Here is a 115,343-nt window from a genome sequence, read left to right as displayed (position 1 = left end):
GCTGATCGACGGCGAACTGGTCCAGGGCCAGGGTTTTGCCGAGCCGATCCTCAACCCGGCCACCGGTGAAGTGCTCACGCAAATCGCCGAAGCCAGCACCGAGCAGGTCGAAACCGCGATCCTCGCCGCCCACCGCGCCTTTGCCGGCTGGTCACGCACCACGCCGCAGCAGCGCTCGAACATCCTATTGGGCATTGCCGACGCCATCGAAAGACAAGCCGACTACTTGGCCCGTCTGGAATCCCTGAACTGCGGTAAGCCCTTGCACCTGGCGCGTCAGGATGATTTGAGTGCCACCGTCGATGTATTCCGCTTCTTCGCCGGGGCTGTGCGTTGCCAGACCGGGCAACTGAGCGGTGAATACCTGCCGGGCTACACCAGCATGGTGCGCCGCGATCCGATTGGCGTGGTGGCCTCGATTGCACCGTGGAACTACCCACTGATGATGGCCGCGTGGAAGATCGCCCCGGCCCTGGCCGCCGGTAATACCCTGGTGTTCAAGCCGTCGGAACACACGCCCCTGTCGATCCTGGCCCTCGCCCCTGTCCTTAAAGAGCTGCTGCCGCGTGGGGTGATCAATATTCTCTGTGGGGGCGGCGAAGGTGTCGGCAGCCATCTGGTCAGCCACGCCAAGGTGCGCATGGTCTCGCTGACCGGCGATATCGTTACCGGGCAGAAGATCCTGCAAGCCGCCTCCAAAACCCTTAAACGCACGCACCTGGAACTGGGCGGCAAGGCCCCCGTGATCGTGTGCAACGACGCCGACCTGCAAGCCGTGGTCGAGGGTGTGCGCGCCTACGGCTACTACAACGCCGGCCAGGATTGCACCGCCGCGTGCCGCATCTACGCCCAGGCGGGTATCCACGACAAACTGGTCGCTGAGCTTGGCGCTGCCGTGAGCAGCCTGCGTTTTGCCGGCAAACGCGATGCCGACAACGAACTGGGCCCGCTGATCAGCACGCGCCAGCGCGACCGGGTTGCCAGTTTTGTCGAACGCGCCCTCGGCCAGCCGCATATCGAACGCATCACCGGCGCCGCCGTGCATTCCGGTGCCGGCTTTTATTACCAGCCGACGCTGCTGGCCGGCTGCAAACAGAACGATGAAATCGTGCAGCGCGAAGTCTTCGGCCCGGTGGTCACGGTGACGCGCTTCGACGAGCTGGAGCAGGCGGTGGACTGGGCCAACGACTCCGAATACGGCCTGGCCTCGTCGGTGTGGACCCAGAACCTGGACAAAGCCATGCAAGTGGCGGCGCGCCTTCAGTATGGCTGCACCTGGATCAACAGCCATTTCATGCTGGTCAGCGAAATGCCCCACGGCGGCTTGAAGCGGTCGGGGTATGGGAAGGACCTGTCCAGTGATTCGCTGCAGGACTACAGCGTGGTGCGCCACATCATGGCGCGCCATGGCCAGCATCTTTAAAACAACAACTAAGCTCATGCGTTACCGGTTTGAACAACTGCCCCGACCATAATTAAAGAAGAGGGAACCCCCATGTCTGCGCACAAGACCGCACTGCTCAGTGCCCTGACCACCGCGCTGCTGGCCAGCGCCAGCCTCCAGGCCGCCGAACCGCTCAAGGCGGTGGGTGCCGGCGAAGGCCAGCTGGATATCGTCGCCTGGCCCGGTTACATCGAACGTGGCGAAAGCGACAAGGCCTACGACTGGGTCAGCGGTTTCGAGAAGGAAACCGGCTGCAAGGTCAATGTGAAGACCGCCGCCACCTCGGACGAAATGGTCAGCCTGATGGCCAAGGGCGGGTATGACCTGGTCACCGCGTCCGGCGATGCTTCGCTGCGGTTGATCGTCGGCAAGCGCGTTCAGCCGATCAATACCGCGCTGATCCCCAACTGGAAGAACATCGACCCACGCCTCAAGGACGCGCCGTGGTACGTGGTCGGCCAGCAAACCTATGGCACTCCCTACCAGTGGGGCCCGAACGTACTGATGTACAACACCAACGTGTTCAAGACCGCGCCCACCAGCTGGGACGTGCTGTTCAACGCGCAGAACCTGCCGGACGGCAAGCCGAACAAAGGCCGTGTGCAGGCGTATGACGGCCCGATCTACATTGCCGATGCGGCGCTGTACCTAAAGAGCACCAAGCCGGAACTGGGCATCCAAAGCCCGTACGAACTGACCGAAACCCAGTACAAGGCCGTGCTCGAATTGCTGCGCGCGCAACAACCGCTGATCCACCGCTACTGGCACGACACCACCGTGCAAATGAGTGACTTCAAGAACGAAGGCGTGGTGGCCTCCAGCGCCTGGCCGTATCAGGTCAACGGCCTGCAGAACGAGAAGCAGCCGATTGCTTCGACCATTCCGAAGGAAGGCGCCACCGGCTGGGCCGACACCACCATGCTGCACACCGAGGCCAAGCACCCGAACTGCGCCTACAAGTGGATGGACTGGTCGCTGCAGCCGAAGGTCCAGGGCGATGTCGCCGCTTGGTTCGGCTCGCTGCCTGCCGTGCCTGCGGCCTGCAAGGAAAGCGAACTGCTCGGCGCCGAGGGTTGCAAGACCAATGGTTTCGATCAGTTCGAAAAGATCGCCTTCTGGAAAACCCCGCAAGCTGAAGGCGGCAAGTTCGTGCCGTACAGCCGCTGGACCCAGGATTACATCGCGATCATGGGCGGCAGGTGAGGCCTTCCTGGCTGCATAGATCCTATGTGGGCAGGGTGTATGGGGGAGCTGGCTTGCCTGCAAAAGCATCACCTCACAGTAGCTGATACACCGAGGTGCCTGCATCGCGGGCAAGCCCGGCTCCCACAGAACAGCCCACATTGGGACCGAGCCAAACTCACTACCGCATTGTTTTTTCAGAAGTCCAGGCCGGGCCGCTGCGACGACCCGCGCCTTTTCGGAGCACCGCACCATGACGCTTGCAGTCCAATTCACCCACGTTTCCCGTCAGTTCGGCGAAGTGAAAGCCGTTGACCGGGTTTCCATCGATATCCAGGACGGCGAGTTCTTTTCCATGCTCGGCCCTTCCGGCTCGGGCAAGACCACCTGCCTGCGCCTGATCGCCGGGTTCGAGCAGCCGAGCGCAGGCTCGATCCGTATCCATGGCGAGGAAGCCGCCGGCTTGCCGCCGTATCAGCGCGATGTGAACACCGTGTTCCAGGATTACGCGCTGTTCCCCCATATGAATGTGCGCGACAACGTCGCCTACGGCCTCAAGGTCAAGGGCGTGGGCAAGGCCGAACGCCTGAACCGTGCCGAAGAAGCCCTGGCCATGGTCGCCCTCGGCGGCTACGGCGACCGCAAGCCGGTGCAGCTTTCCGGTGGTCAACGCCAACGGGTGGCCCTGGCTCGCGCCCTGGTCAATCGCCCGCGCGTGTTGCTGCTGGACGAGCCACTGGGCGCCCTTGACCTCAAGCTGCGCGAGCAGATGCAAAGCGAGCTGAAGAAGCTGCAACGCCAGCTGGGCATCACCTTTATCTTCGTGACTCACGACCAGACCGAAGCACTGTCGATGTCCGACCGTGTGGCCGTGTTCAACAAAGGTCGCATCGAGCAGGTCGACACCCCGCGCAACCTCTACATGAAACCCGCCACCGCGTTTGTCGCCGAGTTCGTCGGCACTTCCAACGTGATTCGCGGCGAGCTGGCCCAGCGCCTCAGCGGCAACGCGCAGCCGTTCTCGATCCGCCCGGAACACGTGCGCTTTGCCGAGGGCCCGTTGGGCGCCGGCGAAGTGGAAATCAGCGGTCTGCTCCACGATATTCAATACCAGGGCAGCGCCACCCGCTATGAACTGAAACTGGAAAACGGCCAGGCGCTGAACATCAGCCAAGCCAACAACCAATGGCTGGACATCAGCAGCGGCCATCAGGTCGGCCAGTCCATCACCGCTCGCTGGGCACGGGAAGCCATGACCCCGCTGACCGACAGCGCAGGCGAGGTGTGACATGAGCCTGGCCCTTTCCCATCCGCCGATGCGCAGGTTTTCCAACCTGCTGTACCGCAAGCCCAACCTCTACCTGGCAATGCTGCTGGTGCCGCCGCTGATCTGGTTCGGCGCGATCTACCTCGGTTCGTTGCTGACCCTGCTGTGGCAAGGCTTCTATACCTTCGATGACTTCACCATGGCGGTCACGCCGGACCTGACCCTGGCCAACTTCGCCGCGCTGTTCCAGCCGTCGAATTTCGACATCATCGTGCGCACCCTGAGCATGGCGATCGTGGTGTCGATCGCCAGCGCCATCGTGGCCTTCCCCATCGCCTACTACATGGCGCGCTACACCACGGGCAAGACCAAGGCGTTCTTCTATATCGCAGTGATGATGCCGATGTGGGCCAGCTACATCGTCAAGGCTTATGCCTGGACCTTGCTGCTGGCCAAGGGCGGCGTGGCGCAGTGGTTCGTGCAGCACCTGGGCCTGGAGCCGTTGTTGCAGTTCGTGCTGGGCATTCCCGGCGTGGGTGGCAGCACTTTGAGCACTTCGCACCTGGGGCGCTTCATGGTGTTCGTCTACATCTGGCTGCCGTTCATGATCCTGCCGATCCAAGCCTCCCTGGAGCGCTTGCCGCCGTCCTTGCTGCAAGCCTCTGCCGACTTGGGAGCCAAGCCGCGCCAGACCTTCATGCAGGTGATTCTGCCGCTGTCGGTGCCGGGCATTGCCGCCGGTTCCATCTTCACGTTCTCCCTGACCCTGGGCGATTTCATCGTGCCGCAACTGGTGGGCCCACCCGGCTACTTCGTCGGCGGCATGGTCTACGCCCAGCAAGGCGCCATCGGCAACATGCCCATGGCGGCGGCGTTCACCTTGGTGCCGATCGTGCTGATCGCGGTTTACCTGTCCATCGTCAAACGCCTGGGGGCCTTCGATGCACTCTGAAAAATCTTCTATGGGCCTGAAGATCGCCGCTTGGGGTGGACTGGTTTTTCTCCATTTCCCGATCCTGATCATCTTCCTCTACGCCTTCAACACCGAAGAAGCCGCCTTCAGCTTTCCGCCCCAGGGCTTCACCCTGAAGTGGTTCAGCGTGGCCTTCGCCCGGCCGGACGTGCTGGAAGCAATCAAACTGTCGCTGCAGATCGCCGCCATCGCCACGCTGATTGCAATGGTGCTCGGCACGCTGGCCTCGGCGGCGCTGTATCGCCGTGAGTTCTTTGGCAAGCAAGGCGTGTCGTTGATGCTGATCCTGCCGATCGCGCTGCCGGGGATCATCACCGGTATCGCGTTGCTGGCGACTTTCAAGACGCTCGGGATCGAGCCGGGGATGTTCACCATCATCGTCGGCCACGCGACGTTCTGCGTGGTGATCGTCTACAACAACGTCATCGCCCGCCTGCGCCGCACGTCCCACAGCCTGATCGAAGCCTCGATGGACCTGGGCGCCGACGGCTGGCAGACCTTCCGCTACATCATCATGCCCAACCTGGGCTCGGCGCTGCTGGCCGGCGGCATGCTCGCCTTTGCGCTGTCGTTCGACGAAATCATCGTCACCACTTTCACCGCCGGCCACGAACGCACCTTGCCGCTGTGGCTGCTCAACCAACTGAGCCGCCCACGGGATGTGCCGGTGACCAACGTGGTGGCGATGCTGGTGATGTTGGTGACGATGTTCCCGATTCTCGGTGCCTATTACCTGACGCGCGGCGGTGAAAGCGTGGCCGGTAGTGGCGGCAAATAACGTTGCAGCTGGAGGAGCTCAGTTCAAATGTGGGAGCGGGCTTGCTCGCGAAAGCGGTACATCAGATACACATGCGTCGTCTGACACACCGTATTCGCGAGCAAGCCCGCTCCCACATTAAGAGCCGGTTTCTTCAGGGAATTAACACTCGTTTTGAGGAGAGCTGAACCATGCAAACCAAACTGCTGATCAACGGCCACCTGGTCGAAGGCGAAGGCCCGACACAAGCCGTCTTCAACCCGGCCCTCGGCCGCGTACTGGTAGAAATCAAGGAAGCCAGCGAAGCCCAAGTCGACGCCGCCGTGCGTGCTGCCGATGCCGCCTTCGAAGGCTGGTCGCAAACCGCACCGAAGGATCGTTCGCTGCTACTGCTGAAACTGGCGGACGTGATCGAAGCCCACGGCGAAGAGCTGGCCAAGCTGGAATCGGACAACTGCGGCAAACCCTACAGCGCCGCGCTGAACGATGAGATCCCGGCGATCGCCGACGTGTTCCGCTTCTTTGCCGGCGCCAGCCGTTGCATGAGCGGGTCGGCGGGCGGTGAATACCTGCCCGGCCACACCTCGATGATCCGCCGCGACCCGGTGGGCGTGATCGCCTCCATTGCGCCGTGGAACTACCCACTGATGATGGTCGCCTGGAAAATCGCCCCGGCCCTCGCCGCCGGTAATACCGTGGTGCTCAAGCCGTCGGAACAAACCCCGCTGACCGCGTTGCGTATGGTCGAACTGGCTGCCGAAATTTTCCCGGCCGGTGTGCTCAACCTGGTGTTCGGTCGTGGGCCGACCGTGGGCAGCCCGCTGGTGACCCACCCGAAAGTGCGCATGGTGTCGCTGACCGGCTCCATTGCCACGGGCGCGAATATCATCTCCAGCACCGCCGACAGTGTGAAGCGCATGCACATGGAGCTGGGCGGCAAGGCGCCGGTGATCATCTTCAACGACGCCGATATCGATGCCGCCGTGGAAGGCATTCGCACCTTCGGCTTCTACAACGCCGGCCAGGATTGCACCGCGGCGTGCCGGATTTATGCCCAGGCGGATATCTACGATGCGTTTGTCGAGAAACTCGGCGCGGCGGTCGCCAGCATCAAGTACGGCCTGCAGGATGATCCGGCGACCGAGCTGGGCCCGCTGATTACCGCGCAACACCGCGACCGTGTGGCCGGATTTGTCGAGCGCGCCGTGGCACAGCCGCACATTCGCCTGGTCACCGGTGGCAAGGCGGTGGAAGGCAATGGCTTCTTCTTTGAACCGACCGTGCTGGCCGACGCGCAGCAGGACGACGAAATCGTGCGACGCGAAGTGTTCGGCCCGGTGGTATCGGTGACCAAGTTCAGCGATGAAGCACAGGTGCTGGGCTGGGCCAACGATTCGGACTACGGCTTGGCGTCATCCGTGTGGACCGCCGACGTAGGACGCGCCCATCGCTTGGCCGCGCGCCTGCAATACGGCTGCACCTGGGTGAACACCCACTTCATGCTCGTCAGCGAAATGCCTCACGGCGGTCAGAAACTGTCGGGTTATGGCAAGGACATGTCCATGTACGGACTGGAGGACTACACCACCGTTCGCCATGTGATGTTCAAGCACTGACCCCAGCGCCACCTCTGTAGGAGCCGGCTTGCCGGCGATGAGGCCAGTGAGCCATGCGTTGCTCTTGTGAACGCCATCGTCGGCAAGCCGGCTCTTACAGGGGTCTTATAACAATAAAATTTAGGTTCCCCCCATGGATATCACCCGCCGCGACTTCCTCAACGGCGTCGCTGTCACTATTGCAGCCGGCATGACTCCGCTGCAGATCCTCCAGGCCGCCCCCGATGGCCGCTACTACCCACCCGCCCTCACCGGCCTGCGCGGCAGCCATGTCGGTTCGTTCGAGGTGGCGCACCAGATGGGCTGGGAGAAGAAGGTGTTCGACACCGATAAGCTGCCGGTCACCGAGCACTATGACCTGGTGGTCGTGGGCGGCGGCTTGAGTGGGTTATCGGCGGCGTGGTTCTACCGCGAGAAGCATCCCAAGGCAAAGATCCTGATCCTGGAAAACCACGACGACTTCGGCGGCCACGCCAAGCGCAACGAATTCCAGGCCGGTGGCCGCATGATCATCGGCTACGGTGGCAGCGAGGCGTTCCAGTCGCCCAACCACCTGTACAGCAAGCAAGTGAACGGGCTATTGAAGAAACTCGGGGTGAATATCAAGCGCTTCGAAACCGCCTTCGACCGCCAGTTCTACCCAGACCTGGGGCTGTCGCGCGGGGTGTTTTTCGACAAGGAGAACTTCGGCGAAGACAAACTGGTGATCGGCGACCCCACGCCGATGGTGGCCGACGACATCGCGCCAGACCGGCTCAACGCGCGTGCCATCCGCGACTTCATCAATGACTTTCCGCTGCCGCCGGCTGACCGCCAGGCCCTGATCGAGCTGCACACGGCGCCCAAGGACTACCTGCCAGGCAAGACCGCAGAAGAAAAAGCCGACTACCTGGCAGCTACCAGCTACCGTGATTTCCTGCTTAAGAACGTAGGTTTATCGGAAGGCGCGGTGAAGTATTTCCAGAGCCGTACCAATGACTTCATGGCCCTGAGCATCGATGCGGTAGCGTCTTCCGATGCCTACAACGTGGGTTTCCCTGGTTTTGCCGGGCTGAACCTGGCACCGATCAGCGAAGAAGCCGCCGCCGAAATGGAAGAGCCCTACATCTATCACTTCCCGGACGGCAATGCGTCAGTCGCGCGGTTGCTGGTGCGTAGCCTGATTCCAGGCGTGGCACCGGGGCACACCATGGACGATATCGTGCTGGCGGCGTTTGACTACGCCAAGCTCGACCAGCCCAAGGCGGCCGTACGCTTGCGCCTGAACAGCACGGCGGTCAGCGTGCGAAATGTCGGGGATGGCGTGCATATCGGCTACAGCCGTGGCGGACAACTCGCACAGGTAAGCGGCAAACGCTGCATCCTGGCGTGCTACAACATGATGATTCCGTACCTGCTCAAGGACGTGCCAGCACCACAGGCCCACGCCCTGAGCCAGAATGTGAAGTACCCGCTGGTGTACACCAAGGTGGTGATCCGCAACTGGCAGTCGTTCCAAAAGCTCGGCGTGCATGAGATTTACGCGGCGACCCTGCCTTATAGCCGTATCAAGCTGGACTACCCGGTGAGCATGGGCGGCTATGACCACCCGCGTGACCCGACGCAGCCGATCGGCCTGCACATGGTCTACGTGCCTACCAGCCCCAACAGCGGCATGAACGCCCGCGACCAGGCCCGCGCCGGGCGCGGCAAGTTGTATGGGCAGACGTTCGAGCAGTTGGAAGCGCAGTTGCGCGACCAGTTGCAACGCATGCTGGGGCCAGGTGGTTTCGAGCATGAGCGCGATATCCTGGCGATCACTGTCAACCGTTGGTCACACGGTTATGCGAGCTTCTCCAACAGCTTGTTCGACAAAGCCGATGAAAGCGAAGCGTTGATGAAGCTGGCGAAAAAACCGGTGGGGCATGTGAGCATCGCCAACTCGGATGCGGCCTGGAGTGCGTATGCGCATGCGGCCATTGATGAGGCGTACCGCGCCGTTGGCGAAATCGCCTGACCCTTGTAGGAGCCGGCTTGCCGGCGATGAGGCCCTTGAGCCTTGCAGCGTTCTCTCGGACGCCATCGCCGGCAAGCCGGCTCCTACAGGGGGTTTTTGTGAGTTGGAAATGTCTTGTCGCATTTGCTAGGCCATCACGTCGCTATCAATCAATTTTCCTACGTCATCGAACCGCTTAAGCTATCCGGCGTCTGTTTAATGTCCGTTGCGTTTGGTCGAAGGCATGTCCGAACCGTAATTTCTGATCCGCTACGTGCCAGGAAAGGCGCGGGATTTGCTCACGACAGGTTGTCTCTATGCACCGCAGGAATTTGCTCAAAGCGTCCATGGCCATTGCGGCTTACACCGGTTTGTCGGCCAGCGGCCTGCTCGCCGCCCAGGCCTGGGCCGGGAACCGTGCCGCCGATGGCAAGGCCGTGGCGTTCGACTTCGACACGCTCAAGGCCCAGGCCAAACAACTCGCCGGGACCGCGTACAAGGACACCAAACAGGTACTGCCGCCGACCCTGGCGACCATGACCCCGCAGAATTTCAACGCCATCGGCTACGACGGCAACCATTCGCTGTGGAAGGAATTGAACGGGCAGCTGGACGTGCAGTTCTTCCACGTCGGCATGGGTTTCAAGACGCCGGTGCGTATGCACAGCGTCGACCCCAAGACCCGTGAAGCGCGTGAAGTGCATTTCCGCCCTTCGCTGTTCAATTACGAAAAAACCACGGTCGACACCAAGCAACTGACCGGCGACCTCGGTTTTTCCGGCTTCAAGCTGTTCAAGGCGCCGGAGCTGGATCGCCATGACGTGCTGTCGTTTCTCGGCGCCAGCTACTTCCGCGCGGTGGATTCCACCGGCCAGTACGGCCTTTCTGCCCGTGGCCTGGCCATCGACACCTACGCGAAAAAACGCGAGGAGTTTCCTGACTTCACGCAGTTCTGGTTTGAAACCCCGGACAAGAACGCCACCCGCTTCGTGGTCTACGCCCTGCTCGATTCGCCGAGCGCCACCGGCGCATACCGCTTCGACATCGACTGCCAGGCCAATCAGGTGGTGATGGCCATCGACGCCAATATCAATGCGCGCACCACCATTGAACAACTGGGCATCGCGCCGATGACCAGCATGTTCAGCTGCGGCACCCACGAGCGCCGCATGTGCGACACCATCCACCCGCAGATCCACGATTCGGACCGCCTGGCGATGTGGCGCGGCAACGGCGAGTGGATCTGCCGCCCACTGAACAACCCGGCCAAGCTGCAATTCAACGCGTTTGCCGATAAAGACCCGAAAGGCTTCGGCCTGGTGCAGACCGACCACGAATTCGCCAGCTACCAGGACACCGTGGACTGGTACAGCAAGCGCCCAAGCCTGTGGGTCGAACCCACGACAGCGTGGGGGGAAGGCTCGATCGACCTGCTGGAAATTCCTACCACCGGCGAAACCCTCGATAACATCGTGGCCTTCTGGACCCCGAAAAAACCCGTGGCCGCCGGCGACTCGCTCAACTACGGCTACAAGCTGTACTGGAGCGCCCTGCCACCGGTGAGCACGCCGCTGGCCCAGGTCGATGCCACCCGTTCCGGCATGGGCGGCTTTGTCGAAGGTTGGGCACCGGGTGAGCACTACCCTGAAGTCTGGGCGCGCCGTTTTGCCGTGGACTTCAAGGGCGGTGGCCTGGATCGCCTGCCACCAGGCACCGGGATAGAACCGGTCGTCACCTGTTCCCACGGCGAAGTCAAAGACTTCAGCGTGCTGGTGCTGGATAACATCAAGGGCTACCGCATCCTGTTCGACTGGTACCCGACCAGCGACAGCGTGGAGCCGGTGGAGCTGCGCCTGTTCATCCGCACCCAGGACCGCACCTTGAGTGAGACCTGGCTGTACCAGTACTTCCCGCCGGCACCGGACCAGCGCAAGTACACCTGAGCAACCTTGTAGGCGCTGGCTGGCCAGCGATGGCATCACTGCGGTGTGACTGACACACTGCGGTGCTTGCATCGCCGGCAAGCCAGCGCCCGCCAGTGCTCAGAACCGCGACACGCTCTTCATCGCCCCAATCAAATACCGCATCGCCACCTGATCGTTCTCGGTCAGGGCGCGGTATTGCGCCAACAACTCCATTTCATCCGTGCTCAGCCTTCGCCCCCGCAAAGACACCCGGCGAGCCAGAATCGACGTCACCACACCCACTACACCATAGGACTTGGCCATGGACTGCTTCTCCTGATATCCATCAAATACTCCTGCTGCCCATTACCCGCCTCCTATGAAGCGCAATGCCTCAGTGAGCAAACCGACTGACTTCCTGGGCCAGAAATCAGGCTTACCCTAAGCGTAGAAACGATCTCGCAACTTGTGGGATTTTTTTAGAGTATTCACTTAAAAAAATTTCGCGGTAACAAAGACCTACAGCCCTATCCCACCTTGCGGCCATAAAAAAACCCACCGGTCAGGGTGGGTTTTGGTGAAGCGTGCTGCGGGTCAATCCCTCAAGTCAGACTCATGGATCGGTTGGTCACGATGGGTGGCGCGCTGATATTGCGCCGGCCAGATGGCCTTGCGCCCGCCCAGGTCATCGTCGGCATGCAGCGGCCAGTAAGGGTCACGCAACAGTTCACGGGCGAGGAAGATGATATCGGCCTGGCAGGTGCGCAGGATGTGCTCGGCCTGGGCCGGCTCGGTGATCATGCCAACGGTGCCCGTGGCGATGCCCGATTCTTTACGCACGCGCTCGGCGAAGCGGGTCTGGTAGCCGGGGCCGGTGGGGATCTCGGCATTGGCGGCGGTGCCACCGGAGGACACGTCGATCAGGTCGACGCCCAAGTCTTTCAGGCGGCGCGCCAGCTCCACGGTTTCATCCGGGTTCCAGCCGTCTTCCACCCAGTCGGTGGCCGACACCCGCACAAACAGCGGCAGGTCCTGGGGCCAGACCTCACGCACTGCCTGGGTCACCTCAAGCACCAGGCGGATGCGGTTTTCAAACGAGCCACCGTACTGATCCTGACGCTGGTTGCTGATGGGCGAGAGAAATTGATGCAGCAGGTAACCATGGGCCGCGTGGATTTCCACCACTTCAAAGCCTGCGGTCAACGCGCGCTTGGCCGCGGCGACGAAATCGGCGATCACTTGCTGGATCTGTCCCTCGTCCAACTGCTTGGGTTGGGTGTGCTGGGGGTCAAAGGCAATGGGCGATGGCCCCACTGGCACCCAGCCACCGTCTTCGGGCTTGACGCTGCCATGCTTGCCGATCCACGGCCGATGGGTGCTGGCCTTGCGTCCGGCGTGGGCCAGTTGAATGCCCGCTACCGCGCCTTGGGCGGCAATGAAACGCGTGATGCGTTGCAGCGGTTCAATCTGCTCATCGTTCCACAGGCCAAGGTCCTGGGCGGTGATGCGGCCATCGGCCGTCACAGCGGTGGCTTCGGTGAAAATCAGCCCGGCGCCACCCACGGCACGGCTGCCAAGGTGCACCAGGTGCCAGTCATTGGCCAGGCCATCGTCGCTTGAGTACTGGCACATGGGCGACACGGCGATGCGGTTGAGCAGGGTCAATTGACGGAGGGTGTAGGGTTCGAGCAGTTGACTCATGGCGCACCTCTTCTGGGTTCTGTGGGCACTATTCAAACAGTGCTTAGAGCCTAGTCGACAACGCTGGATTGCACAGGGTTCAGAAAGGAAAGCGGGAGCCGGTTGCCGGCTCCCGTGCTGCAACGTCTTACATTTCGACCTGGGTGCCCAGCTCGATCACCCGGTTCACCGGGAGTTTGAAGAAGCGCAGGTTGCCGTTGGCGTTCTTCAACATAAAGGCGAACAACGCTTCGCGCCAACGGGCCATGCCCTTGATTCGAGACGCGATGACCGTTTCGCGGCTGAGGAAGTAGGTGGTGCGCATCGGGCTGAAGTCCAAGTCATCGAGGTGACACAGCTTCAGCGCCTCGGGCACATCCGGCTCATCGGTAAAGCCAAAGTGCAGGATCACGCGGAAGAAGCCTTCGCCGTAGGCATCCACCTCGAAGCGCCGTGCGGCCGGGACGCGGGGGATGTCCTCATAGACCACGGTCAGCAGCACCACTTGTTCATGCAACACCTGGTTATGCAGCAGGTTGTGCAACAGCGCATGGGGCACGGCGTCCGGGCGAGCGGTGAGGAACACGGCGGTGCCCTGCACCCGATGGGGCGGCTGCACGCGGATACTGCTGATAAAGATCGGCAGCGGCAGGCCACCTTCGTCGAGGCGCTCCACCAGCAATTGCTTGCCGCGCTTCCAGGTGGTCATCAGCACGAACAGCACGATCCCCGCCAAGACCGGGAAGGCGCCGCCCTGGATGATCTTCGGCACGTTGGCGGCAAAATACAGCCCGTCGACCAATAGGCAGCAGACCAACACCGGCACGGCCAGGATCGGTGGCCACTTCCACAGCAGCAACATCACGGCCGACACCAGGATGGTGGTCATCAACATGGTCCCGGTCACCGCCACGCCGTAGGCCGAGGCCAATGCGTTGGAGGATTCGAAGCCCAGCACCAGCAGGATCACACCGACCATCAGCGACCAGTTCACCGCGCCGATGTAGATTTGGCCCTGCTCGGCACTTGAGGTGTGCTGGATGTGCATGCGCGGGATGTAGCCCAGCTGGATCGCCTGGCGGGTCAACGAGAACGCGCCGGAAATAACCGCCTGGGAGGCAATCACTGTGGCCAGTGTCGACAACACCACCAGCGGGATCAGCGCCCAACTCGGGGCCAGCAGGTAGAACGGGTTGCGCGCGGCCTCCGGGTCGCCCAGCAGCATGGCGCCCTGGCCGAAATAGTTGAGCACCAGCGCCGGCAACACCAGGATGAACCAGGCACGGGCGATGGGTTTGCGGCCGAAGTGCCCCATGTCGGCGTACAGCGCCTCGGCGCCGGTCAATGCCAGCACCACCGCGCCCAGGATGGCCACGCCGATGCCTGGGTGAGCTTCAAAGAAGCGCACGCCCCACATCGGGTTCAACGCGTTGAGCACTTCAGGGTGCAGGGTGATGCCATACACACCGAGACCACCGAGCACCAGGAACCACGTCACCATCACCGGACCGAACAGCTTGCCGATACGGTCCGTGCCGTGTTTCTGGATCAGGAACAGCGCCACCAGCACCACCAGCGCGATGGGCACCACCCATTTTTCCAGGCCATCGAACGCCAGTTCCAAGCCTTCAATGGCCGACAAGACGGAAATCGCCGGGGTGATCATGCTGTCGCCGTAGAACAGCGCTGCCCCGCACAGGCCACAGACCACCAGGAAACTGCGCAGCTTCTTGCGCTCCCCCGCCGCCCGTCGTGCCAGGGCCGTGAGCGCCATGATGCCGCCCTCACCCTGGTTGTCGGCGCGCAGCACGAACAGCATGTACTTGATCGAGACCACCCAGATCAGCGACCAGAAGATCAGCGCCAGGATCCCCAGCACGCCATCATGGTTGACCTGAACCCCATAACCGCCGTTGAACACCTCTTTAAGGGTGTAGAGCGGGCTGGTCCCGATATCGCCGTAAACCACCCCGACCGCTGCCACCAGCATGCCAATCGGTTTGGCGTTCGACTGCTCGGCACCTGCTGCCTGATTACTCGCGTGACCCATCAACCACTCCTGCCCTTTGACCTGAGGTCTTTTATAAACAACGCGTCTAAGCTGACCGTAGCATGCGCTGTTTTACTTCTCGTAACAGACGTTTTATTGACCTCGGGCTTTTACCCGTGTGCAACGGCGCGAAGCATAGCGCAGCACTCGTCGCATTTCCCTGCATAAAGCTGGTCAAGTGCGCTGCCCGTCGCTAGAATTGCGCACTTTTTGATCAGAGGCGCACCAAGCGCCCGTCCGCAGCCCTGTCGTGCCCGACTGGCGGCGTCATTCAATACCGAGGTTAGACATGTCCACCACCATCGCAAAGGCCAACCCCAAGGTTGGCTTTGTTTCCCTGGGTTGCCCGAAGGCTCTGGTCGACTCCGAGCGCATCCTCACGCAACTGCGTATGGAAGGCTATGACGTTGTGTCCACTTACCAGGACGCCGACGTGGTGGTGGTCAACACCTGCGGCTTCATCGACTCGGCCAAGGCAGAGTCGCTGGAAGTGATCGGCGAAGCCATCAAGGAAAACGGCAAGGTCATCGTGACCGGCTGCATGGGCGTGGAAGAAGGCAATATCCGCAACGTGCACCCGAGCGTGCTGGCGGTGACCGGCCCGCAGCAATACGAGCAGGTGGTCAACGCCGTGCACGAAGTGGTGCCACCGCGCCAGGACCACAACCCGCTGATCGACCTGGTGCCGCCGCAAGGCATCAAGCTGACGCCGCGCCACTACGCGTATTTGAAGATTTCCGAAGGCTGCAACCACAGCTGCAGCTTTTGCATCATCCCGTCGATGCGCGGCAAGCTGGTCAGCCGCCCGGTCGGTGACGTACTGGACGAGGCCCAGCGCCTGGTCAAATCCGGCGTCAAAGAGCTGCTGGTGATCTCCCAGGACACCAGCGCCTACGGCGTCGACGTGAAATACCGCACCGGTTTCTGGAACGGCGCGCCGGTGAAAACCCGCATGACCGAGCTGTGCGAAGCCCTCAGCAGCCTGGGTGTGTGGGTGCGCCTGCACTACGTTTACCCGTACCCGCACGTGGACGAGCTGATCCCGCTGATGGCCGCCGGCAAGATCCTGCCGTACCTGGACATCCCGTTCCAGCACGCCAGCCCCAAAGTGCTCAAGGCCATGAAACGCCCGGCCTTCGAAGACAAGACCCTGGCGCGCATCAAGAACTGGCGCGAGATCTGCCCGGAACTGATCATCCGTTCGACCTTCATCGTCGGCTTCCCTGGCGAAACCGAAGAAGACTTCCAGTACTTGCTGGACTGGCTGACCGAAGCCCAACTCGACCGCGTCGGCTGCTTCCAGTACTCGCCGGTTGAAGGCGCCCCGGCCAACCTGCTGGACCTGGCCGTGGTACCGGATGACGTCAAGCAGGACCGTTGGGAGCGCTTCATGGCGCACCAACAGGCCATCAGCTCGGCGCGCCTGCAACTGCGTATCGGCAAGGAAATCGAAGTGTTGATCGATGAAGTCGACGAGCAAGGCGCCGTCGGCCGTTGCTTCTTCGATGCTCCGGAAATCGACGGTAACGTGTTTATCGACGACGCCAGCGGCCTGAAGCCGGGTGACAAGGTCTGGTGCACCGTGACCGATGCCGACGAATACGACCTGTGGGCTGAAAAGCGCGACTGATCGATGTAAAAATTTGAAAAAGCCCTGCCTCTGGACACGATGCAGGGCTTTTTTAGGTCTATCGTTTTGCCCATTGGCGCCAATTATCGGCAAGGGGCAGCGAGCATGCGTCAGCATTCGGTTATCCACACACCTAAAATCAGCGACTACGCGGAGTTGGCGCGCCTCTGGGAAGCCTCGGTGCGGGCCACCCACGATTTTTTGCCGGACAGCTACATTGTGCTGCTCAAGAATCTGGTGCTGACCCGCTACCTGGACGCCGTGATGCTGATCTGCACCAAGGACACGCGCCAACGCATCACCGGGTTTGCCGGGGTAGCGTGCGGTAAGGTCGAGATGCTGTTTATCGACCCGCAGCACCGGGGTGAAGGCCTGGGCCGGCAATTGCTGCGGTATGCGATTGAGCACTTGAATGCCGACGAACTGGACGTCAACGAACAGAATCCCCAGGCCCTGGGTTTCTACTTCAAACAGGGTTTTGAAGTGATCGGACGCACGGAGCATGATGGCCTCGGCCAGCCTTACCCATTGCTGCACCTGCGTTTGCGCCAGCAACAACACCTGCGCAGTGGCTGACAACGCGCAAAGCAAATGTGGGAGCTGGCTTGCCTGCGATACAGGCAACTCGGTGTATCAGGTGCACCACGGCGATGCCATCGCCGGCAAGCTCCCACAAAAAGCGCCAGCACTGAAATGGGGCCGGGATTAACCGGCGCCAGGCAGGTACAATAGCCGCCCCCTTTTGTTACGGCCCTTGTCATGACTGACCCCATACGCCTCTCCAAACGCCTTATCGAACTGGTCGGTTGCTCCCGTCGGGAGGCTGAGCTGTTCATCGAAGGCGGCTGGGTCTCGGTGGACGGTGAAGTGATCGACGAGCCGCAGTTCAAAGTCACCACCCAGAAGGTCGAGCTGGACCCGGAGGCCAAGGCCACCGCGCCCGAGCCGGTGACCATCCTGCTGCACGCCCCCGCCGGCGTGGATGCCGAAACGGCCATGGCGTCGATCAGCGCCGAAACGCTCTCGGAAGAACACCGCTTCGGCAAGCGCCCGCTCAAAGGGCACTTCCTGCGCCTGACCGCCAGCGCCGACCTGCAGGCCAAGGCCAGCGGCCTGCTGGTGTTCACACAAGACTGGAAGATCCTGCGCAAGTTGACCGCCGATGCCGCCAAGATCGAGCAGGAATACGTGGTGGAAGTCGAAGGCGATATGGTTGCCCACGGCCTCAACCGCCTGAACCACGGCCTGACCTACAAAGGCAAGGAGCTGCCTGCTGTCAAAGCCAGCTGGCAGAACGAAAACCGCCTGCGCTTTGCGATGAAAAACCCGCAGCCAGGCGTGATCGCGCTGTTCTGCGAAGCAGTTGGCCTGAAAGTCATCGCCATTCGCCGCATCCGCATTGGCGGCGTGTCCATCGGCAAAGTGCCGGTCGGCCAATGGCGTTACCTGTCCGGCAAAGAGAAGTTCTAAACCGCGCCCCTTTTCTCGGCACCGTCCCATGGCGGCGGTGCCCTCAGTTGAATACCAGGATTGCCTACCATGATTCACAACGACGTATTGCGCAGCGTGCGCTACATGCTCGACATCAGCGATAACAAGATGGTCGAGATCATCAAGCTCGGCGGCATGGACGTGACCAAGGACGACCTGCTGACCTACCTCAAGAAGGACGAGGAAGAAGGCTTCGTGTTCTGCCCGGATGAAGTCATGGCCCACTTCCTTGATGGCCTGGTGATCTTCAAGCGCGGCAAGGACGAAAGCCGCCCGCCGCAGCCGATCGAAACGCCGGTGACCAACAACATCATCCTCAAGAAGCTGCGCGTGGCCTTCGAGCTGAAGGAAGACGATATGCACGCCATTCTCAAGGCTGCTGAGTTCCCCGTGTCCAAGCCTGAGCTGAGCGCGCTGTTCCGCAAGTTCGGCCACACCAACTACCGTCCGTGTGGCGACCAGTTGCTGCGTAACTTTCTCAAGGGCCTGACGCTGCGGGTGCGTGCGTAAGCCATGAGTTACCACGTCTCGCCCGTCGGCTTCGTGCGCTCCTGCTTCAAGGAGAAGTTCGCCATCCCACGCCAGCCGCAGCTGGCGCCGGCCGCCCGTGGCGTGCTGGAGTTGGTGGCGCCGTTCGACGGGGGTGAGGCGGTGCAGGGCCTGGAGCAGGTCAGTCACGTGTGGCTGTTGTTCCTGTTTCACCAGGCGCTGGAAGACAAGCCCCGCCTGAAGGTGCGCCCTCCGCGCCTGGGCGGCAACACCTCCATGGGTGTGTTTGCGACCCGCGCGACCCACCGGCCCAATGGCGTCGGCCAGTCGGTGGTGAAGCTGGACAAAGTCGAGCCAGGACGCCTGTGGATTTCCGGCATTGACCTGCTGGATGGCACGCCGGTGCTGGATATCAAGCCGTATGTGCCGTATGCCGACATCGTCGACACGGCCACCAACGACATCGCCAGCGCCGCGCCGCAGCTGATCCCCGTGCAGTGGCTGAAGACTGCCCTGCAACAGGCACAAGGCCATGCGCAGCGCCTGGGCGAGCCGCTGGTGGAGTTGATCGATCAGTGCCTGGCACAGGATCCTCGGCCGGCGTATCAGACGCCGGGGCCAGAGCGAGAGTATGGCGCGCAGTTCTGGGATGTGGATGTGCGGTGGCACTATCCCGAGGCTGGGGTGATTTGTGTGCTGGAAGTGCTTTCGGCTGGATAAACCCAGAAAAACAATGTGGGAGCTGCTTTTTGTAGGAGCTGGCTTGCCTGCGATGGCATCACCTCGGTTTAACTAAAGACCGAGGCGTCGGCATCGCAGGCAAGCCAGCTCCCACACACGCCGGCTCCCACATTGTTTGGATCGGTGTTTATTTCTCGACGAACGCTCGCTCGATCAGGTAATCACCCGGCTCACGCATCCGTGGCGAAACCTTCAGGCCGAAGCTGTTCAACACTTCGCTGGTTTCGTCCAGCATGCTTGGGCTGCCGCACAGCATGGCGCGGTCGTCTTCAGGGTTGATCGGCGGCAGGCCAATGTCGCTGAACAGCTTGCCGCTGCGCATCAAGTCGGTCAGGCGGCCTTCGTTTTCGAACGGCTCGCGGGTCACGGTCGGGTAGTAGATCAACTTGTCACGCAGGGCCTCGCCGAAGAATTCGTTCTGCGGCAGGTGCTCGGTGATGAATTCGCGGTAAGCGACTTCGTTGACGTAACGCACGCCGTGGCACAGGATCACTTTTTCGAAGCGCTCGTAGGTTTCCGGGTCCTGGATCACGCTCATAAAGGGAGCAAGGCCAGTGCCGGTGCTGAGCAGGTAGAGGTGTTTGCCCGGCTTCAAATCGTCAAGCACCAGGGTGCCTGTCGGTTTTTTGCTGATGATGATCTCGTCGCCTTCCTTCAAGTGCTGCAATTGGGAAGTCAGCGGGCCATCCGGCACCTTGATGCTGAAGAACTCCAGATGCTCTTCCCAGTTCGGGCTGGCAATGGAGTAAGCGCGCATGAGCGGGCGGCCGTTGGGTTGTTGCAGGCCGATCATCACGAACTGACCGTTCTCGAAGCGCAGGCCCGGATCGCGGGTGCACTTGAAGCTGAACAGAGTGTCGTTCCAGTGATGAACACTGAGGACACGCTCGTGGTTCATGTTGCTCATGTACGGGGGACTCCTGGAAATGGGTCTGCGCCAAATGTAGTTGCGCAATTGCACAGCATTCTAATGGCGGCGACAATATCTGTTAACTGGATTATTAAGATAAGGGTTATCGGTTATATCGATATGCGATTTACTCTCCGTCAACTGCAAGTCTTCGTCGCCGTCGCCCAGCAGGAAAGCGTCTCCCGCGCTGCTGGCCTTCTGGCCTTATCTCAATCCGCCGCCAGCACTTCGATTACCGAGCTGGAGCGTCAATCCAGCTGCCAATTATTCGACCGTGCAGGCAAACGCCTGAGCCTCAACGCGCTCGGTCATCAACTGTTGCCCCAGGCGGTAGCGCTGCTGGACCAGGCCAAGGAGATCGAAGACCTGCTTAACGGCAAGTCCGGCTTCGGCTCACTGGCGGTCGGTGCCACCCTCACCATCGGCAACTACCTGGCCACTCTGCTGATCGGCAGCTTCATGCAGCAGCACCCCGAGAGCCAGGTGAAGCTGCATGTGCAGAACACTGCACATATCGTGCACCAAGTTGCGCATTACGAAATTGACCTGGGTCTAATCGAAGGCGACTGCAGCCACCCGGATATCGAGGTGCAAACCTGGGTGGAAGATGAACTGGTGGTGTTTTGCGCGCCGCAGCATCACCTGGCCAAGCGTGGTGTGGCGAGCATGGATGAGTTAACCCACGAGGCGTGGATCCTGCGGGAACAGGGCTCGGGCACGCGCCTGACGTTTGACCAAGCCATGCGCCACCACCGCAGCACGTTGAATATCCGCCTGGAACTGGAGCACACCGAGGCGATCAAGCGTGCGGTGGAGTCGGGGTTGGGGATCGGCTGCATTTCGCGGCTGGCGCTGCGCGATGCCTTCCGCCGTGGCAGCCTGGTGCCGGTGGAGACGCCGGACCTGGACCTGGCCCGGCAGTTCTACTTCATCTGGCACAAACAGAAGTACCAGACCTCGGCCATGCGCGAGTTCCTGGAGTTATGCCGTGCCTTCACCGCCGGGGTTCAGCGCAGCGACGAGATCGTGCTGCCGAGCATTGCCTGAAGGTCAGACCAGGATCACGGCCCACACCAGGGTGATCATGGTCAGCGCGACGAATTGCGCGGCGCTGCCCATGTCCTTGGCGTTTTTCGACAGCGGGTGGCGGTCCAGGGAAATGCGATCGATCGCCGCTTCCACTGCCGAGTTAAGCAATTCGACGATCAACGCCAGCAGGCAGACCGCGATGAGCAAGGCACGCTCGACCCGGCTGACATTCAGGAAAAAGCTCACCGGGATCAGGATCACGTTAAGCAGCACCAACTGGCGGAACGCCGCCTCGCCGGTGAACGCCGCGCGCAGGCCATCCAGGGAATACCCCCCAGCATTGAAGATACGTTTGATACCGGTTTGACCCTTGAAAGGCGACATAGATGTAGGCAACTGAACCAAAGGAGTGGGGAAACTAGATCACGCAAAGTCAAAAAAGCGTGAATCGCTGACAGCTTAATGCTGCGAAATTGACTCAAGTTGTTGCAAGAGCAGCGCCGCCTGGGTGCGCGTTCGCACGCCCAACTTGCGGAAGATCGCCGTCACATGCGCCTTGATCGTCGCTTCCGAGACGCTCAGCTCGTAGGCAATCTGTTTGTTCAACAACCCTTCGCACACCATGGTCAACACCCGGAACTGCTGGGGCGTCAGGCTGGCAAGGCCATCACGGGCGGCCTTGGCTTCGTCGGACACGTTGATTTCTTCAAATGCCTGCGGCGGCCAGGACACATCGCCATCCAACACCGTACGCACGGCTTTCTGGATATCTTCCATCGCGCTGGACTTGGGAATGAACCCGCTGGCGCCAAACTCCTTGGAGCGCACCACCACATCGGCTTCTTCCTGGGCCGAGACCATCACCACAGGGATCTGCGGGTATTGCCCGCGCAATAGCACCAGCCCGGAGAAACCGTAGGCACCGGGCATGTTCAGGTCGAGCAGCACCAGGTCCCAGTCGGATTTTTCGGTGAGGCGGGCTTCCAGCTCGGCAATGCTGGCCACTTCGACCAGGCGCACGTCCGGGCCGAGGCCCAGGGTCACGGCCTGGTGCAACGCACTGCGAAACAGCGGGTGGTCATCGGCTATCAGGATTTCGTATGTGGCCATTGATTAAATGATCCTGTTTTTTATGGGAGCCCTGATGGGTTCAGGGTTCGCCAGTACACAAGGCGACAGCCAGGCAGCCATCGCCACAGGGCACGCTCAACGTCAAAAGCACCTGGAACGACGTCGAAAATTCACGGTTGCACCCCAATCGGCGCCCAGCATGCCCAGCGTAGCCTAGGGGGTCAAGCACTACGCCCACGGGCATTTTAGCGGGGTGAGGGTTTAGGGTGCCATCATGCAAACGTCGTCTGGCTATACCGCCGGTACATGGGGCGCAAGACGAGTATGGACGATGTCCGTCGGGTCCAGGGGCAACTGGAACTTGGCCGCCAGATAATGGGTGCTGAAGACGTCGAGGTAGGCGTCCAGCACTTCGCAGGCTACTGGGTCATCGGCCAGCTCAAGGCACAGGGCCGCGACTTCGGCGGTACAGAAGTGGTCGTCGCGCTTTGAGCGGCGCAGCTTGTAGCGTGACAGCTGTTCCGGGGCCAGGCTGAGTACCGGCAAATGCTCCAGGTAGGGACTTTTGCGGAACATCTTGCGCGCCTCACTCCAGGTGCCATCCAGCAGGATGAACAGCGGGCGCTTGCCCTCCTCCACCGTGACTTCGCTGACGACACGCTCGGCGGCGACAAACTCGCCAGGGAACACGATGTAAGGCTGCCACTGCGGGTCGGCCAGCAGGGTGAGCAAGTCAGGATCGACCTCGGTGCGCGACCAGGCAAACGCCGTGGTGTCGTCGATGACATCGGCGATCAGCCAGCCGGTGTTGCTGGGTTTCATCGGCTCGACGTCATGCATCAGCAGGCACATGGCGGATTTCGCCGCGACCTTTGGCCGCCAGGCACACAGGCAATACTCGGGGATGACCCGGCAGCCGGGGCAGCGCTCGGCACGCGAGCCACGATTAAGAAACGGCCGGACGGCGCGGGCCAGGCGCTGAGTGCGCAGGCGGGAAACGGCGTGGCTCATCGGATGCGCCGCTGGAACGGGTAAATCGACACGGTAAAAACTCGTGGAAGGCGGAAGTGGCCGCAGTTTACCAGCGATACGCCTGGCTGTAGTGGCAGGGGCTCACCTATAATTGCGCGCCACTGAACGCACAGCGCAGTGGCTGGTCTATGCACCAGTAACCGAATCAGGAGAGTTTCATGCTGCGTTCCATGCTGCGTTTTGTCGCCCCATCCGTCGCCCTCGCGCTGGTATTGCCCGTGTGCGCCCAGGCGGCCTCGCTGCTGGAGGCCCAAATGAACCGGAAACTGCAAAGCGTCGCGGCCGAAAGCAACAAGGACCTGCCACGGGAAATCGACGAAAAAACCCTGGAAGTCGCCTACACCGTAGAAGGTATGCAACTGATCGACCACTTGAGCGTGTTGCCCGACCGCGCGGAACAGATGCGTGCCAACCCCAAGGCGGTGTATTTCCAACTGGGCCAGAGCGTGTGCCTGAATAAAGGCTACCGCGAGCTGATGGCCAAGGGCGCGGTGATGCGCTACGAAATCACCGAGAACAAGACCAACCGTCCTGTGGCATCGGTGAAGTTCGTGGAAGCGGATTGCCCGGCACCGGCTGCGGCCAAGAAGAAAAAGTAACCTGTGCCTGACCCTCGCGCGCTGCCGTCCGGTGGCGCGCACTCCCTGCGCTTCAACTCCCCGTACACAGCTAAACTCCCTGATGAGTGACCAATAAGCGGTTGCCAGCCAAGGGTTTTTCGGCCCATGATCACGCTATCCCAACCGCCCGTTCACAATGGTTTCCACACCGTTCTGTAACATTTTCAGGGCAAAAGAGGGTTGCCCTCCTGCGACTTGCAGTGCAAAGGTTTTTAAATCACAAGGAACATACAGAGTCCGTTTGCCGCCTGGTGAACCTGTGCAATGCCTTGGGCATGCAGCGACACATGCAGTGTCGCGGCCGCCGGACGAATTTCTCGCCGCAGGCCCCGCCTCTGTGAAGAAGGAGAAGTTGAATGCCTTACGAACCGAACGACAGCCTGCTCCGACATTTTGAAGAAAACGGCGCCGACCTCACGCAGCAGGTCGAAACCCAACTCCAGCTGATCGCCCCCAACAGCCCGAACATTCCGCTATACCGCGACATGATCCTCACCGTGCTGCGCATGGCTCAGGACGACCGCAACCGCTGGAACGCCAAGATTACCCTGCAAGCCATCCGTGAACTCGACCATGCCTTTCGCGTGCTGGAGCAGTTCAAGGGGCGGCGCAAGGTCACGGTGTTTGGCTCGGCCCGTACGCCGGTCGAAAGCCCACTGTATGCCCTGGCCCGCGAAGTGGGCGCTGCCCTGGCACGCTCGGACCTGATGGTGATCACTGGCGGCGGCGGTGGCATCATGGCCGCAGCCCACGAAGGCGCCGGCCTGGAACACAGCCTGGGGTTCAACATCACTCTGCCGTTTGAACAGCATGCCAACCCGACCATCGATGGCACCGAGAACCTGCTGTCCTTCCACTTCTTCTTTACCCGCAAGCTGTTCTTCGTCAAGGAGGCCGATGCACTGGTGCTGTGCCCGGGCGGTTTCGGCACCCTGGATGAAGCGCTTGAGGTACTGACCCTGATCCAGACCGGCAAGAGCCCACTGGTACCCGTGGTATTGCTGGACGCGCCCGGCGGCGGTTTCTGGCAAGGCGCCCTGGACTTTATCCGCAGCCAGCTGGAAGCCAACCGCTACATCCTGCCCACCGACCTCAAGCTGGTACGCCTGGTGTACAGCGCCGAAGAGGCCGTGGAAGAGATCAACCAGTTTTATGCCAACTTCCACTCCACCCGCTGGTTGAAGCGTGAGTTTGTGGTGCGCATGCATCACCCGCTCAGTGATCGGGCATTGGCCCACTTGCAGGGTGAATTCGCCAGCCTGCGGCTAAGTGGAGAGTTCCAGCAACTTGCGTATACCGGCGAAGAGCATGATGAGCCGAGGTTCAGCCATCTGACGCGGTTGGTGTTCAACTTCAATGGTCGCGATCAGGGCCGGCTGCGGGAGCTGGTGGATTACATCAACCTACCGGAGAACTGGGCGCAAGCTCAGGGGAAGGCGCAGCAACGAGTGGCGCCGGAGCCAGCGTGATTTTTTGAAGGCAAAAAAAAGACCCACTATTTTCATAGTGGGTCTTTTTTATCGGCGGTGGTTTAGAGGGGTGGGGACGCTTCGCAGCCCGGCGGGAGCAAGCTCCCTCACCACACGAAGTATTCAGTCGTCCATGTCTCGACCGCTCAACAAGCGACTGATCATCTCCATCGAAAACCCGCGATAACTCAGGAATCGCCCTTGCTTCGCACGCTCCCTGGCATCAATAGGCAGATGGCCAGAAAACTTGCGTCGCCAGGTGTCTTCCAACTGCGCCTGCCAGTTGATCCCGCATTCACGCAAGGCAAGGTCGATATCTGCGCGTTGCAGGCCTCGCTGACTCAGCTCTTCGCGAATACGCGCCGGGCCGTAGCCGGAGCGGGCTCGGTAGGAGACAAAACTTTCGAGGTAACGGGATTCGGAAAGCAGCCCCTCTTCCGTCAGGCGGTCGAGGGCTGTTTCGATCATCTCGGGCTCCGCGCCGCGCTGACGCAGTTTACGCGTCAGCTCGACCCGACCATGCTCGCGGCGAGCGAGCAGGTCCATTGCGGTGCGCCGAACGGCGACGAGTGTATCCAGTACAACGGTCATCGTTTGCTTCAGATATCAGTGTCAGCTTCTTCCACTTCTTCAACCGGCTCGCGGTTGGCGGCAGCTTTCACGTCTGGCGCTGCGGTCAGCAGCTTGTCGCGGATCTGCTTTTCAAGCGTGGCAGCGATGTCCGGGTTGTCCGCCAGGAACTTGGCCGAGTTGGCCTTGCCTTGGCCGATCTTGCTGCCGTTGTAGGCATACCAGGCACCGGATTTTTCAACGAAACCGTGCAGTACGCCCAGGTCGATCATCTCGCCGTTCAGGTAGATACCCTTACCGTAGAGAATCTGGAACTCAGCCTGACGGAACGGCGGAGCCACTTTGTTCTTCACGACTTTAACGCGGGTTTCGCTACCCACAACCTCGTCACCTTCTTTCACCGCGCCAGTACGGCGGATATCCAGACGGACCGAAGCGTAGAACTTCAGCGCGTTACCACCGGTGGTGGTTTCCGGGCTGCCGAACATCACGCCGATCTTCATACGGATCTGGTTGATGAAGATCACCAGGCAGTTGGCGTTCTTGATGTTACCGGTGATTTTACGCAGCGCCTGGGACATCAGACGGGCTTGCAGGCCCACGTGCATGTCACCCATCTCGCCTTCGATTTCAGCCTTCGGTACCAGGGCAGCCACGGAGTCGACTACGATCACGTCGATGGCGTTGGAACGCACCAGCATGTCGGTGATTTCCAGGGCTTGCTCACCAGTGTCCGGCTGCGAAACCAGCAGGTCGTCAACATTGACGCCCAGTTTGCCGGCGTATTCAGGATCGAGGGCGTGCTCGGCGTCGACGAACGCACAGGTGGCGCCCATTTTCTGCGCCTGGGCAATCACCGACAGGGTCAGGGTGGTTTTACCGGAAGATTCAGGACCGTAGATTTCAACGATACGGCCTTTTGGCAGGCCGCCAATGCCGAGCGCGATATCCAGACCCAGAGAGCCAGTGGAAATAGCCGGGATCGCCTGACGGTCGTGATCGCCCATACGCATTACGGCACCCTTGCCGAATTGACGTTCGATCTGACCCAGGGCCGCAGCCAAGGCTTTCTTCTTGTTGTCGTCCATTAAAGTCCTCACGTAATCAATAAGGCCTGGTCGGCCAACACCTGTATAAGTAGACAGTATTGTTCCACAAAGATCGGAGATCGCCTACCCCTGATTTTCTATTTCTGCTGCAGCTCGTCGCAACAAGCCCTCTAACGCGGCCTTTACCGTTTGTCGGCGGACCTCGTCGCGGTTGCCGGTGAAGTGCTCAAGCTCGGCCGTTATCTCTTCGCCCACGCCAAACGCCAGCCATACGGTGCCGACCGGTTTGTCTGGCGAACCACCGTCCGGCCCTGCCACACCACTGACGGCGACAGCAAACCGCGCCAGGCTTTTTTCCTGGGCGCCACGGACCATTGCCTCCACCACTTCCTGGCTGACGGCCCCCACTTTTGGAAACAACGTTTCCGGCACATTCAACTGCCGGGTCTTCTGGCGGTTGGAATAGGTGACGTAACCCGCCTCGAACCAGGCCGAGCTTCCCGGGATCCGCGTGATGGCTTCCGCGATACCACCGCCGGTACAGGACTCGGCCGTGGTGACGTGGGCATTGAGCACCTGTAAACGGCGACCCAGTTCAGCAGCCAGTTGAGTGATTTCCTTCACGGTCGTCTCCAGATGTGGGTGGGGATTTGCCTACCCTACAGGAGCAAATCGCCCATGCAAGCGACAGACTGGAACAAGAGATTAACGGGCGACAGCGCGCACGTAGGCCTGGCAGGCACGCAAGGCAATCAGGGCGCTGTCGCCGTCGTCGGTGATGCCGATAATTCGCTGAGCATGCGCTGGGTCAAGTCGGGCTCGCGGGGCTGCATGAACCACGCCGCCGGCGGCGGTGGCGGCTGGCATTGGGCAGCCACTGGAAGCGTCGAGAAGGACTGACAGCCGCACATCAGCAGTGGCCAGCCGGTCGCGCAGAACAGCCTGATGACGTTGCGCATCGCTCAATTCCCGAACATGTTGTTGGTCGCTGGCATTGAGCTGTTGCTCCAGGGCCAGCCGCTTGTCCTGTTCAGCCTGTTGTTGATGCAAGGCGGCCTGCGCCTGTGTTGCCGACAAGCGTTCAATCCGCCCCCCATATCGCCACGCCTGCACCTGCCAGACGGCAGCCATCAGCAGGCAAACGCCGATCAAACGGCACACGCTTAAGACGCGCATAATACTGCCTTGGCCCGCGCCCACAGGCGCAAACGATCCTCCAGCCCATTAAGCCCGCCGTTGATACGCCGCGTGATCGTGGTGAACTGGTCATGATCCGCCAGCTCGTTCAGGCCGTTGCTCCGCCAGAACCAGGCGGCCGATTCGACAGCCCATTGCGGCTGCTCCAACAATGTCGGTTCCCGCAACAGACGATCATCGCCGAAGAGTGCCTGGCTACAGGCCAGGTAGTTGCGACGCCCGGTGATCTGGATCAGCCCCCGGCCCCGGTACTGTTGGCCGTCACCATCCGCTTCGGGCGTGTTGCCCAGGCGCAGAGCCAACGCACCGGTATCGTACTTGCTCAAATACGCGTCACTGCCCAGTTCGCGCACGTAGTGCAACTCGCCGGACTCGTGGCCGATCTGCGCGAGAAAGGCGGCAGCGCGCTGCACGCTGTTGATTTCGTACCGAACAAAAGTCGCATTCAGCGCGGTTGAAAAAAGGCCCGCCATACGGCGAGCGCCTGGCATGATTTGAATCAATTGAGGCTGCGTTATCAACACCACAGTCACCTTGAAAGCCCCCCCTAGGTAGACAAACCAACGTCCGTGGTGGAACTGCGATAGGCACTGACCATTCCAGCCAGGTGCAACGAACTCGCGCCCCCAGTGATTAAGAAGATCACCCAGGTACGCCAATTCGCCAGGTCATCCTTGTGCCACCGACTGGCGATCACCGCCCCAACGAGGCCCGCAATCAACAATTCGAACCTGTCGATCTTGTCGAGCAGGCGCTGTAAATACTCCATGCGCTCGACTCCGTGGGGCATGACTTGAATTGGAACGGCCCCAGCAGCACTCCCAGCTCGGAGCAATGGGTGTGGTGGAGCCGAAAACGAAAAGGCCCCGATCATGTCGAGGCCCTGAATAGGTGCGCGGTCTTTCCCGCAGTCAGCCAAAGATCAGCCCGGCGTCGACGCCCCAATGCATCGATCTCGCCAATCCAGTCTCGCGCCACTCTGGAAGTCTGGTGTGAACAGAGCGCACGGGCTGCCGGTTTTTTTCCGTAGCGTTGCATTACCGGCTTATCAGCGTCCAGGCATCCCCCGAAGGGCCACCCTGGCTGTGGCGAGCCTGAATCAGAAATGAAAAAGCCCAGCGCGACGGCTGGGCTCTATTACGCAAGGAGATAGAAGATCATGGAGTCCAATAAGCAATCTTGCCGCCTGCACCAACAGCTACAAAATTGCCGTTGCCGTAGGCGACGCTCCGGATATCGGTTCCTGCGAAAGTGTTGGCTTGCTGAACCCAGCCGATCCCATCCTCGGAAACGGCTGTCTTGCCGCCGTCGCCGACAGCTACATACTTGCCATTACCGTAAGCAATGTCGCGGATGATGGTTCCACCGAAACTGGTATCTGCAACAGCAGTCCAGTTAAGCCCATCGGGTGAATATGCCATCTTGCCATCCGCACCAACGATAAACATTTTCCCGTTGCAAAGCTTCATGGAAAGGATGGTGCTAGTGCCGAAGGTGCTGGTTCTGGTCGAGAATGATTGCGAATCACCCGTCGCCATCTTCACAGCGCTAAGCAGCTTCCCATTCGATCCCGCAACCAACACAAAAACGCCAATGACGTTGACGCAGTGCACAGTCTCGCCAGAAGTGAAGGTCGTAGTGCGCTCCACCTGGCCTGACCAATCGCCATAACGGGAAAAGACTTTACCGTTAGACCCAACCAGTATCCAGGTCGCGTCGCTGCCGGAAATTGGCTGATAATACACAATGCCTTGCAAGTCTCCGGACACGCGAACAGTTGCCGTAATGTTTGTCCAAGCCCTTTCAGGGCGTGCTGTGCTGCCGTAGACCACATTGCCGGATTGAGAAAGGGCTTGAAGCTGTGTCCCAAGACCGTTCCAGTACAGATCGTTGAGGACCTTTCCGCTATCAGAGGTGACGACGTCCTTAAGCGTGGTCCACGCTGTACCAGTCGCGCCTCCGCTGACAAGCTGAGTGGTTGTGGGAAGACCGTTGCCACCAGCCGCATAAAACTTGCCATCCCCAAAAACCACGCGCCTAAGCATGCCGGTGTTATCCACCGGTTGCACTTGGGTCCAAAGATCTTGCAAGGTTTGAGACGCCGAATTTGCGTTTTCCATTTTAAACTCCGTTACTGAGCTGATTTAAGTTCAGGCCTCTATATTGGGCGTATGGCGCTCATGGGCGATTGCTCGAGGCTCGCGGCCTTTACATGATTCAGCGTCCCACATCGGGAACATTTGATCTGGAGCTCTGTAAACCCACCCGTGCGGGCGAGAAGTCTTTTGCAGTTACCGCATCTGAATTCTTTCAACATCTGCAAATTCCTTTTACTGAACCACCTTTTCCGTGTGATTGAGTAGGAAGCGGCGTTACATTCGCCGCCCTCTCACACCCACCTACACACAGGTCCGTAGACGGCGGCATGCCTGCGGGATCTTTGAGCAGAGACAGTCCGAGGTAGAAGTTCTGGGTGAAGGAAACAATCCAAGTGTCATAGTCCGCTTCCGCACTGCTGAGCACGGAAGGGGCCGCGACAATCGCAGTGGGCAAGTCGCATTGCTCGGGCGGCAAGCCCCAGCGGTTATCCAGGGCCAAATCCATCAGTCGGCTGGCCAGGTCGCAGGCGTCAAAGGGCGTCGAGCCACTGACGACCGTGGCCTTGAGTGAAACCGACAAGACATGCGCCTTGCGCCCGGCAAGGGAGCGAACGCCCGGGACATTGCGCTCCACGCTGATCAAAATGCCGGTTTTGTCGCCCGTGTCGGAGAAGTCATGGTGATTACCGACCCGTAGTTGTGGGAACGCGCGCTTCAGCGCTTCCCCAATCACCCTAGGCAGTTGGGACGGTTTTTCGAGAAGTGTCATCTGCTTGCATCCTTGCAGCGGTTACTGCTGATCCGGGCGGGAGTTCGAGGCCTGGTTGACCCCGATGCGCTTGGCCGCCCAGCGTTCATAAAGGCCGATGGCCACGTCCGCGCCGGCCATGGCGGTGAGGCAACCAATGGCGCCGGCCGTCCAGATCGACATGCCGGCGGCGTAACACAGCATCAGGGCCGAAACCCCGCAGACCATGCACGCGCCCGACCTCAAGGCCAGGCGTCGAATCAGCGACCAACCACGGGCGCCCTCTTTGTCCGCGCGCCACATTTCGCCGGACACCCCGCCGATCAAGGCCAGTACGATCACCAGCCAGATAGGCATTTCCGCTAACGCTTGCTGCTCGTTTGTCATGTCACGCCTCCTGGCTGAGCACTACCGGCAAAGGGCCGGCTCTTGGGTAAATCCATTTATAGGTAGGCATTCCAAAAAGCCCGGTTGCCCGGGCTTTTCAGTAATGATGTCCTCGGTCTTTCGGCGCTACTGGCGCGGTACGGACCTTTCCTCAATGTTTTTCCGACCACGATCCCTGTCTGCCGGATAACTGCTTCTGGTGCTTTACGCTGCACACCTGGGCCAGTTGCCAACCCTCTGAACCGTTATTAGGCCGGTTCATCGCTGCCTGTTCTTGAAGCGGTAAAACTAAAGAGCGTCGGCATCCTTGCCGGTGTTGCCTGGCATCCCTGCCATCGCTCTGATGGCGTCCTTGCCGATGTTGCGTGCCTTCCTTGTCTTCCTTGGCAGCATCCTTGCCGCCTCCACCAGGCCGTGTTTGGCTGGCTTGAGATGAAGAATATGCATGTATGCATATACAGTCAATGCATCAATGCATTTATTTTTTAACCAGGAAATGCATTGATGCATTCAAAGCCATACAGGCTGAGGGTTTGGTGATTTTCCGCAGACGAAAAAAAGCCCGCACATTGGCGGGCTTTGTCTTACGCAGGGAGGTTAACGGGCGTACATGCCCCACCAGAACACATGACCGAGGATGCTGATCTGCTCATCCTGGATATCCTGGAAACTGTAGTCCTCATCCGGATGCTCCTCGCGATTGAAACTGCGCAGGCGAATCCCGGAAGGCAGGCGATAGAGCTGTTTCACGCGCAACTGGCCATTGTGATTGATGGCATACAAGTCGCCATCGACGATATCACCAATGCCGCTTTTACCCGCATTCACCCCGACTGTCGCGCCATCGCGCAGCACCGGCAGCATACTGTTACCGCGCACCGTCACGCACTTGGCCTGGTCGAACTGCACCCCGTTATGCCGCAGGCTGCGCTTGCCGAACCGCAGGCTGGCTTTCTCGCTTTCCTCGATGACGAATCTCCCTGATCCAGCAGCCAATTCAACCTCGCGCAGAAAGGGGATCGACACCTCGTCGTCATTAACAGGGGTGTCGTCGTCCCACAGGCTTATGTCCTTGAGTTCGGAATGCATCGGGTCGCGCCCGTCATCGCGCGAAGCGCCGACCGGTGCGCGCCCGCGCACGTAATCGGTACTGACGCGGAAGTATTCGGCGATGCGTGAGATGTGCTTGTCCGACGGATCAACGATCTTTCCGCTGAGGATCCGGGACAGCGTGGATTGAGGCACGCCGGTACGCCGGTGAAGCTCCGTGGGGGAGATCCGGTCGCGGTCCAGCAATTCTCTTAAAGCGATAGAAACGTTGCGTTTTTGCATAACGCGGATAGTGACGGGAGTTTTGGGGGTTGGCAAATGCTAATTTGCATATCGTATGTATTGACTCGGTCGCTACCACTGGCCTGTGGCGGAACGCAGACTTGCGACCTGCGTCGCCCTAACCTCGCGTGTTAACCTTGCCGCCATCGCAAAAAATGCTGGGCCAAGCGCCCCCTTTGCCCCATCACTTTCAACGAATTTGCCTACGACCCAATGAGTAAAAACACGTCCGATCTGTCCTCCCACACCCCGATGATGCAGCAGTACTGGCGACTGAAAAACCAGCACCCTGATCAGTTGATGTTCTATCGCATGGGCGACTTCTACGAGATCTTCTACGAAGACGCGAAGAAGGCCGCCAAGTTGCTGGACATCACGCTGACCGCGCGCGGGCAGTCGGCGGGGCAGTCGATTCCGATGTGTGGGATTCCTTACCATTCGTTGGAGGGTTACCTGGTCAAGCTGGTGAAGCTGGGCGAGTCGGTGGTGATCTGTGAGCAGATCGGCGACCCGGCAACCAGCAAGGGGCCGGTTGAACGCCAGGTGGTGCGAATTATTACGCCGGGAACGGTGAGTGATGAGGCGCTGCTGGATGAGCGTCGCGATAACCTGATTGCCGCCGTGTTGGGCGATGAGCGTCTGTTTGGTCTGTCGGTGCTGGATATCACCAGTGGCAACTTCACGGTGCTGGAGATCAAGGGCTGGGAGAACCTGCTGGCGGAGCTGGAGCGCATCAATCCGGTGGAGTTGTTGATCCCGGATGATTGGCCAAAGGATCTGCCGGCAGAAAAACGCCGTGGGGCCAAGCGCCGTGCACCGTGGGATTTCGAGCGTGATTCGGCGCTGAAAAGTCTGTGCCAGCAGTTCTCGGTGCAGGACCTCAAAGGCTTTGGGTGCGAAACCCTGACCCTGGCCATCGGCGCCGCCGGTTGCCTGTTGGGCTACGCCAAGGAAACCCAGCGCACCGCCCTGCCGCACTTGCGCAGCCTGCGCCATGAGCGTCTGGACGATACCGTGGTGCTTGATGGCGCCAGCCGTCGCAACCTGGAGTTGGACACCAACCTGGCCGGTGGTCGCGATAACACCTTGCAATCGGTGGTCGATCGTTGCCAGACGGCCATGGGCAGTCGCTTGCTGACCCGCTGGCTGAACCGTCCGCTGCGCGACCTGGCTGTGCTGCAAGCGCGGCAGTCTTCAATTACCTGTCTGCTGGATGGCTATCGCTTTGAAAAGCTGCAGCCACAGTTGAAGGAAATCGGCGATATCGAGCGCATCCTGGCGCGGATCGGCCTGCGTAACGCGCGCCCCCGTGACCTGGCGCGCCTGCGTGATGCCCTCGGTGCCCTGCCGCAACTGCAGGTGGCGATGACCGAGCTGGATACGCCGCACCTGCAACAGCTTGCAACTACAGCCGGGACTTACCCGGAACTGGCAGCCTTGCTGGAAAAAGCCATCATCGACAACCCGCCGGCGATCATCCGTGACGGGGGCGTACTCAAGACCGGCTACGACAGCGAACTGGACGAGCTGCAATCCCTGAGCGAAAACGCCGGGCAGTTCCTGATCGATCTGGAAGCTCGCGAAAAAGCCCGCACCGGCCTGGCCAACTTGAAGGTCGGCTACAACCGCGTGCATGGCTACTTTATTGAGTTGCCGAGCAAACAGGCGGAGTCGGCGCCGATCGATTATCAGCGCCGCCAGACCCTCAAAGGTGCCGAGCGCTTTATCACCCCGGAACTGAAAGAGTTCGAAGACAAGGCACTGTCGGCCAAGAGCCGCGCCCTGGCTCGGGAAAAGATGCTCTATGAAAACCTGCTTGAAGACCTGATCAGCCAGTTGGCGCCGCTGCAGGACACCGCCGCCGCCCTGGCCGAACTGGATGTGCTGAGCAACCTGGCCGAACGTGCGCTGAACCTTGACCTGAACTGCCCGCGCTTTGTCAGCGAACCGTGCATGCGCATCGTGCAAGGTCGTCACCCGGTTGTAGAACAGGTGCTGACCACGCCGTTCGTTGCCAACGACCTGTCCCTGGACGACGATACCCGCATGCTGGTCATCACCGGTCCGAACATGGGTGGTAAATCCACTTACATGCGCCAGACCGCGTTGATCGTACTGTTGGCGCATATTGGCAGCTTTGTCCCGGCGGCCAGTTGCGAGCTGTCCCTGGTGGACCGTATTTTCACCCGGATCGGTTCCAGCGATGACCTGGCGGGTGGCCGTTCGACCTTTATGGTGGAAATGAGCGAGACCGCCAACATCCTGCACAACGCCACCGAACGCAGCCTGGTGCTGATGGACGAAGTGGGTCGCGGCACCAGCACCTTCGACGGTTTGTCCCTGGCCTGGGCGGCAGCCGAACGCCTGGCGCACCTGCGTGCCTACACGCTATTTGCCACGCACTATTTCGAGCTGACGGTGTTGCCGGAAAGCGAGCCGCTGGTAGCCAACGTGCACCTGAACGCCACCGAGCACAACGAGCGCATCGTGTTCCTGCACCATGTGCTGCCAGGGCCGGCCAGCCAGAGTTACGGCCTGGCCGTGGCACAACTGGCCGGCGTGCCGAACGACGTGATCACTCGCGCCCGCGAACACCTCAGCCGCCTGGAAACCACAGCCTTGCCGCACGAAACCGCAGTGGCCAGCCCGAAGAAAACCAGCAGCAAAGCCAGTGCGCCGCACCAGAGCGATATGTTCGCCAGCTTGCCCCATCCGGTACTGGATGAGTTGGCTAAACTTGACCTTGACGACTTGACGCCTCGAAAAGCGCTCGAAATGTTATATGCACTTAAGACTCGGATATAACGCAGACGCGTGCAAGCTGGTAGACTCTCGCGCGGTTTGGGATGCTGCAGGCTATTAGCCTGGCCTGCAGACTATCGCTCTCGAACCTCGCGAGCCCTGCCACAAAGGGTTTCGCTGCCGCCGCCTGAGGAGAGAATTAGAAATGACCTTCGTCGTTACCGACAACTGCATCAAGTGCAAGTACACCGACTGCGTCGAAGTGTGTCCGGTGGACTGCTTCTACGAAGGCCCGAATTTCCTGGTTATCCACCCGGATGAGTGCATCGACTGCGCCCTGTGTGAACCTGAATGCCCGGCCGTCGCTATTTTCTCCGAGGATGAAGTCCCGGCAGAGATGCAGGAATTCATTCAGTTGAACGTCGAGCTGGCGGAAATCTGGCCGAATATCACTGAACGCAAAGACCCGATGCCAGATGCAGCGGAGTGGGATGGCAAAAAAGGTAAGATTGCAGACCTAGAACGCTGATAGCGTCGCCCCCCAAAAGGCCCCTTGCGGGCCTTTTTGCGTTTCTGGAAGGTGGGTTTCACTTTCCTGCAGGCAAAAAAAAGGGGCGGTTTGACCCGCCCACATTTTTTCCCTAGTCCCTGTATTCCTTTTCATCATCCTGATGAATCGCATCCTGCGACGTTCCTTCAACCATCGTTCCTTGATGGCTGTGTCAATCCGTGGACACAGGGCTGATCTTAGAGAGTTCCAAAGTAAGTTCAACAAGATCCAACCCGGCAACTGACAGCCTCCCGCACCCAAAACGATATAAATAATTGTTATTTTTCAATTAGATAGAGAATCCCCTAGCCAGTTTGAGACGCTCCGGGATGGAAAAAAAACCAAACACTTACGAGAAAGTAAGTAAATGCTTACACGAGCAATTGCGTAAAAGCGTAACAAGCAGCCTTTCTCAATCGCCGGACAAGAAAAAGCCCCGACACTGTCGGGGCTCGACGACCTGCAATCGCCTCAGTCGTCGCTGACAGAAATAGTCGGCATTGCCGGGCTTGCAGCTTCCTGCAACACGATCCGTGCTCCCACATGGCGGGCCAGTTCCTGGTACACCATGGCGATTTGGCCATCAGGGTCTGCTGCCACGGTGGGCTTGCCACCGTCGGCCTGTTCGCGAATCACCATCGACAGCGGCAATGAGGCCAGCAGCTCAACGCCGTATTGGCTTGCCAGCTTCTCGCCACCGCCTTCGCCGAACAGATGCTCGGCATGGCCACAGTTGGAGCAGATGTGCACCGCCATGTTCTCCACGACGCCCAGCACCGGGATATTGACCTTGCGGAACATCTCCACGCCTTTCTTCGCGTCGAGCAGCGCCAGGTCTTGAGGCGTGGTGACAATCACCGAACCGGCCACCGGGACTTTCTGTGCCAGGGTCAGCTGGATATCGCCGGTGCCTGGCGGCATGTCGATCACCAGGTAGTCCAGGTCGCCCCAGGCGGTCTGGGTGACCAGTTGCAGCAAGGCGCCGGAGACCATCGGCCCACGCCAGACCATCGGCGTGTTGTCGTCAGTGAGGAAGGCCATGGACATCACTTCCACGCCCAGGGACTCGATCGGTACGAACCACTTCTGGTCCTTGACCTTTGGCCGCGTGCCTTCGGCGATGCCGAACATCACACCTTGGCTCGGCCCGTAGATATCCGCATCGAGAATGCCCACCCGCGCGCCTTCGCGGGCCAACGCCAGGGCCAGGTTGGCCGCCGTGGTGGATTTACCCACGCCGCCCTTGCCGGAGGCCACGGCCACCACGTTCTTGACGTTGGCCAGGCCAGGGATCTGCGCCTGGGCCTTGTGTGGCGCGATCACGCATTGGATGTCTACCTTGGCCGAGGCCACGCCGTCGAGGCCTTCGATGGCCATTTGCAGCATCTGCGCCCAACCCTTTTTGAACAGGCCGGCGGCGTAGCCCAACTCCAGCTGGACCGACACCTGGTCACCCTGGACCTCGATGGCGCGAACACAGCCGGCGCTGACCGGGTCCTGGTTCAAATAAGGGTCGGTGTACTGGCGAAGAACGGCTTCCACCGCTGCGCGATTGACGGCGCTCATGGGCTACTCCCGAAAAAAGACTGACTGAAACAGGCGGCTATCCTAACCGTTCCAGCGCCTCAACGGCATGCTTTCGAAGGTTGGGAAGATTCTGAAACAGCGCCACGGGGTGAAATATATTTCCCGGCGCTTTATAGTGGCCGACCTCCGTTTCATCAAGTAGCCGAGCCCCATGTCCGAGCCACGCAAGATCCTCGTCACCAGCGCCCTGCCCTATGCCAATGGTTCCATCCATCTTGGCCATATGCTTGAGTACATCCAGACCGATATGTGGGTGCGCTTCCAGAAGCATCGCGGCAATCAATGCATTTATGTCTGCGCGGACGACGCCCACGGTTCGGCCATCATGTTGCGCGCCGAAAAGGAAGGCATCACCCCGGAACAACTGATCGCCAACGTGCAGGCTGAACACAGCGCCGACTTTGCCGAGTTCCTGGTGGATTTCGACAATTTCCACTCGACCCACTCCGTCGAAAACCGCGAGCTGTCGAGCCAGATCTACCTGCGCTTGAAGGATGCCGGGCACATCGACCAGCGTTCGGTCACCCAGTATTTCGACCCGGAAAAGAAAATGTTCCTGGCCGACCGCTTCATCAAGGGCACTTGCCCAAAATGCGGCACTGAAGACCAGTACGGTGACAACTGCGAAAAATGTGGTGCAACCTACGCACCGACTGACTTGAAGGATCCGAAGTCGGCAATTTCTGGCGCCACCCCGGTGCTCAAGGATTCCCAGCACTTCTTCTTCAAGCTCCCGGATTTCCAGCAAATGCTGCAAACCTGGACGCGCAGCGGCACCCTGCAGGACGCCGTGGCCAACAAACTCTCCGAATGGCTCGACAGTGGCCTGCAGCAGTGGGACATCTCCCGCGATGCGCCGTACTTCGGCTTCGAGATCCCGGGCGAGCCGGGCAAGTACTTCTACGTGTGGCTGGATGCGCCGATCGGTTACATGGCCAGCTTCAAGAACCTGTGCGACCGTACGCCGGAGCTGGACTTCGACGCGTTCTGGGGCAAGGACTCCACCGCCGAGCTGTACCACTTCATCGGCAAGGACATCGTCAATTTCCACGCCCTGTTCTGGCCGGCGATGCTCGAAGGTTCAGGCTACCGCAAGCCGACCGGCATTGCGGTGCACGGCTACCTGACGGTCAATGGCCAGAAGATGTCCAAGTCCCGTGGCACCTTTATCAAGGCGCGTACCTACCTGGACCACCTGTCGCCGGAATACCTGCGTTACTACTACGCATCCAAGCTTGGCCGTGGCGTCGACGACCTGGACCTGAACCTGGAAGACTTCGTACAGAAGGTCAACTCGGACCTGGTCGGCAAGGTCGTCAACATCGCCAGCCGATGCGCCGGGTTTATCCACAAGGGCAACGCCGGTGTATTGGTGGCCGAGAACGCCGCACCAGAGCTGACCGACGCGTTCCTGGCCGCTGCGCCGAGCATCGCCGACGCCTATGAAGCCCGTGACTTTGCCCGCGCCATGCGCGAGATCATGGGCCTGGCCGACCGTGCCAACGCCTGGATCGCCGACAAGGCGCCGTGGTCGCTGAACAAGCAGGAAGGTAAGCAGGCGGAAGTCCAGGCGATCTGCGCCACGGGCGTCAACCTGTTCCGCCAACTGGTGATCTTCCTCAAGCCGGTGCTGCCACTGCTGGCTGCCGACGCCGAGGCATTCCTCAACGTTGCGCCGCTGACCTGGAACGACCACGCCACCCTGCTCAGCAACCATCAACTGAACGAATTCAAGCCGTTGATGACCCGCATCGATCCGGTGAAAGTCCAGGCCATGACCGACGCTTCGAAAGAAGACCTGGTCGCCAGCCAGACCGACACCGGCGAATCGGCTCCGGCCGGTAACGGCGAGCTGGCCAAGGATCCGATTTCTGCTGAAATCGACTTCGACGCCTTTGCTGCCGTGGACCTGCGTGTCGCGCTGATCGTCAAGGCCGAAGCCGTGGAGGGTGCCGACAAGCTGCTGCGCCTGACCCTGGACCTCGGTGGCGAACAACGCAATGTGTTCTCCGGGATCAAGAGCGCTTATCCAGACCCATCCAAGCTCGATGGTCGCCTGACCATGATGATCGCCAACCTCAAGCCTCGGAAAATGAAGTTCGGCATATCCGAAGGCATGGTGATGGCGGCGGGTCCTGGTGGCGAAGAGATCTACCTGTTGAGCCCTGACAGCGGTGCCAAGCCGGGTCAACGCATCAAGTAAGCCTATGGGCCTGTGGCGAGTAAATTAGGCCTGTTGTAGGAGCCCGGCTTGCCGGCAATGGCGACCTCAGGGACGCCATTGCCGGCAAGCCGCGCTCCTACAAATCCATTACGAGCCTGTTCGCTTAATCGGCATACCCATGATCACAGCATGAACCTCATTCAACGTATCGACGCGCTGCTGCCGCAGACCCAATGCGGCAAGTGCGGGCACCCGGGTTGCAAGCCTTACGCCGAGGGCATTGCGCGCGGCGAGGCCATCAACAAGTGTCCGCCCGGCGGGCAGGAAACCATCGCCGGCCTTGCAGCCTTGCTGCGCGTGCCGGTGCTGGACCTGGACACCAGCCGCGGCGAGGCGCCCGCCCAAGTGGCCTACATTCGCGAGGCCGAGTGCATCGGCTGCACCAAGTGCATCCAGGCTTGCCCGGTGGACGCCATCGTCGGCGCCGCCAAGTTGATGCACACCGTCATCATCGATGAGTGCACCGGTTGCGACCTGTGCGTTGCGCCCTGCCCTGTCGATTGCATTGAAATGCACCCCGCGACCGGCGTGCTGCCGATGGTAGGTGGCCTGGCAGCCAATGATCATGAGCATCATGAGCGCGGCTTGAAGCGCGACCGGGCGCGGCGGCGTTTTGAGCAGCGCAACGCGCGCCTGCAACGGGAAGAAGCACACAAACTCGCCGAACGCCTGGCACGGGCCAAGCGCTCGGCGCCCGCAGCCCCCATGCCCGCCGATGCGACTCAGGCGGCCCAGGATGCGGCGGTCAAAAAGGCTAAAATCACGGTCGCCATGAGCCGTGCCCAGCTGCACAAGTCGTTGAAGGCGTTCGGCCACCCACCGACCTTCGAGCAGCAATCGCAGTTGATCATCCTGCAACAGCAGTTCGAAGCGGCTGAGCAGGCACTCACCGCCTTGGAAGCCGCCGCTCCAACAACCTCACCGCCGCCAAAAGACCCCGCACTCAAACGAGCGAAGATCCAATTGGCCATGCGACGTGCCGAGCTGAAAAAAGCCCAGGACCTGAACGCTGACGAGCAGCAACTGGCAACCTTGAGCGCTGCGCTGTCCAGCGCGGAGCAAGCCTTGCACAACGCCGAGGCTGACAGTGAGCAGCCCAGGCCCGATTTGCAGCGGGTGGAAAAACGCCCGATAGACGCACAACTGCGCCAGCTGAAAACCGCCCTGGCGTACGCCCGAGCCGATGTCAGCAAGCTGCAACGGCAGCCGGGGGCGAGCGCGGATCAACTGATCGCCGCGCAGCTCAGGCTCGAAGAAGCGCAACGCCAGGTGGACGTCTACGTCGACGCTTGATCCACCGCAAGCGCTGCCGGGCACCCTGGCGATGGTTTATCCTGCTCGGACGATTGCTCGCAGAACCCAAAGCCTGGATCCACCTTTCACATTTATGCCGACCGCCTGCAAGGAACCCACCGCCCGATGAATGCCGCTAAACGCCTGGAAATTTTCCGCAGGCTTCACGAAGACAATCCTGAACCGAAGACCGAACTGGCTTACACCACGCCGTTCGAGTTGCTGATTGCGGTGATCCTGTCGGCCCAATCCACCGACGTCGGCGTCAACAAGGCTACCGCCAAGCTGTATCCCGTGGCGAATACGCCGGAGGCGATCCATGCCCTGGGTGTGGAAGGGTTGTCGGAATACATCAAGACCATCGGCCTCTACAACAGCAAGGCCAAGAATGTGATCGAGACCTGTCGCCTGCTGATGGAACTGCATGGCAGTGAAGTGCCACAAACCCGTGAAGCCCTGGAAGCCCTGCCGGGCGTTGGCCGTAAAACCGCCAACGTGGTACTCAACACTGCCTTCCGGCAACTGACCATGGCTGTGGACACCCACATTTTCCGGGTCAGCAACCGCACCGGCATTGCCCGCGGAAAGAACGTGGTGGAGGTGGAAAAGCAACTGATGAAGTTCGTACCCAAGCCGTATCTGCTGGATTCCCACCACTGGCTGATCCTTCACGGACGCTATGTTTGCCAGGCCCGCAAGCCGCGCTGTGGCAGTTGTCGCATCGAAGACTTGTGCGAATACAAGGACAAGACGTCCGACGATTGAGGAATCATTGGTTTTCTCGATCAGCCGATTGAAAAAATCTTTTTTACCCAACCATGGATTATCGTTATAAGGAGCGCCAACGGCAGTCTTAGCCCGGAGTGAACCTTATGAGCACTGGCAAAGAACAACTGGAAGTGGAAGACGACCTCGTTGAGTCGGATGACGATGGGACAGAGGCACCTGTGGTTGAGGTCGCCAAGACTAATTTGAGCAAACGCCGCACCATCGACAATCTTCTGGAAGAACGACGCTTGCAACGACAACTGGCCGATTACGACTTCGATCTCTGATTGAGCGTCGACGGTCGGAAGCCTCCCTCACGGAGGCTTTTTTCTGCCGGTTACCCACGCCAACACGCGCTGCAGTGCCCTCCTCTATACCAAGCCGTTACGTTGGGCCAGCTCGATCAGGTCGACAAGGGAGCGGGCGTTGAGCTTGAGCAGCAAACGCGTCTTGTAGGTACTGACAGTCTTGTTGCTGAGGAACATGCCGTCGGCAATTTCCTTGTTGGTCCTGCCCCTGGCCAACTGCTGCAATACCATCATTTCCCGGCCGGACAAGCGCTCGACCATATCGGCCTCGCTGGCATTGCCCATGGTGGAGCGTACCGAGTTGAGCGCCTGGTTCGGGAAGTAGCTGTAGCCTGACAAGACTGCCTTGATCGCACTCAGCAGCTCGGTCAGGTCCTGTTGCTTGCACACGTAGCCGGCAGCCCCTGCCTGCATGCAGCGCATGGAAAAATGGCCGGGAGCCTGGGACGTCAGCACCAGCACCTTGAACGGGTTGGCCTGCTTGGTAGAAGACAGCCGGCAGATAACTTCCAGCCCATCAAGTTTGGGAATCCCGATATCCAGTATGACAATGTCCGGCATATGCTCCCGTGCAAGTTGCAACGCATCGACGCCGTTATCGGTCTCGGCAACGACCTCATAACCATGACGCTCCATTAGCATACGCACAGCAAGACGAATGACGGGATGATCATCCACGATCAGCACTTTATTCATGAGAAAGTCCAATTTCGCTGTTCGAATTATTTAGAGCAAGCACAATAGCCTAGTCGTTTCCTAGTTGGCATAGCATTCCCCCCCAAGCAACAGCAAGCAGAGACCCACCCCACAGCGATAACGGAATTAGCCTACAAAAAAACGCCTTCTCGGAGGTTTCTGATTTTATGGATCCTTTCAGACCTTTCCGGTGGCTTACATATTTTGAGTGAAATATCCCTGGGATATGCGGGGTCAGGTAAACGTGCCGTACGTAACTGTCAGGAAATGCCCCTTGCCTATCGCTTGAGCGTAAGAAAACTGTCAAGAAAAATCTGTCTATTTTAGTTCCATTCAACATATTCACTTACACCCCTAATTCCTACAGAACTTTCAGCGTTTTATATATTCGCTGTGCTTTCATGAGTGAATTTTCTGTAAGACTAGTTCCTATGCAGATGTAAAAATTTCATTCTCCCTACATCCTTTAAACAAAAATTCATTCAAAACCATTGAAAAGGAAAGGGACTTAGAAAAACATCAACGCACGTTTAAAAAAATAAACCCCACAACCCACCACAAAATCCACAGCCAAAAAAAATGGCCCCTTGAACAAGGGGCCATTCTTTATAGTGCGCCGAGACTTAGAACAACGAGCGACCTTTGTTGGCCGCAATGCGCATGCGCAGTGCATTCAACTTGATAAAGCCCGCTGCGTCCGCCTGGTTGTAGGCGCCGCCGTCTTCTTCGAAGGTGGCGATGTTGGCGTCGAACAGCGATTCATCGGACTTGCGACCGGTAACGATCACGTTGCCCTTGTACAGCTTCAGGCGCACAACGCCGTTCACGTGAACCTGGGATGCGTCGATCATCTGTTGCAGCATCAGACGCTCAGGGCTCCACCAGTAGCCGGTGTAGATCAGGCTGGCGTACTTGGGCATCAGCTCGTCTTTGAGGTGAGCCACTTCGCGGTCCAGGGTGATGGACTCAATGGCGCGGTGGGCGCGCAGCATGATGGTGCCGCCTGGGGTTTCGTAGCAGCCACGGGACTTCATGCCCACGTAACGGTTCTCGACGATGTCGAGACGGCCGATACCGTGTTCGCCACCGATACGGTTCAGGGTCGCCAGCACGGTGGCCGGGGTCATTTCGACGCCGTCCAATGCGACGATGTCGCCGTTGCGGTAGGTCAGTTCCAGGTATTGCGGCTTGTCGGGAGCGTTCTCCGGGGAGACGGTCCACTTCCACATGTCTTCTTCGTGCTCGGTCCAGGTGTCTTCCAGCACGCCGCCTTCATAGGAGATGTGCAGCAGGTTGGCATCCATCGAGTACGGGGACTTCTTCTTGCCGTGACGCTCGATCGGGATCGCGTGCTTTTCAGCGTAATCCATCAGCTTTTCACGGGACAGCAGGTCCCATTCGCGCCACGGGGCAATCACTTTCACGCCTGGCTTGAGTGCATAGGCACCCAGTTCGAAACGCACCTGGTCGTTGCCCTTGCCGGTCGCGCCATGGGAAATGGCGTCGGCGCCGGTTTCGTTGGCGATTTCGATCAGGCGCTTGGCGATCAGCGGACGTGCGATGGAGGTACCCAGCAGGTACTCGCCTTCGTAGACGGTGTTGGCGCGAAACATCGGGAAAACGAAATCGCGGACGAACTCTTCGCGCAGGTCGTCAATGTAGATCTCTTTCACGCCCATGGCTTGCGCCTTGGCACGTGCAGGTTCGACCTCTTCGCCCTGACCCAGGTCAGCGGTGAAGGTCACCACTTCACAGTTATAAGTATCCTGCAGCCACTTGAGGATCACCGAAGTGTCCAGGCCGCCGGAATACGCGAGAACGACCTTGTTTACGTCGGCCATGCCATCACTCCACGGGGTTGTACGGAAAGGCGTCGATTCTACCGACCAAAACCGCGAATTTACAGGGGCGCGACAGCAAATGAAGATAAAGCGACAGATTATGTCGAGCGGGCGACCGATGGTCGCCCCTTATGAGGTGTGCGCAGGGTTGCTCGGGCCGGTGGCCGTGGGGGCCGGTTTCTCGGGGGGAGCCACGCGCTCAAGCTGAATATTCACGCGACGATTGCGTGCCCGGTTGGCCGCATTGGTGTTCGGCGCCAGTGGGTAGCTTTCGCCATGGAAACGCAGGGTGATCTGCGATTCCTGGATACCGTTGGCCTTGAAGTAGTCCATGACTGCCAGGCCACGGCGGCGCGAGATGTCGCGGTTGGTCAAGCGGTTGCCGCTGTTGTCCGAATGGCCGTTCAACTCGATGTGGTTGACGGTGGGATCGGCTTTCATGAACGCGAGGATCACGTCGAGCTTCTTCTTGGCCGCCGCGTCCAGCTCGATACCACCGCCGGGGAACCCGACCTCGGTCTGCTTGACCTGGTCGTAATTCATCGGCAACAGCTTGGTGGTGCACAGCTGATAGTCGTTAAAGGCCTTGTTGAATTTCACCGGCAACAGGCGAATTTCCGAGTAGCCGCCCTCACGCCCGTAGTGGCGAACAGTCGGGCTGCGCCCTTCCAGAAGCCCCGTGAACAGGCGCCCGGCCTGGGCCTGGGAGCTGTTGAACAAGACGTCGCCGCTGCCGGCACGCACGGCGCCAAGGTTGATATCACCGCGCCCCGGCTGCCAAGGCGCAGCGGCGGCCAGCAAGGTCGCCGAGCCTGCGCCCAGCGAGCCATTATAGGCTTTCAGACGAAACGTCGCCTGCTCGCCGGCCCGGCGCACGAACTCACCCGAGCCGAAGTCGGTGATCGGCTGTGTCAGGCGGCACTCGAACTGGTCGCCTTCTACCTTCCACTCAATATTCTCCAGACGTGTCTGGAACGTGAGGGCCATCGCAGGCAGGCTGGCGAACACACTGAGCAGGGCTAGATAATGCTGGCGCACGGGAGGCTCCACTGGTTTCTACAACACTTCAAAGCGTCATACATCGATAAGGCATACAAAAGGCTATCGGTTGCATCCTGCAAAACTTGATAGCGGGTGCCTGCAAGAGTCTTTTCCGGTAGCATTCCCACCAGATTGACCCGCCTGGAATCCCCAATGTCCGACCGCCTGACCCTGCTGCGTCCCGACGACTGGCATATTCATCTTCGCGATGGTGCTGCGTTACCCCACACCGTGGCCGATGTAGCGCGCACGTTTGGCCGCGCCATCATCATGCCTAACCTGGTACCTCCGGTGCGTAACGCCGAGCAAGCCGATGCCTACCGCCAGCGTATCCTCGCTGCTCGGCCGGCCGGCAGCCGCTTCGAACCGCTGATGGTGCTCTACCTCACCGACCGCACCCAGCCCGAAGAAATTCGCGAGGCCAAGGCCAGCGGCTTCGTGCACGCCGCCAAGCTGTACCCGGCCGGCGCGACCACCAACTCCGATTCCGGCGTGACCAGTATCGACAAGATCCTGCCGGCCATCGAAGCCATGGCGGAAGTCGGCATGCCGCTGCTGATCCACGGTGAAGTTACCCGTGGCGACGTGGACGTGTTTGATCGCGAGAAGATCTTCATCGACGAGCATATGCGCCGTGTGGTCGAGCTGTTCCCGACCCTCAAGGTGGTGTTCGAGCACATCACCACCGCCGATGCCGTGCAGTTCGTCACCGAGGCCTCGGCCAACGTCGGCGCGACCATCACCGCGCATCACCTGTTGTACAACCGCAACCACATGCTGGTGGGCGGGATCCGGCCGCACTTCTATTGCTTGCCGATCCTCAAGCGCAACACCCACCAGGTGGCCTTGCTGGATGCGGCGACCAGCGGCAATCCGAAGTTTTTCCTCGGCACCGACTCCGCGCCTCACGCCCAACACGCGAAAGAAGCCGCGTGCGGCTGTGCCGGCTGCTATACCGCATATGCCGCGATCGAGCTGTACGCCGAAGCGTTCGAACAGCGCAATGCGCTGGACAAGCTCGAAGGGTTCGCCAGCCTCAATGGTCCGCGTTTCTACGGCCTGCCAGCGAATACCGACCGCATCACCCTGGTCCGTGAAGACTGGACCGCCCCTGCCAGCCTGCCGTTTGGCGAGCTGACTGTTATCCCGCTGCGCGCCGGTGAAACACTGCGCTGGCGCCTGCTGGAGGAAAGCAAGTGAGTGAAGACCATTACGATGACGAACACGAGCACAGTGGTGGCGGCTCCCGTCACCCGATGGCCGAGCGGTTCCGCGGCTATCTGCCGGTTGTCATCGACGTAGAAACCGGTGGTTTCAATTGCGCCACCGACGCGCTGCTGGAAATCGCCGCGACCACTATCGGCATGGATGAACAGGGCTTTGTGTTCCCGGAACACACCCACTTCTTCCGCGTCGAGCCGTTTGAAGGCGCGAATATCGAAGCGGCTGCCCTGGAGTTCACTGGGATCAAGCTTGATCACCCCCTGCGCATGGCGGTGAGTGAAGAAGCGGCGCTGACCGATATCTTCCGTGGCGTGCGCAAGGCGCTGAAGGCCAATGGCTGCAAGCGCGCGATCCTGGTCGGCCACAACAGCAGTTTCGACCTGGGCTTCCTGAACGCCGCCGTGGCGCGGTTGGACATGAAGCGCAATCCGTTTCACCCGTTCTCCAGCTTCGACACCGCAACCCTCGCTGGTCTGGCTTATGGCCAGACCGTGCTGGCGAAGGCCTGCCAGGCCGCCGGTATCGACTTTGACGGTCGTGAGGCTCACTCGGCCCGCTACGACACCGAGAAGACTGCCGAGCTGTTCTGCGGCATCGTCAACCGCTGGAAGCAGATGGGCGGCTGGGAAGACTTCAACGACTAACAGCGCTTTTGTGGTGAGCGGGCTTGCCACAGGCGCTTTTCCTGAGCACAAAAAAAACCGGCCCTTTCACAGGCCGGTTTTTTTGTACCTCGATTCTGGCTTACAGCTTGCCAGCGTTCTCGGTCAGGTAAGCCGCAACGCCTTCTGGCGAAGCGTTCATGCCTTTGTCGCCTTTTTTCCAGTTGGCAGGGCAGACTTCGCCGTGCTCTTCGTGGAATTGCAGGGCGTCGACCAGACGGATCAGCTCTTCCATGTTACGACCCAGTGGCAGGTCGTTGATGATCTGGGAGCGAACCACGCCTTTGTCGTCGATCAGGAATGCGCCACGGAACGCCACGCCGCCTTCGGATTCAACGTCGTAGGCCTTGGCGATGTCGTGCTTCATGTCGGCAGCCATGGTGTATTTGACTTTGCCGATGCCGCCATCGTTGATGGCAGTGTTGCGCCAGGCGTTGTGGGTGAAATGGGAGTCGATGGAAACGGCTACCACTTCAACGTTGCGCGCCTTGAAATCGTCCATGCGGTGGTCCAGAGCGATCAGCTCCGAAGGGCAGACGAAGGTGAAGTCCAGCGGGTAGAAGAACACCAGGCCGTATTTGCCTTTGATGGCTTCAGACAGTTTGAAGCTGTCTACGATTTCGCCATTGCCGAGGACGGCTGGGACGTCGAAATCCGGGGCTTGTTTGCCGACGAGTACGCTCATTGGATATCTCCTGATGTAGGGGTGACGATTGAAGTAAAAGGACCGGCCTTGAGTCTGCCGTGTTTAGGCGACAGCCCTGTGACGCAGTCACGCTTCGTGAAGACCGACCATCATACACTGAAAAAACCGTTCGTCAGTGCGGGCGCGGTGCCAGCGAATACCCTACGAATCTACTTTGACAATCATTCTCGTTAACATTAAGATCCATCGCACTTAAGCCTTAAACCCGCGACGGTTCTCCCTTATGTATGTGTGCCTCTGTACTGGCGTCACCGACGGACAAATCCGCGAAGCAATCTATGAAGGTTGCTGCAGCTACAAGGAAGTGCGTGAAACCACCGGCGTTGCCAGCCAGTGCGGTAAATGTGCTTGCCTCGCCAAGCAAGTGGTACGGGAAACCCTGACGCAGCTGCAGACAGCCCAGTCCGCGCTCCCCTATTCAGCAGAATTTACACACGCCTGATTAGGCGTGTTTTAAAGAACCGGACTTAGTGTCCGGTTTTTTTATGCCCGCAATTCAATTAGTTAGCGTCAAGACGCGGAACACAAACATTCTTATTCCGATTAATTTTCATTTATTATTCAATAACTTAGGTTTGACACTAGGGAATTCGCCGCTCAAACTCCGCCTTATACACAGCTATTACAGGGCAGGACCCCAGTCATGAAAGGCGACATCTCAGTCATCCAGCAACTCAACAAAATCCTTGCCAATGAACTGGTCGCGATCAATCAGTACTTTCTGCATGCGCGCATGTATGACGATTGGGGCCTGGAAAAGCTGGGCAAGCGCGAATACAAAGAATCCATCAAGGCCATGAAAGACGCTGACGCGTTGATCAAGCGCATCCTGTTCCTGGAAGGTCTGCCGAACGTGCAGGACCTGGGCAAGCTGAACATCGGCGAGCACACCCAGGAAATGCTCGGCAGCGACCTGGGTTTCGAGCGCAAGAGCCACAGCGACCTCAAGGCCGCCATCGCTCACTGCGAGACCAAGGGCGACTTCGGCAGCCGTGAGCTGCTGGAAGACATCCTCGAAGACCAGGAAGAGCATATCGACTGGCTGGAAACCCAATTGGGCCTGATCGACAAGGTCAGCCTGGAAAACTACCTGCAATCGCAGATGGGCGAATAAGCCCTCAGCGCGCCGGTACAAAAAAGCCCCGCTCTCTCACGAGAAGCGGGGCTTTTTATTGACCGATGACGGGTAGGCGCCGGCTTGCCGGCGCCTACACGATTACGCGTCGGTCTTGGCTGCGGCGTTGGCCGCTGCTTCTTTGATCAGCGCCTGCAACGAACCATCAGCCGCCATCTCAACGATGATGTCGCTACCGCCGACCAGCTCACCGGCTACCCACAGCTGTGGGAATGTAGGCCAGTTGGCATACTTTGGCAGGTTGGCGCGGATTTCGGGGTTTTGCAGGATATCCACGTAAGCGAATTTCTCGCCACACGCCATGATGGCCTGGGACGCCTTCGCGGAGAAACCGCACTGAGGAGCGTTGGGCGCGCCCTTCATGTAAAGCAGAATGGTGTTGTTGGCAATCTGCTCTTTGATCGTTTCGATGATATCCATGGAACACCTCGGCTGGAACTTTGCGACTCACAGGTCGGCACGGTGGCGCATTGTAACGCAAAATTCCAGCCTGGTGCTCAGGCGGCTGCTACCTGCACCGGAACGCCATTCAACGCCGCATTGCCGGATAACTCATCCAACTGCCGCTCGTCGGTCAAGTCATTGGCACTCGCCCCCGGCTGTCCGCTGGCGATCGTCATCTGCACACCCGGTCGTCCATGGCCCCAACCGTGAGGCAGGCTGACCACGCCAGGCATCATGTCCAGGCTGGCGACTACTTCCACTTCGATCATGCCGATGCGCGAACTCACGCGCACACGCTGGCCATCATTCAGCTGCCGGCTGGCGAGGTCATCCGGGTGCATCAACAATTGATGGCGCGGCTTACCTTTCACCAGCCGGTGATAGTTATGCATCCAGGAATTATTACTGCGCACATGACGACGGCCGATGAGCAGCAGTTCGTCGGCCAGGGGCATCGGCTGCGCCGCAAAACGCGCCAGGTCGGCGAGGATCACCGCCGGTGCCGCTTGCACCTTACCATCCGTGGTTTTCAGACGTGCGGCAAGGTTGGGCCGCAGTGGCCCGAGGTCCACGCCGTGGGGATGATCCGCCAGCATGGCCACAGATAACTTATGACTGGAGGCATCACCGTACACCCCGGCGCGCAGGCCGAAATCGATCATGTGCGAAGGCGGCATCGTGGGCTTGAGCGTCGTGCCGGTCTGTGCGGCAAACGCCTGGGCCAGGCCGACGAAGATCTCCCAGTCATGCAGCGCGCCCACGGGCTTGGGCAGAATCGCCCGGTTGAACCGGGTGACATTACGCACCGCGAACATATTGAAGGTCGTGTCGTAGTGATCGTTTTCCAGCGCCGACGTGGACGGCAGGATCAGGTCGGCATACCGCGTGGTCTCGTTGATATAGAGGTCGATGCTGACCATGAATTCCAGGCCATCCAGGGCTTGCTCCAGTTGCCGGCCGTTGGGCGTCGACAGCACCGGGTTGCCTGCCACTGTCACCAGGGCACGGATTTGCCCATCGCCTTCGGTGAGCATTTCTTCGGCCAACGCCGACACCGGCAGCTCGCCGCCGTATTCCGGGCGCCCGGAAACCCGGCTCTGCCAACGATTGAAATGCCCACCACCGGTCGATGCCACCAGATCCACCGCCGGTGTGGTGCAGAGCGCCCCACCGACACGATCCAGATTGCCCGTCACCAGGTTGATCAATTGCACCAACCAATGGCACAGGGTGCCGAACGCCTGGGTCGAAACACCCATGCGCCCGTAACATACCGCTTTGTCGGCGGCGGCAAAGTCCCGCGCCAGTTGGCGGATCTGCTCGGCAGGCACTGCACACTGACGGCTCATGGCCTCGGCGGTGAAGCCGGCGATGGCACGGCGTACATCCTCAAGGCCTTCAACCGGCAGATGGCTGTCGCGGGTCAGGCCTTCGGTAAACAAGGTGTTGAGTACGCCGAACAACAATGCCGCATCACCGCCTGGACGCACGAACAGATGCTGGTCGGCCATCGCCGCCGTCTCGCTGCGCCGAGGGTCGACCACAACCACTTTGCCGCCCCGCGCCTGGATCGCCTTGAGACGCTTCTCCACATCGGGCACGGTCATGATGCTGCCGTTGGACGCCAGTGGGTTGCCGCCCAGGATCAGCATAAAGTCGGTGTGATCGATGTCCGGGATGGGCAGCAACAGACCATGGCCGTACATGAGGTAACTGGTGAGGTGGTGGGGCAACTGGTCCACCGAGGTAGCGGAAAACCGATTGCGCGTCTTCAGTTGCCCAAGAAAGTAGTTGCTGTGGGTCATCAACCCATAGTTATGCACGCTGGGATTGCCCTGATACACCGCCACTGCATTCTGCCCGTGCCGCGCCTGAATGCCGGCCAACCGCTCGGCAACGCGTGCAAAGGCCTCATCCCAGGCAATTGGCTGCCATTCGCTGCCCACCCGCAACATGGGCTGGTGCAGGCGGTCGGGATCATTTTGGATATCCTGCAGCGCCACGGCCTTGGGGCAGATATGCCCACGGCTGAAACTGTCCTGGGCGTCGCCCTTGATCGAGGTGATTGCCAGGCTGCCGTCGTCGGCCTGGGTGGTTTCGAGCGTCAAGCCGCAGATGGCTTCACACAGATGGCAGGCACGGTGGTGGAGAGTCTTGGTCATGGCCAGTCTCTTATCAGGGCTTTGATTCCACTATGGGCCGCTGAAGGCCAAGGCACCACCAACGTCAGTGCCGTGAATCGACAAGCATCAGGCCCGGCCATGGCTAAGCATGAGCAAATGTTTCAGAAACTTCGCACAGCCACGCTGAAACCGACTCAGCCTGGCCCGCAGCCGCCTCCGCGCATTGCAAAAGGTTGTGACGCCAGTGTACAAATGACCCGCTGCTGTCTGGTATTCGTCTTCAAAAGCGCTCCGGCGCCCTGCTTGAACACCCCTAAAAACCGTAGCCCTATTGGTAAGACGCGACATTTAATTATAAGATCGCGCCTTCCCCTATTTCGTCGCCCCGTGCGGCTTTCGCCGCAGGTCTCGCCCGTTGTCACAATAAACAAGGCTTTGAGTATCTGCGGTCTGTTGCAAAAAGGTAGTTAATGATGAGCGCAAGGCACTTTCTCTCCCTGATGGATTGCACGCCCGAAGAGCTGGTCAGCGTGATCCGTCGAGGCATTGAGCTTAAAGACCTGCGTAACCGCGGCGTACTGTTCGAGCCTTTGAAAAACCGCGTGCTCGGGATGATTTTCGAGAAGTCGTCGACCCGCACCCGCGTGTCCTTCGAAGCCGGCATGATCCAACTGGGTGGCCAGGCCATCTTCTTGTCCTCGCGCGACACCCAATTGGGCCGTGGCGAGCCAATCGCCGACAGCGCCATCGTCCTCTCGAGCATGCTTGATGCGGTGATGATCCGTACCTTTGCCCACAGCACCGTGACCGAATTTTCCGCCAACTCCCGCGTGCCGGTGATCAACGGCCTGTCCGATGACCTGCACCCGTGCCAGTTGCTGGCCGACATGCAAACGTTCCTCGAACACCGTGGCTCGATCCAGGGCAAGACCGTGGCCTGGATCGGCGACGGCAACAACATGTGCAACAGCTATATAGAAGCCGCCATCCAGTTCGACTTCCACCTACGCGTTGCCTGCCCGGAAGGCTACGAGCCGGACGCGCGCTTCCTGGCACAGGCCGGTGACCGTGTGACCCTCGTGCGCGACCCACGCGACGCCGTGATTGGCGCGCACCTGGTGAGCACCGACGTCTGGACCTCCATGGGCCAGGAAGACGAGACCACCCAGCGCCTGGCCCTGTTCGCGCCGTACCAAGTGAACCGCGCGCTGCTCGACCTGGCCGCGCCGGATGTGCTGTTCATGCACTGCCTGCCAGCCCACCGTGGTGAAGAGATCAGCCTCGACTTGCTCGACGACCCACGCTCGGTCGCCTGGGACCAGGCTGAAAACCGCCTGCACGCGCAAAAGGCGCTGCTCGAATTCCTCGTTCCGCCGTCGTACCACCACGCATGAGCCATTCATTACTGCTGAACCTGCGCAATCTGGCATGCGGCTATCAAGATCAACGGGTGGTGCAGAACCTCAATCTGCACCTCAACGCCGGCGACATCGGTTGCCTGCTGGGTTCTTCGGGCTGCGGCAAAACCACCACGCTGCGGGCGATTGCCGGGTTTGAGCCGGTGCACGAAGGTGAAATCAGCCTGGCGGGTGAAGTGATCTCCAGTGCCGGTTTCACACTGGCACCAGAGAAACGTCGTATCGGGATGGTGTTCCAGGACTACGCACTGTTTCCTCACTTGAGCGTGGCCGACAACATTGCCTTCGGTATTCGCAAGCATCCGCAGAAAGACCGCGTGGTGGCTGAGTTGCTGGAGCTGGTCAACCTGAAGAACCTGGGCAAGCGCTTTCCCCACGAGCTTTCCGGCGGCCAACAACAACGCGTCGCCCTCGCCCGCGCGTTGGCGCCGGAGCCGGCCCTGTTGTTGCTGGATGAACCCTTTTCCAACCTCGATGGCGAGTTGCGGCGCAAGCTCAGCCACGAGGTGCGCGACATTCTCAAGGCACGCGGCACCAGCGCGATCCTGGTGACCCACGACCAGGAAGAAGCCTTTGCCGTCAGCGATCAGGTCGGCGTGTTCAAAGAGGGCCGGCTTGAACAGTGGGACACGCCCTACAACCTCTATCACGAACCGCAGACGCCCTACGTCGCCAGCTTTATCGGCCAGGGTTACTTCATCCGTGGCCAATTGAGTTCGCCGGAATCGGTCAGCACCGAGCTGGGTGAGTTGCGCGGCAACCGCGCCTACACCTGGCCCACCGGCGGCGCGGTGGACGTGCTACTGCGCCCGGACGACATCGTCTACGCCCCGGACAGCGGTTTGAAAGCGCGGATCGTCGGCAAGACCTTCCTCGGCGCGTCGACCTTGTATCGCCTGCAACTGCCGACCGGCGCGCAGCTGGAGTCGATTTTCCCGAGCCATGCCGACCATCAGGTCGGTGCGGATGTGGGGATCCGTGTAGCCGCCGAACACCTGGTGCTGTTCCAGGCCTCAGGCAGCACCGCCGCGCAGATTCCTCAAGTCGAATCCGGCGTGCGCCGCTACAGCCCCGCCAACTGAAGAAACCGGATCAACCTGGGAGCGGGCTTGCTCGCGAAAACGGAGTGTCAGTCGACCTATTGATTGACTGATACACCGCCTTCGCGAGCAAGCCCGCTCCCACACCTGGCTCATACACGTCTAAATGGACGTCAGGCGCGACCAATCGGCGCGAACTTGGCCTGGGTATGCTCAGCCAGCACCACGGCTGGCAACTCAACCTCCAAGCCCCTTCTCCCCGCACTCACAAAAATCGTCGCAAATGGCTGCGCCGTCACATCGATAAACGTGCGCAACCGCTTCTTCTGCCCCAACGGACTGATGCCGCCCAACAGGTAACCGGTGGAACGTTGCGCGGCTGCCGGGTCGGCCATTTCGACTTTCTTGACGCCTGCCGCCTGCGCCAGGGCTTTCAGGTCCAGACTTCCGACGACCGGCACCACTGCCACCAATAATTCACCCTTCTCACTGCTGGCCAGTAAGGTCTTGAACACCCGCGCCGGGTCGAGGCCCAATTTCTCCGCGGCTTCCAGCCCATATGACGCCGCCTTGGGGTCATGTTCGTAACTGTGGATTCGATGTTCGGCGCGAACTTTTTTCAACAGGTCCAATGCGGGCGTCATGGCGGCTCCGAGGCGTGGCAAACAGATGGCCAATTCTAGGCCAAGCCCACATAAAACGCTCTAGTCCGCACTCTCTTGCGGTACACGCGAAATGTGCCAAGCGTGATCATTCACCAAACCAATAGTTTGAAAGTGACTGACAGTTCACTTTCGACCTTTGACAGCCGTCATTCTTGTCTATATTTTTTCGTTTCCGAATACTGTAGGAATAGACCCGCAGTATTGAAGCAGTAAGCCGCGACCGGGATGGGGATCCTTGCCACGGTGAAAATCGCGCAACAATCCGTTGAGGTTGTGCGCCAGACAAGAACAACAACTGAGGTTTTCCATGACAACTGCTCTTCAACAGCCTTCACTTTCGAGCCAATGCATGGCCGAGTTCCTGGGGACTGCGCTTCTGATCTTCTTCGGTACAGGATGTGTCGCTGCGCTCAAGGTCGCGGGTGCCAGCTTTGGCTTGTGGGAGATCAGTATCATCTGGGGGGTTGGCGTCAGCATGGCGATCTACCTGAGCGCCGGTATTTCCGGGGCCCACCTCAACCCGGCCGTCAGCATCGCGCTGTGTATTTTCGCTGACTTCGAAAAGCGCAAACTGCCCTTCTATATTCTCGCTCAGATCGCCGGCGCCTTCTGCTCGGCGGCCTTGGTGTACACGCTCTACAGCAATCTGTTTTTCGATTACGAACAAACCCACCATATGGTGCGTGGCTCCCAGGCCAGCCTGGAATTGGCGTCGGTGTTCTCCACCTATCCCCATGCGCTGCTGAGCACTGCCCAGGCGTTCCTGGTGGAAATGGTCATCACCGCCATCCTGATGGGCGTGATCATGGCCTTGACCGATGACAACAACGGCCTGCCCCGCGGCCCGTTGGCCCCGCTGCTGATTGGCCTGCTGATCGCCGTGATCGGCAGCGCAATGGGCCCACTGACTGGCTTTGCGATGAACCCGGCGCGGGATTTCGGGCCCAAGCTGATGACCTTTTTCGCTGGCTGGGGTGAAATGGCCTTTACGGGCGGCCGCGATATTCCTTACTTCCTGGTGCCGATTTTCGCGCCGATTGTGGGTGCATGCCTCGGTGCTGCGGCCTATCGCGGGCTGATTGCCCGCCACCTGCCGAGCGCCGCACCTGCTATAGCTGAAGAAACACCTGACACGGCTGTCAACTGCAAGACGCGTATTTCCTGATAGCGCTGGCCGGGTCCCCACTGCCTCTTTACGGACCCGGCTGATTCCTTACTTCCTTATTTTCCGTCCAAGGCAATCGACATGACCGACATTCAGAATAAGAACTACATCATTGCCCTTGATCAGGGCACCACCAGTTCCCGCGCGATCATCTTTGATCGTGACGCCAACGTGGTCTGCACCGCCCAGCGTGAATTCACTCAGCATTACCCACAAGCCGGTTGGGTCGAGCATGACCCGATGGAAATCTTCGCCACCCAGAGTGCGGTGATGGTCGAAGCGCTGGCACAGGCCGGCCTGCACCATGACCAGGTTGCTGCCATCGGCATCACCAACCAGCGTGAAACCACCGTGGTGTGGGACAAAGTCACCGGTCGCCCGATCTACAACGCGATCGTCTGGCAATGCCGCCGTAGCACCGAGATCTGCCAGCAGCTCAAGCGCGATGGCCACGAGCAATACATCAATGACACCACTGGCCTGGTCACCGACCCGTACTTCTCCGGCACCAAGCTCAAGTGGATCCTCGACAACGTCGAAGGCAGCCGCGAGCGTGCGCGCAACGGCGAACTGCTGTTCGGCACCATCGACAGCTGGCTGATCTGGAAATTTACCGGCGGCAAGACCCACGTCACCGACTACACCAACGCCTCGCGCACCATGCTCTTCAACATCCACACGCTGGAGTGGGACGCGAAGATGCTGGAGATCCTCGACGTACCGCGCGAAATGCTGCCGGAAGTCAAATCCTCCTCGGAAATCTACGGCCGCACCAAGAGCGGCATCGCCATCGGCGGTATCGCCGGTGACCAGCAAGCGGCACTGTTCGGCCAAATGTGCGTCGAAGCCGGCCAAGCCAAGAACACCTACGGCACCGGTTGCTTCCTGCTGATGAACACCGGCGACAAGGCGGTGAAATCCAAGCACGGCATGCTCACCACCATCGCCTGCGGCCCGCGCGGCGAAGTGGCCTACGCCCTGGAAGGCGCAGTGTTCAACGGCGGTTCCACTGTGCAGTGGCTGCGTGACGAGCTGAAGATCATCGCCGATGCCACCGACACCGAATACTTCGCCGGCAAGGTCAAGGACAGCAACGGCGTGTACCTGGTGCCAGCCTTCACCGGCCTGGGCGCGCCTTACTGGGACCCGTACGCCCGTGGCGCACTGTTCGGCCTGACCCGTGGCGTACGCGTGGATCACATTATTCGTGCAGCGCTGGAGTCGATTGCCTACCAGACCCGTGACGTGCTCGACGCCATGCAACAGGACTCCGGCGAACGCCTCAAGGCCCTGCGTGTGGACGGCGGCGCCGTGGCCAACAACTTCCTGATGCAATTCCAGGCCGATATCCTCGGCACCCAGGTCGAGCGCCCGCAAATGCGTGAAACCACCGCACTCGGCGCCGCCTACCTGGCTGGCCTGGCGTGCGGCTTCTGGGGCAGCCTGGACGAGTTGCGCGGCAAGGCGGTGATCGAGCGCGAATTCGAACCACAACTGGACGAAGCGGCCAAAGAGAAGCTCTACGCCGGCTGGCAAAAAGCAGTCAGCCGCACCCGTGACTGGGAACCGCACGAAGGCGCTGAATAAGCCAAGCGCCGGACCCATATAGGGTTGTAACTGGCAGGGAGCGGATTCCTGCGTCATCATGGGCCACTTTTGTATGGCAGCCCAAAGGACGCCCCATGAATCTGCCTCCACGCCAACAACAAATCCTCGAACTGGTCCGCGAACGCGGCTATGTCAGTATCGAGGAAATGGCGCAGCTATTCGTTGTCACCCCGCAAACCATCCGCCGCGACATCAACCAACTGGCGGACGCCAATCTGCTGCGCCGCTACCACGGCGGCGCGGCCTATGATTCCAGTGTCGAGAACACCGCGTACGCCATGCGTGCGGACCAGATGCGCGACGAGAAACAGCGCATCGGCGAAGCCATCGCCGCGCAAATCCCCGATCACGCCTCGCTGTTCATCAATATCGGCACCACCACCGAATCCATCGCGCGCGCGCTGCTCAACCACAATCACCTGAAAATCATCACCAACAACCTCAACGTCGCCACCATGCTCAGTGCCAAGGACGACTTTGACGTGCTGCTCACCGGTGGCAATGTGCGCCGTGACGGCGGTGTAGTGGGCCAGGCGAGTGTCGACTTTATCAACCAGTTCAAGGTCGACTTTGCGTTGGTGGGTATCAGCGGTATCGATGAAGACGGCAGTCTGCTGGACTTTGATTACCAGGAAGTACGCGTATCCCAGGCGATTATCGCCAATGCACGCCAGGTGATCCTGGCGGCGGACTCCAGCAAATTCGGGCGCAACGCCATGATTCGCCTGGGCCCGATCAGTTTGGTGGACTGCCTGGTGACCGACCAGCAGCCAGTGCCGGCGCTGGTGCAGCTGTTGAGCCAGCATAAGGTTCGACTGGAAGTCGTGTAACCCTGGGGTGAGCGGGCTTGCCCCGCTCACCACATCAGTAGCTTGTCCCGCCCGCAGATGTTCACAAATTTTCCTTTCCAGCCGCTTCGATGAGTTTTTTCAATCGAAGTCAGGTGGCTGTGCGCGCGTTTATCAGCTACCATTTTCGCAAATGAACATTAATGTTCGAATTCCAATACGAAAAGATCGCGAGGCCAGCCGATGAACCCTTCTACCTTGCCTGCCCCACCGCTTGCCGAAGTCTATGACGTTGCCGTTATCGGTGGCGGGATCAATGGCGTCGGCATTGCAGCAGACGCAGCCGGGCGCGGTTTGTCGGTATTCCTTTGCGAAAAGGATGACCTGGCCAGCCACACCTCCTCCGCCAGCAGCAAGCTGATCCACGGCGGCCTGCGTTACCTCGAACATTACGAATTCCGCCTGGTGCGCGAAGCGCTGGCCGAACGCGAAGTACTGTTGGCCAAGGCCCCGCATATCGTCAAGCAGATGCGCTTCGTGTTGCCGCACCGCCCGCACCTGCGCCCAGCGTGGATGATTCGTGCCGGCCTGTTCCTGTACGACCACTTGGGCAAGCGCGAAAAGCTCGCCGGTTCGAAAAGCCTCAAGTTCGGCCCTGACAGCCCGCTGAAAAGCGAAATCACCAAAGGCTTCGAATACTCCGACTGCTGGGTCGATGACGCCCGCCTGGTGGTGCTGAATGCCATGGCCGCCCGCGAAAAAGGCGCGCACATTCACACCCAGACCCGGTGCATCAGCGCACACCGCAGCAAGGGCCTGTGGGAAATGAACATGGAACGCGCCGACGGCAGCCTGTTCTCGATCCGCGCCCGCGCACTGGTGAACGCCGCCGGCCCATGGGTCGCCAAATTCATCAAGGACGACCTGAAGCTGGACTCGCCCTACGGCATCCGCCTGATCCAGGGCAGCCACCTGATCGTGCCGAAACTGTACGAAGGCGCCCACGCGCACATCCTGCAGAACGAAGACCAGCGCATCGTCTTCACCATTCCGTACCTGAATCACCTGACCATCATCGGCACCACCGACCGCGAATACACCGGCGACCCGGCTGCAGTTGCGATCACCGAGGGTGAAACCGACTACATGCTCAAGGTGGTCAACGCTCACTTCAAGAAGCAACTGAGCCGCGACGACATCGTCCACACCTACTCCGGCGTTCGCCCGCTGTGCAACGACGAGTCTGACAACCCGTCAGCCATCACGCGCGACTACACCCTGGCACTGTCCGGCGGCACGGGCGAGGCGCCGATCCTGTCGGTGTTTGGCGGCAAACTGACCACCTATCGCAAGCTGGCTGAATCGGCGATGGCGCAACTGGCCCCCTACTTCACCCACATGCGCCCAAGCTGGACTGCTACCGCCAGCCTGCCCGGCGGCGAAGACATGACCACGCCAGAAGCCTTGGCTGACGCCATCCGCAGCAAGTTCGACTGGGTGCCAAGCGAGATCGCGCGCCGTTGGTCCACCACCTACGGCAGCCGCACCTGGCGCCTGCTCGAAGGCGTGCAATCGCTGGCCGACCTGGGCGATCATCTGGGTGGTGGCCTGTACACCCGCGAGGTCGATTACCTGTGCACCGAGGAATGGGCAACCCAGCCTCAGGATGTGCTGTGGCGTCGCACCAAGCTTGGCCTGTTCACCACCCCGGAAGAACAGGACAACGTGCAGCGTTACCTGTCCAAGGTCGAGCAACACCGCGCAAAGATTGAAGCGGCCTGACCAGGCCGCCATAAAAAGCCCCTGTGCCACGAGGTCCAGGGGCTTTTTCATGCCTGCACCTTCCCTCTTTCACCATTCGGTTTTCCGAACGGCGTACACCGTACCATTCGGTTTGCCGGACCCATGCTTCGAAAACCAACCGTCACACAAAGTTAATTTTCTTATAAATCAAATAGATAACCTTTAATTCCAGGTATGGCACGACTCATGCTCTACACTCTTGGACGATTGCCTGAGACGCCTCAGGAGCCGTCACGGGCATTCGCTGTACAAGAGAGCCGTTTAGCCGGCTTCATAAAAAAAACAAATGTCGAGGAAGTATTGATGCGCATCGTTCCCCATATTCTGGGCGCAGCTATCGCTGCTGCTCTGATCAGCACTCCAGTGTTCGCCGCCGAACTCACCGGCACCCTGAAGAAGATCAACGACTCCGGCACCATCACTCTCGCTCACCGCGACAGCTCCATTCCGTTTTCCTACATCGCGGATGGTTCGGGCAAACCAGTGGGCTACTCCCACGACATTCAGCTGGCCGTCGTCGAGCAACTGAAAAAAGACCTGAACAAACCCGACCTGAAGGCCAAGTACAACCTGGTCACTTCACAAACCCGTATTCCGCTGATCCAGAACGGCACCGCGGACCTCGAGTGCGGCTCCACCACCAACAACGCCGAACGCGCCCAACAAGTTGATTTCACCGTCAACATCTTCGAAATCGGCACCCGCCTGCTGGTCAAGAAAGACAAGGATGGCAAGCCGAGCTACGCCGACTTCGCTGACCTGAAAGGCAAGAACGTCGTGACCACCGCTGGCACCACGTCCGAGCGCATCATCAAGGCGATGAACGCCGACAAGCAGATGGGCATGAACGTCATCTCCGCCAAAGACCACGGCGAATCCTTCCAAATGCTGGAAAGCGGCCGCGCCGTTGCGTTCATGATGGACGACGCCCTGCTGGCCGGTGAAGAAGCCAAGGCCAAGAAGCCGGACGACTGGGTCATCACCGGTACTCCGCAGTCCTTCGAAGCCTACGCTTGCATGGTTCGTAAAGACGACCCAGCCTTCAAGAAAGCGGTCGATGACGCCATCGTTGCCCTGTACAAATCCGGCGAAATCAACAAGATCTACAGCAAGTGGTTCGAGAGCCCGATCCCACCAAAAGGCCTGAACCTGAACTTCCCGATGAGCGACAAGGTTAAGGAGCTGATCGCAAACCCAAGCGACAAGCCAGCCCCTGACGTAAAAATCTGATACCTGACTAAGCTTATCTCCTGAGGGAGCCAACCCTCCCTCAGGCGTCTGTTACTACCTGCTGGCTTTACTTTGGAACACTCGACCTGGCGGTTTTCGAGCCGATCGCGTGTGCCTGGCGTTCATCGCCAGGCGGGAATGGATTTTCCCCAAGCGGGTGCTTGTACATCGATCGATCTCGAGGGGAGACCCTAATGAATTACAACTGGGACTGGGGCGTGTTCTTCAAGTCCACTGGCGTGGGCAGCGAGACTTATCTCGACTGGTACATCGCCGGTTTGGGCTGGACCATCGCCATCGCTGTCGTGGCATGGATTATCGCCTTGCTGCTGGGGTCCATTCTGGGCGTCATGCGCACCGTGCCAAACCGCATCGTAGCGGGCATCGCGACCTGCTATGTGGAACTGTTTCGTAACGTGCCGCTGCTGGTTCAGCTGTTTATCTGGTACTTCCTGGTACCCGACATGCTGCCGCAGAACCTGCAGGACTGGTACAAACAAGACCTCAACCCGACCACCTCGGCCTATCTGAGCGTTGTCGTGTGCCTGGGCCTGTTCACCGCCGCCCGTGTGTGTGAGCAAGTGCGTACCGGTATCCAGGCGCTGCCACGCGGCCAGGAATCCGCGGCACGCGCCATGGGCTTCAAGCTACCGCAGATCTACTGGAACGTGCTGCTGCCGCAGGCTTACCGGATCATCATTCCGCCGCTCACCTCGGAATTCCTCAACGTCTTCAAGAACTCCTCCGTGGCGTCCTTGATCGGCCTGATGGAACTGCTGGCGCAAACCAAACAGACCGCCGAGTTCTCGGCCAACCTGTTTGAAGCCTTCACCCTGGCCACGCTGATCTACTTCACCCTGAACATGAGCCTGATGCTGCTGATGCGCGTGGTCGAGAAGAAAGTCGCGGTGCCCGGCCTGATCTCCGTGGGGGGTAAATAATGGAATTCGATTTCAGCGGCATCATCCCCGCCATCCCGGGCCTGTGGAACGGCATGGTCATGACCTTGCAGTTGATGGTCATGGGCGTGATCGGCGGTATCGCGCTGGGTACGGTCCTGGCGCTGATGCGCCTGTCGTCCAGCAAACTGTTGTCCCGCGTGGCTGGCGCCTACGTGAACTACTTCCGCTCGATCCCGTTGCTGCTGGTGATCACCTGGTTCTACCTGGCGGTGCCGTTCGTGTTGCGCTGGATCACCGGCGAAGACACCCCGATCGGTGCGTTCACCTCGTGCGTCGTGGCCTTCATGATGTTCGAAGCCGCGTACTTCTGTGAAATCGTGCGGGCCGGCGTGCAGTCGATCCCCAAGGGCCAGATGGCGGCGGCACAGGCAATGGGCATGACCTATGGCCAGACCATGCGCCTGATCATCCTGCCCCAGGCGTTCCGCAAGATGACTCCGTTGCTGCTGCAACAGTCGATCATCCTGTTCCAGGACACCTCGCTGGTCTACACCGTGGGCCTGGTGGACTTCCTCAACTCCGCCCGCTCCAACGGCGACATCATCGGCCGCTCCAATGAGTTCCTGATCTTCGCCGGTGTCGTCTACTTCATCATCAGCTTTTCCGCCTCGCTGCTGGTCAAGCGTCTGCAAAAAAGGTTTGCCGTATGATCTCTATCAAGAACATCAACAAGTGGTATGGCGACTTCCAGGTGCTGACCGATTGCAGCACCGAGGTTAAAAAAGGCGAAGTGATCGTGGTGTGCGGGCCGTCCGGCTCGGGTAAATCCACCCTGATCAAGTGCGTCAACGCGCTGGAACCGTTCCAGAAAGGCGACGTGGTCGTGGACGGCACCTCGATTGCCGACCCGAAGACAGACCTGCCGAAACTGCGCTCGCGCGTGGGCATGGTGTTCCAGCACTTCGAGCTGTTCCCGCACCTGACCATTACCGAAAACCTGACCATCGCGCAGATCAAGGTGCTCGGCCGCAGCAAGGAAGAAGCCACCAAGAAGGGCCTGCAACTGCTGGAGCGCGTCGGCCTGTCGGCGCACGCCCACAAGCACCCGGGCCAGCTTTCCGGCGGCCAGCAACAACGTGTGGCAATCGCCCGCGCCCTGGCCATGGACCCGATCGTCATGCTGTTCGACGAACCGACCTCGGCGCTGGACCCGGAAATGGTCAACGAAGTGCTCGACGTGATGGTGCAACTGGCCCACGAAGGCATGACCATGATGTGCGTGACCCACGAAATGGGCTTCGCCCGCAAAGTCGCCGACCGCGTGATCTTCATGGACGCCGGCAAGATCATCGAAGACTGCCCGAAAGAGGAGTTCTTCGGCGACATCAACGCCCGCTCCGAACGCGCGCAGCACTTCCTTGAGAAAATCCTGCAGCACTAAAAAGCAGGCCCGTTTTCCCTGTGGGAACCGGTTTTGTGTAGGAGCTGGCTTGCCAGCGATAGAATCACCTCGGTGTCACAGACACACCGAGGTGCCTGCATCGCTGGCAGGCCAGCGCCTACATGAGCCATGTTCGTCACAGGGCTTGCGGCTCTGGTTGACCCAAGGCATCTGTGATGAAATGCGACCCCAACCAATTTCGCGCCGCACCGCCATCACTTGCCGTGAAACCACGTCTGATCCGCCAACTGTTCCTGCCACCGTTGATCATCGCCCTGATGATCGGCCTGGGTTATATCGGCTTCTGGATCAGTGAGTACTACGGCATCCGCACCCTCAGCGACACCGGCGAACGTCAGCTGGAGTTGCATGCCCGCACCGTCGAAAGCGAACTGAGCAAATACACCTACCTGCCCAGCCTGCTGGAACTGGAGTCCAGCGTCTCCACGCTGCTGGCCGACCCGAACCAGGAAACCCGCAAGACCGTCAACGATTATCTCGAAGGCCTGAACCGACGCAGTCGCAGTCGGGCCATCTACGTGATGGACACCACCGGCCGTGTGCTGGCCACCAGTAACTGGCGCGATGCCGACAGTTACCAGGGTGAAGACCTGTCCTTCCGCGCCTATTTCCAGAACGCCGTACGTGGCCAGCCCGGGCGTTTCTATGGCATCGGCAGCACCAACGGCGAACCCGGCTACTACCTGGCCCACGGCCTGGAGGAGCATGGCAAGATCATCGGTGTCGCCGTGGTCAAGGTGCGCCTCGAAGCCCTGGAAGAACGCTGGCAACGCGCACGCCTCGAAGCCTTTGTGAGCGACGAGAACGGCATCATCATTCTCTCCAGCGACCCGGCCCGCCGGCTCAAGGCCGTGCGCCCGCTGAGCGATGACACCAAGGACCGCCTGGCCCACAGCCTGCAATATTACTGGGCAACGCTGAACGAGCTGGAGCCCCTGGCCCGCGAGCGCCTCAACGAAGGTACCGAGAAACTGACCTTTCCCGCCAACAGCGAAGTGGTCAACGACGAGCATGAAGTCAGCTACCTGGCCCAGACCCGCCCGCTCAACGATACCCCCTGGAATTTCACCCTGCTGACCCCGCTCAACGACCTGCGCCGCGCCGCGATCAACCAGGGCATCCTGGTGGCGGTCGCGTTTGGCCTGGTGGCGTTTTTGCTGATTGCCTGGAACGAGCGTCGCAAGGTCATCGCCACCCGCCTCGCCGCGCGCGAAGCCCTGCAAGAAGCCAACAGCCAGCTGGAGCGGCGGATTGCCGAACGCACCGCCGACCTGCGCGCCAGCAATGAACGGCTCAAGGGCCAGATCCGTGAACGGCGCCAGGCCGAGGAAACCCTGCGCCGCGCCCAGGATGAACTGGTGCAGGCCGGCAAGTTGGCGGCCATCGGCCAGATGTCGACCAGCATTGCCCACGAATTGAACCAGCCCCTGGCCGCGCTGCGCACCCTGTCCGGCAACACCGTGCGCTTCCTCGAACGTGGCGCCCTGGATACTGCCAGCGCCAACCTCAAGACCATCAACGAACTGATCGACCGCATGGGCCGCATCACCGCCAGCCTGCGCTCCTTCGCCCGACGCGGCGACGATCAGGGTGAAGCCAGCCTCGCCAAGGCGGTGGACGCCACGTTCCAGGTACTCGGCGCACGCCTGGACAGCCTGCCACTGACCCTGCACCGCGACTTTTCCAACGCCCAACTGCAAATCGACCAGACGCGCCTGGAGCAGATCCTGGTCAACCTGATCGGCAATGCCCTCGACGCCATGCAAGCCCAACCGGCTCCCGAACTGTGGCTGGAAGGCAGCACCGTCGACGATAAATACCGCCTGCAAGTGCGCGACAATGGCCACGGCATCGACCCCGAGGCGCGCAAGCATTTGTTCGAACCGTTCTTCACCACCAAACCCGGCGAGCAAGGCCTGGGCCTGGGCCTGACCCTGTCCGCCAGCCTCGCAGCAGCCACCGGCGGCAACCTCGCCGTGGAGCACCCGGCCAGTGGTGGAACGGCCTTTGTCTTGTGCCTGCCGTTGGCGGGCGCTCAAAAAGCTGAGTCGACATGAATACAGACGCTACAGCCCTTAAAGACGACCTCACCGTACTGATCGTCGAAGACGACCCCCATGTGCTGCTGGGCTGCCAGCAAGCCCTGGCCCTGGAAGACATTCCCAGCGTCGGCGTGGGCAGTGCCGAAGAAGCATTGAAGCGTATTGGCGAGAACTTCGCGGGCATTGTGATCAGCGATATCCGCCTGCCGGGCATCGACGGCCTGGAGTTGCTCACGCGCCTCAAGGCCCTGGATAAAAGCCTGCCGGTGGTGCTGATCACCGGGCATGGCGATATCTCCATGGCCGTCGGCGCGATGCGCAACGGCGCCTACGACTTCATGGAAAAGCCCTTCTCCCCCGAACGCCTGGTCGATGTCGCCCGCCGCGCACTGGAGCAGCGCGGGCTGGCGCGGGAAGTCTGGTCGCTGCGCCGCCAACTGGCCGAGCGCGACTCGCTGGAAGGCCGCATCATTGGCCGTTCGCCAGCCATGCAGAACCTGCGCGAATTGATCGCCAACGTCGCCGACACCTCGGCCAACGTGCTGATCGAGGGTGAGACCGGCACCGGCAAGGAACTGGTCGCACGCTGCCTGCATGACTTCAGCCGCCGTCACTCCCACCAGTTCGTCGCCCTGAACTGCGGCGGGCTGCCGGAGAACCTGTTCGAGAGCGAGATCTTCGGCCACGAAGCCAACGCCTTTACCGGTGCGGGCAAGCGTCGCATCGGCAAGATCGAACACGCCCACGAAGGCACGCTGTTCCTCGACGAAGTGGAAAGCATGCCGATCAACCTGCAGATCAAACTGTTGCGGGTGTTGCAGGAACGCACCCTCGAACGCCTGGGTTCCAACCAGAGCGTCGCGGTGGATTGCCGAGTGATCGCCGCCACCAAGTCCGACCTCGACGAACTGAGCCGCGCCAGCCAGTTCCGCAGCGACCTGTACTACCGTCTCAACGTGGTGACGCTGGAACTGCCGCCCCTGCGCGAACGCCGCGAAGACATCCTGCAACTGTTCGAACACTTCCTGCAGCAGTCGTCACTGCGTTTTGACCGCAGTGTGCCAGAGCTGGACAACCAGACCCTGTCCAGCCTGATGAGCCACGACTGGCCCGGCAACGTGCGTGAACTGCGCAACGTCGCCGAACGCTTCGCCCTCGGCCTGCCCGCCTTCAAGAAAAGCGGCGCCAGCAGCGGCAGCCAGGGCCTGGCCTTTACCGAGGCGGTGGAAGCCTTCGAGCGCAACCTGCTCAACGACGCCCTGCAACGCAGCGGCGGCAACCTGACCCAGGCCAGCCAGGAATTGGGGATGGCCAAGACCACGCTGTTCGACAAAGTCAAAAAATACGGGTTGAGCCACTGATGGATCTGGTATTGAAGGCCGCCCTTGGCGCGGCAGTGGTGTTGATCCTGGCGGCGCTGGCCAAGACCAAGAACTACTACATCGCAGGCCTGGTGCCGCTGTTTCCGACCTTTGCGTTGATCGCCCACTACATCGTCGGCAAGGGCCGTTCGGTGGACGACTTAAAGACCACGATCCTGTTCGGGATGTGGTCGATCATTCCGTACTTCGTGTACCTGGCGACGTTGTATGTGATGGTGGATCGGATGCGGTTGGAAGCGTCACTGGCCGTGGCGGCGGTGGCGTGGTTGATGGCCGCTACGATATTGGTCAGCATCTGGGTCCGCGTTCACGCCTGACCCAACACGGTCAAAACTGTGGGAGCGGGCTTGCTCGCGAATGCGGTGGTTCAGTTGGAACATATTTGACTGACACACCGCTTTCGCGAGCAAGCCCCCTCCCACATTTGAACCTCAGTGTGTCAGCGGACGATCTTGTCGACCTGGATACCCAGCTTCTTCAGGCGATACCAGAAACTGCGCTCCGATATCCCAATCTTCGCCGCCGCCGCAGCCTGTACGCCGTTGCTCTCCTGCAACGCTGCCAGGATATAGGCCTTCTCGACCTCTGCCAGCGCCGCATCCAGGTCCTGGGGAATGCCCGGCCCATCGCTCAGAATCGCCGTCACACCGCCCTCGCTCGGCTTGGACGCAAACAGGTAACCCGGCAGGTCGATATCCTCGATTACCGGCGACGCCGCCACGATGGTCGCGCGCTCTACGCAGTTCTGCAGCTCACGGATATTACCCGGCCAGTGATACGCCGCCATAGCCTGCAACGCCTCCGGGCTGAAGCCAGTGATACGTTTGCCGGCGGTGGCACTCAGGGTGTGGGCGAAGTGGCGGGCCAACGGCGCGATGTCTTCCACCCGTTCACGCAAGGCCGGCAGCGGGATCGGGAAGACATTGAGGCGGTAATACAGATCTTCGCGAAACTCTTTGTTGGCCACCGCGTCCAGCAAATTCTTGTTGGTGGCGGCAATGACGCGCACGTCCACCTTGCGCTCGCGCGGGTCGCCCACCGGTTCGATCACCCGCTCCTGCAACGCCCGCAGGATCTTCGCCTGCAACGCCAACGGCATGTCGCCCACTTCGTCGAGAAACAACGTGCCCTTGTCGGCCTGTTGGAAGCGTCCTACCCGGTCGGCCACCGCACCGGTAAACGCGCCTTTGCGATGGCCGAACATTTCGCTTTCCAGCAAGCCTTCCGGGATCGCCGCACAGTTGACCGCAACGAAAGGCTGGTCGGCACGGCTGCCGTGTTTGTGGATGGCGCGTGCGACCATTTCCTTGCCAGTGCCGCTTTCGCCGGTCAGCAAGATGGTGGCGCTGCTGTCGCGCACCGAGTCCACGGCTTGCAGTACTTTGCGAAACGCCGGGCTGTCGCCCACCAGGCTGTCGAACTGCGCGTGTTCATCCAGCTCGGCACGCATGCGCGCGTTGTCGCGCATGATGTCGCGAAACTGCAGGGCCTTGGCCACGGTGATGTCCAGCTCGTCGATGTCGAACGGCTTGGCGATGTAGTCGTAGGCGCCGTTGCGCATCGACTGCACCGCGTTTTTCACCGTGCTGTAGGCGGTCATCACGATCACCGGCACATGGGGGTAACGCACCTTGATCTCGGCGAGCAGCGCCGGCCCGTCCATGCCGGGCATGCGCCAGTCGCTGATCACCAGGTCGATGTCTTCCTGCTCCAGCACCTTGAGCGCGTGCAGGCCGTTGCCGGCGATAAACACCTGCACATCGTTCTGGCCCAGGGCCGACGCCAGCAGGTCGCAGAGCTTGGGTTCGTCGTCGACTACCAGAATGTTATGCGTCATGACTGTCCTCGTCGTCTTCGCCAATCGCCGGAATGTACAGGCTGAAGGTGGCGCCGGCATCTTTCTCACTGGCACATTCGATGCTGCCGTCGTGACTTTCCATGATCGAATAGACTTTGGCCAGGCCCAGGCCGGTGCCAGAGGCCTTGGTGGTGACGAATGGCGTGAAGATACGCTCGATCATTTCCGCCGGGATACCTTGGCCGGTGTCGGCGATGCTGATCACGGTGTTGTCGTCCAGCGTGCGAATGCCCACGGTCAGGCGCCCGCCTTCGGGCATCGCGTCGATGGCGTTGAGGATCAGGTTGAGGCACGCCTGCTTGAGCTGTTTGGCGTCCGCGTAGATCGTCGCCCCCGGCGCCTGGTCATCGATGTGCGCGTCGATGTTATGGGTGGCCAGTTCCGGGGCGCAGAAACCGAGGATTTCCTCCACCAACGGGCGCGCAGGCTGCAACACGCGCAGCGGCGGGTTGGGCTTGGCGAAGTCGAGGAACTCGGTGATCAGGTCGTTGATGCGGCTGACTTCACTGATCACGTATTCCAGGTGGCGCTTGTCGGTGTCCGCCAGGTCGGCGCGGCGGTGCAGCAACTGTGTGGCCGTCTTGATGATGCCCAGCGGGTTGCGGATCTCGTGGGCCAGGCCCATGGCGACTTCACCCAGGGCATGCAGGCGATCACGCCGGCGCAGCTGGGCTTCGAGGTAATGCAACTCGCCCAGGCGTTCGGTCATATGGTTGAAGGTGCTGCTCAACTGCGCCAGCTCGTCGCCGCCACTGACCACCACGCGGTGCGCGTAATCGCCGGAGATCACCGCGCTCACGCCTTGGGACAGGTCTCGCAGCGGCTTGGTCAGGCGCCGCGACACCAACACCCCCGCCGCCAGCGACAATGCCGAGCTGAGCAGGAAGATCAGCACGAACAGGTTGCTCTGGTTCACCAGCCCCACCAGGCTGGTGTGGCGCAGCAGGCCGCTGAAAATCACGCCCTGCAAGTCGCCGGCGTCGTTGAAGATCGGCCAGTACAACCCACTGTAGTTATTGGTGAACTGCTCGCTGGGCTGCTTGGTGCTGCGCATCGCAGTTTCGACGTTCTTGGGGATGCGCGAGGGGTGATCCTCGAAGCGCTGGGTGGAGAAGATCTCGGAGAACCCATCGGGGTTGGCCAGGTACAGGCGCAGGTCGAGGGAATGCACATCGGCCACGCTGGTGAGGAAACTGCTGTCCAGGTACGTGGCCACCAGCAGCAGGTAATCGACGCCGTCCTGGGTGGTCTCGAAAGTGGACACCACGATCCCGGTGCTCACCCCGGCCACCTGCACGGTCTGCAACACCGCGTTGCTGGTCAGGCTGATCTGTTTGACGATGTCGTCGGAGGCGGTGCTGAACACCAGCTTGTGGTCGCTGACGCGGATCAGTGCGACCACGTCGATGTCCGTGGCATCGGCAATGTCGGCAGTCAGCCGGTCGTGCTTGGCCGCCTGCCGGTTGGAGGGCGGGCTGGTGTAGCGCAGGAACAGCTTGGCCATGCGCGCGTTGTCATGAAGGATGTCGCCGATTTCGTCCTTGACGATCTTGGTCGACTCCTGCAGCCAAATGCGCACGTTGCTGTCGAAGATCTGCGACAACGTGGTGGCGGCCAGCTCTGCTGCGATCATGGTGGGAATCACGCTGACCAACCAGAACGCCAGCACCAGCTTGCGCTGGACGCTCCAACGCGAAATGGCAAAGGGGCGGGCTTTCTGGCGGGTCTTGGTGATCATCAGGTTTCGCTTATCGCAGCAGCCATGGCAGGGTCGGAACGATCCGGTCGAATAAACAGTTTTACAAGCTTGAGCAGGCCGTTGACCAGCCGGTTGCGGTGGCGAAAAAACACACTGTTGCCCTGGAACTCGCAGCCCAGGCGCAGCTTACTGGCATACCCGGCCTGGCCGCACTCATACACGGCAATATTGTGTTGAATACAGTAGTCGACATTGGTCAGCCAACTGCGGAAGTACAGGTTGTAGTCGCGGGTGAACGCGACGTCATGCCCGAAAAACTTGTCCACCAGCCGGTGTTGGTCGACCAGCACCAGGTTGAACGCCACCAGTTGCTCGTCCACCCAGTAAAGAACACAGACCGCGCGCTCATCAAGCCGTTCGAGCACCGAGGTGAAGTAACCGGCTGGCAGCCGCTCGAACTGCAACTCGGCACGCGTGAGCGTGGCTTCGTACAGGCGCATGACTTCGGGCAGCACGTCGTCGATGTTGCGCCGCCATTCTACCCGCGGGCCCGGCGCGCGCAGCTTGCGGCGCAGGTCCTTGCGGGTGGATTTGCCCAGCGAGCCCAGGTAGGCATCCACCGAACCATAGGGCAGCGGCAACACGCCCGTGGGCAGGCTCGGCATGCTTTGGAAGCCCGCCGCCCGGCAACTCTCGAGCCAGTGCGGGTCTTTGCTCGGCGCATCCTTGACCGCCACCAGGCCGATGCCGAAGTCATCGGCATCCTGGCGAGCGGCCTGCAGCAGGTGCTTGAGCAACAGCGGACGCGGGGCATCCGGCACGCTGCTGGCGAAACCCACGTCACAGCGTTCGGCCACTGGCGATCCGAGGGCATACAGCCCCAGTTGCAAAAGCCCCGGCCACAATCGCTCCACACGCTCGGCCAAGCGCTTGCCGGCACCCGACACCGTGGTGTCGAGGCGATAATGCGTGATGAACGCGGCCGCCACCGCCACCAGCGTTCCATCTTGATAAACCGCGAGATAACGCCACTGAAAATCATCAATGGCGGCGTTTTCCACGGCAACGTAATAGTCCCAGTCCTCCAGGGCACCCGGGAAACAGTCGTTCCAGGCACTGCGCTGGATAGCCCGGATGGTCGGGAAGGCTTGGGCGGTGATCACATCGTGTCCTTAAGGCTTATGCCCGCTGTCGATAATCTTGAGGGGCCGGGATGGCCTGGGCATGCTGTTCGACGAACCCCGCACTCAATTCGATCACCCGGCGGTATTGCAGGTCGACGGTGATCATGTGGTAGCAGTTGTCCAACAGGATCTTGGTCACCGGCCCGCCGAGGTGGCGTTCCACGTAATCGGCGTTCCAGCGGCTGGTGATGTCGTCCTCGATGGAGTGCAATACCAGCGCCGGTACGTTGATCGACGGCATGCGTTTTTTGACCACGGCGTTCATCCAGTGCAATTCACGCACTGTCACGCCCTCCATCGTCAACAGGCCCGCCTCGCTGCTTTCGCCTTCCTTCATTTGCCGTTCAACGATGGCGCGCAGGCGTTCATTCTTGATGCCGTAGGGCGGCTTCTCGGTGAATCGAAACAGGCGTACGCCGAACGGGATACGGATGAGCAACGGCGTGATGAACGCCATTTTGTTGATGCTCCACCCGTCGTACTTGAGCGTGGTGGAATACATCAGCAAACCGGCCACCTGGCCCGGATGCTCCGACGCCAGGTACATCGACATCACCGCGCCCATCGACAAGCCGCCGACAAACACCTGCGCGTGGCGTTGCTTCACGCCCACGAAGGTCTTGCGCACGCCTTCGTACCAGTCCAGCCAGCCCGTGGCCTGCAGGTCACTGTTGTCACCGCAGTGCCCGGCCAGGGTGGGCACGTACACCGTGCAGTTGCCCGCCTTGGCCAGGCCCTTGGCGACCTGGCGCAATTCCGTCGGGGTGCCGGTCAGGCCGTGGATCAACAGGATCCCGACCGGGCCGTCACCGAGAACGAAGCCGGCGGTACCTTCACCGAGGTCGATCTCTGCTGTGTTCACCGGTTGGTCGCCCGCACCAGCAGTTGCTCGAGCAGCTTCAGGCCCAGTTCGATTTCCGGGTAGCTGATTTCCAGGGACGGTGCCAGGGTGATCACGTTCTTGTAGTAACCGCCCACGTCGAGGATCAGCCCGAGTTTCTGGCCGTCCACCACCATGTCGCCCTTCATGCCTTCTTCGACCATGTAGTCCAGGGTCGCCTTGTCTGGCGTGAAACCATCCGGGCCGCAGATTTCGCAGCGCAGGGCCAGGCCCAGGCCGTCGACGTCGCCGATGATCGGGAAACGTTTTTGCAGGTCTTGCAGGCCTTCGAGGAAGAATTTGCCCTTGGCCATGACCATCGCGCCGTAGTCGACTTCGTTGGTCATCTTGAACATTTCCAGGCCGACCGCCGTGCCCAACGGGTTGGAGGCGAAGGTGGAGTGGGTGGAACCTGGCGGGAAGACCTTCGGGTTGATCAACTCTTCACGGGCCCAGATGCCACCCAGCGGGTTGAGGCCGTTGGTCAGGGCCTTGCCGAACACGATCACGTCCGGTTGCACGTCGAAGTGCTCGATCGACCACAACTTGCCGGTGCGGTAGAAGCCCATCTGGATTTCGTCGGACACCATCAGGATGCCGTGCTGATCCAGCACCTGCTTGAGTTCGCGGTAGAAGTTCATCGGCGGGATCACGTAGCCGCCGGTGCCCTGGATCGGCTCGACGTAAAACGCGGCGTATTCGCTCTGGCCGACTTTCGGGTCCCACACACCGTTGTATTCGGTCTCGAACAGGCGGGCGAATTGCTGCACGCAGTGGCTGCCGTATTCTTCCTTGGTCATGCCTTTAGGGCCACGGAAGTGGTACGGGAACGGAATGAACTGCGCACGCTCGCCGAAGTGGCCGTAGCGGCGACGGTAGCGGTAGCTGGAGGTGATCGACGAGGCGCCGAGGGTACGCCCGTGGTAGCCGCCTTCGAAGGCGAACATCAGGCTCTTGCCGTTGGTGGCGTTACGCACCACCTTCAGGGAGTCTTCGATGGACTGCGAACCGCCGACGTTGAAGTGCACGCGACCGTCGAGGCCGAATTTCTTCTTGGCGTCCACCGCGATCATTTCCGACAGCTCGATCTTGCCCTTGTGCAGGTACTGGCTGGCGATTTGCGGCAGCGTGTCGATCTGCTGTTTCAGCGCATTGTTCAGGCGCGGGTTGGCATAGCCGAAATTGACCGCCGAGTACCACATCTGCAGGTCGAGGTAGGCCTGGTCTTCGGTGTCCCACACGTAGGAGCCTTCGCAGCGGCTGAAAATACGGGGTGGTTCGATGTAGTGAACGGTGTCGCCGTAGGAGCAATACTTGGCTTCTTTATCCAGAAGAACCTGGTCTTCGGCGGTAGCGATACGGATATCAGACATGGTGGAAGAGTTCCTGGTTGTCAGCAGTAAAGGAGTTGGCGTTGGCGGCGATGCCTTGTGGCAGCAGCGCCAGCAATGCCGGCACTTCGGCGAAGGTGTCGAAGCGCGCGTGTGGGATGTCGTGGGCCACGCAGTAGTCGGCGAGGCTGCCCTTGGCAAACACAAAGTCGGCGGTGGAGGCCACGCACATGTCGGACTTGCCGTCGCCGATCACCAGCACGCGCTTGTTGCGCGGCGTGGACTTGCACTTGCAGTTGCCGGAGGCGGCACGGCAGGCATCGCTGGCATACGGGAAGTCGATGCGCCAGCTGTTCTGGTCGACCTGGCGCAGGCGGTTGGCGAGGATCGGCAGCAGGGTCACGTAGTTGCGTGACAGAATCCGCGCAATGCCCTGCTCGATGCCGTCGCTGACCACTTCGATGGATGCACCCAGGCCGATCACGTGGTCGACGAAATCCGGGAAGTCCGGGTCGATCTCGACGCTGTCGAAATACGAAAGCAGCTCGGAGGGGGTGGCCTTGATCAGCGCCAGTTGGCGGCTCAGGCATTCGCGTGAACCGATATGCCCATCCAGCCATTCCTGTTCGATGGTTTCCCACTCGGGGCCGGCGAAGCGTTGGAGGACGTTGTCGATGACATCGGTGGGGGTGATGGTCCCGTCGAAGTCACACACGATATGCCATTGGATCATCGTTGTTTACCTTGGAGGAGCGCGCTGTGTGCGCTTGCAAAAAGGTGTAGAGCAGGGACTGTGCCAACTGGCGCAAGCCCAGCGGGGCTGGGGCTTGGCTCGGCTTCGAGGGTGATTTGTGTCGCAGGAGCTACAATTTTTGTAGCTTGCTACAAACAAGATGAGTGCTTGCGCGGGGTCGATGCTTTGCGCGTTCATGCGCACGTAATCAATCAAGGAACAGTGACCATGTTGAGGATCACTTGCGCTGCACTGGCCGGTTTACTGGGCCTCTGGAGCGTTTCGAACGCGGCTCAGGCCGCCGGTATCACCGGCGACGTCGGCGCAGGCGTCAGCTACCAGCCCCATGACCCTACCGGCAGCCGCTACGAAACGCGGCCCGTTCCCTACGTCGATCTGGACTGGGGCACTGTCAGCCTGAGTACCGACGACGGCTTGACCTGGAGCGCCTTGGACACCAACGGTTTTACCGCCGGCCCGTATATCAATTACCTGCAGGGGCGCACCTCGAACGGCTCGCTGCAGGGCTTGCGCAATGTGTCGGACATGGCCGAGGTAGGCGGTTTCGTTCAGTACGCACCGGCTGATTTCTGGCGGGTGTATGCACAGCTGGGCCAGGCCGTCGGCGGCGGCCATTCGCAGAGCGGCGCGCTGGGCAAGGTCGGCGGCGAATTGGGCTACCCGTTGGGCAGCGGTGTGATCGGCAGCAGTGGCCTGGTGGCGCACTTCGCCGATGCCCGCCAAACCCAGACGTTTTTCGGCGTGGATGACAACGAGGCAGCCGCTTCGGGCTTTCGGCCGTACAACGCCAGCGGCGGCTTCCAGAACGTGACGCTGACCCAGAGTTTCGAGTTTCCGCTGGCGGCCAAATGGTCGTTGCTGACCAGCGCGAGCTGGGTGCATCTGGTGGGCTCGGCGGCGGACAGCAGCATCGTCCGGCAGACCGGCGAAGTGAACCAGGGCCAGGTGCAGACGGCCATCAGCTACACATTCGATTGAGGTTGGTCTGGGGTTTGCAATGAGGTGCTGGAATCCATTTTTCCAGGACACTCTTCATGGCTCGCCCCGCTTACCGCCTGCTGCATCACTCGCTCTGGGACCTCGTGCCCATCGCCCTGGGCCTGGCGCATTTCGCCTTTGTCATCTGGCTGGTTGCCGCCTTCCATCGCCTGAGCTGGTGGGCGCTGGTGCCCCTGGCACTGATCTACGCGATCAGCTTGTCGTGGAGCATCAACAGCATCTCCCACAACCAGATCCACAACGCCTACTTCACCCATCGCGCGATGAACCGGGCCTTCGACCTGCTGCTGTCGATGACCATCGGTTTTTCCCAGACGCTCTACCGCGATATCCACAACCGCCATCACCGTGGTAACGCCGACCTACCGGGGCCGGATGGCACAACCATCGACCCGCTGTCGATCTACCAGCGCGGCCACAATGGCCAACCAGAAAACCCGTGGGCCTATACCTTCCTGAGTTTTTTCCGCGACGATCCCAAGCCGTTCTATGACGAGATGAAGCGCAAACGCCCGGCCGATGCACGCTGGGTCAAAGTCGAGATCATCGTGACGGTGGCGTTCTATGTCGCCCTGGCGTTCTACAACTGGCAGGCGGTGCTGTGGCTGTTGCCGGTCTGGTACCTGGGCCAGTGCCTGTCGTCGCTCAATGGCTACTACGAACACTTCGGCGGCAACCCGGACCTGCCGATTGCCTGGGGCGTGAGTTCCTACAGCGTGCTGTACAACCTGATCTGGATGAACAACGGCTACCACGCCGAGCACCACTACCGACCGAAGATGCACTGGACCAAGGTGAAGGCGTTTCATCGGGAGATTGCCGAGCAACAGCGTGAGGCGGGGGTGAAGCAGCTTCCAGTGTCACACGGGTTGGGCTTTCTGGTGGCGCACAGAAAACCCTGACTCGCCACTAACCCCTGTGGTGAGCAGGCTTGCCCTGCGCGAGGCAAGCTCGCTCACCACAAAAATCAAACCAGGCCAACGTGATCAGTTTTCTTCGCCTTCGGCCAGCAGGGCGATGCCGGCGATAATCACCGCCACCCCCACCCAGTGCAGCGGGCTGATATGTTCCCCCAGCCCCAGCCACGACCCCAGCAACACCACCACAAACACCAGTGAGCTCAGCGGAAACGCCAGGGACAGGCTGCTGCGCCGCAGGATCAGCATCCACACGAAAAACGCACCGATGTAGCTGGCGATCGCCGCCAGGATCCCGGGGTTGCGCGCCACTTCACCCAGCCACTGCCAGTTGAAATCCATCTGCCCCAGTTGATCCCCGGCCACTTTGGTAAACAGCTGACCGGCGCTTTCGGTGCAGATCAACAAGGCCCACAGCACCACCGTGCCGAAGCGCCCGTGCAGCCATCCGGTATTCATCGTTTGCGTACTCATGCCTGGCTCCCTGCAATCGCCACCAACATCACTCCCAAGGTAATCACCAGCGTGCCCAACCAACGGCGGCGGCTGACGGTCTCGCCCAACACCACTTTGCCCGCCAGCACCACCCCGCAATAGGCCAGCGCGGCGGCCGGAAACAATAGGCTCAAGGGCGCGCGGGACAAGGCTTCGAGCCACACGAAAAATTCGATCGCATAAGCACCGATCCCGGCCCACAGCAACGGCGCATTGAACACTTGGCCCCAGAACGCATTCAGGCGAAAGCCGCCGTCCAGCTCGGGCAAACGGTCCAGGCCGATCTTGAAACACAGCTGGCCGATCACATCGAGCACGATGGAAAACGCCACCAGCAACACCACGGTCAAGGTCACGGGAACAGCTCCTCAAACAGATCAATCAAGGCTTCATTGGTGGCAGCGTTACGCTGCAGGTCTTGCGCGCTCCAGCGCTCGGGTGGTGGCTGGTCCGACTTGGCTTCCCAGCGCTTGAACGCGTTGCTGAAAGCCGGCTGGGCGAACTCGCCGCATACATCAATGCCGATGATGCGCTTGCGCGCGGCCAAGGCCCGCAGGGCTTGCAGCAGGTGGGTCAGGCGCATGCCGCCCTGGTCCCAGTTGGTGGCCGCGTCTTCACTGGCGAGCACGTCTTTGTCGAGGGTGATCCAGATCGCTTCGGTGGGCAGGCTGCTGATCATCTGCTCCAGGAAAGCCGCCCAATCCAGCTCGGCCAGGTTGCGCCAGTGCAGGTGGTCTTCCTGCTGACGATGGCCGGCGCCGTCCCCGACCCGCCCCCAGACTTTCGAGGGCGCGTGCTGCCAGGGAAACAGCTGCAAGTGCCCGCGCTTGAGGGCGCCAAGGTTGCCGCCGCGCAGTTGCGGGTTATGCAGGTCATCGCTGCAGGGGCCGAGGGTGACGATGCGTTTGATCGCCGGCATTTTCAGCGCGCGATTGACCCACGAACCACAGTGGCGCTTGGGCGCAAAGCGCACCCAGTCGGGGTGGTTGTCGAAGTGGATCAGGCTGATCGGTTCTTTGAGATCGGCGAGAAACGCCGGCGTGAGGTGATGGTAATCACCCGAGCCGACAAACAGGATTTCCGGGCGCGCATCCGTGGGCCGGGGCCGTTGGGCCATGCGTTCGGCGAAGCGCTTCCAGGTTTTTTCGGTGGACCACAGGCGCAGCTTGGGGCCCAGGTCGAGCAGGTCGATACGGTGGGCGCGGCCATTGGCCAAACGCCGGGCAATCGGCGCCTGGCCCGTGAGGCTGTGGTCGAGGTCAAGAATGTTCAAGGCAGTGTCCCCTAAGGCTTTAGGGGGTCAATGCAAAGGACGGGCCAGCACTTATTTCAAGAACCATTGAATAACACATGTGGGAGGGGGCTTGCCCCCGATGGCGGCGTATCAGTCAAGGATGTTCTAACTGATCCACTGTCATCGGGGGCAAGCCCCCTCCCACATGTTGAACTCCGTTCGGCTTTAGTTTTTCGCGTCGTTGATGATCTGGCGAATGGCACCGACAAAGGCTTCCGCTGGCTGGCCACCGCTGACGGCGTACTGGTCGTTGAACACGATGGTCGGCACCGAGCTCACGCCACGGGAGATCCACAGCTGCTCTTGCTCACGCACTTCGGCGACGTATTCGTCGGAGGCGAGAATCTCGGCTGCGCGTTTGATATCCAGGCCGACACTTTCGGCGATGATCGCCAGGGTGGCGTGGTCGGACGGGTCCTGCCCATCGGTGAAGTACGCCTTGAACAGCGCTTCCTTGAGGTTGTACTGCAAACCTTCGAGCCCGGCCCAGTGCAGCAGGCGGTGTGCGTCGAAGGTGTTGTAGATGCGGCTCTGGCCATCGGTGCGAAAGGCAAAGCCCAGCTCGGCGCCCATGTCGCGGATGCGCGCACGGTTGGCCTGGGATTCTTCAGCGGTGGAGCCGTATTTCTCGGTGATGTGCTCGACGATGTTCTGACCGATGGCAGGCATGTTCGGGTTCAGTTCGAACGGTTGGAAATGGATCTCGGCCTGCACCTCGGCGCCAAGCTGGTCAAGGGCTTCGGTCAGCCCGCGCAGGCCAATGATGCACCAGGGGCAGGACACGTCGCTGACGAAATCGATTTTCAGGGGAGTACTCATGACAGGCAACCTCGCAGGCGCAAATGGGCCACAAAGGTTGCACGATACACCAATGTCACAGCAGCTTCGAAGGGCCGACCGGATCGATCTGCGCCCAGTGCGCCGCGTCTTCACGATGGGCTTGCAGGTACGGCAGCACTGCCGCCAGCAACGGCGCCTTGAACGCTTCCTGGAAACGATGGGCCAGGCCGGGGATCAGTTTCAACTGGCTGCCTTGTATATGCGCCGCCAGGTGCACGCCGTGCATCACCGGCAGCAGCGGGTCGGCGGTACCGTGCACCACCAGCGTCGGCACGCGCAATTGGTTGAGCAAGGGCACGCGGCTCGGCTCGGCGAGGATCGCCATGATCTGGCGCTTCACGCCGTCCGGGTTGAAGGCCCGGTCGTAGGACAGCGCCGCCTGGTGCAGCAAGGCCTGGCGATCATCCTTCACGTTCGGGCTGCCCAGTGCGGCGAGCAGATCCGCCTGTTGCTCCAGCGCCACTTCACGGTTCGGCGCGCTGCGCCGCGACAGCAATTGCACCAGCGCCGCATTCGGCGCCGGCAGGCCTTCGGCACCGGAACTGGTCATGATCAGCGTGAGGCTCTCGACCCGCTGCGGCGCCATGGCGGCCAGGTGCTGGGCGATCATCCCGCCCATGCTCGCGCCCAGCACGTGGAATTGCTCGATCTGCAAGGCGTCCATCAAACCGATGGCGTCATCGGCCATGTCAGTCAAGGTATAGGGCGCCGCCACTGGCAGGCCAAGCTTGTAGCGCAGCACCTCGAAGGTCAGGTTGGCGCTCGCAGGCGCCTGGCGCCACGTGGACAGGCCGACGTCGCGGTTGTCATAGCGGATCACCCGGAAACCTTGCTGGCACAGGGCGACGACAACTTCGTCGGGCCAGTGGATCAACTGCCCACCCAGGCCCATCACCAGCAGCAAGGCCGGATCGGACGCACGGCCGATGCTCTGGTAGGCGATGCTCACCTGAGCCAGGTCGACCGTTTGGGTCGGGACATTGACGTCACATCGAGAAGCCGCAAAAGACGGCAGGCCGAACAGTACAGCGGCCAGTAAAAGCAACACGCGCATGAAAAACACCGAAACGCAGAACCCCAGTAGAGCGCGAGTCTGATGAAGTTTGTTCAAGCGCGCTGCCACACTTGCGTGACATTTTGATGAAGCCCGCTCAACGGTCGTCCGCTATTTATATCCCACCCTGGGTCATGGCCATCGCTCTCTAATCCTTCTTAAATGAAGGAGCGACCCCATGACCAACATCCAAGACCTCAACGTGTACGAGTTCGGACTATCACACCTGCTTTTGCCGGCGAGCATTGACGAAAACCTGCTGCTGGACGCCACACAACGCTGGCAAAGTTGCTACGAAGACATGCGCGAGTTTATGGCTGGCACGCCATCGGTACGCACAGTGATCAACCAGATGCTCCAAGAACACTTGACGCTGGACGGCGAGCGCGTTGGGCTGAGGTTCCTGGCAACTGAAGCGCGTAGTTCAAGCATCATCTCCCTGTACGAAGCCTGCCTTTACATGCAACAGCATCCCTTTTTGGATACGAGCCAAGTACCCGAGGGCCAACTCATCCACCTACCGGCCAACCACCGTTTTTCAGGCTATACGGTGCCCATGTTGCTCGATGAGCTCAGAGGGTTGGATCTGGAGCAGGCAATCAAGGATGCCTGGACCCGGCACTTTTTAAACAACCGAGCGCCCCGCCAACCGGTTTCATGTCATGCAAGGGCGACCGAACTGTACAAGATCCACTTCGAGGCCTCGGGCGATGTACTGCTGGCCCAAGGCTCGATAAATGCCACGGCGCTCAACCCGATGTTTGCCCTTATTGATCCCCTCCTGGCAGCACCTGGGAGCGAAAATATCTGCATCGAACACATCGTGCTAAAGCGCCCCGCTGCCGATGCACGCGTCTTGCCTGGGTCATGGGTGTTTACCCTTGATACCGACCAGCCGGTCAGCCAGTAGCTGTACTTACCCGCACATCAACCGGCGTGGCGCACGTTCGCCAAACGTACGGACATGGAGCGTTGGTTGATCGATCAGCAACAAGCCTTGTTTTCGACTCCGAACTCCGATCCCCTCGCTACGATTGACTATCGTCTCAAGACCAGGCCGCTGGAAACCGGTATCAGCGACTGGCTGAATCTATTGGCCGAGGCCCAATATCACGAAGCGATCAAGCCCGTCCCCGGTTTCGAAATCGATAATGCCAACATGGCACGACTGCCCATCGAAGCATTTGATAAACAGCGCCAGAGCCAATCACTGTTTGCCCTGGCACCTGAACAGCCGAAACCCACCCCCCTTGAGGAGGAGATGCTCTCGCAGTTCGGCCAGCTCTACCCAAGCCTGCCATTGAGCCAACGCCAGGCCCAAGTGCTGCAACAACGCACCGCCCTGGACGGCCTGCTCGACAAAGATGATTCTGTAACCAACCGCAAAACGCGCTTGCAGCAATTCCAGCAGCAACTCGATAATTTGCGAGTACAACAGGACGCATCAGCCGTCGCAGCACGCCTCATGCTGAAAAGACGCACCCACGATGTGGCAACCCTCAATACCCAATTTACCGCTCTTTACAATGCGCGCGTAGCGGGGCTAAGAATCGAAGCGCAAATTCAGCATGCGTTGAACCAAATCAGCGCCGATGAGCTGAAACTGCTGGAGGTCATCCTTGATTCGCCCGTGGCCGAAGAGCGATTCATTGAAGTAGCGGTCTGTTCGATGAGCCTCTCGGTCACCGAACAGACCAATACCACCAAAAAAATCACTGAGAGCGAGCTCAAAGGACCGCTGGTATTCACTGCCGCAACCGACTTGAAACTACCGTCGACATCCGCCGCCAGTTACTTGGTTTACTGGCCGGGCACTGGCGGGGGCTTGCAACGCTTCGCGTCCCGACAAGCACTGCAAGGAGCCTTGTTCAACATCGCGCCCCAGGACGACCGGCTTGCCTTGGCGCTCAAGGAGCTGACCGACAACCCCTTCGAACACAGCCTCAGACTTCAGCAAGTCAATTTTGAGGAACGTGCGGCGCAGTTGCGCTTGACCTATGCCACCCCGGACGATGCCGACAAACTGGTCGAACGCCTGGAAAAATTACGCGAAGAAACCGTCGAAATGCTCGTGGTGCCCGAGCACAGCGCCCGCGAAGCGGCGTTTTTGGAAATCGTGGAGCAGAACAACAGCAGTCATCTGGCGGCAAGCATCCCGACCTGGCTGGACAAGCAAACCGAGGAACAGCGGGAACTGCTCAGGACTCGGCTCAAGGCGTACATTCCCGCACTCAAGCGCTCCCAGGCCTTGCTCGACCAATCTCTGCCCTCACGGGATGAATTCGTCAGGCTTAAGATCGATTCACGCTTGCGCAAAGACTTCTCCATCACCCAGGATTTTACCGTAGAAGTGGACCTGCCTGATTCGACAAGGGATATCCGAGATCCCGTAACCGGCGGCAGCGGAGTGGGCGGAACCCCAATCAAGATAATCACCGCACCCAGCCTGAAACGCAGCAAGATGTCGCTTGATGAACTGGCCGTGAGGAACATCGACAGCAGCATGGGCAAGCGGCTGCACTACATGACCCTGGACGTGACGGCTGACAACACCGCGGAGTTCGACAGGCTCAAGGCGGGTATAGACGCTGCCTACCTGGTCAAGATGGTCCAGGACCTCAACCTGGCCAACGCCTACGAAAAGCGAATAGTCCAAGCCTTCAGAGGTACCTCCCAGGAGTCGGCATTCCAATTGAACTACCGCCGTGAATGCCTGGCGGAACCACTGCGCTTGATGCTCCAGACTCAAGGCCAGTTGGCGTTCATGCAAAACCATATCAACGCTGACGAGCGCCTGGTGTGGGACACCGCGATCGACGCCGATACGCAGCAAGCATGGGAGGTCGGCACCCAACGTATTGCCCTGCTGCCGGCAATACTGGTCGATGACAGCGACACTAACCGCTATGGCACAGTCACGCTCTCAGGTATCAGCTTCATTCAGGAAAAAATCTCCGGGATGACGTTACTTTACCTGCCCGATGCGCCGGATGATCGATGCTTGCAGCGCTTCGACAGCCTGGAACTGGCGCGCAGGAAACTGTTTGATCTCTGCAGTATCGACACCATGGCCGAGTACGTGGCAAGCCGTGCCTTGACAGGAGAGCTCCAGTCTCACCTCAACCGCATTGACCAGGCCACGGTCAAACACTATGACGCGATCATCGGTGTCGGCTCCCCCTGGCCAGTCACTACTTCGCTGGCAGCTCATCAATTGGATGCCCACATGGGACGCCTGATCGAGAGCAATCGACAGTACGCTCGCTCCAATGAGGACCTGGCGGATGAGAAATACGCGCTCAAATCAGGTGGTCTGTTCAACGGCATCAAAATCGCGGTGAGTTTTCTTCCACTGATCGGCACCGCGGTTTCCCTCGTCGATGCCACCACTAGCCTTTACGCTGCGGTCGATGCCCTCAGGAAAGGCGACATGCACCACGGCATCGAGCAACTGGCCTCGGTGTTCGAATGCCTGGTGTATGCAGGCATGGACGCGCTGACCTTTGCCGCCGTGCCTGCGGCACGGCCCAACACCGCCAAAACGTTGATGCTGCAGCGCCAACTCAAACACATACTGCGCCCTGACTTCTGGCGCAACCTGAAGTCACGCCAGGCGAAAACCCAGGTTCATCGTTTCGCCGGCTACGAATTCGATCAACTACTCGAGCTCGGCAGCCTGCAAGCGGTGCAAACCGGTCCTTATCGCCACACGCTACGGCATACATCCGGCGAGCATTTCATCGCGGACGGTGGACGTTACTTCAAAGTGAAGTTTGAACCAACAGCCCATGAAATGCGGCTGGTCGCCAAGGGGAAAACCTACTCGCCGGTCATTGCCTTTGACGAAGCGCAGCAATGGAACACTTACTCGGCGCTGCATGGCGGCTATCTCACCGGGTATAGCGGCGGCAGCCGACGAGGACAGGGAACATCGCGTGCGGGTTCGCGCGTGCCAGCCGCTGTGGAGCAGCAGACTCCGCCAGCGGTAGCCACCGTACACACGCAACGCCAGGCAACACTCAACGATCTTGATAGGCTCTCCAAAAAGCTCGGCGCACAAGTTGAAGTGACCAACCGCGATACGATGAGATTGGACAACGAATTCAGTACCGCCACCACCGCGACAGGCACGACATCGAGGCACCAAGCGACCAAGGCACTGGACCTGCGCTTGATCGAAGACGCTGACCTCGCCAAACAGGTATACGCGTTGAATCAAACAGCCGCCGGGTTCCTAGGCAGTACATTGCAGCAGACCGTCGCCAAAAGTCAAAACTGGGCGGCCATGATAGTGGGCAATCGTTACGCGCTTCGGGCATTGAACGCCAAGCGACGAATACTTGGCTTGCAGGGTGACTTTACGCAGTTAAAGAACCGCATGAAGGCAATGTCCCCCGACGGCGCTGAATACCTGCACGCTGAAAAAGTGCTCAAGCAATATCGAATTGAAATGCTTGATGAGCTGAAACAGGTAGAAATCATGCTTGGAGAAGTGACTGGCTGGTTGGACCGCATAACCTTCCCGTCCATGAGGGCAGAAGTGATCAAATTTGCATCGCCGTTGCAGATAATTTTCACCGAGCACCGTACGCAGCTGGCAAAGGCCGAAATGTTGTTGGAACTGCTGCGTGCTGAACGCCAACCGGGGAACCCTAGCTGGATCTATCAAGAAAGGGTGTTGGAACTGGCCACCGACAAACTGAAACGCACCATCGCCGCCCACCGGGAACTTCCCACGGCCAACATCAGTAAGGCCCAGCGCAACCAAGTGCTAAGCAACACCCTCGAGGCTTATGAACTGTTTCACCTCGATCTGACAACCTGGAACGCCATGTCACCCAGCCACTTTGACGCGAACTATGTTTCACAGATGCTGGACTCCCTGACCCAACTCATGGAGCGAGCACGCAAGGGCATAAAAAAAGCCTACACCGCCCCCCAGGCAGAACACACCAAAACGCTCTTTGAAACCGAGGATGGACAGGTTCTGGTGGGCACTGAGAAACCGGCGCAACAGCAATCACCGAGACAATTTATTGTGGAGGACAGCGAGGGCAAACCTGTGGAGGTGTGGGAGCAAATGTCCGGCAGCCAGCGATACCGCTTGAACGCCGAGCTGAGCCAGCCCAAGACTCAGCCCCCGGCGCTGCCTAGCGACCTGCCGACCATGGTGACCGAAGCCCAGGCCCGTTTAGCCGCCGTGGATGCCTTCGAAAACAAAGTCCGCGCTTACCAAACGATGGAACCGATCAACCTTGAGCACATGTTAGTCAGTGAAGCCGAGGCCTTGGAACTTCGAGCCAACCAGCTACAAGGCCTATCCCCCACGCACCCACTAATCGAACAACTGCGCAGTCGGGCAACCCCCCTCAGGCCCGCCGGACAAGCCCTGCGTATCGAGCGTACGCTGGCCAGCAAGAAACCGACCGAAGGCTATCTGGACTACTTGATGGAACACAATCGCGTTGAGATCCGCAAAGTCGGCATTCGCCGCGGGCAGACACAAAAACGCCCCGACGGAGAAACCGACTACTTTCAGGAATATTCCATTCACGACACAGCCAGGCCGCAGGACGCACCAAGCTGGTTCGCCCACTTTCACTACGTGAAGGCCAACTCAGCGTTCGATACCTTTGCCAAAGCGCACCTGAAAATCGCTGCGGAACGGTATCGGGGTCTGCACTGGCAAATGAAGAAGAGCGGCAAGGGTGTGCAATTCGCCGACCTGACTATATGGCGCGGCAATATCGGCAAATACTATGCAAAGAAACACTTCGAAGCCCTGAACTGATTTAAATCACGCAACGGCCAACATGAATAGTTTTCAATGTTTTATCATTAAGCACAAAATTCATTCATGGAGGCCGTCGTGCTGGAAATCCGTCATCTCAAAACCCTGCACGCCTTGCGCGAAGCCGACAGCCTGGTGGAAGCCGCCGAGCGCCTGCACCTGACGCAGTCGGCGCTGTCCCACCAGTTCAAGGAGCTGGAAGAACGCCTGGGCATGCCGCTGTTCGTGCGCAAGACCAAGCCGCTGCGCTTCACCAGCGCCGGCCTGCGCCTGCTGCAACTGGCCGACGCCACCCTGCCGCTGCTGCGCGGTGCGGAACGCGACATCGCCCGGTTGGCCGGCGGCACTGCCGGGCGCCTGCACATGGCGATCGAGTGCCACAGCTGCTTCCAGTGGCTGATGCCGACCATCGACCAGTTCCGCGATGCCTGGCCGGAGGTCGAACTGGACCTGGCCTCCGGCTTTGCCTTCGCGCCGCTCCCAGCCCTGGCCCGCGGCGACCTGGACCTGGTGGTGACCTCCGACCCGCTGGAGTTGCCCGGCATTACCTACGTGCCGTTGTTCACCTACGAAGCCATGCTCGCGGTCGCCAACCAGCACCCGCTGGCGCACAAACCATACGTCGTGCCGGAAGACCTGCTGACCGAAACCCTGATCACCTACCCGGTCGAGCGCGACCGCCTGGACATCTTCACCCGCTTCCTCGAACCCGCCGACGTAGAACCGGCCCAGGTGCGCACCTCGGAACTGACCGTGATGATGATGCAATTGGTGGCCAGCGGCCGTGGTGTGTGCGGCATGCCCCATTGGGCGCTGCATGAATACAGCTCGCGCGGTTACGTGAAAGGCAAGCGCCTGGGTGAGAAAGGCTTGTTTGCAACGCTGTACGCGGGGATTCGCGCAGACATGCTGGATGCGCCGTATATGCGCGACTTCCTGCTGACCGCCAAGGACACCTCATTCTCCACCCTCGATGGGGTCAGCGCGGTGCGCTGAACCCTGCACCGCCTCGTAAACGAAGAGATCGCCTGGGTGTGCCTGAGGTACCGAGGTGCCTGCATCGCCGGCAAGCCAGCGCCTACAGTTAGATCGTGGGGTGACAGTTAAATTGTGGTCGTCTGCCGGGCCGCCTTCGCAGGCAAGCCAGCTCCCACATTTTGATCGTGGGGTGACAGTTAGATAGTGGTCGTCTGCCGGGCCGCCTTCGCAGGCAAGCCAGCTCCCACATTTTGATCGTGGGGCAACAGTTAGATAGTGGTCGTCTGCCGGGCCGCCTTCGCAGGCAAGCCAGCTCCCACATTTTGATCGTGGGGCAACAGTTAGATTGTGGTCGTCTGCCGGGCCGCCTTCGCAGGCAAGCCAGCTCCCACATTTTGATCGTGGGGCAACAGTTAGATTGTGGTCGTCTGCCGGGCCGCCTTCGCAGGCAAGCCAGCTCCCACATTTTGATCGTGGGGCAACAGTTAGATAGTGGTTGTCTGCCGGGCCGCCTTCGCAGGCGGGCCAGCTCCCACATTTTGATCGTGGGGCAACAGTTAGGTAGTGGTTGTCTGCCGGGCCGCCTTCGCAGGCGGGCCAGCTCCCACATTTTGATCGTGGGGCAACAGTTAGATTGTGGTCGTCTGCCGGGCCGCCTTCGCAGGCAAGCCAGCTCCCACATTTTGATCGTGGGGTGACAGTTAGATTGTGGTCGTCTGCCGGGCCGCCTTCGCAGGCAAGCCAGCTCCCACATTTTGATCGTGGGGCAACAGTTAGATAGTGGTCGTCTGCCGGGCCGCCTTCGCAGGCAAGCCAGCTCCCACATTTTGATCGTGGGGCAACAGTTAGATTGTGGTCGTCTGCCGGGCCGCCTTCACAGGCAAGCCAGCTCCCACATTTTGATCGTGGGGCAACAGATAGATAGTGGTCGTCTGTTAAGCTTCCTCACCACAGGTGCAGCGTTGTGCAGATACCTATGGCTATCGCCGGCAAGCCTGCCACAGTCGGAAATCACTGGTGCTGCAATTCGCGCCACATGTGGATCTTGTCAAAGTAATCGACCCCCACCCGCACCGCCAGCGGCTCCAGGCCGTACTGGATGAACCCGCAGCGCTGGTACAACGCAAAGGCGGCATCATTACCAGCAGTGACCGTCAGTTGAATCACCTTCAGGCGCGGGTACTGGCGCGCCTCAGCCAACGCCGCTTCGACCAATTGACGGCCCAGCCCCTGCTGCTGGTAAGCCTGGGTCACGTACATGCCGAACAAAGTCACTTTGTGCCGTGCCTTCTCCCGCGGCTCGAACGCCAAGCCGACAATGCCGGCCAGTTCATCCCCTTCAAAAGCCCCCAGCAACCGGTCCAGTGGGCTGCTCAAGCGCTTCTCCCACCAACTCAAGGGCATCGCGGCACGCTCCGCCACGCTGGAAGTGAACGCCTGGGGATAGGCGCCATACGCCTCCAGCATCAACGCCCGATAAGCCTCGGCGTCGCTGGCCTCCAGCGTGCGGATGCTCATGCCGTCAGCGATGCACGATAAAACGGCAGGATCAGATCCCGCGTCAACGGTGCCAGGGCCAGGCCTCCGTCGCCAGCCGGGTCGATCCAGCGCACTTCTTCGATCTCCGCCGCCGGGCTCACCGGCACGTCAATCTGCACTTGGAACAGCTCGGCTTCCACGGTAAAACCCGGCTCATTGACCGCCGGTGCGGAAAACTTGCCAAGGTAGACCGCCGCGCCGGGCTCAATGCGCAGGTTCAGTTCTTCGTGCAGCTCACGGGCCAGCGCGTCGGCAGGTTGCTCACCCGCGTCGATCTTGCCGCCAGGTTGCATGAAGGCTTGCGTGCCGCGCTTGCGCACCAGCAGGGTCTGGCCGTCGCTGCCGATCAGGAGGGCGGCGGCGATGCGGATGGTGGAGGGCATGTACAGTCTTCCTTGAAGGCAAAGATGTAAGGATCACATGAAGTGCCTTAACCGGAAAGCAATGCCTCGTCGGTGTCCTTGATAAACACGCTGTACCGCGCCCCTTCCATGGTCTCAAAGGCAATTAACTTATCCACCAATGGCAGGTTCAACACCTTGCCGGCATTGAGCAGCAGCATGCCGTTGTCCGCATTGAGATTGCGCGCCAGCACCATGCCCTCCGCCAGTTCCCGGGTGCCGAGCACTTTGACGTTGGGGTCGCCCAACGTCACGTCATTGAGGTAAGTGGCGCAGACCAGCACAAAGTCTTCGACCATCACCGGGTCATACAGCCGCCCGGCGTATTTGCGGATGTACAGCAGCGCTTCGTCGCTGTTCATCTGCCGCTCCAGGATCAGGCCTTTTTGCAGTTCGATAAAATCCACCGCCAGTTTCAGCAAACGCGAGCCGGCGGGAATCGCTTCACCCTTGAGGTGGTCAGGGAAACCGCTGCCGTCCCAGCGTTCCTGGTGATGGCGGATCAGCCGCGCGGCGTCTTTCATCGGCTCCAGGGTCATCAGCAGCGACTCGCTCTGGGTGGCGTAGGCGCGATAGCGTTCACGGTCGCTGCTGTGCAGCAGGTCCGAGGGCGACGCCATCATGCTGTCGCTCCAGCTCAGCTTGCCGATGTTGTAGAGCGCGGCGGCCATGGTCAGGTCGCGGTTGCTGGCGGAGTCCACGCCATGGGCCACACACCAGGTGCGCACCAGTTCGATAATCTGCCGGTTGGTCTGTTTGGTGCGCGGCAGGCGCAGGTTGGCCAGCAGCGAAAACACTTCGGTGCCGGTGGCGTAGCTGTGCTTGAGCTCTTCGTAGGCCAGATCGAGCATGTCGGCGGTTTGCTGCAGCTCGCTGGTGCGCGCGGCCACGCGTTTTTCCAGGGTGGCGTTGAGCTGCTTGAGTTCGTCGTTCTGCTGCTGGATCAGTTGTTCAAGGCGCAGGCGCTCCAGCTCGGAATGCTGATGGGCCAGGGATTGGCGCAGCGCCAGCAACAATTCTTCATCCTTCCAGGGCTTGCTCAGGTACCGGTAGATTTCACCTTCGTTGATGGCCTTTACGATCAGCGTCAGGTCGGTCTCGCCTGTCAGCAGAATGCGCACGGTGTGGGGGTAATGCTGGTGGACATGCGCGAGCAATGAGGCGCCGTCCATGTCCGGCAGGCGCGCGGCGCTCATCACCAGGTCGACGGGTTGGCTGGCCAGGATGGCCAGGGCATCGGCAGCGCACGTGGCGCTGTGCAGGTCGAAGGGTTCCAGTTGCAGCAGTTGCGTAAGGCGTTGGAGCACGTCGGGGTGGGCGTCGATCAACAGCACCACGGCACGTCTGGCATCGGTAAATGTAACTGACTCTCCCATGGGACACCTCGGATCGTCGGTGTGCATTCCTTAGGGTCCGGTCCTGCCTTCCTGGCTATTACTGAGGAGTTTAGTCGGTTTTTTGCAAAATAATGGCTTTACGATATCAGCGCAAAAAAAGCCGCTCCAGAAACCGGAGCGGCCTTCGAGGTGAAGCACGTGATAGTCACGCCTCGGCTTTTTTCGGGGTCGAGCCAAACGAAGCGAAACGCTTGTTGAACCCGGCGATCCGGCCTTCGGCCTGGGTCTTGCGCTGTTGGCCGGTGTAGATCGGGTGCGAGGCGCTGGAAACGTCCAACGGGATATACGGGTACGTGTTGCCGTCGCTGTGGGTGTGGGTGCGATCGCTGTCGGCGGTGGAGCCGATCAGGAAGAACACGTCGGCGGCGGTGTCATGGAACAGCACGGTGCGGTAGTCGGGATGGATACCAGCTTTCATAAGGCCTCCGGGGCGTCTGGGTGCATTTAATGTGTTACACAGTAACACAAATCATGCGCCCAAACGAGAACCGATTGCAATAAGAATAGGCCCACAGCTTCTATGCGGTTTCCTGAAAGTCCATTTCCGGTGGCTGTTGCGAGAATCCGCGCGTCAGCACACCCAGGTAAACCAGGCCGATCGCCAACCACACCAGGCCCAGGTAGATCGCCAGGTGATCGAGGCTGACCATCAACCACAGATCCGCCAGCAGGCCGATGGCCGGGAACACCAGGAACAGGATCAGTTCCCGCACGCCGCGCTGCTTGGCCCCGATCCAGTAGTGAAAGATCACCGAGAGGTTCACCAGGCTGAACGCCAGGAACGCACCGAAGTTGATGAACGAGGTAGAGGTGGTCACGTCCAGCTTCAGCGCCAGCAAGGCCACGACTGCACACAGCAGGATGCTGTTGACCGGCGTGCCGAAACGCGCATGCAAGGTGCCGAAGAACGACTTGGGCAACACGCCGTCGCGGCCCATGGCAAACAACAAGCGCGAACCACTGGCCTGGGCCGAAAGCCCCGAGGCGAACTGGCCGACGATCAGGCCGATCAGGAAGATCGACACAAACAGGTCGCCACCGATGTTGCGCGCAATCTCGTAGGCCGCCGAATCCACATCGGCAAATTCGAACGACGGATGCGCGACCTGCACAAAATACGACACACCGACGAAGATCAGCCCGCCGATCAAGGTGATCAGCATGATCGCCCGGGGAATGGTGCGGCGTGGGTCGCGGGTCTCTTCGGTGAGGGTACTGACCGCGTCAAAGCCCAGGAACGAATAACAGGCAATCGCAGCCCCGCTCGTGATCAGTGGCATTTGCATCTGGCCATTGAAGAACGGCGTGATCGTCCACAGCGGCGTGCTCGCATCGCCACCGATGTAGTGGATGCACAACGCGACAAACGCAATCAGCACCAGAAACTGCACCAGCATCAGCAGCGCGTTGATGCCGTTGGCGAGTTTCAGGCCGATGATATTGATCGCCGTGGTGATGCCGATGAACGCCAGCACCCAGACCCACTGCGGCACGGCGGGGAATGCCGAATGCAGGTATGCCGCGCCGATCAACCAGATCGCCATCGGGAGGAACAGGTAGTCGAGCAACACCGCCCAACCGGCGATGAATCCCAATTTGGGGCTGATCGCCTTGCGCACATAGCTGTAGGCGGAACCGGCCACCGGGAAGGCCGAAGCCATGCGCCCGTAGCTCATGGCGGTGAAGAACATCGCCACCAGGGCGGCGAGGTAAGCGGCGGGGACCATGCCGGCGGTGGATTGCGCCAGGATGCCGAAGGTGCCGAGCACAATGATCGGCGTCATATAGGCGATGCCAAACAGCACCACCGACCCTAACGACAGGGTGCGTTGCAAACGAGCCATGAGCGATTCTCCGCTGATTTATTAGATTTATGGCAGAACTGAAGTCGATGAAGCGGATGCACTAATTGTTATGGTGTACAGCGCCTACAGGGGTTGTGTCAGTTTTTCGGGATCAGCAGCTCACGCGTCCCATCGCTGCGCTCGATCACCTCGCCGGGCAATTTCATGCGCTGGTCGTCGAGGTAGCGGTAGTCCTTGTGCGCCGCCTCCAGTTGGTCGAGATCCAGCTCGACCGTGAATTGCCCTTCGTCACGCCCGGCTTCGAACAGCAACGTACCGAACGGGTCGACCAAGGCGCTGCCACCGGCGAACACCAGGCCGCCGTCGCCCTCTTCCACGCGGTTGACCATCAGCGCGAACACCTGGTTTTCCTGGGCACGCGCCATGATCGCGGTACGGTGCGTGGGGCCGTAAGGGTCCATGTTGCCGTTGGTGACGATCAGCAATTCAGCGCCCGTTTGCGCCAGGGCGCGGGCGGTTTCCGGGAACTCGATGTCGTAGCAGATCAGCAGGCCGACGCGCATACCGTTCCACACACAGGTGGGGTAACGGTCGCCCGGGTTGAACACGCCACGCTCTAATGGCCACAGGTGAGTCTTGCGATAGCGCAAGGCAATGCCTTCGGGGGTGATCAGCAAGGTGGTGTTATAGAATTGGCCGCCGTCGTTCTCGGCGATACCGATCACCACCGCAATGTTGCGCGCGCGAGCCGCCTCGATAACGGCTCTCACGGTGGGGCCATCCAGGGGCTCGGCGATGTCGGCGACGGTTTCAGCCGAGGGAAAGCCCGTCAGGTGGGTTTCCGGGAATACGATCAGTTGCGTATCGTCGGCGCAGGCAACGATTGCCGCCAGGGCGCGCTCAAGGTTGTAAGCTGTGTCGTTATCACGACCGGCCAGTTGGGCGAATTCGACCTTCATGGGTATTCCTTGTTCTTTATCTGTGTCGCAGTATGCGCAGCCAATACCCGCCAGGGAATTACGCGGCCGGGGTAACACGTTAGGGGTAGATCAATGACCATGTCGCTGCAGGACATCGCCTGGCACCGCGCGGTGGGGCAAATGATAGACGCCCTCGACCAGCCCAACTTCTGGACTCAGCTTGTCCGCTTGCTGGACCAATACGTGCCCTTCGACAGTTGGGTGGTGTTGCTATTCAGCAGCGAACACCGCCCCCTGGTGTTCGCCGAATGCCCCGGTGCCGACGGTACGCCAGACCAGCTGTTCCAGGACTACCTCAATGGCCTGTACCTGCTCGACCCCTTCTACATTGCCAGCCGCGAACACTCGCGCACCGGCTTGTTTCGACTGGCGGAAGTCGCGCCGGAGCACTTCGAACTCACCGAGTACTACCAGCGCTACTTCCGCCTTAACGTGGTCGCAGATGAAATCCAATTTAATTGCCATCTGCCGGATGGGCGTACGCTATGCCTGTCGTTGGGTTTGAAGCAGCGTTTCGACCAGGCGCAGATTGCCCTGCTGTCGCTGATTCAACCCTGGGTGCTGAGCCTGCTGCGCCAACGCTTGCCCTATGAACTCAACCAGGTCAGCACCCCGCAGCCGCCGATCCAGAATGATGATTGGGGCGCGCAACTCACCGCCCGCGAGCTGGATGTAGGCCGCTTGATGCTCAGCGGTTGCTCCAGCAAGGAAATCGCTCGTAAGCTGGAAATCTCTGTTGAAACCGTGAAAGTCCATAAGAAACACATCTACAGCAAGCTAGGGATCAAATCCCAGTCGGAGCTGTTCTCGATCTTTCTACAGGCGCAAAACGCCTGATTGAGCCCCGTAGGAGCCCGGCTTGCCGGGCGCCTACAGGTCCTGATGAGTGAAACCAAGGAAAAACGTATGAGTCTGTCCCTGCTGAGTCGTTACGCCTTCTTTGCCGTGTGTGTCATTTTCACCCTCGCCAGCCTCCCCTTTATCGAACATGACTGGCTGTGGCCTATTACCCTCGTCACGGGCGTGCTGAGCCTGATCGGTCTGTTCGACCTGCTGCAAAGCCCCCACGCGGTACGCCGCAACTACCCGATCCTGGGCAATATCCGTTATCTGGTAGAAGCCATCCGCCCGGAAATCCGCCAGTACCTGCTCGAATCCGACAGCGACGCCCTGCCCTTCTCCCGCGCCCAGCGCTCGCTGGTCTACTCACGCGCCAAGAACGAGACGGCGGACAAACCCTTCGGCACCTTGATCGACGTGTACCAGTCGGGCTTCGAATTCATCGGCCACTCCATGCGCCCGGCGCCGCTCAGCGACCCCAGCGCATTCCGCGTGATGGTCGGCGGCCCGCAGTGCACGCAGCCGTACTCAGCATCGGTGTTCAATATCTCGGCGATGAGCTTCGGCTCGCTGAGTGCCAACGCGATTCGTGCGCTGAACCAGGGCGCCAAGCTCGGCAACTTCGCCCATGACACCGGCGAAGGCAGCATCAGCCCCTACCACCGCGAAAACGGCGGCGACCTGACCTGGGAACTGGGCAGCGGCTACTTCGGCTGCCGCACCAGCGACGGCCGTTTCGACCCGGAACGCTTCGCCGCACAGGCGCAGAACCCGCAAGTGCGCATGATCGAAATCAAGATGAGCCAGGGCGCCAAACCCGGCCATGGCGGGATCCTGCCCAAGCACAAGGTGACACAGGAAATCGCCGAGACCCGCGGCATCATGATGGGCGAAGACTGCATCTCGCCGTCACGCCACAGTGCCTTCTCCACGCCCATCGAACTGATGCAGTTCATCGCCCAACTGCGCGAACTGTCCGGCGGCAAACCGGTGGGGTTCAAGTTCTGCCTGGGTCACCCATGGGAATTCATGGGCATCGCCAAGGCCATGCTCGAAACCGGCATCCTCCCGGACTTCATTGTGGTGGACGGCAAGGAAGGCGGCACTGGCGCCGCGCCCGTGGAGTTCACCGACCATATCGGCGTGCCACTGCGCGAAGGCCTGCTGTTCGTGCACAACACCCTGGTGGGCCTGAACCTGCGCGACAAGATCAAGCTAGGCGCCAGCGGCAAGATCGTCAGCGCCTTCGACATCGCCAGCGTGCTGGCCATCGGCGCCGACTGGGCCAACTCGGCGCGCGGCTTTATGTTTGCCATCGGCTGCATTCAATCGCAAAGCTGTCACACCAATAAATGCCCGACCGGCGTTGCCACCCAAGACCCACTGCGCCAACGCGCCCTGGTGGTGCCGGACAAAGCCCAGCGCGTGTTCAACTTCCACCGCAACACACTCAAGGCCTTGGCGGAAATGCTCGCCGCGGCGGGCCTGGATCACCCCTCGCAGCTGTCGGCCAAGCATCTGGTGCGGCGCATGTCGGCGACCGAGATCAAGTTGTTCTCGCAGTTGCATGTGTTCCTCAAGCCCGGCGAGTTGTTGACCGGCGAGGTGAATGGCGAGTTTTATTCGCGGATGTGGCAGATGGCGCGGGCCGACAGTTTTGAGCCCCATGAAGCCAGCGCTGCGTAACATCAATACCCCAACCCCTATCGCTGAACCGGACCACCGACGGCATCGTTGAAACAAGGAACTTCACATGCCGTTACTGGACTTCGCCGCCATCGCCGGGCAACTGCCCGACAGCTGGAAATCCACGCGCCTGGGCCAGGTCGGCCCGGCGCGGATCAAGGTGTTGCGCATGGACGAACAGGCTCACGAGGAGGAAACCCATGCCTACAACGAAGGGTTACTGGTGATCGATGGTCAGTTGCGCTTGAGCATCGGCAACAGCGAGATCAGGGTAGGCGCCGGCCAGATGTACCTCGTGGAAGCCGGTATCGCCCATGCGGTACTTGCGGGCAGCCATGGCACGCTGGTCATCATTGATGTCTAGAGACATTCAGTAATACCCAACCTTTGCAATTGCTTACAAATACCGCCAACCTGCGCCCGCCCGACGTGCGGCGTACGACTACACCCGCGCTCGCCTGTCATTACTAAACACTTTGTTCAAGAGCTTGTAGCCATGCCGAACGGACGCGACCCGCGCATCGATTTTTTTCGGGGCCTGGCGTTGATCTTCATATTCTGGGATCACGTCCCCCACAATCCCCTGGGCCAGATCACCTTGCGCAACATCGGTTTCAGCGATGCCGCCGAGGTGTTTGTGTTCCTCGCCGGTTTTGCCGCCGTGTTGGCGTACGGCAAGATCATGCAGCGCGACGGCTACTGGATGGCCTGCCTGAAAATCCTGCGCCGCGCCTGGGTGCTGTACGTGGTGCATATCTTCCTGCTGGCCTTGCTGATGGGCATCGTGTTCTTCGCCAACAGCCATGTGGAAACCCGTGACCTGGTCGAGGAAATGGGCCTGACGCACTTCGTCACCCACCCGCAACAAGCTCTCACCGACGAGTTGCTGCTGCGCTTCAAGCCCAACCTGATGGACCCACTGCCGCTGTACATCGTGTTACTGGCGGGGTTGCCGCTGGTGCTGCCGATGCTGGTACGCAAAGTCGAGGCCGTGGTGGCGGTGTCACTGGCGATCTACCTGCTGGCCCCGTGGATGGGCTGGAACCTGCGGGCGATCAGCGACGGTGTGTGGTACTTCAACCCGGTCACCTGGCAGCTGTTGTTTGTGCTGGGCGGCGCGGCGGCGATCTACAGCCAGCGGCCTAAAACCGCCGAAACCCGGCCCTTGCTGCGTCAGCCACTGTTTGTTGCTTCGGCGGTCTACGTGCTGGTGGCCGGGGTGATCACCCTGTCGTGGCGCTGGCCCGAGATCCACGATGCGTGGATGCCGGCGGCGCTCAGCAACTGGCTGTACCCCATCAGCAAGACCGACCTGTCACCGGTGCGCCTGGTGCATTTCCTCGCGCTGGCATACGTCACCGCCAAGCTGTTGCCGGGTGCCGGCTGGACGCAGAACCGCGTGGCCGGCGAAATCTGCCGCATGGGCCGTTATTCCCTGGAAGTGTTTTGCCTGGGGGTGGTACTGGCGCCCCTGGCGGACATGATCAACGCCATGGCCAACGACGCCGTCGCCATGCAGTTGACCACCGCCGTGATCGGCGCGTTGCTGATGGCCGGCCTCGCAGCCTGGTTGGAGTTGATCAAGCGCCTGGACCGGCAACCCCGCGCCGCGCTACATAGCTAGCGCCCAACGGTAGGGGCCAGATGCTTCCATTGCCTTCCACTTAACCCGTGAAAGGACATGGCCCCATGCCTACCCATCTACTGCTCAATGGCTTGTCGGGCAACCTGCAATCCAGTGAATCCTGGGCCCGCCAGCAAGCCCTGGAAATGATCCGCGAAACCTTGGCGCGGACGATGAGCAGCCTGACCCCACAGGAGCAACGGGACTACGTCAGGCTGCAACGCGAAGCCCACCAGGCGATCAAGGCGGTGGACCGCGAAAATGCGGCCCTGCTCCAAGCCTTCCAATCCGACGGCACGACTCAGCTGCGCAACCGCATCGGCGGCCTGGACCCGCACAACCTATTCCTGCACACCCGCTACCTCGAAGAGTTGCAACCGCCACTGCCCTGGGAACCCCGCGCCAGCGCTCACCTCAATGGGACTCACCGCAGCCGCTTTCGCCGTGCCTACGACGAATGGAAATATCGCCCCCATGTCTCCACGTTATCGCTGTGGGACGCCGCCTGCCTGAACTTCGATTTCGCCACGTCCCAGCCTCAGGCGTCAGGGCAGACATTTGTCGAATCGTCTTACCTGAGTGGCGCAGACAACCTTCAACTGACCGTCAGCCAGTTCATCGCCATTGCCCGTGACCTGGACCTGGGCGGTCAACTCGACAAGCGCCTGCAAACCGCCTTGGGCCAGGGCGGCAAATTGCAGGGCCTGCTGCAAGCGAGCAGCGAGGCCTGCCTGCGCTTTGAAGCGCTGGAGGCGTACCGCAACCGCGCCCACACTGGCGTGACCCGCGACCTTCTTGCCAGCCTCAACGCCGCCCTCGACGGCAGCGGCCCGGCCCTGCCCTTCGACACCCTGGGCATGAGCACCGGGATCACCGTGTTGCCTGCCGTGCCGTTCGTACCGTCAGGGCAAACCGTGCCGGTACCGCTGCTGCTGATCCGCGTCGCCGCCCACGGGGTGCTGTCATACTTCCCCTTCCGACCTGGGGGCGCCCTGCGTTACCACCGCGACGCCAACGCCGCGCACGCGGCGTTCATGCAGCAACTCAAGACCAGCCACAGCGAAGGGGACTTGGGCTGGTTCGCCCGCCAGTTGCCGATGGCTGAAATGCACGGATTCAAGCAACTGCTCAAGGATGCGCCACGCCCGGTAGGCCTGAGCCCCGTAGCCGGTTTCCTCTACGACACCTTCCACCGCCTGTTCCCGCAACGTGCCCTTGATGGCTTGCGCTTTACCCCCGACCCCAAGCACGGTCGCAAGGAGTCCCTGGTGCAAGCCTGCACCTACCGTGAGGTGCAGCGCTACCAGGCCAACCTCTCGACCCTGGCCACCCGTCGTTCGGAGCGTGACTTGCAGGCCCTGATCGATGGCGTCGCGGCCATGGCCCGGGAAGTCTTGGAGCTGCTGCTCACGCCCATGCCCGGCGGCGTCACCGGGCTGAATCGCGTGATGCAAGTGGCGGTGTTCGGCAGCCTGGCCTATAGCGTGATCATCGGCATCAACGAAGCGGCGCGTGGCGAAGCCAGTGAGTTTGCGTCTGCCCTGGCGGACATTGCCGACTTGGCCATCAATGGCCTGTTGATCACCACCGCCGGCCGTGTGCACAACCAGCGCATGACACGCCTTTTGCACCAACTGGGCAACCCGCGCAAAGTGACCCATGCCGACGGCAGCCACGCCCTTTGGAAGCCGGATATCGGCCCCTATGCGATCCTTGATCAGCACCTGCTCGACGGCCAAATCGCCAACGCCCAAGGGGTGTACCAGGTCGACAGTAAACAATACGCGTGGCTGCAAAAAGATCAGGAGCGCCACGTCGTGGAGGTCAGCTATGACGCGCAGAGCATGCGCTTTGTGCTCAAGCTCGAAAACGCCGGCCGCTTTGCCCCACCGATCCTGTTCGACCCGGCGCTGCAAGCCTGGACCCTGGACCTGCACAACGCCCACACCCTTTCGGACATCCAACTGGCCGAGCGCATGTTGCCCGACGGCTCCACGGCCGTGCCCCGTATCGAGATGGAAAGGATGCTACGCAGCACCGCCGCCGACCGCACCACCCTGGATCGCGTGTGGGCCGGCGACCCCGCACCCGTCAACCTCACCGAAGGGGTCCGGCGCCTGCAGGCCGACCGAGTCATCGAGCAGTTGATCAAGGACTTCTCAAGACGCGGGCATATGCCGCCCCACGCCGATGGCACCGTGTTGTGCCTGTTGACCCAAGTGCCCGCCTGGCCGGTCGATGCGTGTATTAACGTGCACGACCAGCGCGGCGTGCTGATCGAACGTTATGCCGCCCGCGAGAATGGCCTCTCCCACACCGTCGAATTGATGCGTCGTGACGATGGCACCTACGGCGGACTGACCGATCCCCTCACCTCCGCGCACACTCAGGAACAGCTGTTCGAATTGATCCTGAACCAGCAACCCGCCACCTCACTGCTCGGCAAGGAAGGCAGCCCACACCTGACCGTGGCTCAACGCATTGCGCGCCTGCGCGTGCAAATCAGTGAACTGGCAAAAACCCACCGCCACCCGTTGTTTACCGCCATGACGCGCTACGACGGTTATGCCCGCGACGAAGTCCCTGTTGAGGACAGCGCACGCCAGTGGCTGCCGATCCAGGTGCCCCCACCGTTGGTGACCGTCACACCACTACTGAAAAAACTGCGCGGGCTCTACCCGCCCCTGACCTCGGCCAACCTGCAACAACTGTTGCTGCAAACGCCCCTCGATGCCAACCAACAAGCCGCCTTCCTGCGCGATGCCAGCCTGCCCCAGGCGGTGCGGGAGAACCTCGAACACCATCGCACCGCCCTGCGCATCGACATCGTGATCGACGGCCTCTACCACCCTCGGGCCTACAACCCGGACACCGACCTATGGGCACGCGATTTCATCGCCAGCCTGTTGCGCAGCACCTGCAAGCGCGACTTTGTGGTCACCGAGGTGAGCAATGGCCCCCCGGCCGATCGCTATGTCTCCAGCGGTCCCGATGACACCACCGTGGAACTGCTGCACTACGGCCAGGGCCACTATGAGGCCTACGACATGCGCAACGCCGGGCCGATCCCGGTGTCACCGGCCATTGACAGTCTCTACTTGGCCGTGGGCTCGGTCCTGCAACCCGGCGAGCGCCTGAAACTGGGGATGAACAGCGCCAGCGATGCCCAAGGCTTGCGCGACACCCTGGGCGACTTGATGAGCACCCGACGCAGCCCTGAAGGACAGGTCAGCCCGCTGGACCAGTCGCTTGGCCAGTATGAGCAAAGCGTGGTGCTGCCCCATGACCTCAAGCCCGACGCCCTGGGCCTCTATCAGTGGGAAGGCCAACAGTTGCTGCCGCTGTATGGCTCGCTGTACCCGATCGTCTACGACAACCGGCTGCGCAAGTGGCGGCTCAAGCACCCGCAAAAAGTCGGCGTCGATACCCCGCGCCTGGAACATAACCGCCAGGGTGCCTGGCGCCTGTCCAGTGAAAACCCGCTGACCTGGGACGATCACCGCCTGTTTTATCGCCTGGGCCCCGCCCACTATCACGTCGACCAAACCACCGCCGCACAGATCATGCGCCTCACCGACACGCCGGCGCAGGCGTTGCGAGAGGTGCACAGCAGCGGGCTGCCACCACCGCCGTTGTTGCAGGACACCAGCAAACGCTTTCACATCGAGCGCGAGATCCTGCAGTTCATCCAGGCCATGAGTGTCTACTCGGCCACGCGCAATGCGCGGCCTTCCCTGCAACTGCTGCTGGTCACCAGCTTGCCGGCCTGGCCCCACAGCCATGCCTTGGAGATCATCAACGCGCAAGGCCAAGTGATCCAGCGCTACCCGGCCAGCAGCGGGGCCAGCAGCGAACGCATTCAATTGACCGAAGCGCAGAGCCGAGGCTTGGAGCCCCTCACCCGTATTGTTTTGAACGATCAGGTCTGCCGCGCGCTGCTGGGTGAACTGCCCACCTCACAGGAGGAACGCCTGTTCAAACTGTCGAAGAAAATCGCTGAGTACGCCTGGCGCGAACGGGCGCAACTGTTCGACATCCTCTACGCCCAGAGCGAGCAAGGCGCGACGAGCCTGGAACGGCGCCTGCACGCGCACTTCCCGCAACTGCCCGTCAGCGCGGTAAAGGCGATTATCGGGCAATCGAGCCCCAACGAACTCAAGCAATTGCATAAGCGCGACGAAGTGGGTTTGCGCCTGGCCGAACAGGTCCGACTCACTGCTGACGATATGCGTTTGAACCGCGCCTACGAAGGCCTTTACCTGAGTACCCTGGCCAACCCCGACAGCGAAAAAATCATGCTGCACCTGCTCAAGGATGTACCCGGCTGGCCACTGAGCCTGCGCCTGGAAGTGCGTGACGCCAGCCTCGCCGGCCCGCTGTTGGCCCGCGCCGGCCAAACGGGTGCCACCGACCGCCGCACACTGGTGAAGATCGACGGCGGCTACCAGTCCCATGATCGCGACGGTCATCGGCTCAATGAGCAGCCCGACGGCACCCGCGACCTGCTCGGCGCCGTGGTCCTGACCCTCGACGATGCCGAGTGCCGTGCACTGGGTGTGGAGGAGGGTGCCGAGCCGAAAGCGCTACGGCACGCCATTGCCGACCTGGCCCTGGGCCAACGCGTGGCCATCAAGGCCCTGCTGGGGCTGACGCATATCCCGGCGTGGTTGCAGCCGCCGATGCGCGTGGACACTTCATTCATCGTCTACCCGTTTACCCTGCGCAGCCTGTGGCCGTTCGGTGGCAACCAGCCGGTGGACCTGGTGAGCAAGGTGCGCGAGATCTACCCCAGCTTCAGCGTCGCCGACGCCCGGGATCTGATTAACTCGCTGGGCATGAACGAACCCGCCGCGTTGATCGAACTGGAGCGACGCAAGGCCGAGTACCAGGCCCTGGAGTTCGAACTGCAGCGCTGGATCGACACGCCCCAGCCGGTGGACGACCAGGCGATCGACCCTGCGATCTACCTGGAGGGTTGGAACTACGGGCGACGCCGCCTAATGGCCGAGCGCATCCTGCGTGCCTGGCGCCACGAAACCCGTGCAGCCTACGACAACGAGACTGGGCTTTTCGACTCCCATCAACTGGTGCTGCGCCTGGACGGCAACAGCCTGCCCGACCCCGACTTCATGCTGGGCACCCGTGGCTTCGAGCACATTGAATACCTGCGGATCGTTAGTGATTCCTTTCCGCCGACGGGCAACGCCTTCCTGAGCAAATTTATCGGACTGACTCATTTAAAGCTCGACTGCATGCTCAATGACCTGCCCACCAGCCTCACCCAGATGACGCAACTGCAACAACTGGACTTGAGCGACAACTTGATCGTGCTGACACCGGAGTCTCGTCAGCGCCTGGCCGGCCTCACGCGATTGGAGGGCCTCTACCTGGACGGCAACCCTCTGGGCCTGACGCCGGACGTTTCGCAGATGACGCGCCTGCAGGTGCTGTCGCTACGCCAGACCCATATCGACCAGTGGCCCATCGGGGCCGAACGCCGCAGCACGTTGCGCCATTTGATGCTGCAGGAAAACCGTCTGACCACAGTGCCCGAGGCGGTGTTTTCCGACGTGCGCATGGGCCCTACCAACCTTCACACCGTGCTGCACGACAACCCTTTGAGCGAACAGACGCTGGGCCGGATTCGCGACTATCGCGATCGCACCGGCATTGCCCTGGGTGGCCTGCTACCGGGTGAACTGCATCAGCCGGCGACAAGCAACGACGTCAGCTTTTGGCTGGCCGGTATCCCCAACGCTCGACATGCGCAACGGCAGGCGCTATGGGATCAATTGCTACGGCATGAGGGTGCGCGACCAGAAGACGCGTTCCGAGTGTTGCGCGACCTGACCCAATCGTTCTCGTACCGGTCCAGCCAAGACACTCGGCAAGCCCTCACCCAAAGGGTATGGCAGTTGCTCGATGCCATGGGCGAATCGACCGAGCTACGCGACCGGGTCTTCCGTAGCACCTATACCGACGGCACCTGCGGCGATGGCGCCATCCTGGTATTTATCGATATGGAGATCGTACACAAGGTGCATCAAGCACGCACCCAGGCCAGCAGCAACCAGGCAGACCGCGAGTTGCTGGCGTTGGCGAAAAGCCTGTTCTACCTGCGCCAGGTCGATCAACTGGCCGACGCGCATATCCAGGACCGGCGCATGGCGGGTCTGGAGGTGGACGATGCAGAGATCAAGTTGTACTACCGGATGTGCTTTCGCGAAGAATTCAACTTGCCCATTGGGCGCGAGGAAATGCTCTATTCCGTGGAGGATTGGGTCGATGAGCAAGACATCAATCAGGCACGCATTACCTTGCAGGCGCTGAGCGGCACCCAGGCGGCGCAGAACTCATTGCTGACGGAAGAGTTCTGGATCGAGTATCTGGCCCGCAGTTACCCTGAGCCTTTCTCGACCATCGAAAACGTAGCGCGCTACAAACTGAACAGGCTGAACGAGGAGGTGGTGTACAGACGTTCGGATATCTACCTCGATCGTCGGCAATCCCTGGTAGAGCTTGAGATTGCCGAGCGCAATCGCCTGGTGCGCCAGTTGACCGAAGCAGCACAACTGGCCCAGCAAGTGAATTAAGCGTCAGGCCGAACGCGGGGCGCCTTGGCCTGCGTTCAACGGCTGTAACTTGAACACGTAGAACAGCACAGTCAGCAGCACCAGGAAGACCGGGCCGACATACAGGGCTATGCGGGTGTCCGGGAAGTAGGCCATCAGGCCCACCACCAGCAGCAGGAACGCCAGGGCCAGGTACGAGCTGACCGGGTACAGCCACATGCGGTACTTGAGCCCGGCCTGCTCGGCGGGGCTCAGGCTTTTGCGAAACTTGAGCTGGGCCAGCAGAATCATCAGCCAGGTCCAGATCGCACCAAAGGTGGCGATGGAGGTCACCCACACGAAGACTTTTTCTGGCACCAGGTAGTTGAGCAACACGCCCAACAGCAACGCGAAGATCGACAGCAGCAAGGCCTTGCGTGGCACGCCATTGCTGGACGTGGTGCCGAAGGTCGCCGGCGCCTGGCCGTTCTGCGCCAGGCTGTAGAGCATGCGCCCGGTGCTGAAGATGCCGCCATTACAGGAGGACAGCGCGGCGGTGATCACAACGAAGTTGATGATGCCGGCGGCGGTCTTGATGCCGAGGCGTTCGAAGGTCATCACGAACGGGCTGCCCTGGGTGCCGATTTCGTTCCATGGGTAGATCGACAGGATCACGAACAACGCGCCCACATAGAACAGCAGGATGCGCCAGAACACCGAGCCGATCGCGCTGGGGATGGTCTTCTGCGGGTTCTTCGCTTCACCGGCGGTGAGGCCGATCATTTCCACGCCCAAGTAGGCGAACATCACCATTTGCAAGGACATCAACACGCCCTGCACGCCGTTGGGCATGAAGCCGCCATGGGCCCACAGGTTGGAAATCCCCAACGCCACGCCGTCATTGCCGAAGCCGAACGCGATGATGCCGACGCCGCCGATGACCATCGCAATGATGGTGACGATCTTGATCAGCGCAAACCAGAACTCGAACTCACCAAACGCCTTGACCGCAATCAAGTTGATGGTGCCCATGCTGATCAACGCCGCCAGGGCCCAGATCCAGCGCGGGGTGTCGGGGAACCACACGCCCATGTACACCGCCACGGCGGTGATTTCGGCGACGCAGGTCACCAGCCACAGGAACCAGTAGTTCCAACCGGTGAGAAAGCCCGCCAACGGGCCGAGGTAGTCTTGGGCATAACGGCTGAAGGAACCGGCGACGGGGTTGTGCACCGCCATCTCGCCCAGGGCACGCATGATCACCAGGATCGCCAGGCCGCCGATGATGTACGACAGCATGATCGCGGGGCCGGCCATCTCGATGGCCTTGGCCGAGCCGAGGAACAGGCCCACACCGATACAGGCACCGAGGGCCATCAGGCGGATATGCCGTTCACCGAGTTCGCGTTTGAGCGGGCCGCCTTGAGCGGTCTCGCCATGGGGCAGTGGGTTGCCGACTGGCATAGGGGTACAACCTCATTTTGTTATTGGATTGCCCACCTGAGTCTGCGGGGGGCAAGCCGGTAAGCCTGCCCCCTTGCCGAGACCGGGGCCGCCGTGTGGACGGGCCCTTCTTGCCGGGCAAGATCAGCGGGGGCATGCAGTATAAAAAGCTCAGGCCAGAGCCTTTCACTATAAAAAAGGGGCAATTTAGGGGAAGAACCCGCTCAAACGCCATTTTACAGGAGTATCTTACCTGCTCCGGGCGGCAAAACGCCGCAGCCCGTGCACTTCATATAGTTGACGGGCCGATCACATTTTTCTCGCAGCGAGCGCCCAGCGACTACGCTTTGAACACGTCCGATCAATCTGCGTGAAGGGATCAATCGACTATGGGCGCACTGTGGCATACCGAATCGACAGAGGCTGCGAAACTACAAGGCAGTTCGGACCCAGCGCCTTTACCTGAAAACAAACCCCGGCCTCGCTACGGGTGGCGAGTGTTCTGGCTGATCATGCTGATGGCCCTGATTGCCCTCGGTTTTGCCGCCAACAAAGAGATGCGCACCTCCGCCCTGCAAGCCCGGGAACTCAGCCGTCTTGCCGACGACCTCACCTTCGAGATTAAACCTGGCGCCAGTGACGCCATCGTCTACCCCGGCGCGGGCCCCTTCGATCGCCGCCTGGGCTACAGCGACCTCGGCACCTTCCTGCCACGCCTGCTCAAACGCGGTTACGTGATTGATGCCCAGGTGCGGTTCTCGCCTGAGCTGATGAGTTACGCCAACAAAGGCCTGTTCGTGCCCTACACGGAAAAAATCCAGGCAGGCCTTTCGATCACAGACTGCCGCGCCGTGCCGCTGTATCAATACGACTACCCGCAACAACTGTACTCAAGCTTCGCGGCGATTCCGCCGCTGGTGGTCAGCAGCCTGCTGTTCATCGAAAACCGTGACTTGCTCGACCCCGCCCAACCCCAGGCCAACCCGGCGGTGGACTGGCCGCGCTTTGCCAAGGCCGCATGGTCGCAGGTCGCGAAGTTGCTGCACTTGCCCGGCCAAAGTGCAGGCGGCAGTACCCTGGCGACCCAGTTGGAGAAATACCGCCATTCGCCGGATGGCCTGACCGTGTCCGGCAGTGAAAAGCTGCGCCAAATGTTTTCTGCCGCCGTGCGCGCGTACCAGGATGGCCCCGACACCTTGCCTGCACGCAAAAATATTCTGCGCGACTACCTCAACAGCGTGCCCCTGTCGGCAGTGCCCGGGCACGGTGAAGTGCACGGCATGGCCGAGGGATTGCGGGTGTGGTACGGCGCCGATTTCAACCAGGTCAACGCGGCGCTGACCGGCCCGGTCAATGCTCAACAAGGCTTGGCGCTGCGTGAGGTGCTGTCGTTGATCATCGCCCAGCGCCGGCCATCCCATTACCTAGCCAAGGGTCGCGACGAACTGGCGCAACTGACCGACAGCCACCTGCGCCTGCTGGCCCAGAATGGTGTGATCGAGCCGGCTTTGCTCAAGCAGGCATTGGCGAGCAAGGTCACTTACCGTGACTGGGCGCAGCAACCGACGATCCAGCCGATTGAAACCAATAAAGGCATCAGCGTCGCCCGCAGCCGCCTCGCCGCCCTGCTCGACCGGCCGCTGTACGACCTCGACCGCCTGGACCTTTCCGCGACCACAACCCTGCAAGCCCAGTTGCAGGGCCAGGTCAGCGACTATCTAAAGCACCTCGCCGACCCCGAGTACGCGCGCCAGATCGGCCTGCTCGGCGAGCGCCTGCTCACCCCCGCCAGCACCGCACAAGTGCGCTACAGCTTCACGCTGTTCGAGCTCACACCCGATGGCTCACGGGTGCGCGTGCAAACCGACAACACCGACCAGCCCTTCGACATCAACGAAGGCAGCAAGCTGGAACTGGGCTCTACCGCCAAGTTGCGCGTGCTCACCACCTACCTGCAAATCATCAGCGAATTGCACGACAAATACGCCGCGCAAACGCCTGCCGCGTTGAAAAAAGTCACGGTGGAGGATCAGGACCGCCTAAGCCGCTGGGCCCTGGATTACCTGATCCAAACACCGGACAAATCCCTGGCCAAGATGCTCGACGCGGCCCTTGATCGCACCTACTCGGCCAGCCCCGGCGAACGCTTTTTTACCGGTGGCGGGCTGCACACCTTCCATAACTTTCGCAGCCAGGACAACGGCCGCAGTCCCACCTTGCGTGACGCGCTGCGTGAGTCGATCAACCTGCCGTTCATTCGCCTGATGCGCGACGTGGTGCGCTACGTCACCTACTCGGGCGAGAACAACAGCGCCGAGTTGCTCAAGGACGACAACGACCCGCGCCGCCAGGAATACCTCGCCGGTTTCGCCGACCGCGAAGGCACCACCTTCCTGCGCAAGTTCTGGAAGAAGTACCAGAAGAAAGACACCCAGGCACGCCTCGATACCTTCCTCGACAGCTTGCGTCCCACGCCGATCCGCCTGGCCGCCGTGCACCGCTACCTGTTGCCCGACGCCAGCCAGGCGAGCTTCAACCTGTTCGTGCGCTCCCACCTGGCCGGCGTCAAAACCCACGAAAAACTCACCGACGAACGCCTGCAAAAACTCTACAGGGACTACGGCCCCGGCACCTACGACCTGCCCGACCAAGGCTACATCGCCAAGGTGCATCCGCTGGACCTGTGGTTGCTCGGCTACTTGCTCAACCATCCCGAGGCGACGTTCAGCGAGGTGGTCAAGGCCAGCCAGTTCGAGCGTCAGGAGGTGTACAGCTGGCTGTTCAAGAGCCGCCACCAGAGTGCGCGGGACAGCCGCATCCGCACCATGCTGGAGATCGAGGCCTTCCTCGACATCCATCAGCGCTGGCAGGCCGTGGGCTACCCCTTCGATCACCTGGTGCCATCCCTGGCGACGGCGATCGGCAGCTCTGGCGATCGCCCGGCGGCCTTGGCTGAACTGATGGGCATCATTCTCAACGACGGCGTGCGCCCCAAGGTGCTGCGTATCGACAGCCTGTTGTTTGCCGCCGGCACGCCGTACGAAACACGCCTCGTCAACGACCCGGCGCCGGGCAAGCAGGTGATCCCGGTCGAGGTCGCCAGAGCCCTGCGCGGCACCTTGTCCCAGGTAGTGGATGCCGGCACCGCCAAACGCGTCGCCGGCAGTTTCAAGCTGGCCGACGGCACGCCACTGGCCATGGGCGGCAAGACCGGCACGGGCGACAACCGCATCGAAGCCATCGGCGCCGGTGGGCGGATCCTCAGTTCCAAGTCGATCAACCGCACTGCCACTTTTGTGTTCTACATCGGCGAACATCATTTCGGCACCCTGACGGCCTTTGTGCCGGGCGCCTCCGCTCAACAGTTCACGTTCACGTCAGCGCTGCCGGTGCAGGTGCTCAAAGGCATGGCGCCGCTGCTCAACCCGTTACTGCAACCGGGGAGCCCAGCCATGTGCCTGGCCGCGACTCACTGATGCAAGGGCCATCGCGCTACAGGCCTGGGCAAACCGGTCATGTAGTGGTTATGTAGGCCCGTCACTCCCTCGGCGGCCAATAGTGTGGGCATCCGCGTGCAGAGCCCTGCTCTGTATGGTTTACCTTATCGCTACAGGACACCCAGGCTATGCCTACACAAACCCAGACCTCTACCGAGGACCTGCTACGCCGCTTGCCGCCCCGTATCACCGCCATCGAGCACCTGCTGGACGCCCAGCCGGACTTGGCGACCATCATGGCCAACGAACTGCGCAAGGGATTAGCGAAACGGGTACCCGCCAACCCGCCGAATCCTGATACGGTTTATCTCAACGAGTACGACATTCCCTCGCAGACAGAGCAAGACAGCGCACCTCGCATCACCCGAACACGTAACCTGACACAGGTGCTGCAAGAAACGATTGCCACCCAAAACCTGCCGACCGAGCTGGCCAAAGAGCCGCAAACCGGCAGCGTCAGCCAAGCCGTCGGGTTCTATCCAACGGCCCACGGCACCGGACGTGACACTGAACTGGCGGATTTGGAAATCTCGGCAGTCAATGCGTTAATCAGTGACCTGCAACTCAACAGCCAGACGCTCTACGTGAACGCGCTCAGGGCGTTCTGGTCGTCGCCCCACGCAAGCACCGGTGCCCTGAGCGTCCTGGCAGCCGTGAGTCAAAAGCAGCGAGAGGTATTTACGCTGGAGGCGGACCTGAAGGTGAATGATGCACGGCAACAGGTCGAAAAGGCCGAGCAGAACCTGAAGAAAGCGCCCGAAGATACCCAGACTCAAGCGGCTGTGGCCACGGCCAAGTCACACCTGCAGGTGCTGATCGAAGGCCGGCAATTGATCGAGAACCGCGTACTCCACGAAACCACGAACAACGCCACACCGCCGCTCACACTCAGTATTGCGCTGAACGCTACGGGCCAGCCTGACTGGACCACGACGCTCAACGGCTGCTTCGTACTCACCGAGCGCCTGCATGGGCCCCGACCGACCGTCCTCTATACCCCACAATGGGGGGGCGAATTTTTCGAGAGTTTCTCGTCCATGGAAAATGCCTTGCGTCTACGCCTGGTGAGAAGCGCCGAAAGAGACCTGCTGTTCGCCAACATTGCCGCCAAGGAACACGCCCATGCCCGAGGCGTGTTACGCAACGAGCAGAAATTGAGCTATGCGCCGATCACCGGGCAGGTATTCAATACGTGCCTGCACGCCCAGCTCATCCAGCAAGAGGCCGATATCGACCAGGCCTTCGAGACGTCCCACACCACGTTCGAAACCCTCGCAGCCGGCGTACGTGCCACGCTGGCACTGCCGCTCAAGGGCAACCCGGGCTTGATCGCCCGCATGCCTGTGCCCCTTGACTTGACGCAGGCATCTCCCGACCCGCTCACCCAGCCAACCACTGCGCAGCAAACGCATCTGATACAGCAGTGGAACTCGCTTAACCAACAGCTAGACCAGGTTCTGGAAAAGCACAAACACCCCTCGCTGGACGCTGTGCTGACGTCGCTGCTCAGCGAGACCTTTGCACAATTGCCTGACGGCACAGGGCTGGACAGCCTGTATGTCAACCGCTACCGCATCGACAGCATGGGCGCGCGCCATTTTGAATCCTCCCGCCCATTACTCGAGGCGGTGTGTACCTTATTGCTGTGGGGCAACACCGCAGTGGAAACGGATGAGGATCACACCACTCAAAAAGATGACGCCAAACCGGTCGAGACCTTCGCCGAAAGTGTCTTTCGCAGCGCGACCGCGTTCAGCGAAACCGACCAACTGAACCAGACCGGCACACTGTCGGACCTGGCTCACACGCTGAAAATACAACTGGCCGAACGGGTCACCGCCTACTGGCGTACGCCAATAGCACCCGAGCTGGTCTGCCCACAAGTCCGGCTGATTGATGTCCAACGCCAAACCCTGGATGTACAGGCACGCCTGCGCGTAGCCGACAATACCCTGAGCCCGCAGGCCAAATTGCTGATTGACCGTGCACTGCGCTACCCGACTCAGGCCCGGCGCGAAGCGAGCTTCAGCCATGGCAACCGCCCCGGCGCCTATCAATTGACCGTGGCCACCGCCTGCACCGAGGTGGCGCGTATGGCCGGCAGCTTCATCCTGACCTTCAATGACGGCTCCAGCCCGGTCGCCCCTCATTGGCCCCATGGGCACAAAAACCTAAATACCCAGACTGCTGGCATTGGCCCGGTAGTGTTATATACCCCGGACATGGGCTTTGAAGAGTGGGCGTCTCTGCAAGCTTTGCATGACATGCTCAAGGCCCGCATCAATGCCGGCGAAGACGCCGGCAGATTGTTTACCAGCGGCTTACCGCTGTTGGTTCAGCATGGAAAAACCGGGTTGTGGGGCGATGACCTGAGTAGCACGTTCGCGCCGATCGCAGACGATTTTGTCGCGGACAGCATTCAGGCCTTGCTCGACAAACAGCAATCCGACATCGAAACCATTCTGGGCCTGACTGAGGATGAATCGGACAGCGAAAAAAATGGCCGCGTGGAGCTGGCGGAGTTGGTGGATATGGCCGGACCGTTCCTGGCGCGCAACCGGCTGCTGACAGAACACTGGCGGCCGGACTGGGAAAAGCGCTTGAGCGCGGCGGACAAGAAGGCTCTGCAAGATCAAGCCGACACCACCCTGGCCACACAGGACGAACTGGCCAAACAGTGGCAAGCGCTGATCCCCACATTGGCCGAGTATGCCAAGCAACAGGTACTGACAAAGATTCGCGCCTTACTGGTCGAAGCAGGCCAAGACTATCCCGCACAGGGCATCGACCCGGACAAAATAATGGTCGTCCGTACTACCCGAATACGGATTTCATCCGGTGGCGGTTTTGGGTCTGTGCATGAAGGGGTTAAGAGCAGCAGGATGAGCCTGACCAACCTGCTGTTGAAAAACACCAAACCGTGGCAAAGGGGCCTCAACTGGGAAGAAGACGATCTGTTGAAGGCCCAACTGACCACCTCCCAGGGAGAATGGGTGCGCGATGCCAAGGGGGCCATAATCACCTTGGAGAAAGAACGCCTTGAGCAGTGGCTCAAGGACCTGGATGTTGGCCAGCAGTACGCACAAAACGTGCTCGATAAATACCTCGCCCCGCAGGCTACGGCAGCCGAAGCCCACGCCTTGAAACAAGCCTGGATCGCCTGCCAGACGGCTGTTCTGAATTACGCGGCCCTTGCGGCCCGGTTGAATCCTGATATCTACCGCAGGCAAATGCCCAGTGACCCCGGGCAAAAAAAAGCTGACGCTTGGGTGGGGGCGGTGCTGGCCTCGCTATCCCCCGCGACACGCCCACGGGTCGACGGGCAGACCGTGATCGCCAACGCGCTGATGTTCAACCCGACCAATTACGCGCCCCAAGGATCTGGCGGGCAGACCGTGAACGGCGTGCTGATTCTCTCCACTGACGCCGATGATATGCGGGTGCTGTATACCCCGAATGCACCCGACGGTGTGGAACTCAGGGAACTCGTCAACGAGACCGAACTGGTGCAAATGATGCGAGGGCCGGCCTGGCTGGATTACCTTCGCGCACGCCTGCCGGCCGGTACACGCTTGCTCAATCATCGTCTGGCCGCGCATCAAGGCGATGTATTGGTCGGGCTGTACCGGCAGAACTACCTGTACCTGCTGGACAAAGCCGACACTGAAAGCGTGACCAATGAAGAATTGGAGGCCCAGTCGACCCTCAACAAGGTACTGTTCGGCGTTGAGGTAGCGCTGACCGTGCTGGGCGGTCTCCCCTGGAGCGGCCAGCTGGCCTCTTCGGCCGCCCGGTTTGTCGGCCGGGTGGGGCGCACATCGGTCCATGCTCTGCGCAGCCTTGGGCAAACCGTGGCGGGGCTCGTCGTGCGTCGCGGGTCACGTGCGCAAACGCTGTTTGAACTCGCAAGAGTCACCACTACGATGGCCGGGGTGACGCGAACAACAGGCCTGGGTATCAAGCCCCTGTCCATGCTACTGCGGCCTGGGAGAAATACACTGCGCCCGGATCTGCTGAAATACCAGAACGACTTTCTGCAAGAAAGCGCCCGCCTGGTGGTGAAGGGCGGCATCCCGGCCGGTGCAGAACTGGCCGAAGGCACAGGCATCTATCGCGTCCCCGGCACATCCAGTACCTACCTGGTACGCAGCGTCGGAGAAAAGGGCAAAGAGCAGGTGTTCCGCATTCAGAATACGTTCAACCTCTATGACAACAATGGCTTGGTCGCGCCGGTGCTCACACCCTCTGGAGGCGTGACCCCGTTTCGGTTGCGGCGCCTGCCGACCAAGTTCTGGGAGCTGGACACCTGGCAACGCCTGCCCGGCGCCGGGCCAAAAACCGACAACGCCATCACCCAAGCACTCAGGGAATGGGACGAACTCGTCAAAGCCAATGCGGCACCGACCACCCCACAGAACACGCTGGACCCGACTGATTTTTTCACAAGTCGCGGTTTCAAGCTTGGACAATGGAACAAACTAGTCAGGTCAGGCGGCGAAATAACCCAACGAGGCTTGGTACGACTCAACCCTGAGAGCGCTACACAGCTGTCAGACGAGCTGTTCATGAAATGGGTAAACATGGAGCAGCCGACCAGAGAAGCGGCGGATGCATTTGTAAAAACACATGGCATTCACCCTGACCGTTGGAGCCAGTTCGTCAGCAGGGGCAAGCTGAACAAAGCTGGCGAGGCCCGCAAGGCAAAACTGACGAAGCCCTTCAACAATTATTACACCCGGATCTTCGACCAGGACTTTTTAGACTGGTATCAGTTGGCCCTTCGACCGGAAAACCAGAACAAAGCGGCCGCCTGGCAATTCGCCGTTGATCGTGGCCTTCACCCGTCGACCTGGATGAAATACGTGAACGCCAACGGTACCTTCAACACGGCCATTCCGACAGTCGCAGAGCGTGTCAATCGTCTAAAGCTTGAATTCCCCCGTGACTTAAGCCAACCCGGCCCGTCCCTCCCCCCCAGCTGAATCGCATTCGGCTGCCAATGCAGGAGCGAGGGTGCTCGCTCCTGCTGATTGTGGCTAAACCTCTGAATTCCGGATCACCGTGACACTGCCTTCATAAGTAAAGGCTCATCAGGCCGTAGGTTGCCGGGCGGTGAGGTTCTTGAACACGTTACGCCCCGGTTGGTGTGGCTGAAGATGTGATGCCCCTTGAGTGGCTGGCCTTGAGGGTCGATCAGGCGACCGCGCACGGTGACTCAACGACCGCGTGCGCCCCAGGGTGCTGCGTACCGACAGTCTGTTGTTTGCCAGTGGCCCCCATAAGAACCCCATCTGGTCAACGGCCCGGCACCCAGAGCCTGTGCGTGGCGGGCCCGAGCCTCAGTCGAGGCTGAAAAACAGACGCCTGGCCACGGCCAGAGAGATGGCTTGACGTTCGATCTGAAGCACCGGTTCCAACTGACCAGTCTGCCCGCGACGAATACGCGCAAACCTGTCCGCCTCGACTTCGGCCTGGTCCTGACGGCCCAGGTGTTCCTGCTCGGGACGCTTGAGGTGGGCGGCCATGAAATGATCGTCCAACGCCTTCTGCGTCGTGTAATGGAAATGGGCAACACACAGCGCTTCGCCGTTCGCGGCATCGGCGACGGCATAGACCTGCAGGTAGTCGTCGCGGTGCCCCTTGAGCGCCACCCGCCCGCCGCGCCGGGTTATCCGAACCTCGTGGTGGCGATGCAGGAACTCCAGCGTGTCCTGGGTGATCGGCCGTGCCTTGCTCGCCCGTATGCGAGCCTCCAGGCCGGCTGCCTCAAGGCTCGCCACCGAGGCGTGCAAGCGGCTGACCATGGCCCGGGCATTGGCCTGTTGCACCACTGCCAGCCGCGCACTGTCGAGCATACTCAACTTCTTGTTGATGTCCTCGGCCACCCAGCGTCGACGGGTGGCCTGGGATTCCAGCAGGTATTGCAGGCTCGACGGCTGGTTGAC

Annotated in this window: 95 protein-coding genes and 1 pseudogene (2 of these 96 only partly in view); 51 read left to right on the top strand and 45 right to left on the bottom strand. The window is 60.5% G+C overall.

The genetic code is table 11. The annotated features are described in order from the left end of the window. From KUA23_RS06170 to KUA23_RS06135, 8 genes are all read left to right on the top strand, one after another. A protein-coding gene (locus KUA23_RS06170; RefSeq protein ID WP_252993586.1) for a gamma-aminobutyraldehyde dehydrogenase crosses the window boundary here: on the top strand, positions 1 to 1,423 show its 3' portion. 35 nt of this gene lie to the left of the window's left edge; only the last 1,423 of its 1,458 coding nucleotides appear in the window; its start codon lies beyond the left edge, outside the window; its stop codon occupies positions 1,421 to 1,423. A 72-nt stretch (positions 1,424 to 1,495) separates the two neighbouring features. Further along, entirely contained in the window at positions 1,496 to 2,647 is a 1,152-nt protein-coding gene (gene ydcS / locus KUA23_RS06165; protein WP_078047162.1) for a putative ABC transporter substrate-binding protein YdcS, read from the top strand. Between the two features lie 232 nt (positions 2,648 to 2,879). Continuing rightward, positions 2,880 to 3,914 (top strand): ABC transporter ATP-binding protein, encoded by a 1,035-nt coding sequence (locus KUA23_RS06160; RefSeq protein WP_078047161.1) that lies wholly within the window; start codon positions 2,880 to 2,882, stop codon positions 3,912 to 3,914. Between the two features lies 1 nt (position 3,915). Beyond that, entirely contained in the window at positions 3,916 to 4,845 is a 930-nt protein-coding gene (locus tag KUA23_RS06155) for an ABC transporter permease (protein ID WP_078047160.1), read from the top strand. Then, a complete protein-coding gene (locus tag KUA23_RS06150) occupies positions 4,835 to 5,644 on the top strand; it encodes an ABC transporter permease (protein ID WP_012722540.1) in 810 nt (269 codons plus the stop codon). The genes KUA23_RS06155 and KUA23_RS06150 overlap by 11 nt, the downstream gene beginning before the upstream one ends. A 170-nt stretch (positions 5,645 to 5,814) precedes the next feature. Further along, the gene (locus KUA23_RS06145) at positions 5,815 to 7,239 is read left to right on the top strand and encodes a gamma-aminobutyraldehyde dehydrogenase (RefSeq protein ID WP_252993585.1); all 1,425 of its coding nucleotides are present in this window, start codon (positions 5,815 to 5,817) and stop codon (positions 7,237 to 7,239) included. A gap of 133 nt (positions 7,240 to 7,372) precedes the next feature. Beyond that, positions 7,373 to 9,235, top strand: a complete 1,863-nt coding sequence (locus KUA23_RS06140; protein WP_346356381.1) for a flavin monoamine oxidase family protein — start codon at positions 7,373 to 7,375, stop codon at positions 9,233 to 9,235. A 296-nt stretch (positions 9,236 to 9,531) separates the two neighbouring features. Beyond that, positions 9,532 to 11,157: a glucan biosynthesis protein D gene (locus KUA23_RS06135; RefSeq protein ID WP_078047157.1), complete on the top strand. Its 1,626-nt coding sequence runs from the start codon at positions 9,532 to 9,534 to the stop codon at positions 11,155 to 11,157. A 99-nt stretch (positions 11,158 to 11,256) separates the two neighbouring features. Here the strand turns inward: KUA23_RS06135 and KUA23_RS06130 are convergent, their stop codons facing one another. The 3 genes from KUA23_RS06130 to KUA23_RS06120 all read right to left on the bottom strand — a co-directional run bounded on the left by KUA23_RS06130 (position 11,257) and on the right by KUA23_RS06120 (position 14,848). Next, complete coding sequence (locus tag KUA23_RS06130) at positions 11,257 to 11,442, bottom strand: hypothetical protein (protein WP_078047156.1); 186 nt, start codon at positions 11,440 to 11,442, stop codon at positions 11,257 to 11,259. 270 nt (positions 11,443 to 11,712) lie between these two features. After that, a complete protein-coding gene (locus tag KUA23_RS06125) occupies positions 11,713 to 12,819 on the bottom strand; it encodes an NADH:flavin oxidoreductase/NADH oxidase (protein WP_078047155.1) in 1,107 nt (368 codons plus the stop codon). Positions 12,820 to 12,946: 127 nt separating this feature from the next. After that, a complete protein-coding gene (locus tag KUA23_RS06120) occupies positions 12,947 to 14,848 on the bottom strand; it encodes a potassium transporter Kup (protein WP_078047154.1) in 1,902 nt (633 codons plus the stop codon). A 289-nt stretch (positions 14,849 to 15,137) separates the two neighbouring features. Here KUA23_RS06120 and rimO point away from each other — a divergent pair, with 289 nt between their 5' ends. The 5 genes from rimO to tsaA all read left to right on the top strand — a co-directional run bounded on the left by rimO (position 15,138) and on the right by tsaA (position 19,178). Next, a complete protein-coding gene (gene rimO / locus KUA23_RS06115) occupies positions 15,138 to 16,478 on the top strand; it encodes a 30S ribosomal protein S12 methylthiotransferase RimO (protein ID WP_003231334.1) in 1,341 nt (446 codons plus the stop codon). Positions 16,479 to 16,583: 105 nt separating this feature from the next. Then, entirely contained in the window at positions 16,584 to 17,054 is a 471-nt protein-coding gene (locus tag KUA23_RS06110) for a GNAT family N-acetyltransferase (RefSeq protein WP_099494188.1), read from the top strand. A gap of 183 nt (positions 17,055 to 17,237) precedes the next feature. After that, the gene (locus tag KUA23_RS06105) at positions 17,238 to 17,948 is read left to right on the top strand and encodes an rRNA pseudouridine synthase (RefSeq protein WP_078047152.1); all 711 of its coding nucleotides are present in this window, start codon (positions 17,238 to 17,240) and stop codon (positions 17,946 to 17,948) included. A gap of 69 nt (positions 17,949 to 18,017) precedes the next feature. After that, positions 18,018 to 18,479, top strand: coding sequence for a YehS family protein (locus KUA23_RS06100; RefSeq protein WP_010212675.1), 462 nt, complete (start codon positions 18,018 to 18,020; stop codon positions 18,477 to 18,479). Positions 18,480 to 18,482: 3 nt separating this feature from the next. Then, positions 18,483 to 19,178 carry a tRNA (N6-threonylcarbamoyladenosine(37)-N6)-methyltransferase TrmO gene (tsaA, locus tag KUA23_RS06095; protein WP_252993584.1) on the top strand — a complete coding sequence of 232 codons (696 nt, stop codon included), beginning with the start codon at positions 18,483 to 18,485 and terminating at the stop codon, positions 19,176 to 19,178. A 148-nt stretch (positions 19,179 to 19,326) separates the two neighbouring features. Here the strand turns inward: tsaA and fpr are convergent, their stop codons facing one another. After that, positions 19,327 to 20,106: a ferredoxin-NADP reductase gene (gene fpr / locus KUA23_RS06090; protein ID WP_003189055.1), complete on the bottom strand. Its 780-nt coding sequence runs from the start codon at positions 20,104 to 20,106 to the stop codon at positions 19,327 to 19,329. A 123-nt stretch (positions 20,107 to 20,229) separates the two neighbouring features. Here fpr and KUA23_RS06085 point away from each other — a divergent pair, with 123 nt between their 5' ends. Continuing rightward, positions 20,230 to 21,156: a LysR family transcriptional regulator gene (locus tag KUA23_RS06085; protein WP_122719680.1), complete on the top strand. Its 927-nt coding sequence runs from the start codon at positions 20,230 to 20,232 to the stop codon at positions 21,154 to 21,156. Between the two features lie 3 nt (positions 21,157 to 21,159). Here KUA23_RS06085 and KUA23_RS06080 read toward each other — a convergent pair whose 3' ends face one another. The 3 genes from KUA23_RS06080 to KUA23_RS06070 form a co-directional block, all read right to left on the bottom strand. Then, positions 21,160 to 21,522, bottom strand: coding sequence for a diacylglycerol kinase (locus KUA23_RS06080; RefSeq protein WP_012722527.1), 363 nt, complete (start codon positions 21,520 to 21,522; stop codon positions 21,160 to 21,162). Between the two features lie 75 nt (positions 21,523 to 21,597). Beyond that, the gene (gene erdR, locus KUA23_RS06075) at positions 21,598 to 22,248 is read right to left on the bottom strand and encodes a response regulator transcription factor ErdR (RefSeq protein ID WP_003189050.1); all 651 of its coding nucleotides are present in this window, start codon (positions 22,246 to 22,248) and stop codon (positions 21,598 to 21,600) included. A gap of 252 nt (positions 22,249 to 22,500) precedes the next feature. Continuing rightward, positions 22,501 to 23,220: a tRNA-uridine aminocarboxypropyltransferase gene (locus KUA23_RS06070; protein WP_252993583.1), complete on the bottom strand. Its 720-nt coding sequence runs from the start codon at positions 23,218 to 23,220 to the stop codon at positions 22,501 to 22,503. 179 nt (positions 23,221 to 23,399) lie between these two features. Here KUA23_RS06070 and KUA23_RS06065 point away from each other — a divergent pair, with 179 nt between their 5' ends. Together KUA23_RS06065 and KUA23_RS06060 are read left to right on the top strand one after the other, a co-directional pair. After that, positions 23,400 to 23,840, top strand: coding sequence for a PA3611 family quorum-sensing-regulated virulence factor (locus KUA23_RS06065; RefSeq protein ID WP_034102440.1), 441 nt, complete (start codon positions 23,400 to 23,402; stop codon positions 23,838 to 23,840). Positions 23,841 to 24,217: 377 nt separating this feature from the next. Beyond that, positions 24,218 to 25,330, top strand: coding sequence for an LOG family protein (locus tag KUA23_RS06060; protein ID WP_252993582.1), 1,113 nt, complete (start codon positions 24,218 to 24,220; stop codon positions 25,328 to 25,330). 123 nt (positions 25,331 to 25,453) lie between these two features. Here the strand turns inward: KUA23_RS06060 and recX are convergent, their stop codons facing one another. The 11 genes and pseudogenes from recX to KUA23_RS06005 form a co-directional block, all read right to left on the bottom strand. Then, complete coding sequence (gene recX / locus KUA23_RS06055) at positions 25,454 to 25,921, bottom strand: recombination regulator RecX (protein WP_078047146.1); 468 nt, start codon at positions 25,919 to 25,921, stop codon at positions 25,454 to 25,456. An 8-nt stretch (positions 25,922 to 25,929) separates the two neighbouring features. Continuing rightward, positions 25,930 to 26,988, bottom strand: coding sequence for a recombinase RecA (gene recA, locus KUA23_RS06050; protein ID WP_003189042.1), 1,059 nt, complete (start codon positions 26,986 to 26,988; stop codon positions 25,930 to 25,932). 84 nt (positions 26,989 to 27,072) lie between these two features. Beyond that, positions 27,073 to 27,573, bottom strand: coding sequence for a CinA family protein (locus tag KUA23_RS06045; protein WP_078047145.1), 501 nt, complete (start codon positions 27,571 to 27,573; stop codon positions 27,073 to 27,075). 81 nt (positions 27,574 to 27,654) lie between these two features. Next, the gene (locus KUA23_RS06040; protein ID WP_252993581.1) at positions 27,655 to 28,125 is read right to left on the bottom strand and encodes a lysis system i-spanin subunit Rz; all 471 of its coding nucleotides are present in this window, start codon (positions 28,123 to 28,125) and stop codon (positions 27,655 to 27,657) included. Next, a complete protein-coding gene (locus KUA23_RS06035) occupies positions 28,113 to 28,670 on the bottom strand; it encodes a glycoside hydrolase family 19 protein (RefSeq protein ID WP_252994258.1) in 558 nt (185 codons plus the stop codon). The genes KUA23_RS06040 and KUA23_RS06035 overlap by 13 nt, the downstream gene beginning before the upstream one ends. Before the next feature lie 47 nt (positions 28,671 to 28,717). Then, positions 28,718 to 28,915: pseudogene (locus KUA23_RS06030) on the bottom strand (MFS transporter); the annotation flags it as partial. 388 nt (positions 28,916 to 29,303) lie between these two features. Next, positions 29,304 to 30,266 (bottom strand): DUF6242 domain-containing protein, encoded by a 963-nt coding sequence (locus KUA23_RS06025; protein WP_068936980.1) that lies wholly within the window; start codon positions 30,264 to 30,266, stop codon positions 29,304 to 29,306. 38 nt (positions 30,267 to 30,304) lie between these two features. Further along, on the bottom strand, positions 30,305 to 30,463 hold the full coding sequence (locus KUA23_RS06020; RefSeq protein WP_099494182.1) for a zinc finger domain-containing protein: 159 nt from the start codon (positions 30,461 to 30,463) through the stop codon (positions 30,305 to 30,307). Further along, entirely contained in the window at positions 30,457 to 31,014 is a 558-nt protein-coding gene (locus KUA23_RS06015; RefSeq protein WP_252993579.1) for a hypothetical protein, read from the bottom strand. The genes KUA23_RS06020 and KUA23_RS06015 overlap by 7 nt, the downstream gene beginning before the upstream one ends. A 21-nt stretch (positions 31,015 to 31,035) precedes the next feature. Beyond that, positions 31,036 to 31,380: a phage holin family protein gene (locus KUA23_RS06010; RefSeq protein ID WP_068936982.1), complete on the bottom strand. Its 345-nt coding sequence runs from the start codon at positions 31,378 to 31,380 to the stop codon at positions 31,036 to 31,038. Positions 31,381 to 31,977: 597 nt separating this feature from the next. Next, entirely contained in the window at positions 31,978 to 32,712 is a 735-nt protein-coding gene (locus KUA23_RS06005) for a LexA family transcriptional regulator (protein ID WP_078047128.1), read from the bottom strand. 213 nt (positions 32,713 to 32,925) lie between these two features. On the opposite strand from KUA23_RS06005, the gene mutS reads away from it, so the two are divergent. Further along, complete coding sequence (mutS, locus tag KUA23_RS06000; protein WP_078047127.1) at positions 32,926 to 35,517, top strand: DNA mismatch repair protein MutS; 2,592 nt, start codon at positions 32,926 to 32,928, stop codon at positions 35,515 to 35,517. Positions 35,518 to 35,659: 142 nt separating this feature from the next. Next, on the top strand, positions 35,660 to 35,983 hold the full coding sequence (gene fdxA / locus KUA23_RS05995; RefSeq protein ID WP_003208688.1) for a ferredoxin FdxA: 324 nt from the start codon (positions 35,660 to 35,662) through the stop codon (positions 35,981 to 35,983). Positions 35,984 to 36,475: 492 nt separating this feature from the next. Here fdxA and apbC read toward each other — a convergent pair whose 3' ends face one another. Beyond that, entirely contained in the window at positions 36,476 to 37,570 is a 1,095-nt protein-coding gene (gene apbC / locus KUA23_RS05990) for an iron-sulfur cluster carrier protein ApbC (RefSeq protein ID WP_078047125.1), read from the bottom strand. Between the two features lie 172 nt (positions 37,571 to 37,742). Here apbC and metG point away from each other — a divergent pair, with 172 nt between their 5' ends. The 4 genes from metG (at position 37,743) to KUA23_RS05970 (ending at position 42,163) form a co-directional block, all read left to right on the top strand. Further along, entirely contained in the window at positions 37,743 to 39,794 is a 2,052-nt protein-coding gene (gene metG, locus KUA23_RS05985; protein ID WP_078047124.1) for a methionine--tRNA ligase, read from the top strand. Positions 39,795 to 39,851: 57 nt separating this feature from the next. Further along, positions 39,852 to 41,108, top strand: a complete 1,257-nt coding sequence (rsxB, locus tag KUA23_RS05980; protein WP_256997327.1) for an electron transport complex subunit RsxB — start codon at positions 39,852 to 39,854, stop codon at positions 41,106 to 41,108. Positions 41,109 to 41,234: 126 nt separating this feature from the next. Further along, complete coding sequence (nth, locus tag KUA23_RS05975) at positions 41,235 to 41,873, top strand: endonuclease III (protein ID WP_099494176.1); 639 nt, start codon at positions 41,235 to 41,237, stop codon at positions 41,871 to 41,873. Positions 41,874 to 41,980: 107 nt separating this feature from the next. Next, positions 41,981 to 42,163: a PA3496 family putative envelope integrity protein gene (locus KUA23_RS05970; protein WP_099494175.1), complete on the top strand. Its 183-nt coding sequence runs from the start codon at positions 41,981 to 41,983 to the stop codon at positions 42,161 to 42,163. A gap of 84 nt (positions 42,164 to 42,247) precedes the next feature. Here the strand turns inward: KUA23_RS05970 and KUA23_RS05965 are convergent, their stop codons facing one another. The 3 genes from KUA23_RS05965 to KUA23_RS05955 all read right to left on the bottom strand — a co-directional run bounded on the left by KUA23_RS05965 (position 42,248) and on the right by KUA23_RS05955 (position 45,759). After that, positions 42,248 to 42,880 (bottom strand): response regulator transcription factor, encoded by a 633-nt coding sequence (locus tag KUA23_RS05965; RefSeq protein ID WP_078047120.1) that lies wholly within the window; start codon positions 42,878 to 42,880, stop codon positions 42,248 to 42,250. Positions 42,881 to 43,503: 623 nt separating this feature from the next. Next, positions 43,504 to 44,721: an argininosuccinate synthase gene (locus tag KUA23_RS05960; protein WP_010212738.1), complete on the bottom strand. Its 1,218-nt coding sequence runs from the start codon at positions 44,719 to 44,721 to the stop codon at positions 43,504 to 43,506. Positions 44,722 to 44,850: 129 nt separating this feature from the next. After that, entirely contained in the window at positions 44,851 to 45,759 is a 909-nt protein-coding gene (locus KUA23_RS05955) for a flagellar protein MotY (protein ID WP_252993577.1), read from the bottom strand. A gap of 156 nt (positions 45,760 to 45,915) precedes the next feature. Between KUA23_RS05955 and pyrC the strand changes: the two genes are divergently transcribed. Further along, positions 45,916 to 46,962, top strand: a complete 1,047-nt coding sequence (gene pyrC, locus KUA23_RS05950; protein ID WP_034102409.1) for a dihydroorotase — start codon at positions 45,916 to 45,918, stop codon at positions 46,960 to 46,962. Beyond that, positions 46,959 to 47,630, top strand: a complete 672-nt coding sequence (gene rnt, locus KUA23_RS05945; RefSeq protein WP_010564138.1) for a ribonuclease T — start codon at positions 46,959 to 46,961, stop codon at positions 47,628 to 47,630. The genes pyrC and rnt overlap by 4 nt, the downstream gene beginning before the upstream one ends. A 100-nt stretch (positions 47,631 to 47,730) precedes the next feature. Here the strand turns inward: rnt and KUA23_RS05940 are convergent, their stop codons facing one another. After that, complete coding sequence (locus tag KUA23_RS05940) at positions 47,731 to 48,333, bottom strand: peroxiredoxin (RefSeq protein WP_003172097.1); 603 nt, start codon at positions 48,331 to 48,333, stop codon at positions 47,731 to 47,733. A 244-nt stretch (positions 48,334 to 48,577) separates the two neighbouring features. Here KUA23_RS05940 and KUA23_RS05935 point away from each other — a divergent pair, with 244 nt between their 5' ends. Together KUA23_RS05935 and bfr are read left to right on the top strand one after the other, a co-directional pair. Continuing rightward, complete coding sequence (locus tag KUA23_RS05935; RefSeq protein ID WP_078047118.1) at positions 48,578 to 48,796, top strand: bacterioferritin-associated ferredoxin; 219 nt, start codon at positions 48,578 to 48,580, stop codon at positions 48,794 to 48,796. A gap of 201 nt (positions 48,797 to 48,997) precedes the next feature. Further along, positions 48,998 to 49,468 carry a bacterioferritin gene (gene bfr, locus KUA23_RS05930; protein ID WP_010212744.1) on the top strand — a complete coding sequence of 157 codons (471 nt, stop codon included), beginning with the start codon at positions 48,998 to 49,000 and terminating at the stop codon, positions 49,466 to 49,468. Positions 49,469 to 49,570: 102 nt separating this feature from the next. Here bfr and grxD read toward each other — a convergent pair whose 3' ends face one another. Both grxD and KUA23_RS05920 read right to left on the bottom strand, forming a co-directional pair. Continuing rightward, a complete protein-coding gene (grxD, locus tag KUA23_RS05925) occupies positions 49,571 to 49,909 on the bottom strand; it encodes a Grx4 family monothiol glutaredoxin (protein ID WP_065906770.1) in 339 nt (112 codons plus the stop codon). A gap of 77 nt (positions 49,910 to 49,986) precedes the next feature. Then, a complete protein-coding gene (locus tag KUA23_RS05920; protein WP_078047117.1) occupies positions 49,987 to 52,095 on the bottom strand; it encodes a molybdopterin oxidoreductase family protein in 2,109 nt (702 codons plus the stop codon). Between the two features lie 434 nt (positions 52,096 to 52,529). On the opposite strand from KUA23_RS05920, the gene argF reads away from it, so the two are divergent. Together argF and KUA23_RS05910 are read left to right on the top strand one after the other, a co-directional pair. Then, positions 52,530 to 53,450: an ornithine carbamoyltransferase gene (gene argF, locus KUA23_RS05915; RefSeq protein ID WP_034102406.1), complete on the top strand. Its 921-nt coding sequence runs from the start codon at positions 52,530 to 52,532 to the stop codon at positions 53,448 to 53,450. Beyond that, on the top strand, positions 53,447 to 54,556 hold the full coding sequence (locus tag KUA23_RS05910) for an ABC transporter ATP-binding protein (RefSeq protein ID WP_078047115.1): 1,110 nt from the start codon (positions 53,447 to 53,449) through the stop codon (positions 54,554 to 54,556). The genes argF and KUA23_RS05910 overlap by 4 nt, the downstream gene beginning before the upstream one ends. A 131-nt stretch (positions 54,557 to 54,687) precedes the next feature. Here the strand turns inward: KUA23_RS05910 and ybaK are convergent, their stop codons facing one another. After that, positions 54,688 to 55,158 (bottom strand): Cys-tRNA(Pro) deacylase, encoded by a 471-nt coding sequence (gene ybaK, locus KUA23_RS05905; RefSeq protein WP_078047114.1) that lies wholly within the window; start codon positions 55,156 to 55,158, stop codon positions 54,688 to 54,690. 328 nt (positions 55,159 to 55,486) lie between these two features. Here ybaK and KUA23_RS05900 point away from each other — a divergent pair, with 328 nt between their 5' ends. The 11 genes from KUA23_RS05900 (at position 55,487) to KUA23_RS05850 (ending at position 67,878) form a co-directional block, all read left to right on the top strand. Beyond that, on the top strand, positions 55,487 to 56,344 hold the full coding sequence (locus KUA23_RS05900; RefSeq protein ID WP_252993576.1) for an MIP/aquaporin family protein: 858 nt from the start codon (positions 55,487 to 55,489) through the stop codon (positions 56,342 to 56,344). Positions 56,345 to 56,425: 81 nt separating this feature from the next. Further along, positions 56,426 to 57,931: a glycerol kinase GlpK gene (glpK, locus tag KUA23_RS05895; RefSeq protein ID WP_034102403.1), complete on the top strand. Its 1,506-nt coding sequence runs from the start codon at positions 56,426 to 56,428 to the stop codon at positions 57,929 to 57,931. A gap of 95 nt (positions 57,932 to 58,026) precedes the next feature. Then, positions 58,027 to 58,782 carry a DeoR/GlpR family transcriptional regulator gene (locus KUA23_RS05890; protein ID WP_025856881.1) on the top strand — a complete coding sequence of 252 codons (756 nt, stop codon included), beginning with the start codon at positions 58,027 to 58,029 and terminating at the stop codon, positions 58,780 to 58,782. A 201-nt stretch (positions 58,783 to 58,983) separates the two neighbouring features. After that, complete coding sequence (glpD, locus tag KUA23_RS05885) at positions 58,984 to 60,522, top strand: glycerol-3-phosphate dehydrogenase (RefSeq protein WP_099494169.1); 1,539 nt, start codon at positions 58,984 to 58,986, stop codon at positions 60,520 to 60,522. 324 nt (positions 60,523 to 60,846) lie between these two features. Continuing rightward, complete coding sequence (locus KUA23_RS05880; RefSeq protein WP_010212760.1) at positions 60,847 to 61,773, top strand: glutamate/aspartate ABC transporter substrate-binding protein; 927 nt, start codon at positions 60,847 to 60,849, stop codon at positions 61,771 to 61,773. 194 nt (positions 61,774 to 61,967) lie between these two features. Next, a complete protein-coding gene (locus tag KUA23_RS05875) occupies positions 61,968 to 62,714 on the top strand; it encodes an amino acid ABC transporter permease (protein ID WP_071488705.1) in 747 nt (248 codons plus the stop codon). After that, complete coding sequence (locus KUA23_RS05870; RefSeq protein ID WP_078047112.1) at positions 62,714 to 63,385, top strand: amino acid ABC transporter permease; 672 nt, start codon at positions 62,714 to 62,716, stop codon at positions 63,383 to 63,385. Before KUA23_RS05875 ends, KUA23_RS05870 begins: the two co-directional genes overlap by 1 nt. After that, the gene (locus KUA23_RS05865) at positions 63,382 to 64,116 is read left to right on the top strand and encodes an amino acid ABC transporter ATP-binding protein (RefSeq protein ID WP_034102398.1); all 735 of its coding nucleotides are present in this window, start codon (positions 63,382 to 63,384) and stop codon (positions 64,114 to 64,116) included. The genes KUA23_RS05870 and KUA23_RS05865 overlap by 4 nt, the downstream gene beginning before the upstream one ends. A 176-nt stretch (positions 64,117 to 64,292) precedes the next feature. Further along, positions 64,293 to 66,194: a two-component sensor histidine kinase AauS gene (aauS, locus tag KUA23_RS05860; protein ID WP_099494168.1), complete on the top strand. Its 1,902-nt coding sequence runs from the start codon at positions 64,293 to 64,295 to the stop codon at positions 66,192 to 66,194. Then, positions 66,191 to 67,540 (top strand): two-component response regulator AauR, encoded by a 1,350-nt coding sequence (aauR, locus tag KUA23_RS05855; protein WP_078047110.1) that lies wholly within the window; start codon positions 66,191 to 66,193, stop codon positions 67,538 to 67,540. The genes aauS and aauR overlap by 4 nt, the downstream gene beginning before the upstream one ends. After that, a complete protein-coding gene (locus tag KUA23_RS05850) occupies positions 67,540 to 67,878 on the top strand; it encodes a GlpM family protein (protein ID WP_028619050.1) in 339 nt (112 codons plus the stop codon). The genes aauR and KUA23_RS05850 overlap by 1 nt, the downstream gene beginning before the upstream one ends. 122 nt (positions 67,879 to 68,000) lie before the next feature. Here the strand turns inward: KUA23_RS05850 and KUA23_RS05845 are convergent, their stop codons facing one another. From KUA23_RS05845 to KUA23_RS05820, 6 genes are read right to left on the bottom strand one after another with little or no spacing between them, the layout of a single operon-like run. Next, on the bottom strand, positions 68,001 to 69,398 hold the full coding sequence (locus tag KUA23_RS05845; RefSeq protein ID WP_099494166.1) for a sigma-54-dependent transcriptional regulator: 1,398 nt from the start codon (positions 69,396 to 69,398) through the stop codon (positions 68,001 to 68,003). Beyond that, positions 69,388 to 71,157: a sensor histidine kinase gene (locus tag KUA23_RS05840; RefSeq protein ID WP_252993575.1), complete on the bottom strand. Its 1,770-nt coding sequence runs from the start codon at positions 71,155 to 71,157 to the stop codon at positions 69,388 to 69,390. Before KUA23_RS05840 ends, KUA23_RS05845 begins: the two co-directional genes overlap by 11 nt. Further along, positions 71,157 to 72,281: a GNAT family N-acetyltransferase gene (locus KUA23_RS05835; protein ID WP_252993574.1), complete on the bottom strand. Its 1,125-nt coding sequence runs from the start codon at positions 72,279 to 72,281 to the stop codon at positions 71,157 to 71,159. The genes KUA23_RS05840 and KUA23_RS05835 overlap by 1 nt, the downstream gene beginning before the upstream one ends. Before the next feature lie 16 nt (positions 72,282 to 72,297). Beyond that, the gene (locus KUA23_RS05830) at positions 72,298 to 73,164 is read right to left on the bottom strand and encodes an alpha/beta hydrolase (protein WP_214496556.1); all 867 of its coding nucleotides are present in this window, start codon (positions 73,162 to 73,164) and stop codon (positions 72,298 to 72,300) included. After that, positions 73,161 to 74,555, bottom strand: a complete 1,395-nt coding sequence (locus tag KUA23_RS05825) for an aspartate aminotransferase family protein (protein ID WP_078047105.1) — start codon at positions 74,553 to 74,555, stop codon at positions 73,161 to 73,163. The genes KUA23_RS05830 and KUA23_RS05825 overlap by 4 nt, the downstream gene beginning before the upstream one ends. After that, the gene (locus KUA23_RS05820) at positions 74,548 to 75,246 is read right to left on the bottom strand and encodes an MtnX-like HAD-IB family phosphatase (RefSeq protein ID WP_078047104.1); all 699 of its coding nucleotides are present in this window, start codon (positions 75,244 to 75,246) and stop codon (positions 74,548 to 74,550) included. Before KUA23_RS05820 ends, KUA23_RS05825 begins: the two co-directional genes overlap by 8 nt. A gap of 228 nt (positions 75,247 to 75,474) precedes the next feature. On the opposite strand from KUA23_RS05820, the gene KUA23_RS05815 reads away from it, so the two are divergent. Beyond that, positions 75,475 to 76,245, top strand: coding sequence for a MipA/OmpV family protein (locus KUA23_RS05815; RefSeq protein ID WP_252993573.1), 771 nt, complete (start codon positions 75,475 to 75,477; stop codon positions 76,243 to 76,245). Positions 76,246 to 76,301: 56 nt separating this feature from the next. Beyond that, positions 76,302 to 77,168 carry a fatty acid desaturase family protein gene (locus KUA23_RS05810; RefSeq protein ID WP_252993572.1) on the top strand — a complete coding sequence of 289 codons (867 nt, stop codon included), beginning with the start codon at positions 76,302 to 76,304 and terminating at the stop codon, positions 77,166 to 77,168. An 84-nt stretch (positions 77,169 to 77,252) separates the two neighbouring features. Here KUA23_RS05810 and KUA23_RS05805 read toward each other — a convergent pair whose 3' ends face one another. The 5 genes from KUA23_RS05805 to KUA23_RS05785 form a co-directional block, all read right to left on the bottom strand. Then, positions 77,253 to 77,657: an EamA family transporter gene (locus KUA23_RS05805; RefSeq protein WP_078047101.1), complete on the bottom strand. Its 405-nt coding sequence runs from the start codon at positions 77,655 to 77,657 to the stop codon at positions 77,253 to 77,255. Beyond that, positions 77,654 to 78,034 carry a DMT family transporter gene (locus KUA23_RS05800; protein WP_010212789.1) on the bottom strand — a complete coding sequence of 127 codons (381 nt, stop codon included), beginning with the start codon at positions 78,032 to 78,034 and terminating at the stop codon, positions 77,654 to 77,656. The genes KUA23_RS05805 and KUA23_RS05800 overlap by 4 nt, the downstream gene beginning before the upstream one ends. After that, entirely contained in the window at positions 78,031 to 78,951 is a 921-nt protein-coding gene (locus tag KUA23_RS05795; protein WP_078047100.1) for an arginase family protein, read from the bottom strand. Before KUA23_RS05795 ends, KUA23_RS05800 begins: the two co-directional genes overlap by 4 nt. Positions 78,952 to 79,137: 186 nt before the next feature. Continuing rightward, positions 79,138 to 79,791 carry a DsbA family oxidoreductase gene (locus KUA23_RS05790; protein WP_252993571.1) on the bottom strand — a complete coding sequence of 218 codons (654 nt, stop codon included), beginning with the start codon at positions 79,789 to 79,791 and terminating at the stop codon, positions 79,138 to 79,140. A 55-nt stretch (positions 79,792 to 79,846) separates the two neighbouring features. Further along, positions 79,847 to 80,866, bottom strand: a complete 1,020-nt coding sequence (locus KUA23_RS05785) for an alpha/beta fold hydrolase (protein ID WP_252993570.1) — start codon at positions 80,864 to 80,866, stop codon at positions 79,847 to 79,849. 178 nt (positions 80,867 to 81,044) lie between these two features. On the opposite strand from KUA23_RS05785, the gene KUA23_RS05780 reads away from it, so the two are divergent. The 3 genes from KUA23_RS05780 (at position 81,045) to metR (ending at position 87,653) form a co-directional block, all read left to right on the top strand. After that, positions 81,045 to 81,776 (top strand): hypothetical protein, encoded by a 732-nt coding sequence (locus tag KUA23_RS05780; RefSeq protein WP_252993569.1) that lies wholly within the window; start codon positions 81,045 to 81,047, stop codon positions 81,774 to 81,776. A gap of 54 nt (positions 81,777 to 81,830) precedes the next feature. Next, positions 81,831 to 86,657: a dermonecrotic toxin domain-containing protein gene (locus KUA23_RS05775; protein ID WP_346356380.1), complete on the top strand. Its 4,827-nt coding sequence runs from the start codon at positions 81,831 to 81,833 to the stop codon at positions 86,655 to 86,657. A 78-nt stretch (positions 86,658 to 86,735) separates the two neighbouring features. Further along, entirely contained in the window at positions 86,736 to 87,653 is a 918-nt protein-coding gene (metR, locus tag KUA23_RS05770; RefSeq protein WP_078047097.1) for a transcriptional regulator MetR, read from the top strand. Positions 87,654 to 88,646: 993 nt separating this feature from the next. On the opposite strand, the gene KUA23_RS05765 is transcribed toward metR, so the two are convergent. The 6 genes from KUA23_RS05765 to KUA23_RS05740 all read right to left on the bottom strand — a co-directional run bounded on the left by KUA23_RS05765 (position 88,647) and on the right by KUA23_RS05740 (position 93,736). Then, a complete protein-coding gene (locus KUA23_RS05765; RefSeq protein ID WP_214496559.1) occupies positions 88,647 to 89,153 on the bottom strand; it encodes a GNAT family N-acetyltransferase in 507 nt (168 codons plus the stop codon). Further along, the gene (locus KUA23_RS05760; protein WP_252993567.1) at positions 89,150 to 89,557 is read right to left on the bottom strand and encodes an NUDIX hydrolase; all 408 of its coding nucleotides are present in this window, start codon (positions 89,555 to 89,557) and stop codon (positions 89,150 to 89,152) included. The genes KUA23_RS05765 and KUA23_RS05760 overlap by 4 nt, the downstream gene beginning before the upstream one ends. A gap of 47 nt (positions 89,558 to 89,604) precedes the next feature. Next, positions 89,605 to 90,951 carry a response regulator c-di-GMP phosphodiesterase, NosR family gene (gene nosR / locus KUA23_RS05755; protein WP_252993566.1) on the bottom strand — a complete coding sequence of 449 codons (1,347 nt, stop codon included), beginning with the start codon at positions 90,949 to 90,951 and terminating at the stop codon, positions 89,605 to 89,607. Positions 90,952 to 91,117: 166 nt separating this feature from the next. After that, positions 91,118 to 91,390, bottom strand: coding sequence for a type B 50S ribosomal protein L31 (locus tag KUA23_RS05750; protein ID WP_236419622.1), 273 nt, complete (start codon positions 91,388 to 91,390; stop codon positions 91,118 to 91,120). Positions 91,391 to 91,490: 100 nt separating this feature from the next. Continuing rightward, entirely contained in the window at positions 91,491 to 92,816 is a 1,326-nt protein-coding gene (locus tag KUA23_RS05745; protein WP_252993565.1) for an APC family permease, read from the bottom strand. A 98-nt stretch (positions 92,817 to 92,914) separates the two neighbouring features. Continuing rightward, entirely contained in the window at positions 92,915 to 93,736 is an 822-nt protein-coding gene (locus KUA23_RS05740; protein ID WP_099494156.1) for a carbon-nitrogen hydrolase family protein, read from the bottom strand. A gap of 93 nt (positions 93,737 to 93,829) precedes the next feature. Here KUA23_RS05740 and KUA23_RS05735 point away from each other — a divergent pair, with 93 nt between their 5' ends. The 5 genes from KUA23_RS05735 to KUA23_RS05715 all read left to right on the top strand — a co-directional run bounded on the left by KUA23_RS05735 (position 93,830) and on the right by KUA23_RS05715 (position 104,500). Then, entirely contained in the window at positions 93,830 to 94,594 is a 765-nt protein-coding gene (locus KUA23_RS05735) for a helix-turn-helix transcriptional regulator (RefSeq protein ID WP_078047090.1), read from the top strand. A 69-nt stretch (positions 94,595 to 94,663) separates the two neighbouring features. Next, positions 94,664 to 96,283: an FMN-binding glutamate synthase family protein gene (locus KUA23_RS05730; protein ID WP_252993564.1), complete on the top strand. Its 1,620-nt coding sequence runs from the start codon at positions 94,664 to 94,666 to the stop codon at positions 96,281 to 96,283. Positions 96,284 to 96,350: 67 nt separating this feature from the next. Next, complete coding sequence (locus KUA23_RS05725) at positions 96,351 to 96,647, top strand: cupin domain-containing protein (protein WP_252993563.1); 297 nt, start codon at positions 96,351 to 96,353, stop codon at positions 96,645 to 96,647. Between the two features lie 132 nt (positions 96,648 to 96,779). Continuing rightward, a complete protein-coding gene (locus KUA23_RS05720) occupies positions 96,780 to 97,907 on the top strand; it encodes an OpgC family protein (RefSeq protein ID WP_252993562.1) in 1,128 nt (375 codons plus the stop codon). A 65-nt stretch (positions 97,908 to 97,972) separates the two neighbouring features. Further along, positions 97,973 to 104,500, top strand: a complete 6,528-nt coding sequence (locus KUA23_RS05715) for an NEL-type E3 ubiquitin ligase domain-containing protein (RefSeq protein WP_252993561.1) — start codon at positions 97,973 to 97,975, stop codon at positions 104,498 to 104,500. A gap of 3 nt (positions 104,501 to 104,503) precedes the next feature. Here the strand turns inward: KUA23_RS05715 and KUA23_RS05710 are convergent, their stop codons facing one another. Continuing rightward, the gene (locus tag KUA23_RS05710; RefSeq protein ID WP_099494152.1) at positions 104,504 to 105,922 is read right to left on the bottom strand and encodes an amino acid permease; all 1,419 of its coding nucleotides are present in this window, start codon (positions 105,920 to 105,922) and stop codon (positions 104,504 to 104,506) included. Between the two features lie 368 nt (positions 105,923 to 106,290). Between KUA23_RS05710 and KUA23_RS05705 the strand changes: the two genes are divergently transcribed. Next, on the top strand, positions 106,291 to 109,377 hold the full coding sequence (locus tag KUA23_RS05705) for a transglycosylase domain-containing protein (protein WP_100491415.1): 3,087 nt from the start codon (positions 106,291 to 106,293) through the stop codon (positions 109,375 to 109,377). 149 nt (positions 109,378 to 109,526) lie between these two features. Further along, a complete protein-coding gene (locus KUA23_RS05700; RefSeq protein WP_252993560.1) occupies positions 109,527 to 114,380 on the top strand; it encodes a hypothetical protein in 4,854 nt (1,617 codons plus the stop codon). A 357-nt stretch (positions 114,381 to 114,737) separates the two neighbouring features. Here KUA23_RS05700 and KUA23_RS05695 read toward each other — a convergent pair whose 3' ends face one another. Beyond that, positions 114,738 to 115,343, bottom strand: partial view of a dermonecrotic toxin domain-containing protein gene (locus KUA23_RS05695; RefSeq protein WP_346356379.1) — the 3' end only. Its footprint extends 4,020 nt past the window's final position; the window shows 606 of its 4,626 coding nt (coding positions 4,021-4,626); its start codon lies beyond the right edge, outside the window; the stop codon is at positions 114,738 to 114,740.

Source organism: Pseudomonas pergaminensis (genome assembly GCF_024112395.2).
Classification (GTDB): domain Bacteria; phylum Pseudomonadota; class Gammaproteobacteria; order Pseudomonadales; family Pseudomonadaceae; genus Aquipseudomonas; species Aquipseudomonas pergaminensis.
The sequence above is the reverse complement of the archived record's forward strand: the minus strand, read 5'-3'. Positions and strand labels throughout refer to the sequence as shown.

Bases quoted from the DNA above. Each gene is read 5' to 3' on its own strand.
- ydcS (WP_078047162.1), top strand. From the start codon at position 1,496: ATGTCTGCGCACAAGACCGCACTGCTCAGTGCCCTGACCACCGCGCTG.
- KUA23_RS06160 (WP_078047161.1), top strand. From the start codon at position 2,880: ATGACGCTTGCAGTCCAATTCACCCACGTTTCCCGTCAGTTCGGCGAA.
- KUA23_RS06155 (WP_078047160.1), top strand. From the start codon at position 3,916: ATGAGCCTGGCCCTTTCCCATCCGCCGATGCGCAGGTTTTCCAACCTG.
- KUA23_RS06150 (WP_012722540.1), top strand. From the start codon at position 4,835: ATGCACTCTGAAAAATCTTCTATGGGCCTGAAGATCGCCGCTTGGGGT.
- KUA23_RS06145 (WP_252993585.1), top strand. From the start codon at position 5,815: ATGCAAACCAAACTGCTGATCAACGGCCACCTGGTCGAAGGCGAAGGC.
- KUA23_RS06140 (WP_346356381.1), top strand. From the start codon at position 7,373: ATGGATATCACCCGCCGCGACTTCCTCAACGGCGTCGCTGTCACTATT.
- KUA23_RS06135 (WP_078047157.1), top strand. From the start codon at position 9,532: ATGCACCGCAGGAATTTGCTCAAAGCGTCCATGGCCATTGCGGCTTAC.
- KUA23_RS06130 (WP_078047156.1), bottom strand. From the start codon at position 11,442: ATGGCCAAGTCCTATGGTGTAGTGGGTGTGGTGACGTCGATTCTGGCT.
- KUA23_RS06125 (WP_078047155.1), bottom strand. From the start codon at position 12,819: ATGAGTCAACTGCTCGAACCCTACACCCTCCGTCAATTGACCCTGCTC.
- KUA23_RS06120 (WP_078047154.1), bottom strand. From the start codon at position 14,848: ATGGGTCACGCGAGTAATCAGGCAGCAGGTGCCGAGCAGTCGAACGCC.
- rimO (WP_003231334.1), top strand. From the start codon at position 15,138: ATGTCCACCACCATCGCAAAGGCCAACCCCAAGGTTGGCTTTGTTTCC.
- KUA23_RS06110 (WP_099494188.1), top strand. From the start codon at position 16,584: ATGCGTCAGCATTCGGTTATCCACACACCTAAAATCAGCGACTACGCG.
- KUA23_RS06105 (WP_078047152.1), top strand. From the start codon at position 17,238: ATGACTGACCCCATACGCCTCTCCAAACGCCTTATCGAACTGGTCGGT.
- KUA23_RS06100 (WP_010212675.1), top strand. From the start codon at position 18,018: ATGATTCACAACGACGTATTGCGCAGCGTGCGCTACATGCTCGACATC.
- tsaA (WP_252993584.1), top strand. From the start codon at position 18,483: ATGAGTTACCACGTCTCGCCCGTCGGCTTCGTGCGCTCCTGCTTCAAG.
- fpr (WP_003189055.1), bottom strand. From the start codon at position 20,106: ATGAGCAACATGAACCACGAGCGTGTCCTCAGTGTTCATCACTGGAAC.
- KUA23_RS06085 (WP_122719680.1), top strand. From the start codon at position 20,230: ATGCGATTTACTCTCCGTCAACTGCAAGTCTTCGTCGCCGTCGCCCAG.
- KUA23_RS06080 (WP_012722527.1), bottom strand. From the start codon at position 21,522: ATGTCGCCTTTCAAGGGTCAAACCGGTATCAAACGTATCTTCAATGCT.
- erdR (WP_003189050.1), bottom strand. From the start codon at position 22,248: ATGGCCACATACGAAATCCTGATAGCCGATGACCACCCGCTGTTTCGC.
- KUA23_RS06070 (WP_252993583.1), bottom strand. From the start codon at position 23,220: ATGAGCCACGCCGTTTCCCGCCTGCGCACTCAGCGCCTGGCCCGCGCC.
- KUA23_RS06065 (WP_034102440.1), top strand. From the start codon at position 23,400: ATGCTGCGTTCCATGCTGCGTTTTGTCGCCCCATCCGTCGCCCTCGCG.
- KUA23_RS06060 (WP_252993582.1), top strand. From the start codon at position 24,218: ATGCCTTACGAACCGAACGACAGCCTGCTCCGACATTTTGAAGAAAAC.
- recX (WP_078047146.1), bottom strand. From the start codon at position 25,921: ATGACCGTTGTACTGGATACACTCGTCGCCGTTCGGCGCACCGCAATG.
- recA (WP_003189042.1), bottom strand. From the start codon at position 26,988: ATGGACGACAACAAGAAGAAAGCCTTGGCTGCGGCCCTGGGTCAGATC.
- KUA23_RS06040 (WP_252993581.1), bottom strand. From the start codon at position 28,125: ATGCGCGTCTTAAGCGTGTGCCGTTTGATCGGCGTTTGCCTGCTGATG.
- KUA23_RS06025 (WP_068936980.1), bottom strand. From the start codon at position 30,266: ATGGAAAACGCAAATTCGGCGTCTCAAACCTTGCAAGATCTTTGGACC.
- KUA23_RS06020 (WP_099494182.1), bottom strand. From the start codon at position 30,463: ATGTTGAAAGAATTCAGATGCGGTAACTGCAAAAGACTTCTCGCCCGC.
- KUA23_RS06015 (WP_252993579.1), bottom strand. From the start codon at position 31,014: ATGACACTTCTCGAAAAACCGTCCCAACTGCCTAGGGTGATTGGGGAA.
- KUA23_RS06010 (WP_068936982.1), bottom strand. From the start codon at position 31,380: ATGACAAACGAGCAGCAAGCGTTAGCGGAAATGCCTATCTGGCTGGTG.
- KUA23_RS06005 (WP_078047128.1), bottom strand. From the start codon at position 32,712: ATGCAAAAACGCAACGTTTCTATCGCTTTAAGAGAATTGCTGGACCGC.
- mutS (WP_078047127.1), top strand. From the start codon at position 32,926: ATGAGTAAAAACACGTCCGATCTGTCCTCCCACACCCCGATGATGCAG.
- fdxA (WP_003208688.1), top strand. From the start codon at position 35,660: ATGACCTTCGTCGTTACCGACAACTGCATCAAGTGCAAGTACACCGAC.
- apbC (WP_078047125.1), bottom strand. From the start codon at position 37,570: ATGAGCGCCGTCAATCGCGCAGCGGTGGAAGCCGTTCTTCGCCAGTAC.
- metG (WP_078047124.1), top strand. From the start codon at position 37,743: ATGTCCGAGCCACGCAAGATCCTCGTCACCAGCGCCCTGCCCTATGCC.
- rsxB (WP_256997327.1), top strand. From the start codon at position 39,852: ATGGCGACCTCAGGGACGCCATTGCCGGCAAGCCGCGCTCCTACAAAT.
- nth (WP_099494176.1), top strand. From the start codon at position 41,235: ATGAATGCCGCTAAACGCCTGGAAATTTTCCGCAGGCTTCACGAAGAC.
- KUA23_RS05970 (WP_099494175.1), top strand. From the start codon at position 41,981: ATGAGCACTGGCAAAGAACAACTGGAAGTGGAAGACGACCTCGTTGAG.
- KUA23_RS05965 (WP_078047120.1), bottom strand. From the start codon at position 42,880: ATGAATAAAGTGCTGATCGTGGATGATCATCCCGTCATTCGTCTTGCT.
- KUA23_RS05960 (WP_010212738.1), bottom strand. From the start codon at position 44,721: ATGGCCGACGTAAACAAGGTCGTTCTCGCGTATTCCGGCGGCCTGGAC.
- pyrC (WP_034102409.1), top strand. From the start codon at position 45,916: ATGTCCGACCGCCTGACCCTGCTGCGTCCCGACGACTGGCATATTCAT.
- KUA23_RS05940 (WP_003172097.1), bottom strand. From the start codon at position 48,333: ATGAGCGTACTCGTCGGCAAACAAGCCCCGGATTTCGACGTCCCAGCC.
- KUA23_RS05935 (WP_078047118.1), top strand. From the start codon at position 48,578: ATGTATGTGTGCCTCTGTACTGGCGTCACCGACGGACAAATCCGCGAA.
- bfr (WP_010212744.1), top strand. From the start codon at position 48,998: ATGAAAGGCGACATCTCAGTCATCCAGCAACTCAACAAAATCCTTGCC.
- grxD (WP_065906770.1), bottom strand. From the start codon at position 49,909: ATGGATATCATCGAAACGATCAAAGAGCAGATTGCCAACAACACCATT.
- KUA23_RS05920 (WP_078047117.1), bottom strand. From the start codon at position 52,095: ATGACCAAGACTCTCCACCACCGTGCCTGCCATCTGTGTGAAGCCATC.
- argF (WP_034102406.1), top strand. From the start codon at position 52,530: ATGAGCGCAAGGCACTTTCTCTCCCTGATGGATTGCACGCCCGAAGAG.
- KUA23_RS05910 (WP_078047115.1), top strand. From the start codon at position 53,447: ATGAGCCATTCATTACTGCTGAACCTGCGCAATCTGGCATGCGGCTAT.
- ybaK (WP_078047114.1), bottom strand. From the start codon at position 55,158: ATGACGCCCGCATTGGACCTGTTGAAAAAAGTTCGCGCCGAACATCGA.
- KUA23_RS05900 (WP_252993576.1), top strand. From the start codon at position 55,487: ATGACAACTGCTCTTCAACAGCCTTCACTTTCGAGCCAATGCATGGCC.
- glpK (WP_034102403.1), top strand. From the start codon at position 56,426: ATGACCGACATTCAGAATAAGAACTACATCATTGCCCTTGATCAGGGC.
- KUA23_RS05890 (WP_025856881.1), top strand. From the start codon at position 58,027: ATGAATCTGCCTCCACGCCAACAACAAATCCTCGAACTGGTCCGCGAA.
- glpD (WP_099494169.1), top strand. From the start codon at position 58,984: ATGAACCCTTCTACCTTGCCTGCCCCACCGCTTGCCGAAGTCTATGAC.
- KUA23_RS05880 (WP_010212760.1), top strand. From the start codon at position 60,847: ATGCGCATCGTTCCCCATATTCTGGGCGCAGCTATCGCTGCTGCTCTG.
- KUA23_RS05875 (WP_071488705.1), top strand. From the start codon at position 61,968: ATGAATTACAACTGGGACTGGGGCGTGTTCTTCAAGTCCACTGGCGTG.
- KUA23_RS05870 (WP_078047112.1), top strand. From the start codon at position 62,714: ATGGAATTCGATTTCAGCGGCATCATCCCCGCCATCCCGGGCCTGTGG.
- KUA23_RS05865 (WP_034102398.1), top strand. From the start codon at position 63,382: ATGATCTCTATCAAGAACATCAACAAGTGGTATGGCGACTTCCAGGTG.
- aauS (WP_099494168.1), top strand. From the start codon at position 64,293: ATGAAATGCGACCCCAACCAATTTCGCGCCGCACCGCCATCACTTGCC.
- aauR (WP_078047110.1), top strand. From the start codon at position 66,191: ATGAATACAGACGCTACAGCCCTTAAAGACGACCTCACCGTACTGATC.
- KUA23_RS05850 (WP_028619050.1), top strand. From the start codon at position 67,540: ATGGATCTGGTATTGAAGGCCGCCCTTGGCGCGGCAGTGGTGTTGATC.
- KUA23_RS05845 (WP_099494166.1), bottom strand. From the start codon at position 69,398: ATGACGCATAACATTCTGGTAGTCGACGACGAACCCAAGCTCTGCGAC.
- KUA23_RS05840 (WP_252993575.1), bottom strand. From the start codon at position 71,157: ATGATCACCAAGACCCGCCAGAAAGCCCGCCCCTTTGCCATTTCGCGT.
- KUA23_RS05825 (WP_078047105.1), bottom strand. From the start codon at position 74,555: ATGTCTGATATCCGTATCGCTACCGCCGAAGACCAGGTTCTTCTGGAT.
- KUA23_RS05820 (WP_078047104.1), bottom strand. From the start codon at position 75,246: ATGATCCAATGGCATATCGTGTGTGACTTCGACGGGACCATCACCCCC.
- KUA23_RS05815 (WP_252993573.1), top strand. From the start codon at position 75,475: ATGTTGAGGATCACTTGCGCTGCACTGGCCGGTTTACTGGGCCTCTGG.
- KUA23_RS05810 (WP_252993572.1), top strand. From the start codon at position 76,302: ATGGCTCGCCCCGCTTACCGCCTGCTGCATCACTCGCTCTGGGACCTC.
- KUA23_RS05805 (WP_078047101.1), bottom strand. From the start codon at position 77,657: ATGAGTACGCAAACGATGAATACCGGATGGCTGCACGGGCGCTTCGGC.
- KUA23_RS05790 (WP_252993571.1), bottom strand. From the start codon at position 79,791: ATGAGTACTCCCCTGAAAATCGATTTCGTCAGCGACGTGTCCTGCCCC.
- KUA23_RS05785 (WP_252993570.1), bottom strand. From the start codon at position 80,866: ATGCGCGTGTTGCTTTTACTGGCCGCTGTACTGTTCGGCCTGCCGTCT.
- KUA23_RS05780 (WP_252993569.1), top strand. From the start codon at position 81,045: ATGACCAACATCCAAGACCTCAACGTGTACGAGTTCGGACTATCACAC.
- KUA23_RS05775 (WP_346356380.1), top strand. From the start codon at position 81,831: ATGGAGCGTTGGTTGATCGATCAGCAACAAGCCTTGTTTTCGACTCCG.
- KUA23_RS05765 (WP_214496559.1), bottom strand. From the start codon at position 89,153: ATGAGCATCCGCACGCTGGAGGCCAGCGACGCCGAGGCTTATCGGGCG.
- KUA23_RS05760 (WP_252993567.1), bottom strand. From the start codon at position 89,557: ATGCCCTCCACCATCCGCATCGCCGCCGCCCTCCTGATCGGCAGCGAC.
- nosR (WP_252993566.1), bottom strand. From the start codon at position 90,951: ATGGGAGAGTCAGTTACATTTACCGATGCCAGACGTGCCGTGGTGCTG.
- KUA23_RS05750 (WP_236419622.1), bottom strand. From the start codon at position 91,390: ATGAAAGCTGGTATCCATCCCGACTACCGCACCGTGCTGTTCCATGAC.
- KUA23_RS05745 (WP_252993565.1), bottom strand. From the start codon at position 92,816: ATGGCTCGTTTGCAACGCACCCTGTCGTTAGGGTCGGTGGTGCTGTTT.
- KUA23_RS05740 (WP_099494156.1), bottom strand. From the start codon at position 93,736: ATGAAGGTCGAATTCGCCCAACTGGCCGGTCGTGATAACGACACAGCT.
- KUA23_RS05735 (WP_078047090.1), top strand. From the start codon at position 93,830: ATGACCATGTCGCTGCAGGACATCGCCTGGCACCGCGCGGTGGGGCAA.
- KUA23_RS05730 (WP_252993564.1), top strand. From the start codon at position 94,664: ATGAGTCTGTCCCTGCTGAGTCGTTACGCCTTCTTTGCCGTGTGTGTC.
- KUA23_RS05725 (WP_252993563.1), top strand. From the start codon at position 96,351: ATGCCGTTACTGGACTTCGCCGCCATCGCCGGGCAACTGCCCGACAGC.
- KUA23_RS05720 (WP_252993562.1), top strand. From the start codon at position 96,780: ATGCCGAACGGACGCGACCCGCGCATCGATTTTTTTCGGGGCCTGGCG.
- KUA23_RS05715 (WP_252993561.1), top strand. From the start codon at position 97,973: ATGCCTACCCATCTACTGCTCAATGGCTTGTCGGGCAACCTGCAATCC.
- KUA23_RS05710 (WP_099494152.1), bottom strand. From the start codon at position 105,922: ATGCCAGTCGGCAACCCACTGCCCCATGGCGAGACCGCTCAAGGCGGC.
- KUA23_RS05705 (WP_100491415.1), top strand. From the start codon at position 106,291: ATGGGCGCACTGTGGCATACCGAATCGACAGAGGCTGCGAAACTACAA.
- KUA23_RS05700 (WP_252993560.1), top strand. From the start codon at position 109,527: ATGCCTACACAAACCCAGACCTCTACCGAGGACCTGCTACGCCGCTTG.